General features: G+C 40.1%; 113 protein-coding genes, 1 pseudogene and 1 riboswitch (2 of these 115 only partly in view). Of the genes and pseudogenes, 28 read left to right on the forward strand and 86 right to left on the reverse strand.

Annotation, left to right across the window (positions count from 1 at the left end; translation table 11 throughout):
• From V1L66_RS13960 to V1L66_RS13980, 5 genes are all read right to left on the reverse strand, one after another.
• Nucleotides 1–750, reverse strand: the 5' portion of a protein-coding gene (locus tag V1L66_RS13960; protein WP_333004472.1) for a sigma-E factor regulatory protein RseB domain-containing protein. The gene continues 321 nt to the left of window position 1, outside the view; the window shows 750 of its 1,071 coding nt (coding positions 1–750); its start codon is at nt 748–750; the stop codon falls past the left edge of the window.
• Entirely contained in the window at nt 750–2,198 is a 1,449-nt protein-coding gene (locus tag V1L66_RS13965) for a HAMP domain-containing sensor histidine kinase (protein WP_333004470.1), read from the reverse strand. The genes V1L66_RS13960 and V1L66_RS13965 overlap by 1 nt, the downstream gene beginning before the upstream one ends.
• Nucleotides 2,195–2,893 (reverse strand): response regulator transcription factor, encoded by a 699-nt coding sequence (locus V1L66_RS13970; RefSeq protein ID WP_333004468.1) that lies wholly within the window; start codon nt 2,891–2,893, stop codon nt 2,195–2,197. Before V1L66_RS13970 ends, V1L66_RS13965 begins: the two co-directional genes overlap by 4 nt.
• Before the next feature lie 345 nt (nt 2,894–3,238).
• On the reverse strand, nt 3,239–4,255 hold the full coding sequence (locus V1L66_RS13975; protein WP_333004467.1) for an inorganic phosphate transporter: 1,017 nt from the start codon (nt 4,253–4,255) through the stop codon (nt 3,239–3,241).
• A gap of 15 nt (nt 4,256–4,270) precedes the next feature.
• On the reverse strand, nt 4,271–4,891 hold the full coding sequence (locus V1L66_RS13980) for a DUF47 domain-containing protein (RefSeq protein ID WP_004229078.1): 621 nt from the start codon (nt 4,889–4,891) through the stop codon (nt 4,271–4,273).
• A gap of 334 nt (nt 4,892–5,225) precedes the next feature.
• Between V1L66_RS13980 and V1L66_RS13985 the strand changes: the two genes are divergently transcribed.
• The 3 genes from V1L66_RS13985 to V1L66_RS13995 all read left to right on the forward strand — a co-directional run bounded on the left by V1L66_RS13985 (nt 5,226) and on the right by V1L66_RS13995 (nt 8,328).
• Nucleotides 5,226–5,423 (forward strand): hypothetical protein, encoded by a 198-nt coding sequence (locus V1L66_RS13985; RefSeq protein WP_238542977.1) that lies wholly within the window; start codon nt 5,226–5,228, stop codon nt 5,421–5,423.
• A 555-nt stretch (nt 5,424–5,978) separates the two neighbouring features.
• Nucleotides 5,979–7,355 (forward strand): Na+/H+ antiporter NhaC, encoded by a 1,377-nt coding sequence (gene nhaC, locus V1L66_RS13990; protein ID WP_312124861.1) that lies wholly within the window; start codon nt 5,979–5,981, stop codon nt 7,353–7,355.
• Between the two features lie 208 nt (nt 7,356–7,563).
• On the forward strand, nt 7,564–8,328 hold the full coding sequence (locus tag V1L66_RS13995; protein ID WP_016994634.1) for a trans-aconitate 2-methyltransferase: 765 nt from the start codon (nt 7,564–7,566) through the stop codon (nt 8,326–8,328).
• A 44-nt stretch (nt 8,329–8,372) separates the two neighbouring features.
• Here V1L66_RS13995 and V1L66_RS14000 read toward each other — a convergent pair whose 3' ends face one another.
• From V1L66_RS14000 to V1L66_RS14010, 3 genes are all read right to left on the reverse strand, one after another.
• Complete coding sequence (locus tag V1L66_RS14000; RefSeq protein WP_258859306.1) at nt 8,373–8,693, reverse strand: YnfA family protein; 321 nt, start codon at nt 8,691–8,693, stop codon at nt 8,373–8,375.
• A 41-nt stretch (nt 8,694–8,734) separates the two neighbouring features.
• A complete protein-coding gene (locus V1L66_RS14005; RefSeq protein WP_016994637.1) occupies nt 8,735–9,469 on the reverse strand; it encodes a sulfite exporter TauE/SafE family protein in 735 nt (244 codons plus the stop codon).
• Between the two features lie 76 nt (nt 9,470–9,545).
• Nucleotides 9,546–10,400, reverse strand: a complete 855-nt coding sequence (locus tag V1L66_RS14010; protein WP_333004460.1) for a LysR family transcriptional regulator — start codon at nt 10,398–10,400, stop codon at nt 9,546–9,548.
• Nucleotides 10,401–10,511: 111 nt separating this feature from the next.
• Here V1L66_RS14010 and V1L66_RS14015 point away from each other — a divergent pair, with 111 nt between their 5' ends.
• Together V1L66_RS14015 and V1L66_RS14020 are read left to right on the forward strand one after the other, a co-directional pair.
• A complete protein-coding gene (locus tag V1L66_RS14015; protein WP_312124851.1) occupies nt 10,512–11,279 on the forward strand; it encodes a sporulation protein in 768 nt (255 codons plus the stop codon).
• 71 nt (nt 11,280–11,350) lie between these two features.
• A complete protein-coding gene (locus V1L66_RS14020; protein WP_036081370.1) occupies nt 11,351–12,016 on the forward strand; it encodes an HAD family hydrolase in 666 nt (221 codons plus the stop codon).
• Nucleotides 12,017–12,060: 44 nt separating this feature from the next.
• Here V1L66_RS14020 and ptsP read toward each other — a convergent pair whose 3' ends face one another.
• From ptsP to V1L66_RS14075, 11 genes are all read right to left on the reverse strand, one after another.
• Nucleotides 12,061–13,773 (reverse strand): phosphoenolpyruvate--protein phosphotransferase, encoded by a 1,713-nt coding sequence (gene ptsP / locus V1L66_RS14025; RefSeq protein WP_036081373.1) that lies wholly within the window; start codon nt 13,771–13,773, stop codon nt 12,061–12,063.
• Complete coding sequence (locus tag V1L66_RS14030) at nt 13,770–14,036, reverse strand: HPr family phosphocarrier protein (RefSeq protein WP_333004455.1); 267 nt, start codon at nt 14,034–14,036, stop codon at nt 13,770–13,772. Before V1L66_RS14030 ends, ptsP begins: the two co-directional genes overlap by 4 nt.
• Nucleotides 14,033–14,737, reverse strand: a complete 705-nt coding sequence (locus V1L66_RS14035; protein ID WP_081977536.1) for a glucosamine-6-phosphate deaminase — start codon at nt 14,735–14,737, stop codon at nt 14,033–14,035. Before V1L66_RS14035 ends, V1L66_RS14030 begins: the two co-directional genes overlap by 4 nt.
• Nucleotides 14,738–14,757: 20 nt before the next feature.
• Entirely contained in the window at nt 14,758–15,468 is a 711-nt protein-coding gene (locus tag V1L66_RS14040) for a sugar isomerase domain-containing protein (RefSeq protein ID WP_036081376.1), read from the reverse strand.
• Nucleotides 15,469–15,527: 59 nt separating this feature from the next.
• On the reverse strand, nt 15,528–16,694 hold the full coding sequence (gene nagA, locus V1L66_RS14045) for an N-acetylglucosamine-6-phosphate deacetylase (protein WP_333004453.1): 1,167 nt from the start codon (nt 16,692–16,694) through the stop codon (nt 15,528–15,530).
• 97 nt (nt 16,695–16,791) lie between these two features.
• The gene (gene nagE / locus V1L66_RS14050) at nt 16,792–18,735 is read right to left on the reverse strand and encodes an N-acetylglucosamine-specific PTS transporter subunit IIBC (RefSeq protein ID WP_333004450.1); all 1,944 of its coding nucleotides are present in this window, start codon (nt 18,733–18,735) and stop codon (nt 16,792–16,794) included.
• A gap of 178 nt (nt 18,736–18,913) precedes the next feature.
• On the reverse strand, nt 18,914–19,855 hold the full coding sequence (locus tag V1L66_RS14055; protein WP_333004448.1) for an ABC transporter permease: 942 nt from the start codon (nt 19,853–19,855) through the stop codon (nt 18,914–18,916).
• Nucleotides 19,833–20,753 carry an ABC transporter ATP-binding protein gene (locus tag V1L66_RS14060; RefSeq protein WP_009370928.1) on the reverse strand — a complete coding sequence of 307 codons (921 nt, stop codon included), beginning with the start codon at nt 20,751–20,753 and terminating at the stop codon, nt 19,833–19,835. The genes V1L66_RS14055 and V1L66_RS14060 overlap by 23 nt, the downstream gene beginning before the upstream one ends.
• A gap of 87 nt (nt 20,754–20,840) precedes the next feature.
• Nucleotides 20,841–21,554 carry an ABC transporter ATP-binding protein gene (locus V1L66_RS14065; protein WP_333004444.1) on the reverse strand — a complete coding sequence of 238 codons (714 nt, stop codon included), beginning with the start codon at nt 21,552–21,554 and terminating at the stop codon, nt 20,841–20,843.
• A gap of 9 nt (nt 21,555–21,563) precedes the next feature.
• Nucleotides 21,564–21,920 carry a GntR family transcriptional regulator gene (locus V1L66_RS14070; protein ID WP_048390347.1) on the reverse strand — a complete coding sequence of 119 codons (357 nt, stop codon included), beginning with the start codon at nt 21,918–21,920 and terminating at the stop codon, nt 21,564–21,566.
• Nucleotides 21,917–22,693: a hypothetical protein gene (locus V1L66_RS14075; protein ID WP_115673969.1), complete on the reverse strand. Its 777-nt coding sequence runs from the start codon at nt 22,691–22,693 to the stop codon at nt 21,917–21,919. Before V1L66_RS14075 ends, V1L66_RS14070 begins: the two co-directional genes overlap by 4 nt.
• Before the next feature lie 190 nt (nt 22,694–22,883).
• On the opposite strand from V1L66_RS14075, the gene V1L66_RS14080 reads away from it, so the two are divergent.
• Nucleotides 22,884–23,117 carry a hypothetical protein gene (locus V1L66_RS14080; RefSeq protein ID WP_016994653.1) on the forward strand — a complete coding sequence of 78 codons (234 nt, stop codon included), beginning with the start codon at nt 22,884–22,886 and terminating at the stop codon, nt 23,115–23,117.
• Nucleotides 23,118–23,123: 6 nt separating this feature from the next.
• On the forward strand, nt 23,124–23,798 hold the full coding sequence (locus V1L66_RS14085) for an HAD family hydrolase (protein ID WP_036081390.1): 675 nt from the start codon (nt 23,124–23,126) through the stop codon (nt 23,796–23,798).
• Between the two features lie 16 nt (nt 23,799–23,814).
• Here the strand turns inward: V1L66_RS14085 and V1L66_RS14090 are convergent, their stop codons facing one another.
• From V1L66_RS14090 to V1L66_RS14105, 4 genes are all read right to left on the reverse strand, one after another.
• Nucleotides 23,815–25,365 (reverse strand): hydantoinase/oxoprolinase family protein, encoded by a 1,551-nt coding sequence (locus V1L66_RS14090; protein WP_333004436.1) that lies wholly within the window; start codon nt 25,363–25,365, stop codon nt 23,815–23,817.
• Entirely contained in the window at nt 25,358–26,461 is a 1,104-nt protein-coding gene (locus V1L66_RS14095; RefSeq protein WP_333004434.1) for a DUF917 domain-containing protein, read from the reverse strand. The genes V1L66_RS14090 and V1L66_RS14095 overlap by 8 nt, the downstream gene beginning before the upstream one ends.
• Complete coding sequence (locus tag V1L66_RS14100) at nt 26,458–27,726, reverse strand: cytosine permease (RefSeq protein ID WP_333004432.1); 1,269 nt, start codon at nt 27,724–27,726, stop codon at nt 26,458–26,460. The genes V1L66_RS14095 and V1L66_RS14100 overlap by 4 nt, the downstream gene beginning before the upstream one ends.
• A 128-nt stretch (nt 27,727–27,854) precedes the next feature.
• Complete coding sequence (locus V1L66_RS14105) at nt 27,855–29,459, reverse strand: PucR family transcriptional regulator ligand-binding domain-containing protein (RefSeq protein WP_333004431.1); 1,605 nt, start codon at nt 29,457–29,459, stop codon at nt 27,855–27,857.
• Between the two features lie 137 nt (nt 29,460–29,596).
• On the opposite strand from V1L66_RS14105, the gene V1L66_RS14110 reads away from it, so the two are divergent.
• Entirely contained in the window at nt 29,597–30,451 is an 855-nt protein-coding gene (locus V1L66_RS14110; RefSeq protein WP_036081406.1) for a pentapeptide repeat-containing protein, read from the forward strand.
• Nucleotides 30,452–30,488: 37 nt separating this feature from the next.
• On the opposite strand, the gene V1L66_RS14115 is transcribed toward V1L66_RS14110, so the two are convergent.
• From V1L66_RS14115 to V1L66_RS14160, 10 genes are all read right to left on the reverse strand, one after another.
• Nucleotides 30,489–32,204 carry an FTR1 family protein gene (locus V1L66_RS14115; RefSeq protein WP_333004429.1) on the reverse strand — a complete coding sequence of 572 codons (1,716 nt, stop codon included), beginning with the start codon at nt 32,202–32,204 and terminating at the stop codon, nt 30,489–30,491.
• Nucleotides 32,179–33,438: an iron uptake transporter deferrochelatase/peroxidase subunit gene (efeB, locus tag V1L66_RS14120; protein ID WP_036081411.1), complete on the reverse strand. Its 1,260-nt coding sequence runs from the start codon at nt 33,436–33,438 to the stop codon at nt 32,179–32,181. The genes V1L66_RS14115 and efeB overlap by 26 nt, the downstream gene beginning before the upstream one ends.
• A gap of 9 nt (nt 33,439–33,447) precedes the next feature.
• On the reverse strand, nt 33,448–34,317 hold the full coding sequence (gene efeO / locus V1L66_RS14125; protein ID WP_333004427.1) for an iron uptake system protein EfeO: 870 nt from the start codon (nt 34,315–34,317) through the stop codon (nt 33,448–33,450).
• A 163-nt stretch (nt 34,318–34,480) separates the two neighbouring features.
• Entirely contained in the window at nt 34,481–35,680 is a 1,200-nt protein-coding gene (locus V1L66_RS14130) for an MFS transporter (RefSeq protein ID WP_333004425.1), read from the reverse strand.
• Between the two features lie 11 nt (nt 35,681–35,691).
• A complete protein-coding gene (locus tag V1L66_RS14135; RefSeq protein ID WP_016992064.1) occupies nt 35,692–36,111 on the reverse strand; it encodes a MarR family winged helix-turn-helix transcriptional regulator in 420 nt (139 codons plus the stop codon).
• Between the two features lie 755 nt (nt 36,112–36,866).
• Nucleotides 36,867–37,808, reverse strand: a complete 942-nt coding sequence (locus V1L66_RS14140) for an NERD domain-containing protein (RefSeq protein WP_333004423.1) — start codon at nt 37,806–37,808, stop codon at nt 36,867–36,869.
• Between the two features lie 147 nt (nt 37,809–37,955).
• Nucleotides 37,956–38,963, reverse strand: a complete 1,008-nt coding sequence (locus V1L66_RS14145) for an iron ABC transporter permease (protein ID WP_016992070.1) — start codon at nt 38,961–38,963, stop codon at nt 37,956–37,958.
• Complete coding sequence (locus tag V1L66_RS14150) at nt 38,956–39,957, reverse strand: iron ABC transporter permease (RefSeq protein WP_333004420.1); 1,002 nt, start codon at nt 39,955–39,957, stop codon at nt 38,956–38,958. Before V1L66_RS14150 ends, V1L66_RS14145 begins: the two co-directional genes overlap by 8 nt.
• Nucleotides 39,958–39,980: 23 nt before the next feature.
• Nucleotides 39,981–40,907: an iron-hydroxamate ABC transporter substrate-binding protein gene (locus tag V1L66_RS14155; protein ID WP_048390303.1), complete on the reverse strand. Its 927-nt coding sequence runs from the start codon at nt 40,905–40,907 to the stop codon at nt 39,981–39,983.
• Nucleotides 40,908–40,920: 13 nt separating this feature from the next.
• A complete protein-coding gene (locus V1L66_RS14160) occupies nt 40,921–41,709 on the reverse strand; it encodes an ABC transporter ATP-binding protein (RefSeq protein WP_048390300.1) in 789 nt (262 codons plus the stop codon).
• Between the two features lie 147 nt (nt 41,710–41,856).
• On the opposite strand from V1L66_RS14160, the gene V1L66_RS14165 reads away from it, so the two are divergent.
• Complete coding sequence (locus V1L66_RS14165) at nt 41,857–42,864, forward strand: NAD(P)/FAD-dependent oxidoreductase (RefSeq protein ID WP_333004417.1); 1,008 nt, start codon at nt 41,857–41,859, stop codon at nt 42,862–42,864.
• A gap of 50 nt (nt 42,865–42,914) precedes the next feature.
• Here the strand turns inward: V1L66_RS14165 and V1L66_RS14170 are convergent, their stop codons facing one another.
• Nucleotides 42,915–43,157 (reverse strand): hypothetical protein, encoded by a 243-nt coding sequence (locus tag V1L66_RS14170; RefSeq protein WP_016995552.1) that lies wholly within the window; start codon nt 43,155–43,157, stop codon nt 42,915–42,917.
• Nucleotides 43,158–43,388: 231 nt separating this feature from the next.
• Between V1L66_RS14170 and V1L66_RS14175 the strand changes: the two genes are divergently transcribed.
• The 4 genes from V1L66_RS14175 (at nt 43,389) to V1L66_RS14190 (ending at nt 47,009) form a co-directional block, all read left to right on the forward strand.
• A complete protein-coding gene (locus tag V1L66_RS14175) occupies nt 43,389–44,000 on the forward strand; it encodes a class I SAM-dependent methyltransferase (protein ID WP_333004414.1) in 612 nt (203 codons plus the stop codon).
• A 153-nt stretch (nt 44,001–44,153) separates the two neighbouring features.
• The gene (locus V1L66_RS14180; protein WP_258859332.1) at nt 44,154–45,281 is read left to right on the forward strand and encodes a DUF418 domain-containing protein; all 1,128 of its coding nucleotides are present in this window, start codon (nt 44,154–44,156) and stop codon (nt 45,279–45,281) included.
• A gap of 13 nt (nt 45,282–45,294) precedes the next feature.
• A complete protein-coding gene (locus tag V1L66_RS14185) occupies nt 45,295–46,407 on the forward strand; it encodes a sensor histidine kinase (RefSeq protein WP_333004411.1) in 1,113 nt (370 codons plus the stop codon).
• Nucleotides 46,404–47,009 (forward strand): response regulator transcription factor, encoded by a 606-nt coding sequence (locus V1L66_RS14190; protein WP_004229368.1) that lies wholly within the window; start codon nt 46,404–46,406, stop codon nt 47,007–47,009. Before V1L66_RS14185 ends, V1L66_RS14190 begins: the two co-directional genes overlap by 4 nt.
• A gap of 110 nt (nt 47,010–47,119) precedes the next feature.
• Here the strand turns inward: V1L66_RS14190 and V1L66_RS14195 are convergent, their stop codons facing one another.
• From V1L66_RS14195 to V1L66_RS14230, 8 genes are all read right to left on the reverse strand, one after another.
• The gene (locus V1L66_RS14195) at nt 47,120–48,199 is read right to left on the reverse strand and encodes a hypothetical protein (protein ID WP_333004407.1); all 1,080 of its coding nucleotides are present in this window, start codon (nt 48,197–48,199) and stop codon (nt 47,120–47,122) included.
• 727 nt (nt 48,200–48,926) lie between these two features.
• Complete coding sequence (locus V1L66_RS14200; RefSeq protein ID WP_082148102.1) at nt 48,927–49,637, reverse strand: ankyrin repeat domain-containing protein; 711 nt, start codon at nt 49,635–49,637, stop codon at nt 48,927–48,929.
• 115 nt (nt 49,638–49,752) lie between these two features.
• Complete coding sequence (locus tag V1L66_RS14205) at nt 49,753–50,439, reverse strand: response regulator transcription factor (protein WP_048390285.1); 687 nt, start codon at nt 50,437–50,439, stop codon at nt 49,753–49,755.
• Nucleotides 50,417–51,895: a HAMP domain-containing sensor histidine kinase gene (locus V1L66_RS14210; RefSeq protein WP_333004405.1), complete on the reverse strand. Its 1,479-nt coding sequence runs from the start codon at nt 51,893–51,895 to the stop codon at nt 50,417–50,419. The genes V1L66_RS14205 and V1L66_RS14210 overlap by 23 nt, the downstream gene beginning before the upstream one ends.
• Before the next feature lie 177 nt (nt 51,896–52,072).
• On the reverse strand, nt 52,073–53,434 hold the full coding sequence (locus tag V1L66_RS14215; protein ID WP_333004404.1) for a PepSY domain-containing protein: 1,362 nt from the start codon (nt 53,432–53,434) through the stop codon (nt 52,073–52,075).
• Nucleotides 53,435–53,611: 177 nt separating this feature from the next.
• The gene (locus tag V1L66_RS14220) at nt 53,612–54,631 is read right to left on the reverse strand and encodes a 2,3-butanediol dehydrogenase (protein ID WP_333004402.1); all 1,020 of its coding nucleotides are present in this window, start codon (nt 54,629–54,631) and stop codon (nt 53,612–53,614) included.
• Nucleotides 54,632–54,646: 15 nt separating this feature from the next.
• Nucleotides 54,647–55,276 carry a TetR/AcrR family transcriptional regulator gene (locus tag V1L66_RS14225; protein ID WP_333004401.1) on the reverse strand — a complete coding sequence of 210 codons (630 nt, stop codon included), beginning with the start codon at nt 55,274–55,276 and terminating at the stop codon, nt 54,647–54,649.
• Between the two features lie 88 nt (nt 55,277–55,364).
• Nucleotides 55,365–55,532, reverse strand: a complete 168-nt coding sequence (locus V1L66_RS14230) for a hypothetical protein (RefSeq protein WP_333004399.1) — start codon at nt 55,530–55,532, stop codon at nt 55,365–55,367.
• Nucleotides 55,533–55,746: 214 nt separating this feature from the next.
• A riboswitch (cobalamin riboswitch) is annotated at nt 55,747–55,931 on the reverse strand.
• 616 nt (nt 55,932–56,547) lie between these two features.
• On the opposite strand from V1L66_RS14230, the pseudogene V1L66_RS14235 reads away from it, so the two are divergent.
• Together V1L66_RS14235 and V1L66_RS14240 are read left to right on the forward strand one after the other, a co-directional pair.
• A pseudogene (locus V1L66_RS14235) lies at nt 56,548–56,897 on the forward strand (VOC family protein).
• Nucleotides 56,898–57,138: 241 nt separating this feature from the next.
• Entirely contained in the window at nt 57,139–58,080 is a 942-nt protein-coding gene (locus V1L66_RS14240) for an NlpC/P60 family protein (protein WP_333004398.1), read from the forward strand.
• 330 nt (nt 58,081–58,410) lie between these two features.
• Here the strand turns inward: V1L66_RS14240 and murF are convergent, their stop codons facing one another.
• Nucleotides 58,411–59,796 carry a UDP-N-acetylmuramoyl-tripeptide--D-alanyl-D-alanine ligase gene (gene murF, locus V1L66_RS14245; protein WP_333004397.1) on the reverse strand — a complete coding sequence of 462 codons (1,386 nt, stop codon included), beginning with the start codon at nt 59,794–59,796 and terminating at the stop codon, nt 58,411–58,413.
• A 142-nt stretch (nt 59,797–59,938) separates the two neighbouring features.
• Nucleotides 59,939–61,333, reverse strand: a complete 1,395-nt coding sequence (locus V1L66_RS14250; RefSeq protein ID WP_333004396.1) for a UDP-N-acetylmuramoyl-tripeptide--D-alanyl-D-alanine ligase — start codon at nt 61,331–61,333, stop codon at nt 59,939–59,941.
• Nucleotides 61,334–61,473: 140 nt separating this feature from the next.
• On the opposite strand from V1L66_RS14250, the gene V1L66_RS14255 reads away from it, so the two are divergent.
• Nucleotides 61,474–62,685, forward strand: a complete 1,212-nt coding sequence (locus V1L66_RS14255; protein ID WP_048390271.1) for an ATP-grasp domain-containing protein — start codon at nt 61,474–61,476, stop codon at nt 62,683–62,685.
• A gap of 76 nt (nt 62,686–62,761) precedes the next feature.
• Here V1L66_RS14255 and V1L66_RS14260 read toward each other — a convergent pair whose 3' ends face one another.
• The 11 genes from V1L66_RS14260 to V1L66_RS14310 form a co-directional block, all read right to left on the reverse strand.
• Nucleotides 62,762–64,954: a YheC/YheD family protein gene (locus tag V1L66_RS14260; RefSeq protein ID WP_333004395.1), complete on the reverse strand. Its 2,193-nt coding sequence runs from the start codon at nt 64,952–64,954 to the stop codon at nt 62,762–62,764.
• Between the two features lie 79 nt (nt 64,955–65,033).
• Nucleotides 65,034–65,465: a hypothetical protein gene (locus tag V1L66_RS14265; RefSeq protein WP_036081468.1), complete on the reverse strand. Its 432-nt coding sequence runs from the start codon at nt 65,463–65,465 to the stop codon at nt 65,034–65,036.
• Nucleotides 65,466–65,527: 62 nt separating this feature from the next.
• On the reverse strand, nt 65,528–66,259 hold the full coding sequence (locus V1L66_RS14270; RefSeq protein ID WP_333004393.1) for an HAD family hydrolase: 732 nt from the start codon (nt 66,257–66,259) through the stop codon (nt 65,528–65,530).
• Nucleotides 66,260–66,797: 538 nt separating this feature from the next.
• Nucleotides 66,798–67,166, reverse strand: a complete 369-nt coding sequence (locus V1L66_RS14275) for a multidrug efflux SMR transporter (protein ID WP_312125916.1) — start codon at nt 67,164–67,166, stop codon at nt 66,798–66,800.
• A gap of 13 nt (nt 67,167–67,179) precedes the next feature.
• Nucleotides 67,180–67,503, reverse strand: a complete 324-nt coding sequence (locus tag V1L66_RS14280; protein WP_016992055.1) for a multidrug efflux SMR transporter — start codon at nt 67,501–67,503, stop codon at nt 67,180–67,182.
• A gap of 25 nt (nt 67,504–67,528) precedes the next feature.
• Nucleotides 67,529–67,747 carry a helix-turn-helix transcriptional regulator gene (locus tag V1L66_RS14285; RefSeq protein WP_016992054.1) on the reverse strand — a complete coding sequence of 73 codons (219 nt, stop codon included), beginning with the start codon at nt 67,745–67,747 and terminating at the stop codon, nt 67,529–67,531.
• A gap of 11 nt (nt 67,748–67,758) precedes the next feature.
• On the reverse strand, nt 67,759–68,397 hold the full coding sequence (locus tag V1L66_RS14290) for a DUF2975 domain-containing protein (RefSeq protein ID WP_333005721.1): 639 nt from the start codon (nt 68,395–68,397) through the stop codon (nt 67,759–67,761).
• Between the two features lie 118 nt (nt 68,398–68,515).
• Entirely contained in the window at nt 68,516–70,036 is a 1,521-nt protein-coding gene (opuFB, locus tag V1L66_RS14295; protein ID WP_333005722.1) for an osmoprotectant update ABC transporter permease/substrate-binding subunit OpuFB, read from the reverse strand.
• The gene (locus tag V1L66_RS14300; protein WP_333005723.1) at nt 70,026–70,982 is read right to left on the reverse strand and encodes an ABC transporter ATP-binding protein; all 957 of its coding nucleotides are present in this window, start codon (nt 70,980–70,982) and stop codon (nt 70,026–70,028) included. The genes opuFB and V1L66_RS14300 overlap by 11 nt, the downstream gene beginning before the upstream one ends.
• Nucleotides 70,983–71,074: 92 nt before the next feature.
• The gene (locus tag V1L66_RS14305) at nt 71,075–72,871 is read right to left on the reverse strand and encodes a DUF2201 family putative metallopeptidase (protein ID WP_333005724.1); all 1,797 of its coding nucleotides are present in this window, start codon (nt 72,869–72,871) and stop codon (nt 71,075–71,077) included.
• A gap of 4 nt (nt 72,872–72,875) precedes the next feature.
• On the reverse strand, nt 72,876–73,934 hold the full coding sequence (locus V1L66_RS14310; RefSeq protein ID WP_333005725.1) for a MoxR family ATPase: 1,059 nt from the start codon (nt 73,932–73,934) through the stop codon (nt 72,876–72,878).
• A 390-nt stretch (nt 73,935–74,324) separates the two neighbouring features.
• Between V1L66_RS14310 and V1L66_RS14315 the strand changes: the two genes are divergently transcribed.
• Nucleotides 74,325–75,083 (forward strand): glucosaminidase domain-containing protein, encoded by a 759-nt coding sequence (locus tag V1L66_RS14315; protein WP_036081496.1) that lies wholly within the window; start codon nt 74,325–74,327, stop codon nt 75,081–75,083.
• 107 nt (nt 75,084–75,190) lie between these two features.
• Entirely contained in the window at nt 75,191–75,607 is a 417-nt protein-coding gene (locus tag V1L66_RS14320; RefSeq protein ID WP_036081500.1) for a hypothetical protein, read from the forward strand.
• Nucleotides 75,608–75,623: 16 nt separating this feature from the next.
• On the opposite strand, the gene V1L66_RS14325 is transcribed toward V1L66_RS14320, so the two are convergent.
• The 12 genes from V1L66_RS14325 to V1L66_RS14380 form a co-directional block, all read right to left on the reverse strand.
• Nucleotides 75,624–76,451, reverse strand: a complete 828-nt coding sequence (locus V1L66_RS14325) for an SH3 domain-containing C40 family peptidase (protein ID WP_333005728.1) — start codon at nt 76,449–76,451, stop codon at nt 75,624–75,626.
• The gene (locus V1L66_RS14330) at nt 76,420–77,232 is read right to left on the reverse strand and encodes a serine hydrolase (protein WP_333005730.1); all 813 of its coding nucleotides are present in this window, start codon (nt 77,230–77,232) and stop codon (nt 76,420–76,422) included. The genes V1L66_RS14325 and V1L66_RS14330 overlap by 32 nt, the downstream gene beginning before the upstream one ends.
• Nucleotides 77,233–77,239: 7 nt before the next feature.
• Nucleotides 77,240–78,163 (reverse strand): LD-carboxypeptidase, encoded by a 924-nt coding sequence (locus tag V1L66_RS14335; RefSeq protein ID WP_333005732.1) that lies wholly within the window; start codon nt 78,161–78,163, stop codon nt 77,240–77,242.
• On the reverse strand, nt 78,160–79,107 hold the full coding sequence (locus V1L66_RS14340; protein ID WP_333005733.1) for an ATP-binding cassette domain-containing protein: 948 nt from the start codon (nt 79,105–79,107) through the stop codon (nt 78,160–78,162). Before V1L66_RS14340 ends, V1L66_RS14335 begins: the two co-directional genes overlap by 4 nt.
• On the reverse strand, nt 79,100–80,173 hold the full coding sequence (locus V1L66_RS14345) for an ABC transporter ATP-binding protein (RefSeq protein ID WP_333005734.1): 1,074 nt from the start codon (nt 80,171–80,173) through the stop codon (nt 79,100–79,102). The genes V1L66_RS14340 and V1L66_RS14345 overlap by 8 nt, the downstream gene beginning before the upstream one ends.
• Entirely contained in the window at nt 80,166–81,140 is a 975-nt protein-coding gene (locus V1L66_RS14350) for an ABC transporter permease (RefSeq protein WP_016992041.1), read from the reverse strand. The genes V1L66_RS14345 and V1L66_RS14350 overlap by 8 nt, the downstream gene beginning before the upstream one ends.
• Entirely contained in the window at nt 81,140–82,084 is a 945-nt protein-coding gene (locus V1L66_RS14355; RefSeq protein WP_036081513.1) for an ABC transporter permease, read from the reverse strand. Before V1L66_RS14355 ends, V1L66_RS14350 begins: the two co-directional genes overlap by 1 nt.
• An 82-nt stretch (nt 82,085–82,166) precedes the next feature.
• Nucleotides 82,167–83,990 carry a peptide ABC transporter substrate-binding protein gene (locus V1L66_RS14360; RefSeq protein WP_333005735.1) on the reverse strand — a complete coding sequence of 608 codons (1,824 nt, stop codon included), beginning with the start codon at nt 83,988–83,990 and terminating at the stop codon, nt 82,167–82,169.
• A 406-nt stretch (nt 83,991–84,396) separates the two neighbouring features.
• The gene (locus V1L66_RS14365; protein ID WP_333005736.1) at nt 84,397–85,191 is read right to left on the reverse strand and encodes a M55 family metallopeptidase; all 795 of its coding nucleotides are present in this window, start codon (nt 85,189–85,191) and stop codon (nt 84,397–84,399) included.
• Nucleotides 85,188–85,925: a M15 family metallopeptidase gene (locus V1L66_RS14370; protein ID WP_333005737.1), complete on the reverse strand. Its 738-nt coding sequence runs from the start codon at nt 85,923–85,925 to the stop codon at nt 85,188–85,190. Before V1L66_RS14370 ends, V1L66_RS14365 begins: the two co-directional genes overlap by 4 nt.
• 282 nt (nt 85,926–86,207) lie before the next feature.
• On the reverse strand, nt 86,208–87,266 hold the full coding sequence (locus V1L66_RS14375) for a P1 family peptidase (protein WP_036081523.1): 1,059 nt from the start codon (nt 87,264–87,266) through the stop codon (nt 86,208–86,210).
• A 1-nt stretch (nt 87,267) separates the two neighbouring features.
• On the reverse strand, nt 87,268–87,966 hold the full coding sequence (locus tag V1L66_RS14380; protein ID WP_333005740.1) for an aspartate/glutamate racemase family protein: 699 nt from the start codon (nt 87,964–87,966) through the stop codon (nt 87,268–87,270).
• Between the two features lie 225 nt (nt 87,967–88,191).
• Here V1L66_RS14380 and V1L66_RS14385 point away from each other — a divergent pair, with 225 nt between their 5' ends.
• A complete protein-coding gene (locus tag V1L66_RS14385; protein WP_333005741.1) occupies nt 88,192–89,589 on the forward strand; it encodes an alanine/glycine:cation symporter family protein in 1,398 nt (465 codons plus the stop codon).
• 41 nt (nt 89,590–89,630) lie between these two features.
• On the opposite strand, the gene V1L66_RS14390 is transcribed toward V1L66_RS14385, so the two are convergent.
• The 3 genes from V1L66_RS14390 to V1L66_RS14400 all read right to left on the reverse strand — a co-directional run bounded on the left by V1L66_RS14390 (nt 89,631) and on the right by V1L66_RS14400 (nt 94,412).
• A complete protein-coding gene (locus V1L66_RS14390) occupies nt 89,631–91,592 on the reverse strand; it encodes a methyl-accepting chemotaxis protein (RefSeq protein WP_333005743.1) in 1,962 nt (653 codons plus the stop codon).
• Between the two features lie 166 nt (nt 91,593–91,758).
• Nucleotides 91,759–93,438, reverse strand: coding sequence for a methyl-accepting chemotaxis protein (locus tag V1L66_RS14395; protein WP_333005744.1), 1,680 nt, complete (start codon nt 93,436–93,438; stop codon nt 91,759–91,761).
• A gap of 155 nt (nt 93,439–93,593) precedes the next feature.
• On the reverse strand, nt 93,594–94,412 hold the full coding sequence (locus V1L66_RS14400) for a hypothetical protein (RefSeq protein WP_333005746.1): 819 nt from the start codon (nt 94,410–94,412) through the stop codon (nt 93,594–93,596).
• 101 nt (nt 94,413–94,513) lie between these two features.
• Here V1L66_RS14400 and V1L66_RS14405 point away from each other — a divergent pair, with 101 nt between their 5' ends.
• Entirely contained in the window at nt 94,514–95,080 is a 567-nt protein-coding gene (locus V1L66_RS14405) for a hypothetical protein (RefSeq protein ID WP_036081540.1), read from the forward strand.
• A 29-nt stretch (nt 95,081–95,109) separates the two neighbouring features.
• Here the strand turns inward: V1L66_RS14405 and V1L66_RS14410 are convergent, their stop codons facing one another.
• The 7 genes from V1L66_RS14410 to V1L66_RS14440 form a co-directional block, all read right to left on the reverse strand.
• The gene (locus V1L66_RS14410; protein ID WP_036081543.1) at nt 95,110–95,646 is read right to left on the reverse strand and encodes a DUF1572 family protein; all 537 of its coding nucleotides are present in this window, start codon (nt 95,644–95,646) and stop codon (nt 95,110–95,112) included.
• A 63-nt stretch (nt 95,647–95,709) separates the two neighbouring features.
• Nucleotides 95,710–96,591, reverse strand: a complete 882-nt coding sequence (locus V1L66_RS14415; protein ID WP_036081545.1) for a hypothetical protein — start codon at nt 96,589–96,591, stop codon at nt 95,710–95,712.
• A complete protein-coding gene (locus tag V1L66_RS14420) occupies nt 96,584–97,099 on the reverse strand; it encodes a sigma-70 family RNA polymerase sigma factor (RefSeq protein ID WP_312125959.1) in 516 nt (171 codons plus the stop codon). Before V1L66_RS14420 ends, V1L66_RS14415 begins: the two co-directional genes overlap by 8 nt.
• Nucleotides 97,100–97,204: 105 nt before the next feature.
• On the reverse strand, nt 97,205–97,813 hold the full coding sequence (locus V1L66_RS14425) for an SCO family protein (RefSeq protein WP_036081548.1): 609 nt from the start codon (nt 97,811–97,813) through the stop codon (nt 97,205–97,207).
• A gap of 104 nt (nt 97,814–97,917) precedes the next feature.
• Nucleotides 97,918–98,040 (reverse strand): YvrJ family protein, encoded by a 123-nt coding sequence (locus V1L66_RS14430; RefSeq protein ID WP_004229459.1) that lies wholly within the window; start codon nt 98,038–98,040, stop codon nt 97,918–97,920.
• Nucleotides 98,041–98,105: 65 nt separating this feature from the next.
• Entirely contained in the window at nt 98,106–98,330 is a 225-nt protein-coding gene (locus V1L66_RS14435; RefSeq protein ID WP_036081551.1) for a DUF2922 domain-containing protein, read from the reverse strand.
• A 14-nt stretch (nt 98,331–98,344) separates the two neighbouring features.
• A complete protein-coding gene (locus tag V1L66_RS14440; RefSeq protein ID WP_258860086.1) occupies nt 98,345–98,560 on the reverse strand; it encodes a DUF1659 domain-containing protein in 216 nt (71 codons plus the stop codon).
• Nucleotides 98,561–98,681: 121 nt separating this feature from the next.
• Between V1L66_RS14440 and V1L66_RS14445 the strand changes: the two genes are divergently transcribed.
• Nucleotides 98,682–99,110 carry a DUF2621 domain-containing protein gene (locus V1L66_RS14445; RefSeq protein WP_004229468.1) on the forward strand — a complete coding sequence of 143 codons (429 nt, stop codon included), beginning with the start codon at nt 98,682–98,684 and terminating at the stop codon, nt 99,108–99,110.
• A 1,359-nt stretch (nt 99,111–100,469) separates the two neighbouring features.
• On the opposite strand, the gene V1L66_RS14450 is transcribed toward V1L66_RS14445, so the two are convergent.
• The 3 genes from V1L66_RS14450 to V1L66_RS14460 are packed head-to-tail and all read right to left on the reverse strand — an operon-like array spanning nt 100,470 to nt 102,120.
• Nucleotides 100,470–100,964: a CcdC family protein gene (locus V1L66_RS14450; protein ID WP_016995207.1), complete on the reverse strand. Its 495-nt coding sequence runs from the start codon at nt 100,962–100,964 to the stop codon at nt 100,470–100,472.
• Between the two features lie 24 nt (nt 100,965–100,988).
• The gene (locus V1L66_RS14455) at nt 100,989–101,375 is read right to left on the reverse strand and encodes a response regulator (RefSeq protein ID WP_004229473.1); all 387 of its coding nucleotides are present in this window, start codon (nt 101,373–101,375) and stop codon (nt 100,989–100,991) included.
• 34 nt (nt 101,376–101,409) lie between these two features.
• Nucleotides 101,410–102,120 (reverse strand): cytochrome c biogenesis CcdA family protein, encoded by a 711-nt coding sequence (locus tag V1L66_RS14460; protein WP_016995208.1) that lies wholly within the window; start codon nt 102,118–102,120, stop codon nt 101,410–101,412.
• 510 nt (nt 102,121–102,630) lie between these two features.
• Here V1L66_RS14460 and V1L66_RS14465 point away from each other — a divergent pair.
• From V1L66_RS14465 to V1L66_RS14480, 4 genes are all read left to right on the forward strand, one after another.
• Nucleotides 102,631–103,362 (forward strand): FadR/GntR family transcriptional regulator, encoded by a 732-nt coding sequence (locus V1L66_RS14465; protein WP_333005753.1) that lies wholly within the window; start codon nt 102,631–102,633, stop codon nt 103,360–103,362.
• A 140-nt stretch (nt 103,363–103,502) separates the two neighbouring features.
• Nucleotides 103,503–104,219 (forward strand): (Fe-S)-binding protein, encoded by a 717-nt coding sequence (locus tag V1L66_RS14470; protein ID WP_016995210.1) that lies wholly within the window; start codon nt 103,503–103,505, stop codon nt 104,217–104,219.
• Nucleotides 104,220–104,234: 15 nt separating this feature from the next.
• Nucleotides 104,235–105,662, forward strand: coding sequence for a LutB/LldF family L-lactate oxidation iron-sulfur protein (locus V1L66_RS14475; RefSeq protein ID WP_016995211.1), 1,428 nt, complete (start codon nt 104,235–104,237; stop codon nt 105,660–105,662).
• Entirely contained in the window at nt 105,662–106,378 is a 717-nt protein-coding gene (locus tag V1L66_RS14480) for a lactate utilization protein C (protein WP_016995212.1), read from the forward strand. Before V1L66_RS14475 ends, V1L66_RS14480 begins: the two co-directional genes overlap by 1 nt.
• Nucleotides 106,379–106,414: 36 nt before the next feature.
• Here V1L66_RS14480 and V1L66_RS14485 read toward each other — a convergent pair whose 3' ends face one another.
• Entirely contained in the window at nt 106,415–107,710 is a 1,296-nt protein-coding gene (locus V1L66_RS14485; RefSeq protein WP_333005754.1) for an MFS transporter, read from the reverse strand.
• A 121-nt stretch (nt 107,711–107,831) separates the two neighbouring features.
• Between V1L66_RS14485 and V1L66_RS14490 the strand changes: the two genes are divergently transcribed.
• A complete protein-coding gene (locus V1L66_RS14490) occupies nt 107,832–109,085 on the forward strand; it encodes a helix-turn-helix domain-containing protein (RefSeq protein ID WP_016995213.1) in 1,254 nt (417 codons plus the stop codon).
• 40 nt (nt 109,086–109,125) lie between these two features.
• Here the strand turns inward: V1L66_RS14490 and V1L66_RS14495 are convergent, their stop codons facing one another.
• A complete protein-coding gene (locus tag V1L66_RS14495; protein ID WP_026023545.1) occupies nt 109,126–111,030 on the reverse strand; it encodes an endonuclease MutS2 in 1,905 nt (634 codons plus the stop codon).
• A 484-nt stretch (nt 111,031–111,514) separates the two neighbouring features.
• On the opposite strand from V1L66_RS14495, the gene V1L66_RS14500 reads away from it, so the two are divergent.
• Nucleotides 111,515–111,694: a hypothetical protein gene (locus V1L66_RS14500; RefSeq protein WP_409072228.1), complete on the forward strand. Its 180-nt coding sequence runs from the start codon at nt 111,515–111,517 to the stop codon at nt 111,692–111,694.
• A gap of 8 nt (nt 111,695–111,702) precedes the next feature.
• Nucleotides 111,703–111,939 carry a hypothetical protein gene (locus V1L66_RS14505; RefSeq protein WP_333005756.1) on the forward strand — a complete coding sequence of 79 codons (237 nt, stop codon included), beginning with the start codon at nt 111,703–111,705 and terminating at the stop codon, nt 111,937–111,939.
• Nucleotides 111,940–112,074: 135 nt separating this feature from the next.
• Here V1L66_RS14505 and rarD read toward each other — a convergent pair whose 3' ends face one another.
• The 4 genes from rarD to V1L66_RS14525 all read right to left on the reverse strand — a co-directional run.
• Entirely contained in the window at nt 112,075–112,983 is a 909-nt protein-coding gene (gene rarD, locus V1L66_RS14510) for an EamA family transporter RarD (RefSeq protein ID WP_036076361.1), read from the reverse strand.
• A gap of 134 nt (nt 112,984–113,117) precedes the next feature.
• On the reverse strand, nt 113,118–113,654 hold the full coding sequence (locus V1L66_RS14515; RefSeq protein ID WP_333005757.1) for a hypothetical protein: 537 nt from the start codon (nt 113,652–113,654) through the stop codon (nt 113,118–113,120).
• Nucleotides 113,655–113,874: 220 nt separating this feature from the next.
• A complete protein-coding gene (locus V1L66_RS14520) occupies nt 113,875–115,044 on the reverse strand; it encodes a toxic anion resistance protein (RefSeq protein WP_016995219.1) in 1,170 nt (389 codons plus the stop codon).
• A gap of 67 nt (nt 115,045–115,111) precedes the next feature.
• Nucleotides 115,112–115,343, reverse strand: the 3' portion of a protein-coding gene (locus V1L66_RS14525) for a hypothetical protein (protein ID WP_333005759.1). It continues 26 nt past the right edge of the window; only the last 232 of its 258 coding nucleotides appear in the window; the start codon falls outside the window, past its right edge; its stop codon occupies nt 115,112–115,114.

A 115,343-nucleotide genomic window follows, 5' to 3' on the forward strand; every position in this document is an offset into this window, starting at 1 on the left:
ATTTACTTCTGGCACTAATAAAAACTTTTCAAGCTGCTGCTTGACGTCCTCCAATGAAATAGATTCTGAAGTGTCCTGTCCGCTAATTTCCTGAATCGTTACATCCTTTGGTAGATCTAGTGTAAATTGTTGATCATCTATTTTTTCACCAAAATTAATCTTAGAATATTCAGTGATCATATGATTCCCTGCACTATCTGTCTTCATTTTTAATGTCAGCCAAGTTTTTTTGTCAATCCATGCTTCGATATCTCCAAATAACGATTCCGTTTTCTTCGTCTTTGCCACGATTTTATACGTATCTCTACCTGCAACCTTCTCTTCTCCCGCTATTTTAATATCATGGGTATCCTTAACCATATTAAAAATAAGCTGTACCTGATCTTTCGGTGATTGCAAGCCGTCTAATTCATGTTGTGAATAATCTATTGTGTAGGCTGTCTTTTCAGTGACATCATAGCTAATCACTTTAGCATCATTTTTGACTGTGATAACATGTTCACCATTATCACCTGTCATTTCTATCCGTCTATTGCTATCCTTTACCCATTCCTTCACTTGAGCTTTGCCACCTAGCTCTCCCATATCTAACGTATATTCGCCATAATAAGTGAGTGGCTCCTTGGATTCTTGAAGGGCTTGGTCGATAATTTCCTGAGGTGTATAAGATGCCTCTGAATTACAGCCCACTAAGCTAAATGTCATTACAGCAATTAAGCCTGCTGCTCGGCAAGATCTTTTCCAATTCATCATTCATTTACTCCTTTAGAAGGTGGTAGCCAGCAAATTACCGCTGTTCCAATGCTCTCTCTAGAAAGCAGTTCGACAGTGCCACCATGTTTTTCAATAATTTGTTTTGTAATATTTAAGCCTAGTCCTGTTCCTCGTTCACCAGCCTTTGATCTCGCATAATCTGCTTGATACATTGGCTCGAATAATTTTACAATGTCCTGCTGTGGTATGCCTCTTCCGTGATTTTGCACAATTATATACATACCCTCTTGCTTGGTTAAAGCAGACTTCAAGAAATCAAAGCCCCATTCGGGATTATTTCCAGCATTGACTGCGGCTAAGCCGATTGTTGTCCCCTTTTCCCCATAACGCCATGCGTTGCTCAATAAATTATCAATGACACGCTGAAGTTGTTTAGGATGCACAGCATAAAGCCCATCCACGGCACAGCATACTTTTAATGTAAATCCTTGTTCTTCACATAAGGGTTCATAGTCAGACAAGGCCATGTCAAAAAATTCTTCTCCATCCACAGCAATGAGCTTTAATGTATAGTTTGTTGATTGAAGTAATGTAAACATCATTAAATCCTCTAGCATATGCTTCATCCGATCTGCCTTCATAACGATGACCTGCTGATATTCTGCCTCCTGCTGTTCTGTTAAGCCTTTAGTTTGTAAAGATTCCGCATAGGCTTGGATGGCTGTAAGGGGCGTTTTCAAATCATGGGAAATACTTGCAATCATCATTTCTTTTTGCTGTTGTTCCGTTTTTAAAGAAGCCCGAGTCTTTTCAATTTCATCCTGCATCGCCTCAAATGTTTTGGCGAGTGCCCCAATCTCATCTTTTCTTACGCTTAGTTTTGATGTAACATGCTGACCTTTCGCAAAATGACGCATGTGCTGCATCAGTTCACGTAATGGCCGATTCAGTTTCCGATGAAGCAACAAGATGACAGTTAAATAAATGATAAGAAACAACAGGATCGTGCTGGCGATGACAAGCCATGAACGCTTTTCTACACCCTTTACCCAATCTGTTCGTATTAATTGAATTTCATAGATGCCAAGCAAATCACCTTTTAGATATACAGGCTCCTTGTATGTAAAGGCGTTGTATGCTTGCTGTAAATCATATAAACCATTTAACATGCGCTCTTTCCCTACATAGCCCGTTAGCAAAGGGTTGGAGGAATATAAAACATAGCCAGATTTCGTATAGAGGGTAATCGCCAGCTGCTCATTGGTAAGATCCTCAACCTCTTTAAGATTGGCATTTTTTTGATAAAGCATTGGATTGTCAACGACATCTTTTACATGATTTAGCTCTGTCCACTTGTCAAAGAACTCCGCCACATTTTTATCTTGGTAATAAGCATTAATCCACACATAAAGGCTATAAGCTCCTACTATGGGTAATACCATTACAATAAAAAACATAATTAGTAACCACGCTTTTATTTTCATAATGGTTCACCAATAAAACGGTAGCCCTTACCCCACACGGTTTGAATAAAATTTGGGTTTTTCACAGAATCCTTGAGCTTTTCTCGTAGTGCCTTAATATGAACTGTGACAGTATGAGTGTCCTCTAACGTTGCTTGCTGCCAAATATGCTGATACAGTTCCTCTTTTGTAAAGGTTTGACTCGGATTTTTAGCTAGCAGCCTAAGAAGAGCAAACTCCTTTTGAGTTAATGCAATTTCTTGCTGATAAACACATACTATTTGTCGTTGCCAATCTATTGTTAATCCATTCGCATAGGCAGTATGCTCTTCTATCACGTCTTGCTTATGGTAGCGTCTCCAGCGTCTAAGATGAGAGGCAACTCGTGCCTTTAATTCTTCTAAGCTAAATGGTTTAGCGATATAATCGTCTGCCCCCTGCAAGCCCTCCACCTTATCCGCATCTTCCTTGCGAGCACTCATCATTAGGATCGGCACATCACTCTCCCAACGGATATTTTGACAAACCGTTAATCCATCCATTTCTGGCAGCATCCAATCCACCAGCACTAAATCGAAAGGTTGCGTTTGAAAATCTGCCAATCCCTCAAGGCCCGTAGTAGCCCATGTTACACAATAGCCTTCCTGCTCCAGCGTATCCTTCACAATACGCCCAATCGCTGTATCATCCTCAATCAGTAGTAACTTTTCCTTCATCATTTTCCTCCTGCATTCACCTTACTACGGAAAAAACGATTTTCTCCGAACTTTACACTTTCTTTATAATTACCTTAGAGCGAATCCGCACTTTACACAAGGGGGCGGAGGCTACCGATTTCATCGAAGCAGTTTTTCTTCCTGCCTGAGCTATCCGCCACTTTTGTGGGGCTTTCCGACACTTTGCCGGTTCTATCCGCTACTTTAACTGAGCTATCCGCCACTTTGCCGGTTTTATCCGCTACTGTCCGCGCTTTCCGACACTTTGCCGGTTCTATCCGCTACCCGCATCCGTTTTCCAGCACAAAAAAAGGAATGCACTGTGATTGTGCATTCCTTAGCGAACTAGAAAAATAAACTTAGAATATAGTAAATCAATGCTGCCATGACAGCAGAGATTGGCATCGTGATGACCCATGTTGTAACGATTTTACGTGCCATCCCCCATTTAACTCCTTTAACACGGTGAGCTGTTCCGACACCCATGATGGATGAAGAAATAACATGTGTTGTAGAAACTGGTAAATGGATTAATGTGGCACCAAAGATAATCGATGCAGAAGCTAAGTCTGCCGCTACCCCATTTACGGGGCGGATTTTCATAATTTTTCCGCCAACGGTTTTGATGATTTTATACCCACCGACAGATGTACCAAGACCCATCGCAGTTGCTGCAGCAAAACGTACCCAGAAAGGAATATCATCTCCTTGGTGTAGGCCACCCGCGATTAGCGCAAGGGTAATAATCCCCATCGCTTTCTGCGCATCATTTGTCCCGTGTGTAAAGGATTGTAAGGCTGCTGTCCCAATTTGCATTGTACGGAAGCCTTTATTCGTGCGATATAAATTCATATCTTTGAAGATGATCTTTAATAATGTCATCATCAGGAAACCAGCTGCGAACGCTAGTAATGGTGAAAAAATAAGTGCTTGAAGAATTTTAATAAACCCAGCATAGTTCAAAATATCAAATCCTGCTGCGGCAATAGCTGCCCCTGCAACAGAACCTATTAATGTATGAGAAGAACTTGATGGAATCCCAAAATACCATGTTAATAAATTCCATGTAATGGCAGATAATAAGGCTGCTAAAATAACAACAGAACCTGTAATATCGCCATCATAGGCATTTAAAGAAAATGGGTCCACAATATCTTTTGTTAGGGCTTTGGCTACCCCAACGAATGTAATCGCTCCGACGAAGTTCATTACTGCTGCCATATAAACCGCAGTACGTGGCTTTAAGGCACGGGTCGATACAGAGGTAGCAATCGCATTGGCTGTATCATGGAAGCCGTTAATAAAGTCGAACACAAGTGCGAAAATAACGACTAATATGGTGATTAATAAGATCGTATCCATTTCGTACACTCCATCTTATGCATTACGCATAATTATTGTTTCAATTGTGTTTGCTACTGTTTGACAGCTGTCCGCAATGTCTTCAAATTGCTCATAAATATCCTTGAAAACAATCAAACGCATTGGGTCTTTTTCTTGGATGAATAATTGCTTCATTGAAGAACGGAAAATTTCATCACATTCACGTTCATTGTCCTTAATTTGAATAGCATGTTTACGCATTTCCACAAGCTTTTTACTATTTAACAGTTCCATGGCTTGTACCATTTCGTCCGTACTTTTCGCAATATATGTGAGGAATTGGCGCATTGGTTCTGTTACTTCTGTTAGGTTGTACATATTGAAGTGCGCAATACAGCCTTCCATTCCATCAATTACATCATCTAGTTTGTTTGCTAATGCTAAAATATCTTCACGTTCAATTGGCGTCATAAAGGATTTATTCAGCATAACGATTAGTTCATGGATTAATTTATCGCCACTTGTTTCGTATTGCTTCATTGTATCTGCAATTTCTTTGAGCGCATCTATATCTTGAATACGGGCATTATGAGCATAATAAATACCCTCATTCACGTTTTTTGCGATTTTTAATAATGACTGAAAAAATGGATCTTGCTTATTTGAGTTGAACATCCTGTTCCTCCTGTTGAAAAAATATTGTCGATTTCTGAATCATCATAACAAAACATTTACACAATTCTACAAAATTTTAAACACTCAGATGTTGATTTTACAAAACTGTAATATAAAATTTGCCACATTTATTTTTAAGCTATTTCCCAAGTTGTAAACGTTGGAAATCAAATATTAAAAATCACTATTTTTTCTTTAAAAATGACCATTTTTTCTTTTATTTTTATAAAAATACTTGAAATAAACTTTTTTTTGCTGATTTGTTTACCTTGTGAAATGTTAAGGAATTGTAAACGAAATTTACATGAAAATGCTGGAATTTCATTGTTATTTTTTGACTTTCACAGTACGCGATGATGAAAGATGGGAGCATATTAATGGATATGGATTTACTTTCACTCACAATAGTATTACTACTGGCGGTGGACTTATCTCCTTACCTACATTAATGGCTGTTGGTTTACCTCAAGTACAGCCATTTGCCACAAATAAACTGGCCAATACCATTAGTAATGGCGTGCAGGTAAAGTAGATAGCAAGAAAATCGGAAAAATCGTCCCCTTTATCTTTGTGGGGTCTTTTCTCGGTGCCTTTACCATCCATCTTGTATCCCCTGCTATTTAAAACCACTTAAGCTTGTTATGCTCGTCCTTGTAGCTGCTTATACAATGTTTAAAAAAGATTGGGGACAGCAATATCAAGAGCGTGTACCTAGTACAGCCAAAATTTAGCCTATATAGGTGCATTTGTGGCTATAGGCTTTTTTTGGACCAGGTACGGGTTCATTTTTTATTCTATTAATGATAGGCGATGATTTTCTTCAAGCTACTGGTAATGCGAAAGCTATTAATTTCACCTCAAATTTAGCGGCATTAATCATGTTTTAGTTTTAAGAGAAGTTCATTTTCTATATGGTTTTTCGATGGGCTTTGTCATGACCTGTTTATTGATTTTGAAAAAATGCCTGGGATGATTTCTTTCATTGAGACCGCCAATTTTCAGTCAATTGACAAAAAATATTAGCGTGCTATAATACTTTTGGGCTTCACCGCATTGAAGCGCAGAAGTATTTATTAGGAGGATTCACATGTTTCGAATAGAAGCAAAGAGTAACCCTCGATTTCTTGAGGCAGGCTTTATCACTATTTTAATTATTGCCACAATGGCTTATAGTATTGGCTATTTAAAGGCTACACCGCATATCCCGATTTTTCTTGTAATTGCCATTTTACTCGCGTATGGATTACTGAAAAAAGTACCCTTTCGCGATCTTGAAGGTGGTATGATTGCTGGTGCTAGCGCTGGACTTGGCGCCGTTTTTATTTTCTTCTTTATTGGTATTTTAATTTCGAGCTGGATTATGGGTGGAACGATCCCAACCCTTATCTATTATGGCTTTTTAACTGTTTCGCCAAACTTTTTCTTTGCCATCGTGTTTTTAATTTGTAGTATCGTTGGTATTTCAATTGGAAGCTCGTTAACAACTGTCGCGACGGTTGGTGTGGCATTTATGGGGATTGCCGGTGCCATGGATATTTCGCTAACGATTACAGCTGGAGCGATTGTTTCTGGCGCCTTCTTTGGTGATAAAATGTCACCATTATCCGATACAACCAATCTTGCCTCTGGTACAGTTGGTGTAGACCTTTTTGAGCATATTAAAAATATGGGCTGGACAACCATCCCTGCTTTTCTTATCTCCTTTGTGCTCTATGCTATTATCTCGCCAACAGGAGCTGCTACATCCTTTGAGACAGTCGAGCAATTTAAAGAGGGTTTACTGTCTACAGGACTTATTCATTGGTATACATTATTGCCAATTGTTGTTCTCGTTATCATGACTTTTTACAAGGCACCTGCAGTCATTACCTTAGCTGTTGTGTCCATTATTGGCGTAGGGCTTGGCGCTCTACTAGACCCACTTCCCCCTGCAGATGTCTTCAAGATTCTATTTGATGGCTATGTCTCTCAAACTGGTAATAAAGAAGTAGACGCCTTGCTCACTCGTGGTGGGATGAATAGTATGCTATTTACAATCGCGCTTGTCTTACTTGCCTTAACAATGGGTGGTCTTTTATTCACACTAGGCATTATTCAAAGCATTTTAGCGAAGGTTGAAAGCTTATTTAAAAGTGCTGGCTCTGTTATTACAGGTGCTGCCATTACGGGCATTGGTGTCAATACATTGATCGGTGAGCAATATTTATCCATTCTGTTAACAGGTGAGGCCTTTAAGGCACAATTTGCAAAGGTTGGTCTTGCACCAAAAAACCTTTCACGCGTCATGGAGGATGCAGGTACGGTCGTCAATCCTCTTGTGCCTTGGAGTGTTTGTGGTATTTTTATCACAAGTGTCCTCGGTATTTCCACACTGGATTACCTACCATTCACCTTCTTCTGTTTACTTGGTCCGATTCTAACGATCTTGTTTGGCTGGAGTGGCAAAACATTAACGAAGCTTTAACCATAGCAAAAGGTAGCTGAAAAAACATCAGCTACTTTTTTTATTTTACTCAAAATTTTTAGGGTTGCGAAATTTTTGCAAATCATTTGCCTGTAAAGCTCTGTTGTGAAGAAATCTATCATTCCAATTTGGAATCAAAATTCATGATTTTTCGCATTTCTGATGGATGGCCTCCTTTGCTATGCTCTACTAAAGGAGATGAAATACGATGACAACAAAAACAAAATGGAATGCTCATTTATATGATGAAAAGCATGATTTCGTTTCAAAATTGGGTACAAGCTTGGTCGATCTACTAGCGCCGCAAAAAAATGAACATATTTTAGATGTGGGTTGTGGTACAGGAGATTTGGCTAATGACATATCAGCACTTGGAGCTTCTGTGCTCGGAGTAGATGCGTCGGCTACGATGATTTTAGCTGCTCAGCAAAAATATCCTGCCATTACCTTTCAAACGATGGAAGCTACAGCGATGCACTTTTCTCAGCACTTTGATGCCGTTTTCTCCAATGCCGCACTTCATTGGATGAAGGAGCCTGATGTAGTTATTGAAAATGTCTATGGTGCACTGAAGAACGGTGGACGCTTTGTTGCTGAAATGGGTGGACAAGGCAATATTGCATCTATCGTTTGGGCCCTGCAAAAAAGTATGGAATCTTTACAATTTCCCTATATCGACCACTATTTCCCTTGGTATTTTCCAAGCATCGAGGAATATCAATCAAAATTAGAGAATGCAGGCTTTCAGGTCGAGAATATCACACTCTATAAACGCCCTACACCACTTCAAGGGAAGGATGGGCTTCGCAACTGGTTGGTCATGTTTAGTGAAAATCTTCTTCAGCACTTAAAGGCTGATGAGAAAGAGCAGGTTTATGCGACATGTGAGGAATTATTAAAGCCAACTTGTTTCCAACAGAATGAATGGGTCATTGATTATTATCGTCTGCGCTTTATTGCTCGTAAAAAATAGATTACAAAAGGTTACTATTCTGTTGTAGTAACCTTTTTTCATTGCTAAGAGCGAGGCAGCAATATCACAATGACGCCTATTAAGCATATCCCTGCGCCAATAAAGTCTAAATGATCGGGCTTTTTGCCATCAATGCCCCACCCCCATAAAATAGACAACACGATGAATACCCCACCATAGGCTGCATAAACTCTGCCAAAGGTAGGGAAGGACTGGAATGTTGCAACAACGCCGTACAAAGCAAGTGCAATACCGCCAATAATGCCCCAATAAAAAGGTTTGCCCTCTCGTAACCAAAGCCAAATTAAATAGCCCCCGCCTATTTCGCCAATTCCTGCAAGGATAAATAATAATATAGCTGTCATACTGTATCTCTCTTTCTCGTTTTAACACTATTATACATGTCTTACATGCCCCAATAGGTAATAGTGTCCGTTATACCGATTAAAATTAATAGGATACCTGCCGTCATTTGAATAGCCCTTCCCATCTTCATACTTTTTCGTAGGATAAGGCGCTTGGCATCAAAGACATAGATCAACAGAAGCATCATAATGAGCGGTACAGCGGTCGCTATGCCAAAAATACTCGGTAGAAGCAACCCATAGGAGGTGCTTGCCACAAGGGGCATTAGCCACACAAAGAACAAGACAAACATAGTGGGACAAAAGGCAATCGAAAAACTAGCGCCCATTAAGAACGAGCCTAATTTCCCCTCTTTTACTACAGGTGGTAGCAACGATGTTAAGCGTTGTAAAAAGGTTAATTTGAATAAACCGATTAGCACCAGCCCTGTTACCAGCATCATCGGTCCAATAGCCTGACGAAAGATTGGAAAATAAACGGTCATCTTTGTTTCAAATGATTGTCCAAAAAGCCAAGCACAAAACCCCAGCACACTAAAAACAACCACTTTCCCCCCAATAAAAAACATAATTTCTTGCCAATTACTGCTCTTTTGTAGTGTTCGATTGCCGTAAAATGTAATGGCACTCATATTACCTGTTAACTGACATGGAGCAAAGGCGCCTATCAAGCCAAGAAGAATGGCCATCATCAAAGCAGAATGCTCATAGCCCTGTACAAATTGCGTAATCGGCTCACTAATAAACTGACTAATGGTGGACAACATACTATACATATCAACACCCTCTATCTATCCTTTATACTAAAATAGTATAAAGGTACATTATGAATAAACCGTGCAGAAAGCTGCTTCACCCATACACGCTATTACACGCTTCTAAAAAATCATCATATTCTGCCGAGACATACTTTGTAAGCAAATAAGTATCCGATACAATATGGGAAAATTCTTTTAACGAATAGCTATGTAGAAGTTGTTGCTGACAATCAGCTTCTATCACACTCTTAGGCAACAAGGCAATACCAAGACCATGTTTGACGAAATGCTTAATCACCTCTGTTTGATTAATATGCATTGTTTGATGGCTTGCAAACTGCTGTAGCACCTGTTGTACGTCCTCCCAATAGGGCGCATACTCATGTGTAAGAAGCGTTTCCTGCTGTAAAAGGGTGAAAGCATCCAATTCCTTTTTAGCAATAGGAGCAATTAAATGCAATGGTTCCTGTGCGAGCATCACCGTGTGAAGCTCACGTGTTGAGGTTAATTTGGATAAGCCAATATCAATTACTCCAGTAAACACTGCTTCCCCGATTTCATTGGATTTTAAAAGTTCTATCACTACTTGAGTAGTTGGCTTTTGGCACTGGAATGCTGTGAGGATGGCAGGTAATGTTGAGTTCGCAATTTGTGGAGCAACGCCAAGCGTAAGCTTAGCGGTGTAGCCTTTTACGAAGGAATCCATTTGATGTAGCCCTTCATCTAAAGCGGACAGGATTTTTTGTGCCTGCTGACTAAAATAAGCCCCCTGCCGATTTAACGTCACATGTTTGCTCTGTCGATCAAATAAGGGGGTTTGCAATGCCTTTTCTAAATGCTGGATATGCTTTGTAACGGTTGATTGTGTAATAAATCGTTTTTCAGCTGTTTCTCGAAAGTTTTCGGTTTGTGCTGCCACTATAAATGTGCGTAGCCACTCTGTTTCCATCGCCATCCCTCTTTCGTTTTCAACTAGTATAGCGAAAAATTTGTAAGTCTTGAAACCTTTTTTTAACATAAGCGTATGTATAGCTAACGATGTCAGTAGGAGGAATGAAAGATGTCTTTTTTTCATAAAGCATTAGCAAGTATTGGTATAGGTTCAGCGACAGTGGATACAAGATTAGAGAAGGATAGTTATCGTGCTGGAGAGGTCATGCAGGGGGAAATCGTTGTGCGAGGCGGTCAAGTGGAGCAACAGGTCGACACGATTTACCTATCCGTCAATACGACGTATATCCGTGAGTCGAATGATCACAAACATACGGAGGTTGCCGCACTGCAGAAGGTGAAAGTAACAGAGCCTTTCACACTGGGTGCGGGCGAGGAAAAAATCTTCCCTATTTCATTAACATTACCATTTGAAACACCGATTAGTGCAGGTAAAACACAGGTATGGATTCAAACGGGCCTTGATATTAAAAATGCGGTCGATCCGAGTGATAAGGATTATATTCGTGTGGAGCCAACAGCACTAGCAGGACATATATTAGATGCGATTCGTGGATTAGGTTTCCGTTTACGTGAAGCAGAATGTGAACAAGCTCCTTCACGCTTCCGTGGCTACTATCCATTTGTTCAGGAATTTGAATTTGTACCAACTGGACAATATAGAGGCCATTTAGATGAGCTTGAATTAGTTTTCCTTTCTCAATCCAACCATTCTGCAGAGATTTTAATGCAAATTGATCGCAAAGTAAAAGGCATTGGTAGCTTTTTTGCTGAAGCATTAGATATGGATGAAAGCTATGTTCGCACAACGGTTACGATGCATGATCTACCGACACTGCAAGCAAAGCTTCAGCAAATCATTTCAAAACATGCCTAATGAACTAAAAAAGTAGTTGAAGCCTAACTTCAGCTACTTTTTTTATGATCAAATCGGAAGGTGAAAAAGATGTGATGAAAGCAGCATTATTTGATTTAGACGGAACATTATTAAATAGAGATGCATCTATCGAACTCTTCATTGAGCAGCAATATGAGCGATTAAAGTCGGTATTCGGTAGTATTTCAAAAGAACAGTATAGAACTCGCTTTATCCAACTAGATAAGCGAGGCTACGTTTGGAAGGATTGCGTCTACCAGCAATTAGTAGAAGAATTTCATTTTGTTCATATTACGTGGGAAGAACTTCTTCAAGATTATCTCAACGAATTTAAACATAGCTGTGTCCCTTTTCCTAACCTTATCCCTATGCTAGAACAATTGAAAAGGGATCAGTTGGCTTTAGGCATCATTACGAATGGCTATGGGCAATTTCAGATGGACACAATAAAGGCATTAGCAATTGAACATTATTTTGATGTCATTTTAGTTTCTGAATGGGCAGGAATGAAAAAACCCCATCCTCAACTGTTTTTAAATGCAATCGAAAAGCTGAATGTACTTCCTCATGAATGTGTTTTTATCGGCGACCATCCGGTGAATGATGTCAAAGGTGCTCAACATGTTGGCATGAAAGGCATTTGGAAAAAGGATAAACAATGGCAACGTGTTGAAGCGGATGCCATCGTGGAGGATTTATTAGAAATACCGCTATTCATTGACTCTTTCAGCCAATAATAAAAAACCCATCTACTTGTTGGTAGATGGGTTTTTGTTCTATCCTATTTCACAGCTTGCTTCACTTTTTCCAGCACTTCTTCAGCTGTCGCTAACTGTAATGCCTCTGTTGCTAAAGCCTGCATCTCTGGGACAGATAATTGCTTTAGCAAGGCCCTCGTTTTTAAAATAGACGTAGCACTCATGGAGAACTCATCTAAGCCTAAGCCTAGCAATAGTGGAACAGCAAGCTCATCGCCAGCCATTTCTCCACACATTCCTACCCATTTCTGTTCCTGATGGGCAGCTTTAATGACCATTTGAATTAAGCGTAAAATGGCTGGGTTATATGGTTGATACAAATAGGAAACTTTTTCATTCATCCGATCTGCCGCCATTGTATATTGAATTAAATCATTTGTGCCAATGGAGAAGAAATCCACTTCTTTTGCAAAAATATCTGCCATTACGGCTGTCGAGGGAATTTCAACCATCATCCCAACCTCTATGGATGAGCCTACTGCAATACCGCCAGCTATCAGCTTTTCCTTTTCCTGAAGCAAAATGGCTTTCGCCTCACAGAATTCTTGAATGGTCGCTATCATGGGGAACATAATTTTTAAGTTCCCATAGACAGATGCTCGCAGTAGTGCACGCAGTTGTGTGCGGAATAGCTCCTGCTGGTCTAGACATAGACGAATGGCACGGTGACCAAGGAATGGATTCATTTCTTCTTGCAAAGGTAAATATGGCAGGTGCTTGTCGCCACCGATATCGAGTGTTCGAATAACAACTGGCTTGCCCTGCATTCCTTCCAAGACTGTTTTATACGCTGTAAACTGTTCTTCCTCAGATGGCAAATTTTCTCGGCCCATATATAAAAACTCTGTTCGATACAAGCCAATTCCCTCTGCCCCATGACGCACTACACCATCCAAATCATTTGGCGATCCAATATTAGCCGCTAGCTCAACATGCACGCCATCTTTAGATACGGTTTGCTCATTGACTAAAGTAGACCATTCCGCCTGCTGTGCACGATACTTTTGAGCCTTTTCCTGGTAGTCTGCAATCACATCGGCACTTGGATTTACTAGGACTAGACCCGTCAAACCGTCAACAATTATAGTATCGCCATCCTGAATTGTTGTCGTAGCAGCCCCTACCCCTACTACAGCTGGAATTTCTAAGCTACGAGCCATAATGGCCGAATGGGATGTCCGCCCACCAATATCGGTAATAAAACCGAGAACATAGTTGCGATCTAATTGGGCTGTCTCTGAAGGTGTCAAATCATTCGCTACGATAATTACCTGTTCGTTGATATTGCTTGGATTTGGAATATGTACACCGAGTAAATGTGCTAATATGCGATTTGTCACATCTTTAATATCTGATGCACGGGCACTCATGTATTCGTCATCCATACCTTCAAATAATGCCACAAACATAGAGGATACTTCATGCAAGGCATACTCCGCATTTACCGCTTCGTCTGCAATTTTTTGATTGATGGGCCCAATTAATTCGGGATCATGAACCACTAATAAATGTGCCTCAAAAATCGCGGCTTCTTCTGCACTAAATTTTTCTAATGTTTGCTGTCGAATGACAACCAGCTCTTGCTCTGCTTTGGCAAGAGCGGCTGCTAAACGCTGCTGCTCTGCCTCGATATCATGAACAGTAGTTTTAGCGAATGTTAAATCTGGTTGGACGAAACGATATGCTTTCGCAATGGCAATGCCGTCTGAAGCGGCAATACCAGTGAGTTGTATCATTGTGCAAGCCCCATTTCTGTGATGAGTGTCGTTAATGCTACTAATGCTTGCTCTTCGTCTTCCCCCTCTACTACAAGTGTAAATTGGGAACCTTGCTTTAAGGCTAAGCCCATCACACCTAAGATGGATTTCAAATTAGCTGCTTTTTCTTCTGTACGTATTTCAATAGATGAAGCAAACGGTGTTGCTTTTGCCACAAGCTGGCTCGCAGGTCTTGCATGAATACCTAAAGGATCGACTACTGTAAATTGTTGTGTTTTCATAATTTATTCTCCTCTTCTTGTAAGTCTGTTAAAACAATCACATTTGGATGTTTGGATAAAGCAGTTGCTGGTACATCTTCTGTATAATCAGAAGACAGCAAGCGCTCTAACACCTCACGCTTAGCTTCTCCCACTGCAAGTAACAAAATGCATTTTGCACGCATAATCGATTGAATACCCATCGTGTATGCCTGTGTTGGCACTTCGTCGATGGAAGAAAAGAAACGCGCGTTAGCTTGACGAGTAGATTCTTCAAGTGTCACGAGATGTGTTAAAGAAGCAAATGGCGTACCAGGCTCATTGAAGCCGATATGACCATTTTGACCGATACCTAGCAGCTGGAAATCTAAGGGATATTGTTGCAATAATCCTTCATAGCGAGCTGTTTCCACTAGAGGATCTACTGCTAATCCATCTGGTAAATACGATGCTAGAAATGGCTTTTGGTTAAATAAATGTTTATTCATATAATAGGCATAGCTTTGTTTATGAGTTGCCTCAAGACCAACATACTCATCCAAATTAAAGCTAATACAATGTGAAAAATCAACATCTGTTTGACAGATTTTAGCATATAGCGGTTCCATTGTTCCACCAGTAGCTAATCCAAACGTTGTGGCGCCATTATTTTTGGCTTCCAAGATGGTCGCTACTGCATGTGTATATAAATCATCCATTGCGGAAAATCTTTTTACTTTCACCACGCATCCTCCTTTGTACCCTAGAAATGAATACGCTGACCATATTGATTAATGAGCGCATCGTTATTATTTTCCCCTAAATTACTGCTACCAAACACTGGTACACTAGCACCCTGTGCATGCATCAGCTCAATGATTTGAGCGAACAAAGCATTTAATAAAGTCGCACCTAGCACCGTTGATACAGGGGCATATTGCAATTGGTCAACGGTTAGCACACCATCGCCTAATGGCACATGCGTATTCATTACTTCATCTACTACTTGCTCTAAACGCTTGCCTGACGGATGGCGCGATGGCTGGTGCTGATATTCCAGCGACTGCAGTGATATGGTCAAAGCGCCCGCTTCCTTTGCATAGATAGCCATATCAATGGGGGCTGGATTATTGGCAGAGGTTGAAATGATGATACAAACATCTTGGTCATCAAATTGCAGCTGATCCTTATAGGAGGCTAAAAAAGCCTGTTTTTTTTCATTTTGTGAGGATTGCCGTGCACCCTGATGTAGCATTAACGATTCTATGTGTATCGGTTTAACAGGCACTAAGCCACCTGCCCGGTAGTAACATTCCTGTGCTAATAGCATGGAATGACCAGAGCCAAAGAGCTGGATAATGCCTCCCTTTGTGAGACGTTTAACAATTTGCTTGGCAATATGCATAAGTTGATTGCTTTCCTGCTGTGCCACCATTGTTAAATATCGATTTACTTGTTGAAAATAGGTATTCATGTTCTATCACCTTTTCATTTCCATCGTTTCATGCTAGATGTTTGTATACCTTCTGCATATTAGTGACAATTGTCAGCTTGCATTGCATCATATAGGACCTTGCCCGCCTTAATCGTTTGATGGAGCTTTAAATGTTCATCTAAAATTACCGCGTCCGCATCATAGCCTTGTACAAGCTGACCCTTATTACCTAGCTTCAATTGTTCGGCAGCATTAAAGCTGGACATTTTGACAAGCTCCTCTAGCGGACAATTCGTTATGTGATGCATATTCCGTACAGCTTGATCCATTTTTAAAATACTGCCTGCTAACGAACCATTTGACAAATGAGCGCCTGCTTCTGTCACATGAACTGTTTGACCGCCTAAATCATACGCTCCATAGGGCATTCCCTTTGCGCGCATCGCATCGGTAATTAAAATAAGCCCGTCTGCTCCCTTTAAGCGATAAGCCATTTCCACCGCACCTTCATGCATATGGATAAAATCAACAATCAGTTCTGCCTTAATCGCATCAAGCAGCAGGACACCACCAACTACACCTGGATCTCGATGGTGGAATGGACGCATTTGATTGTATAAGTGTGTTCCCTGTGTGGCACCTAATTGAGCCGCTTGTTGCATTTGCTCAAAGGTAGCATCCGAGTGACCAATTGAAACAATGACACCGCTAGCAGAAATACTTTGCACAGCTGCCATGCCATTTGGTTCTTCAGGTGCTAGCGTAATTTGCTTAATTTTATGGCCACTTAGTTGCTGCCATTTTGACCATATATCTAAATCTAGCTCGACAATATATTCAAGAGGCTGTGCCCCTGCGCGCTGCTTCGAGACAAAAGGTCCTTCGATATGAATACCGAGTACCTCTGCTTCGTCTGGCTGTGGCTGGAACTGTGCCACATTTTCAATAGCTCGTTCAATGTTGTCATAGCTTTGTGTCATCGTTGTGGCTAAAAAACTTGTCGTTCCTTCTTTTAAAAGGGATTGAGCCATCGTATGAAGCCCTTCATCAGAAGCATCCATCGTATCCATTTGAGCGGATCCATGAATGTGCATATCAATAAATCCTGGCAATAAAAATTTCCCTGAACCATCAAGCTGTTCTACATCGTGGATATTAAGCTGAGGAGCAATTTGCGCAATTTTACCATCCTTCATCCATACATCTACCTGTTCATCTCGTCCATTGCCATTCACTACTGTGATATTTCGAATGAGTAAACTCAAGAAAAACATCTCCTTCTTGAACAAGGGCTGTCGAAAAGGCATCCGTGTGCAATAGCTCATTGCCTCTGTATACCTTCGCTAACAGCCCCATTAGTCGTTACTTCTTCATTGTAATAATATTCGTTGAGCCTGCTCGTTGATAGCCAGTCTTTTCAAGTGTAATCTCTTGCCCCATTAAGCTTGTGAAGACAACTGGTGTAATGACAGAAGGTACTTGATCTTCAATCTGTACAAGGTTTGCTTTTAATAACGCATCCCCACGCTTAATTTTTTGACCATCTGTAACGAGCAGATCAAAGCCTTCACCATTTAATTTGACCGTATCTAAGCCAACATGAATTAATACCTCAATGCCCGTATCCGATTTTAAGCCGATTGCATGCTTTGTTGGGAACACCATCACTACTTGACCATCAAATGGTGCATAGACTGATCCATCTGTCGGACGAATCCCGAAACCTGGACCCATCAAGCCTGCTGAAAATGCCTCATCAGGCACTTCTGTTAAAGGTAATAAATCGCCAGTCATTGGCATTTCGAAATCACGGAATGTCATCGTGTCATTCTTCACTGTTTCTTCCATGACAGGCTGTGCAGCTGGAAGTCCTGCATTGGCTGGTGCTGGATTGCCTTTTTTCAAACGTTCTTTTATGGCTTCAGCTAAAAACTCAACAGATGTCCCAATAATTACTTGGACATTGGTTTTACTGATACGCATAACCCCTCTTGCACCTGTTTGCTTCAATGTTTTTTCATCGACGCTCCCAGAATCCTGTACAGACAAGCGTAAGCGGGTTGTACAATAATCCACCTGCTTAATATTGTCTTTTCCACCTAATGCTTCAATTGTATAATATGCACGTAAATCGACATCATCCGCAATAGCATTTACTTCGCCATCCTCATCCTCATCGTCTTCACGTCCAGGTGTTTTTAAGTCTAATTTTTTGATTAAGAAATAGAATACTACAAAGTAAATCGCCCCAAAGCCTAAACCTAAAGGTAATAAGAGCCATGGTTTATCTGCCAGACCAAGGTTGAGTAAGTAGTCACTTAAGCCTGCAGAGAAGCCAAAGCCATCACGGAATCCAACAAGATAGGCCACAGCCAATGAAATACCTGTTAATACAGCATGGATACCATAAAGAACTGGTGATAAGAACATAAAGGAAAATTCAATAGGCTCTGTAACACCCGTTAAAAAGGCTGTTAAAGCGATGGAAACGAACATCCCTCCAACGATTGGACGCTTTTCTTTTTTCGCTGCAAAATACATTGCTAAACAAGCTGCTGGTAAGCCAAACATCATGATTGGGAAGAAACCAGCTTGGAAATGTCCAGCTGATGTGTCTCCTGCTAGGAAGCGGTTGATATCTCCCTTCACGATTTCGCCTGCAGCATTTGTAAATTCACCGAAATCAAACCAAATAATTGTATTGATTACATGGTGTAGACCCACTGGAATTAATAGACGGTTGAAGAAGCCATACATCCCTACGCCAAGTGCTCCTGCACCGATCATCCAATTGCCGAAAGCATCAATGCCACCTTGAATTGGTCCCCAAACAATCGCTAAAATACTACCTAAAATTGCCATGGTGATGGACGTAATAATCGGTACAAAGCGCCGTCCACCGAAGAATGATAACCATTCTGGAAATTTCACATTATAATATTTGTTATATAATAAGCCTGCCGTAATACCGGCAATAATACCACCAAACACACCCATATTTAATTCTTCGTTAACAGTCTTTAAAACGGCGACTAAAACAAGATGCGCAATCGCACCTGCTAGAGCTGCGCCACCACTGCTATCATGTGCAAACCCCATCGCAATACCGATAGCAAAAATAATTGGTAAATTCCCTAGTATAGCATTACCAGAAGCGGCCATAATACTAGCAATGTACTGGATGGCTTCATTCGGTACGGCCCCAAGCATATCCGCTGAACCTAAACGCAATAGTAATGCTGCTGCTGGTAATGTTGCGATTGGAAACATGAGCGACTTACCGATTTTTTGTAAGAAAGCAAACATTCATTATCCCCCTTTGGTATAGTTGTCTAGACCACTTCAGTAAAAAAAAAGCGTTTTCACTAAGTTGCTATTATTATAGGCGCAATTCAAAAAAAAATAAATACTTTTTTAATATTTCGTGATGTTAAACAAAAAAACCGCACCCTAATCCAAAATTAGGGCACAGTTCTTCTTTAGCTTATGCCGTGACATCACGTTTCATAAAGGTTGAATAACTAATGACAAGGAAAACTACTGCGTATATAGCAAGTACTGTTAATGAGAAGGGCAACGTCACATCAGCAATCATGGAGCCACCACCATGCTCATACTGTGTTAAATCAGAATGTGTGAGCCAAATATATTTGACGATGTCGTATCGGCTTAAAAACATAACTATCATGCCGCCTGTAAAAGAAAGGAACATCGTTAAACCGATTGCTAATGAACTTGAACGGAATACTGAGCCAATCAAAAAGGCAAATAATGTAGACATCACAAAATCGCCACCAGATAATAGGTAATGATAGGCTAAATCGCTCCATACAGCCTTTTCAACGACCTGTCCATTGACCATTTCTAATTCCACACCTGTTCCTATGCCGAACAAGATTAAGCCGATAAGGGCACTTACCACAACATTGACCACATACAATAACAAACCAAAAAGGAATGTTGTTAGTAATTTAGATGTTAACACTTTGGCACGGGACATTGGACGCGTTAAGAGCATTTTAATCGTCCCTGTTGAAAATTCGCTCGATACAATACTAGCTGCGGTAATGACTGTAAATAAAGTAACAAGCGTAAGCATACCGCTTGTAAAGGACATAAAGCTTGCAAGACTACTATCCTTTTGACTTGGTGCATCATTCGCTAAACGATATTCAGAAATAGCCATCTGCTCTTGAAAGTATGCCTTATCTTCCTCCGTTAAATCTTCACCTGCTAGCGTCTCTTTATAGGATTGAATGGCCTCCTGCTCTATGTCCTGCCAGGAGCCCTCCGTCGGGGATTTTACTTCATAATATTTGGTGATTCCAGCAGGAACAAGAATGACAAGAATCAGCATGGCCACCATTGCCCATGTTCCTTTTTTATGCCATAATTTCATCCACTCATTTTGAATTAGCTTCAGCAATTTGTCCGCCTCCAGTCATTTCTAAGAATTGATCCTCTAATGTTTTCTGATGTGGCTGTACAGCAAATAATTGAATACCCGCTTGGACTAGTTGTGTAGTCATAGCTGGGACATCCTCTTTCTTCATTTCCACCACATAGCCTTGATTCTCTGCTACAAAGTTAAAGTCACACTGTTCCAGATAAGCAGACACCTGCTCTTTTGGCTGTGCCTCCACATAATAAAACGATGAGCTTTCATTATGAATATCGCGCAGATCAATCAGCTGCCCATTTTGAATCACAGCCACTCGATCACACATCAATTCAATTTCTGATAACAAGTGACTTGAGACAAAGACGGATACGCCCTCTTCTGAAGCAATCTTACGCAGGTACATACGAAACTCACGAATACCAGCAGGGTCTAAGCCATTCGTCGGCTCATCTAAAATCAAAAATTTCGGTCTGTGCAATAACGCCTGGGCTAATCCTAGTCGTTGTCTCATACCAAGTGAATACGTAGAGACCTTTTCATGTATACGATTTTCGAGCCCAACCTGTTGAATGACCTCCTGAATTCGTTCCTTTGTTACATTTTTATGCATACGTGCAAAATGTAGTAAATTTTTATAGCCTGACATAAATTTATACATTTCTGGATTTTCAACAATCACACCAACCTTACTAATGGCTTCCTCGTAATGCTCCTTCAGTGAAAGCCCGTCGATGATGACATTGCCCTCTGTTGGATGCATAAGCCCTGTCATCATTCGGATTGTTGTTGTTTTCCCCGCTCCATTCGGTCCTAAGAATCCTGTAATTTGGCCTGGATATAAATCAATGTTTAACTGTTGAATTAATTGCTTGCCTCGAATAGTTTTCGATAAATTTTGCAATTGTACAATCGGTTCTGTCATATTTTTCACCCTTTCTAATCTTTTTCGCCTGAGCATTATGCAGTCTGGCACGACAACATTGCTTTATTGACGATTCTTTCTTCACCTTTAGCTGTCAATATTTTTTACTGAAGGACGATAAAACCCTTTCATCCACTCAACTGCATCCTTATTAGCCACATCGCGTAATGTTTCCACATTCTCGTAGGCCATGATTGATCCTGCCTGCAATAAAATAATTTGATCTAAAATAGGCTCTACCTCATATAATTCATGTGTGGATAGCAAAATCGTTTGATTTTCGATGTCCGTAAATTGAATTAAGCCTTTAATCAACTGCTCTCTCACAATTGGGTCTAGCCCAGCAAATGGTTCGTCCATGACATAATAAGGAACCTCTCGTCCAAGGGTGGCAGCCATTTTCATACGACCACGATTACCCTTTGATAATTGGCGTAGCTTTGTGCGCGTATCTACCTGTAAAAATTGTGCGACGATACAGGCTTTGTCATAGGAAAAATCTTCAAATTGCGAAGCATAATGCTGGAAAAGCTGTTCACCCGTGTAGTACTCAAAAAACAAATCTGTATCTGGTAAATAAGCAATTTTGTCAGCACTTCTACGTGTGACTGGCTTACCCTCTAGTGTAATCTCACCAGCAGTGGGTCGCAGTAAACCAGCTAAAACTTTCATAAGCGTAGATTTACCACTACCATTTTCTCCAACTAGTCCAATGATTTGTCCAATCGGAAAGGAGAAGGATAGATCCTGTAAAACTGGCTTTTTCTTATATTGAAAAGATACATTTGATAGATGTAACATCCCTTCACCTCACGCTTTATTTTTCAAAACCACAAGCATCTCTTCCTTCGAAAAGCCTAATGCCTCAATCGATGTTAAAAAATTTTCAGCCAGCTGATTTTTCATCTCTTCACGCAATAACTCAATGCGCTCCTCATTGCTCGTAATAAATGTACCCTGTCCTCGTTTGGTTTCCGTTATATTCATTGCCTCTAACTCCTTGTATACACGTTGCACCGTATTGACATTGACACCTGTTTCTACTGCATATTCTCGAACAGAGGGAAGTCGATCACCTAGCTCCAACTTCCCCTTCAAAATGTCTCCACAAATTCGATCGACAAGCTGGCTATAAATGGGTTTGTCACGCGAAAAATCCATCGTCATCGTAAAACCACCCTTTCAAGCCACTTCGATGCTGCTAAAAACAGCAGTAGTAATAATAACGTAATGGCTATTTCCTCAACGACATATATCGAGCCAAGCATCCATTCCATCGTCATTTCTTTCGCTTTTGGTAGATAGTGTTCGATGTTTTGAAGCGAAACTTCTCCATGGAGGAAGATCGTTCGATACAGCTGACTCTCCGTTACCCGCGCCCAACCAGCTGTGGTTACATAAAACACAATCATTGTCAGCACAATTGAAAAACGACCTATTATGCGCTTCAATTGCAAATAAAAAGCTAAAAAGAATAAAAGAACGATAAATAGCATTAATTGTAAAATCGCCAATATAATAACAATTATTACCAAAACTAATAAAATTTGTCCAGCGCTCGCGATCAGCTCATCCTTAATATTGAAAATGGCTATACTCGTGAAAAGGATAGTGAAGAGGACATAACCTACTAATGAGCAAACCAATTTTGCTCCGATAAGCTTTGTGATAGAGCTTGTTGAATGGAGCCAGCTCTCCTTTGCTTTAATATCCAAACGCATCGATGCTAAAAATTGTAAGATAGAATAGAATCCACCTAGAAAAAGGACGAGCATCGTAAATGCAAATGCTAGTTGATGCTCATGTGCAAAGAGATCGACATACTGATGTAAGATATATGGAACGATCCAAGATAGCATAAGTCCCATAAATATCCCTACTAGAAACCATGAGCGATAAAGTACCCATTCTTTTTTTAAAAGTCCTGTAAAGCTTTTCAATCACAACACCTCGTGTCATAGTGTACTAGTCACATATTACACTATGACTTTTTTGTTGGCAAGTGGTAAATACAAGAAAAAGGAAATTTTGTTTACTCAACAATTACGCTTATGCTCAAAGAAGGTATTCACCTATTAAACACAGAATATATGGATAGCACTCTAACACTAAGCGTAAGGTGGTACTTGAATGGATAAAAGAGTTGTCTTTGATTTTGAAATTGAATTTACCAATGGTGGTGGCATACAAGGGCAGGATTTTCGCCTTGATATTGATGGAGATGACATATCGGACGAAGAGCTAGCTAAGTATATTGTGGAAGATATGAGGTTGCTCATGGTTGGCAAGGTAACGATCCTAAACAAAAAAATTATTAATGAAAAACATAAACGAAAACCTCTTGATGAGCAAGAAAGGACATGAAGCTCGTTGAAAGCGATACTATTTGATTTAGATGATACCTTACTTAATCGAGATCATGCTGTCGATCACCTGTTTCATATTATTTTGGAAAAATACTATGGAGCTATTCAGGGTACGCTCAAAAAGGACATGCTGGAAAAATTTAAGGAATACGATAAAAGAGACTATGGGATTGCCGATAAAACCAATGTTTTATCATCGTTTTTTGATGCGTTTCCATCAGCCTGTCAATTGCCTCGCCATGACATGCAAGATTTTTGGGATCAGCAGTTTCCATATTGCTTTTCTATCGATCAACATACGTTGAAGGTTCTCCAAACGATTAAGAAGCATGTACAGGTTGGCATTATCACAAACGGCACTACTCAGCGACAAAAGGCTAAAATTACGCATACAGGCTTAGCTAGCTATTTTGATGTTATCCTTATTTCTGAGGAAGTAGGATTAACTAAGCCTGACAAACGCATATTTGAATTAGCACTACATCAGCTCCAAGTTCAGCCAAATGAAGCTTTATTCGTTGGGGATGACTTAGCAAAAGATATTGCTGGTTGTCAGCAAGCAAGGATGAAGGGCATATGGTTCAATCCTCATCGGCTCACGAATAATACTGACATTAAGCCTGATGCCGTGATCCATTCATTTGATCAATTAATAAAAGGAAGAGACCTGTTTGACTAGGACTCTTCCTTTAACTTTAGACCATTTTCCCTACTACTTTTACCTTTAATCTTGTCGCATTTTCTGGATGATACGCGAGAGGTGTTTCTTCTACTTCCACTAGCTCAATCGTATCCTCCAGAGCACCTGCTAATACAGCCTGTTTCACAGCCTTGTTTTGTGCATCCTTTAAGGATTCCTCACGCGGTTCTTTGGAATAAATATAAATTTGCTCATATTGACCACTAATTTGTGCAATCGAGGCACCAATGGCATTCGCTACACCACCATATTCAGATTTTACAATTGTGGAAACGCCTCGAATCTTTTCTGGCACAATGATTCCCCCGCCACCTACTAAGACTAGAGACACATCCTCTGAGGAAGTTTTCATCTTATCAATCGCCTGTTCTAGTAACGAAGAAATTTCTTCTTGAACGGCTTTGGCAAAGGCTTCATCAATATGTGCGACTAATGTGGAATCTCCTACATCTGCTAAGCCTAAACGGACAGCGATATCTGTTGTCGTTAAGGTCGAGCCACCGAAAACAAGGGCCTCCTCACTGATTTTATAGCCTACACTATCCGGCCCAACTGTAATTTTGTTGCCGTTCACACGAACAATACTTCCCCCGCCAAGTCCGACTGAAATAATATCTGGCATCCTAAAGTTTGTCCGAATGTCTCCCACTTCAACTGCGACCGAGGATTCTCGCGGGAAACCATCCTGTAATACACCGATATCTGAAGTGGTACCCCCAACATCCAATACCATTGTGTTTTGAATTTGGGATAAATACGATGCTCCACGGATACTATTTGTTGGTCCACAGGCAATTGTTAAAATTGGGAATTGCTTGGCGTAGTCGATAGACATTAATGTACCGTCATTCTGGCATAGATACACCTCTACATCAAAAATGCCTTCCGCTTGTAACGCCTGTACAAAGCCCTGTGTTGTTGTCTCAATGACCTTACATAATGCAGCATTTAGAATCGTTGCATTTTCACGTTCAATTAGCCCGACTGAACCTATTAATGAGGAGCAGGAAATCGGAAATTCCTCTCCATAAACTTCTTGAATCCATTCACGAACCTGCAATTCTTGATCATTTTTAATAGAGGAAAAGACACCCACAATCGCAATGGATTCTACTTGATCACGCCATTCCTCTAGTAGTTTTGTAATTTCCTGTTGATCAAGCGCACTCAATAACTGGCCATCGTATTCATAGCCCCCATGTGCGATGGCATAATTTCCTGATAATTTATCAATCATATCGGATGGCCAAGCTGTATAAGGGAGTACGGAAGCCGTCGCTGGATAGCCTAGTCGTATGACACCCACCTTTGCTAGCTTTTTACGTTCCACAATGGCATTGGTGCATTGCGTTGTCCCTAACATGGCATGAGTAATTTTTGTTTTGTCAATATTTGCACCCTCTAGTAATTGTTGTAGAGACTTTTCAATTCCTGTTTTAATATCTAAGCTTGTTGGTGATTTCACACTGTAAATAAGCTGACTATTATGGTCTAAAAGGATGGCATCTGTGTTTGTTCCACCTACATCGATTCCAATTTTATACATGCTCTGCTACCTCCTTTTTCACCAATTCCTCAATTGGCGTATATTCATATTCATAGCCAAAGTATTTGGGTCCAGCTGTTTCAATCCCTTTTGCTGTACGCCATTTTTCATGTGCTGGTAAGCCAATCACACGCACACGTTTACCATATTTTAAGCTCTCTGTTGTAACAGGCAATAAGGTTTCATAATCCACCAAACAAATTAAGTCTGGTGTCATCGCTATAACCTGCTCGTTTTTCTCAGCTAATAAGTTTTCATTTTGGAAATGAACCTTCATTTGATCATTTTTATAAGATTCAATACCTTCCAGATTCATTTTACCTAGGTTAAAGCCACCCTTCGTTTCACGAATAACATCCACTATTTTTCCTTGGAAAAGCTCATATCCTTTCACAAGCTTTAAAAGGCTTTGTAGCTTATCGTTCACCTCTTGATCTTTCGAGGCAATAATTTCACCGATTTTTTCAGAAAGCGTCACAATATGATGAACACCGCTTTGTTTAATTTGTGCACCCGTTGTTGGGTAGAGGCTCACTAATGAACTAGCGCCCATTTCTACTGTTGCTGTTCGGGCGATACGCTCTGTCCATTTATTATCAATCGTTTCAAAAATACCAATATTCCCTTTTTCATCGGTGATGGCCATTGGCGTTGCCGAAATCCCATCTAAGTGGAATGTCACCATTTGTAATTCCGGAAATGCACGCCCCATGCCATCACAATCAATCAAAGGTAAGCCAAGCTGTGCAGCTACTACAATAGGAATCATTGAATTGACTCCACCTGCTTCCATCGGATAGGTACCTGCAATTTTGTCCTTGCCCAAATATTGTGCGAGCTTTTGGAAAACCTTAACGAACTCATCGCCACGTGGGAATTTCTCTACTAAAACCGATGGCGCACCCATCATTGCGGCTGGAATGAAAAAATCATCATCCGCAATTTCATCCACTGAATACAACTTTACAGGGCCATTTTTTTCAATGGCAGAAAGTGCCATTAATTTTCCAATATAGGGATCTCCTCCCCCACCAGTTCCTAGAAATGCTGCCCCAATGGCAATATGTTCAATAGCTGCTTGATCTAAATATCTCATCTATGTTCCTCCAATATGACCGTTTTTTGTACAGATACACGATAGCCAACATAATAAATCACGAATGAAATAATGATGCCAATCATCGGTTGGTTTGGTAGTGCTGGCAATGCAGGGAATAAGGAGAATACCACTGGCATACAGGCTATTACAGCTCCTACTAGCCAAGAAAAAACACCTAATCGATTGACCCCTTCAACCTCCTGCCAGCTATCTGTTTTGCCTTTATGAATGACCCAGTAGGAAGCAATCATCACCCCTGCAACAGGCGGAATCATCGCCGATAAAATTGACATGATCGGTGTAAAATAATTTAAAATCCCTACAACGGCTAAGATTGTGCCAATTGTACCCGCCACACCAATTGCTAATCGTTCTTTGTTTTTAGCCACATCGAATACATTTATTAAGGCAATGCCACCTGAAATTGCATTGACCAAATTGGTTTTCCATGTTGCTAAAATTAGACCCACTCCACCAATAAAGGGTGTTGCGATATGCAGAAAGACTGCTGTAATATCACTTGTTTGATAGGCAATCGTTAAGACAGCTCCTACAGCAATCATTAGCACCCCTGCAGGAATAATCCCTAATGTAGCGGCTTTGAAAACGTCTGAACGCTTTTTTGAAAATTGCGAATAATCACCCGCTATAACAGCCCCTAATGCAAAGGACCCAATCGTTACAGCTAAACCATCCATAAAGCTCATATTGCCCTGTGGCTGATAATCCCGAACAAGCTGTAGTTGCTCACCAGTTAATATTTGACCTAAACCGTACAGGCAAATGATAACGAGCAAGGGTACGGCGATATAGCTTAAAATACGCAACACCTTCATCCCATAAAGTGCGGATACAACCATGACCATACCACTAATGAATGAAGCGATTGGAATGGGTATATTCAAATGATAGATTGCTAATAAATTTGCTAGGGCTACACCACATACATTGGCCTGAATGCCAAACCATCCTAAGCAAGCAATAGCTAAGATAATGGATAATATTGTACGAGAGCCCTTTTTACCAAACACCTGTCCTGCTATATGGACAGTGGGCTTTCCTAGGTCACTGCTTTGCATGCCTTGCAAGATCATGATGATCACGACAATCGCATAGCCTACAAAAGCAACAGCCAGTGCCTTTGATAAACTCATGTTGGTAATCAGTGCGTTACCTACTAATAAACTGGGAATACAAATCATGGCACCAGCCCAAATAATGCCTAAGCTATACCAAGATTGACCTTTATTTTCATCTTGCATGTGACTCCCTCCTTATTGGTGATGGATTAATGTTTTTAATTATAGAAGAAAGGTAGGAGTCGAGTCTTTTGCGCAAATGAAAAAAATAATCTGAAATTTTGTTCAAAATGACAAAATTTCAGATTATTCTAATCATTAATCAATCGATATAGCATGCAAGCCATGTAGGCATCATAAAATTCCGAATATACGGTAATATCTGTGCCAATCAGCTCACTAATTTTTTTGATGCGGTATTTCACCGTGTTTTTATGGATATAGAGGAGCTCTGCACAGCGCTCCACACTAGCATTTGCATCTAATAAAAAGGTTATCAATGTTTGCAAGGCATCATGGTCACGTAAAATGGGTTCAATTACAGACAAATATTCTTCAATCATTTCCTCGCCCTGCTTACTGACATCAATTGCCCTTTTCATGGAGCGCACTTCCGCAGCAGTAAACAATTTTCGCATCGGATAAATCGTATGGGCTTTGTCCCCCACCTGATTGACCAATTGATACATTTGACGAACAGACTTTGTATTTCTCATTTTAGGTGCATAAACAATTTCAGCGATTTGGGCATCGTATTGAGTAGTTTCACTATATTCAATGGCAATTTCAAATTCATGATGCTTATAAAAGCAATTGCCTACCAGTACAATTATACAATGGTCAATGCATTGGATGACTCTTGTTTGATAATATTTGGACAGTTGCTCTTCTAATTCATCGCGAATTCTTTTTTCGTCTGCTAAATCATGCATGTAGACAAGCCACATCATTTGAATGGCGGAAACATCAATATGAAGAAGATTGGCTAATCTTCTCATTTTCTCCCCCTCATCATTGATAATAGCTTTAACTAAGGCATATTCACTAACCTCATCATGCTTGTCTCCCCATAAATTTATAGCTACTTGCACAACCTCACTTACTTTTTCAATTGTCTTAGCAGGTAATTTTGTATTTTCTTTAATCAGAAATAAAAATAGCGGCTCGCCATTTTTTTGATGTACTCTTTTATAGTCTACGACACAGGAGACATCACTTCTTAGTAGCTCGAGCTTGCCTGCTTCCCTCTGAAAATTGGATTGGGAGCATTCTTCAATGACATTCGCTACATCTAATGATGAATTTCGAGGCCACATCACTTGGTTCACAATGTCAAAATGACTATTGGTGAGCACAATATTAGCCTTCAAACGATCTGAAAGCATTTTCAGTGTAATTTCAACACTTCTTAAATGCTCAGGTAGTAATGATACCTTTTCTAATGTCTCTTTGACAAAATGATCATTAACACCTTGATGACTAATAATCGCTTCCATAACCTCATAAATAACCTCGTTATAGCGCAGTGAATAATCATTTTTTGGCATACAAATGATAATAAAGCCTTGTGCCTCCGCTAACGCAAGCACTTCCTCTGGAATATCAGGCAATACAATGCCGACATAATATAAAATTAGCCCCAGCTCTCCTAAATCATGTAAATGCTGAATTGTTTCACATTGTTGCTCCACACTATCTCGAATGGAGTAAAAGGAGCTAATGACAAGCTCCTCTGCATACCATTCCTCCTGTACACGGTTAATAATTTTCGAATAAAAATCAACATTCGATACCTCTAATACAGATAAAGATGATACGGTACGGTGCAGATTATCTCGCCCTGTTAACACCTCTGCCCCTCGAAAAGATGGCAATTGTAATAATTCATTGACCGTTACCCCATGTTCCACCACCACTTTTCTTTACAACTCTTTTGAAGAAGAATACCATATCCCCTATGATCTTTCAAAAAACCATTTTCTCTCTATTTCAACTACAACCTTTTTAGTGATAATATAAAACTAAGTTTAGAAGGTAAGAGAGGAAAATAATGATGTCAAATGTGACAAATAGAGATTCATCAGTTAGCATCAACATCCGTGAAAGCTTACAGGCCGATTGTCAAAACTGTTTTGGCTTATGCTGTACGGCTTTAAATATTGTGGCATCAAGTGACTTTGCCATCAACAAACCCGCAGGCTCTCCCTGCCCTAATTTGCGAGAAAACTATAGCTGTCACATTCATAGCCAGCTAAGAGAAACAGGCTTCAAAGGCTGTACTGTTTTTGATTGCTTAGGTGCAGGACAGCAGGTTTCCCAAGTTACGTTTCAGGGGCAAGATTGGCGACAATCCCGTGAGCATGCTGACAAGATGTTTCGCGTTTTCCCCATTATGGAACAGCTTTACGAAATGATTGCGTATGTAGCGGAGGCATTGTCGTATCAAGTGGATCACGACCTTTCTGGGCAGCTTCAAGCTGAATTGGAATTGCTCCAACAAACAACCGAATTAGATGCAAATGCCTTATTAGCACTAGATATCGTGGCTATTCGTGTACCTGTCAATGCATTATTGCTACAAACAAGTGAACAAGTTCGTCAACATCGCATAAAAGGGAAAAACTCTAGACAATTGAATCAGCGTGGAGCTGATTGGATGGGCAAAAATTTAAAGGGCAAGGATTTACGTGGAACGGACCTTCGTGGTGGCTATTTAATTGCGGCCAATTTACAAGATGCTAATTTACGAGAGGTAGACTTTATTGGGGCGGATTTGCGGGATGCCAATTTGTGCGGCGCAGACCTTTCAACAAGTATGTTTTTAACCCAAATGCAAATCAATGCTGCACAGGGTGATCGCTATACGAAATTACCAACCTATATAAAGCGACCTGCCCATTGGCAATAAAAAAGGTAGATGACATTTTCGGTCATCTACCTTTTTGCTAAGCTTGTTTCTTTTTATAGATGATAGTCGCTACCACTAACACTAGTAAAATAGCTTGACCTATCATTGTTTCTACAGTTGGATAGAAGCCAATCAAGCTTATGACTGGCAAGCCATCGACAATCGTTGTTGGTAGGTGATTATTTAGCTGCAATGTATGCAGACTGACACCAATAATTTTAAAGGCTAATACGTAAATTAAAATCGTCGCTACGGCAAAGAATTTGTGAATAGGGATTTTGCCACTTGCTTTAAATAACACAATAGCCAGCACTGCTAGTATGACCAATGCCACAACAATCCCAAGGATAAATTGCGCAGTCTCCATTTTTGGTGCAATGCCCGCGTAAAAGACAAGTGTTTCTGCCCCTTCACGGAAGACCGATAAGAAGCTAATAGCGGCCATCGCTACAAGAGAGCCACTAGAAATCGCATGGCCCATTTGCTTGGAGATGTAGCGATTCCAGCTGACTACGTTCGATTTACTATGCAGCCAAATGCCAACACCAATCATCATAGCTGCTGCTAGTAAGCCCACATAGCCTTCCATTAATTCTCGATTCGTATCAATCGTAGCTGAATTCAAAATGGTCGACATAAGGATGGCTGCAATGGCTGATATTAGCACACCCGCAAATGCGCCAATATAAATCCATTTCCGCATCTTCTTCTGTCCTGATTTTTCAAGGAATGATACTAAGGCTAAAATAATGAGTAATGCCTCTAGCCCTTCACGTAATAAAATTAACGCAGCATCCCAAATTGTGTAATCGGAATCCCCTTGAATCAGCTCAATTTCCGTACGGAATGTATTTAATTGTTTGGTAATGGCTTGCTGATCGACGTTTGATTTTAATAAATCACTCGCAATAATCGGCATATCACTTTCAATTTTCGTATAAAGACTGCCATTACGTGTGGAGATTTCAATTTCTACCCTTGGCCATATCGTAATAAATTCGCGTACTTTATTAGAAGCTGCCTGATAATCACCAGCATCAATTAGATCTTGTGCCTCGTCAATATAGGCGAGCAATGTTGCTAAGGAATAGTTACCTTCTACTACTTCCGCTGTTTCCTTACCAGCTACAAAATCCTCAATTGTTTTTTGCAACTCAGCAAATTGCGTTTTCATTAAAGCGATATCTGGTTCCTCAGCTGAAATCGCAATACGTAAAAACGCCATTTGTGTTTCGATTTGCCCATACATTGCAATACTTTGCTCACGCACAGGTCGCTCTACTTTTTTCCATTTACTATTAAAGTCTTTATAAGCTTCATCAATAGCTTCACTATCACCACTTGCTAAAGCCTTTTCAAAGTCTGCCATAATTGGCTTAAATTTTTGGCCAAAGTCCGCTCGTTGTGCCGCTTCATCTACAGGATTTTCAAGCTTTTCTAGATCACGTAACGCATTCGATAGAGCCGACAACGCCTTTAAGCGTTCTTCCTTGGAAGTTGCCTCTGTGGCCTGCTGAAGAATTTCATCGATCTTGGTTTTTGCCTCAGTTTGAGCAGAAGATACTTTAGCCCAATCCACAGCAAATTGTTCAAGTGCCTGCTTGGCCTCCGTCTCTTTATCCTGCTTTGTATTCATCAGTGCATCACTAATCGCAATATATAGATGACTATAGGATTGCGCAGCGTGCACAGGTAAAGCTAAAGTCAGCATAAGGGCGATTACAATACTACAGCGCGTTAAAAAGTGCTTCACCTAAATAACTCCCCTTTTGTACACCAGGGAAGCAAGCAAACACGGCACTGCCTCGATGGGTAATGTACTCATTCATTTTATCCATACGCCCTAAGCTATTTTGGATTGTTGTAAATTGGGCTGGGTCTTTTTGAAAAGAGATAAAGATTAGCCCCGCATCATGGGTCCCTGTATTCGACATCACGCCAGAAGCATAGGAATAGGAGCGTCGCAAAATACGCGCACCGGATTTCCGTGCTAAATGGACATGTGATGTATCAGGCATAATATAATTGCCCTTCTCATCCTTTGCCTCAACATCAAAATCATCGAATTCCTTTGTTTTGCCAAATGGTGCGCCACTGTCACGGTAACGGCCAAATGTTGCCTCTTGATCTTTCAATGATGTACGATCCCACGTTTCAAGATGCATTTGAACTTTACGCGCGATTAAATAAGAGCCGCCCTTTAGCCAGCCTTTATCCACCCACACGACTTCATTTAAGTCTTTTTCATCGGTAATCGCTGGATTGACCGTACCATCCTTGAAGGCGAAGAGGTTCCGTGGTGTTCCTCCACCAGCTGGAAACGAGTTAAAGCCCGCCTGCGACCATTTAATTTCTACTTTACCTGAAGCAGCTCGTACTAGATTACGAACAGCATGGAAGGCCACCTGCGGATCATCTGCACAGGCCTGAATACACAAATCACCACCTGTATATTCTTTCTGTAGCTGGTCTTTAGGGAAATGTGGTAAATCCTTTAGCTCCGCTGGTTTTAAATGCTGCATGCCCAGTTTATCGAATAATGATGGCCCAACACCAATGGTAATGGATAGATTTGATGCATCTAAGCCCTCTGCCTCTCCTGTATCTCCAGTTGGCACTCTTGAATTTGTCGATACATCGACCATGGCTTCACCATTCATTAAACGCACAATAAGGGGTGTCCATTGCTGGAACAACGCTTGTAGTTCCTTCTTTGATGTCACTAATACATCTAAAGAAGCAAAATAAATATTCGTCTGTACAGGTGTCACAATACCTGACTGATGCTTGCCATAGAAATTGACCTTATTGCTAGCCGTCGTGCTATCTGCTACTGGCTCAAAGACATCATAGCCCATTGCTTTCATGACACCACCCAAGCCAGAGGCCCCGATGGCAACACCTGCCACCCCGATACCTGTTAGCTTTAACATATCACGTCTAGAAATTTTTTTATGAATAAATTTTTCCTCGTTTGACGTTGTCATTGTTTATGTTCACTCCAAAATGATTCCCATTTGACTTAATGGTTCTCCAAGCTGATTCACTGCTGCTGCAAGTGCTTTCGTATTTTCCTCCGTTAATTCCTCATAGGATACATAGCCACCATTAGCCGTTGCATGCTGTGCTAATAAATCGTCCACTGCTTTGAATTTTTCATCAAGTGTTGCCACTAATGAGGAATCTTTCGCTTCTAATTTTGAGCGTAAAATCTCAAAGATTTTTTCTGCGCCTTCAATATTTGCTTTAAAATCATACAGGTCTGTGTGAGAGTAAATTTCTTCCTCACCTGTAATTTTAGATGTTGATACTTCATTTAATAAATCTACTGCACCTGTAATCATTAAGTCAGGTGTCACTTCCACTGTTTGTACAAGTGCATGCAATTCCTTCGTATCTGCAAGAAGCTGATCTGCTACAGCCTCATAACCTTTTGTTGTATTTTCTTCCCAAAGTGCATACTCAAGCTTATGGTAGCCTGACCATTCTTCCTCACCTTTACCTTCTTCTTGGATATCTGCTAAACGCCCATCAATGCGAGGGTCAAGATCACCAAAGCTTTCCGCGATTGGCTCAGAACGTTCAAAATACATACGTGCTGGCGCATACGCTGCCTTTGCCCCTTCAATATCACCCGCTTTGAATAGGTTCACAAATTTCTCTGTATCTAGTAAAAATTGATCCATTTGCTCTAACGCAAATTGTTGATAGGCTGATAATTCAGAAGATAAATCCACCTCTTTTGTAGCTTGCTCTGCCTGTTCTGTTGCTGGCTTATCTTCTTTTTTTACTTCTTCTGTATTGCCACAGCCAGCCATTAAAATGCCTCCTGCTACTAATACCGACAAAAATGATTTGTTTTTCATACTTCGTACCTACTTCCGAATTTGTTTTATATTGTGATGATAATGATTATCATCATCTATTGCAACAACTATTTTTGTAAATAGAAAAAAACGTCATTTTTTCAGTTATTCTTTACGAAAAACTAGAAAAAAGACGTTTTTTCTACAATATAATGATTCTAATCTATGAAATTTTTGCTTGTTTCAAATTTTCATGTTTTCCATGTAAAAGGTAATAAAGCACAATCGACACTAAAATAACAAAGACCATCGAGAAGAAAATCGAGCTGTAGCCCATAGATGGTACAAATAAGCCTAAGAAATAAGGCCCGACACCTAATCCTAAATCATAAAAAATAAAATACGTAGATGTCGCAAGTCCTAAACGCTCATTTGGTGTTACTTTGATGGCAATTGCCTGTGCCACCGAGTTGAAGTTCCCATAGCCAATCCCGATACAAGCGGCAGCGATTAAAAAGGCAATCGTAGTTGTTGCTGAGCTAAAGGCATACATGCCTATTGCAAACAACACTAAGCATGGATAGATAATGATATTTGCCCCTCTTGTATCAAGCAATTTCCCTGTAAATGGACGTGTAGCCAAAATGACAATAGCATAGATAATAAAGAAGTAGCTACCTGCTGATACTAAATCTAACTCCTTTGCATAAAACGTCATAAACGACATCACACCTGAATAAGCAAAGCCAATCACAAGTGCCACAAAGGCAATCGGTACTGCACGCATTTCAATAAAGTTCGTCACTTTAAACCCAGCCTTTACAGCTGTATCCTTTGCTTTTTTCGGTGCATCTGGCACGGTCACAATGTAATACATAAAGAAACAAATAATCGCTAACACAGAATCTACTGCAAAAATCATACGATAATCTGCAAATAGCTGTGTTAATAATATTCCAATAAATGGGCCAATGGCTGTGGCTAGAATAGCGCTTAAGCTATAATAACCAATCCCTTCTCCACGACGCTCAGCTGATAAAATTTGTGCAATAATGGTACCTGTTGCTGTACTTGCAATCCCTAGTGCAATCCCCTGTACTAAACGATTGATCATCAGCAGCAGTAAATTGCCTGCTATAAAATAAGACATTGTTGATAACATAAATAATAATAGTCCACAAAATAATGTTTTTTTGCTACCCCAGTCTCCAATAATACGCCCTGTCCCAAGACGACCTAATAGTGTTCCGATAATAAAAATACTCGATACAAGCCCCGCTGTACTTGTAGAGGCATTAAAATGCTCCACCGCATATGCTGCTATCGTAACCATTAATAAATAAAAGATTAACGTAATGGTAAAATTAATAAGTGAGACAATTAAAAAATCTTTTGTCCATAGTTTCTTTCTGGTTGCTTCCACGGTACTCTCTCCTATTGATTGATATTCATACAAATTCTTGCTAAAACCTGTGTCGCAATGTCAATATCCTGCTTTGGCACGCCAGCCAAAGCCTGCTCAAAAAACGGATTTAGATGCGACTTTATTTCCTGCACAAGCTCTTCCCCATGCATTGTTAAGTGTACGAGCTTTTCCCGCTTATCCTTGCCCGCCATCGTTTCCACATAGCCTAGCTCCACAAGTTTATGTACAAGCTTCGTGACACTTGGCTTCTCTATAGACATGAAATTCGCGATATCTACAAATGAATGTGGACCCTTATCATTCAAGAAACGAAGCACTGCCCACTGCGAGCTATATAACTGATAGGGTTCAAGCTGCACATTCAGCTGATTAATAAACGGCCGATACATTAAGCGGTACTGATTAAAAAAATCCTGTTCAATTGTCACACTATCACTTCCTTTTAAATTAGTTAGCCTAGCTAACTATATACCTAAAAACTCTATTTGTCTAGTAGGAAATAAGCGAAACACCGCTAAAGCAGGATGATTGCTTTTAAGAGTGGTATCCGTCACTTTACGCATTCTATCCGCTACTTTCAGCATTCTATCCGCCAATTCGAAGCGTATCCTCCGCTTTCTCTGCTCTATCCACCACTTTGCGCGTTCTATCCGCTACTTTCCTTGCTCTATCCGTCACTTTCAGCATTCTATCCACCAATTCGAAGCATATCCTCCACTTTCTCTGCTCTATCCACCACTTTGCGCGTTCTATCCGCTACTTTCCTTGTTTTATCCGTCACTTTCAGCTTTCTATCCACCAATTCGAAGCGTATCCTCCGCTTTCTCTGCTCTATCCACCACTTTGCGCGTTCTATCCACTACTTCCCTTGCTCTATCCGTCACTTTCAGCATTCTATCCACCTACACGAAGCGTATCCTCCGCTTTCTCTGCTCTATCCTCCACTTTGCGCGTTCTATCCGCTACTTTTCTTGTTTTATCCGTCACTTTCAGCTTTCTATCCACCAATTCGAAGCGTATCCTCCACTTTCTCTGCTCTATCCACCACTTTGCGCGTTCTATCCGCTACTTTCCTTGCTCTATCCGTCACTTTCAGCATTCTATCCACCTACTTCAAGCGCCCTTTCCCTCTACAACACTAAAAGCTACAATTCAGACCGCTTGAATTGTAGCTCTTAGCTCTTTATTCCTTAATCCAATATTTCCGATGCTTTTTGACACCCTCCGCTTTTAATGGGAGTTGTTGCAACAACTTATACGCTAAATCGGGAGAGTCAATGCCAAAGAATTCGCGGAAGCTTCGATTGGTTACCTGCTGCCCGACTAGTAACCTGTAGTCCTCTAATGTTCGAACCAATGCATCATCGTCCACCAATCCACAGCGAGGGCAAATCCATTTCTTATAGTGATACATTAAACGCTGCCCTGAGCCGCACTGTGGACATAGCACACCTTTCGCTATTTCCTTGAGCGGCACCTCTACCTCTTTTTTCAACTTTGTGTGCAGGGATAATAGAAGGTTGGCTAATTGTAAAAGATCAACTCTTTCTCTAGGTTGATAATGCTCTATCCATTTTTGTAGATGAAATCGTAACCCTTTTACATGAAATATAGGTTGCCCCTCAAAACCCTTTGTTAAAATGCCATTTTTCGTTGCCAGCACTACTGCATGTACAATAGGTAATTCGATATGTTCTCGCAGTAGAAGCTTTTTCATCCATATGACATGCCGATCCAGCTGAACAAATGGATCAGTCATTCCTTCCACCGTGCCATCCAATGTTGTCCGTGTAAACTGCGCAAAAGGGACATCATATGAGAGATTTCCTGTTATATTTTTGATTTCAAGAATAAGTAAAAAATGTGGGCAGAGAAAGATGGTATCCATTTGATAGGTAGATCCGTAGCTATTTGTGGTTTGAAAATCATGTAGAAAATAATGTGGGGTTGGTAAATCGATTTCGAGCCATTCTGCATCAACACGCTGTTCCCCCGCAAGACCTGCTTGGACACGGCTCAAACGTTCACCATAATAGGCGTAGTTATTATGCGTCTGTGGCAATCTACGGAGCACCACCTCTAGTATTTTTTGCAAATCCGATGGTTGTCGTGCTAATAGAATCATGTATTCACCTCCTGTTCTGATTATACAAAAAAAGAACCTCAATAAATGAGGTTCTCAAAAACTTGAAAGGTAGATGATGTAAAATCTTCTTTTCACAATTTTTATTAGATCGAAAGACTGTTTTTGTGAGCAATAACTAATACGTGCCTACACATTTTTACGCAATAAATACAAAAAGTAGGGTGCGCCAATAAATGCAACAACAATCCCAGCAGGAACCGTTGCACTTGCAATAGCAACACGTCCGATGGTATCAGCCAGCATTAGCAAGCTTGCGCCAATGAAAAGCGTCAGTGGTAAAAAGAATTGGTAGCGCGGACCAACGAGCTGTTTTGCAATATGAGGAGCCATCAAACCGATGAAGGCTACACCACCTGTTACGGATACAGCGGCAGCCGCTAGTGCAACCGCAACAATTAATAATCGGAAACGTTCTCGCCCAATGTTCATACCAAGACCGACTGCTGTTTGCTCCGTCATGGCCAAGACATTTAAAACATTGGCTTTATAGAAAATGTAAGGGATACCTAGTACAAGCCAAGGCATTAGCGCCCAGAAAAATGGCCAATCTGTGCCCCACACATTTCCGGCTAGCCATTGTGCAATAAATTGTACATCACTCCGCTCAGCAGAGGATATTAATACCATCATGACCCCTGATAAGGCTGATGCTACGCCTACCCCTACTAAAATAAACTGCACAGGATGGACACCCTTATTACGCTGATAAGAGAAAAAGTAAATGCCCAGTGCTGTCACTAAGGCACTACAAAAGCCGACAATCGGTAAAATATAGGCAAAGTGAGGAAGGTCGCCATCTACTAGTAAATAAAAGACAGTAATCCCAACACCTGCGCCAGCACTAATACCAATAATTCCTGGGTCTGCTAAATCATTGCGGGTTACGCCCTGCAATACGGCCCCTGCCAGTGCTAATGCCATACCCGCAGCCGCTAGCACAAACATTCTTGGTAAACGGACTGAAAAAAGCACGAAGGACTCCTTAAAACTACCATCTCCCAGTAAGGTTGGAAGAATGCGGTCAATAGATACCGAAGCAGCACCTAATGAAATCCCTAAAATAAAAATGAACAAGGTTACCACAAGCCATATGAGTAACCATTTACGTTGTTTTCTGCGACCTTCTTTAAACAAATTGACGCCCTCCCTTCCGCACTAATAGTAGGAAGAATGGAAGACCTAAAATTGAAATAATGGCGACAACTGGTGTTTCATAAGGTGCGTTAATCATGCGCCCTGCAAAATCAGCCAACACCATAAACCAGCCACCAACAATGGCGCTCATCGGTAAGACATAACGATAGTCTGTCCCTACAAACGCACGGACAATATGCGGTACCATTAAGCCAACAAAAGCTAGATTCCCTACGAGAGCCACAGCAGAGCCAGCCAGAATAACCACAACGAACATCATGACACCCTTTACGAGTGTAGTGTTTTGTCCAACGCCCACTGCTACTTCCTCATTTAAGCTTAAAATCGTTAATTGACGACTAAACGCAAATGAAAGCAGTAAGCCAATAATAATAACGGGTACGATCAATAAAGCCTGCCATGTCGTGCCAATGAAACCGCCACTTGTCCACATCGAAACATCTTTGGAGATTTGAAATAAAATACCTGTCCCCTCAGCAATTGCCTGTAATAATGCTGTGACAGCTGCACCAGCTAAAACAAGCTTTAAAGGGGAAAAGCCTTTTTTAGTAGAGGCACCAATCCCATAAACTAACATCATTCCAATTCCAGCGCCAATAAAGCAGGCTAAAATTAACGTATAATACGAGAATTTAGGGATAAATGCCATTGTTAAAGCAAGGGCAGCATTTGCCCCTGCCGTTAAACCAAGCAGCCCTGGATCAGCTAATGGGTTCCGTGTAACCCCTTGCATAATCGCCCCAGCGACTGCGAGGGCACTCCCAACAAAAATAGCTGCAATGATACGAGGAAATCGAATTTCACGTAAAATCGTGTAATGTTTACCTCCACTTTGTCCGACAATTGCTTGAAAGACATCTTGAATGCTTGTATTCGCTGCCCCTAAGCACAGCGAGATACTGGCAGTACCAATTAATACAAGCAATGCAAGCAATACTTGAAGCCAAAATGGAAGCTTTCGAAACTTTGTCATTCGCCTTCGCTACTCTCTACTAATTATTGTAAAAATTTCTCTTCAAAGAACTTCAGTTGATGTTCTAATGTGATAGGGTCATTGAAATAGAAGGCATTTGCATTCACTTCAAATAAATGACCATTTTTCACTGCTTCTAAATCTTTAAACCATGCTGCATCTGTAAAGGAATTATCTTGATCTTGGAACATACTGAAGATCACATAGTCACCTGCATATTCCCCTAAAACTTCTTGAGAAATAGCATAGTAGCCAGGCTCTAACGCTGTTTCTTTTACTTTCTCAGGCATTTTCAAGCCCATTTCTTGATATAAAATCTCTGTTCCACGACCCCAGTTATCGCCATAAATATAGAACTGTTTATTAAAGTTCTCTGCTACTGTTACAGTCGCATCTTCACCGATTTTTTCTTTAATCTTTTTACCAGCTTCTGCTGCACGTGTTTTAAAATCTTCTACCCAAGCAGTTGCTTCTTTTTCTTTATTCACCACTTTACCGATTTCGATGAACTGCTGTAAATAGTCTACTTTACCATACGTAAATAATACAGTTGGCGCGATTTCTGCTAATTTATCAGCATTTTCAATACCATTTAAGCCAATAATTAAATCTGGTTCTAGCTCAAGAATTTTTTCAATATCTGTATTTTCAACTACAACAGCATCTTTAATCGCATCTTCGAAGTTGGGATTTTTTGCTGCCCATGCATCCACACCAACAACATTTACATCAAGCTGTAATAAGCTTCCTACAAAAGAAGATAGTACAACAACACGTTTCGGATTTGCTGGTACTTCTACAGGACCTGACTCTGATTGATATGTGATTGTTTCTGTTGAAGCTTCCTCTTTTGAGCCTTCATCAGCCTTCTCTGTTTTTTCTTCCTTACTGCCACATGCTGCAAGTACTAGCACAAGCATCATAAACATTGGTAATAGCCACTTTTTCATTGTTATTCTCCTTTTAAATGGTTTGTAATAAGTCATATGTAATGCACATTGGTTTGTTCGTTCGTGGATCTTTGCCAATAACTGCATCTATATTAAATACTTTTTTCAATACTTCTGGAACCATCACTTCTTCAGCCGTTCCGAATTTTACAAGCTCACCTTGTGAAAGCGCTACAATATAATCTGAAAAACGTGCCGCTTGATTTAAATCATGGAGGACCATGACAATCGTGCGCCCCTGTTCTTCATTCAGCCTGTAAAGTAGCTCTAAAACTTCTAGCTGATGAGCCATATCTAAATAAGTTGTCGGTTCATCTAAAAAGATAATGTCGGTTTCTTGGGCCAAGGCCATCGCAATCCATACGCGCTGACGTTGTCCACCAGATAAAGCATCTACAGATTGTAAACGGAATTCTTCTGTTTTGGTTACCTGTAAAGCCCAGCCAATAACATCTTTATCTTTTTGTGATAAATTCCCGAAGCCCTTTTGATAAGGAAATCGACCGTAGGATACAAGCTCTTCCACTGTTAAACCATGTGCACTTTCTGGACTCTGTGGTAAGATTGCCAGTTCTTTTGCTAATTCTTTTGTTTTCATCTTGGAAATATTTTGACCGTCTAATATGACCTGTCCACTCTCATGCTTTAAAATCCGTGTGATAGCTTTTAACAAGGTTGATTTTCCACAACCATTTGAACCAATGATTGTCGTGATTTTGCCATCAGGAATTTGCAGCGATAAGTCATGCACAATCGTTTTATTCTCATAACCAACACGAATCGATTCAACTTCTAAACGCAAATCGGACCCTCACTTTCTTTTTACTTCTTTCCATGCTATGATATTCAAAGCTAAAAATGATAATCATTATCACTAGAATTAGTCTAGTTACCTGATAAGATTTTGTCAATTACTTTTTTACTATTTGTTAAGGATGTGGCAATAAAAATGCAGCATGTGTATGATGTGACAATTATTGGCGGTGGCCCAGCTGGCTTATATAGTGCCTTTTATAGTGGTTTACGGGGTTTAAAAACAAAATTATTAGAAAGTCAACCACAGCTTGGCGGTAAAGTATTACTTTATCCTGAAAAGCTGATATGGGATATTGGGGGACATCCTCCCGTTTTGGGTGAACAATTTGTTAAACAATTAATCGAGCAAGCCAAAACATTTGATCCTACAATTTTGACAGGTACAAAAGTAGATTTAATTGAACGTCACAATGATATTTTTGTCATTCATACAGCAGCAGGTGAAAAGCATTATTCTAAAACGGTACTGTTAGCTGTAGGTGGCGGCATTATTAGCCCTCAAAAGCTAACACTTGAAGGCGCTGAAAAATATGAAATGTCCAATCTACATTACACTGTGCAATCGTATAAACGTTTTGTCGATAAGGATATCATCATCTCAGGCGGTGGTAATGCAGCCATTGATTGGGCTGTTGAATTAAGTCCGATTGCCAAAAAAGCCACTGTACAGGAAGCACTGAAAGCAGGTGTGCGCATTGAGTGTAATACAACCATTACAAAGCTTTCCGCAAATGCTGATAAAACGGCTATTCAATTAGTGACATGCGAGAATACGCTAACAAAGCAAAGTTATACGCGTCAAATCGATGAGGTGATTGTCAGTCATGGCTATAATCGTGAGGCGTCTCTTGCATTTGACGAGGCCATTGCCATTCCGAAAAAGGATGATTATTATTTTGAAGGAAAAGCAACAGGTGAAACAGCCCATCCTGGTATTTTTGCTGCGGGTGATATTTTATCATTTGATGGAAAAATCAATTTGCTACTTGGGACATTCCAAGATGCAGCCAATGCGGTCAATTCTATTAAAACGTATTTAGAACCAACTGCCTATCGTCATGGCATGGTGTCCTCACATAATGAGCTATTTAAAGAGAAAAATCGCTCAATTATCGAAAAGCAATTTGCACCAGCCCGTTAAACCTAAATATAACCCTCTTAAGATCATGATCTTAAGAGGGTTTCTAGTTTTTATCTAAATAAACTTAATAGCGCTCCCATCTGTCTCAACATATTTACTCCATTTGTTATCGTCCCAGCATGCCCCATAATTGTATTTAAATGATCTGGTAAATTTCCTAATCTAGAGCCTTGCTGTTGTTGATTGGGAGAATAGTATGGTTGCACCATTCTACCTCGAAAAGGTGGGCCAAAATATTGCCTGTTGTTTGGCGGGTATGGACCTCTTCTAGCATTCGGCTGAAAATATGGCATTTATACACCCCCTATCGGAAAGCCTTCTAACTAGTATATGTGGAAATTTTTATAGCGAATTAGACTTTTGAAGAAGAGGTTAAAAATAATAAGGGAACCATACTAGTTTCCCTGTCATACTATAAGAAAAAAGAAGGTGGTACTATTCAAGACTCTCATTATCTTACCTTTTTAGCTAAGTTCGGGATTGGAGGCGCCCATCCTGGGGGCATTAATCTATCAAAGGCTGTCTTGCAAGCAGAGAATATTGAGCAAAACGCATATATTTTAGATGTGGGATGTGGTACAGGACAAACGGCTGCTTATTTAGCATCTTCCTATCAAGCAAACGTCACAGGTCTCGATATTCAGCCCATCATGATAGAAAAGGCGCGTCAGCGTATGCATAAAGCCCGTCTACCTGTCAAACTTATACAAGGCTCTATTGAACAAACCTCCTTAGGGAGCGAGTCATTTGACTTGATTCTAGCTGAGTCGGTTCTGGCCTTTGTTAATTTGCAGCAGGCTTTGCAGGAAATTTATCGTTTATTAAAGAAAGGTGGCCGCTTCATTGCTATAGAATTCACCATTCCCAAAACACTTCGCACCGAACTTGCAGACGACATCCAACAATTTTACGGCTTTCAGTCTCTCCTCATGAAAAAGGATTGGGTAAGACTCCTACATCAGGCTGGCTTTTATGAAATACGTATACAAAAGAATAAATCCATCTCATCCAAGCCTGAATTTCAAGTTTCCTCACATATGGAATCCGAGTTCTATGAAATCATGGATCAGCATATTGCCATGAATGAAAAATACGAAAATATTTTAGACTATCGCATCTATACCTGTACAAAGTAATGAGCCAGCAGCAAAAGCGTTGCTGGTTTTTTGTGCTGTCACAGCAAACTTTATGACACCTGTCATCAAGATTTTTTGACTGGTGTGAATAGGTTTTCTTAAGAGATTTTCTTATCCTTAAGGTAAGAAAAAAAAGAAAGAGTGATCGAACTTATGCAAACACAACAAAGACTTCCCTTTATCGATATGTTAAGAGGCTTTGCCGTCTTAGGAACGCTCGGCACAAATATTTGGATTTTTGCTTATCTTGGCGATTTATCGTATATCACAACAAGTGACCATTCTGGTTGGTGGTCCTTCAATGATTTTTTACGTATGGTCGTATTATTTTTCGTTAATGGTAAGCTACTTGGATTATTAACAATTATGTTTGGGGTAGGCTTACAATTAAAATATCAGCAAGCCTTACGAAGAGGTACAGCTTGGCCTGGCGTGTATCTGTGGACTATCGTCTTTTTAGGATTGGAGGGATTGCTGCACTACACCCTGGTGATGGAATATGATATTTTAATGAGCTATGCTGTCACAGCATTCATCGTCGCTTTTATTGTACGTTTAGGTGACAAGTTCATGACAGGAGCCTTTTATTTTTTTGGTGGCTTTCACATCCTATTGATTCTGCTTATTTTTATCAGTACCTTACAAGGAGCTGGTGTTTCCTTAAATGGTATGGCATCCGTTACTGAGCTCTATGAGCATGGCACATGGTTTGCGCAGGTGCAGCATCGTCTCACAAACTTTTTATTTTATCGCTCAGAAGCAATATTTATTATCCCAATGAATGTCTTTTTATTTTTACTTGGCGTGAAGTTTATGCGTAATGAGGTATTTTCACCAACAGACAAAGGACGCCAAACTAGACAAAAGCTATTTAAAATCGGTGTATTCATTGGTTTTCCTATCAATCTGCTTATTTTTATTCCTGGTGGGCTTTTTGATTTACCTGTTCGCTACCTTTGTGCCCCTATTTTATCCATTGGCTATATTGGAATTTTAGGTAAACTGGTAGAATATAAGAAGCTAGACTGGCTTTGGCAGCGCTTTGCTCATGTCGGTAAAATGTCTTTAAGCTGCTATGTCCTCCAAAACGTGCTTGCGTCGATGATTTTTTATGGTTGGGGGCTTGGCTTAGGTGGGCAAGTCAATAGCATCACTGTCATTGGTATTTGGCTATCTCTATCAATCTTACAACTTGTTATAGCGTTCGCTTGGCTACAGCAATTTCAAATGGGCCCTATGGAATGGATTCGTAAAAAAGCCCTTCAAGCGATGACACAGTAATTAGCAACAAAGGATGGTGCTAGTAATAAAATTATATCCAAGAGAACAAATTAAGCATTATTTAATCATTGATGCCGCTTCTGTCATTTTCTTATTCGCGCTAGTACTCGGGTCTCATTCCCTTCCCTTAGCTATGAAAATAACAGTGCTCCTTTTATATCTAATAGCCTTCTACATCGCTTTATGGCATCGAGATTGGAGGCTACTTGTCGCCTCTCTAGTAGCCTTTGTTCTTATTGCCTTACTTAGCATTTTTGTCGATCCTTTTATGCTTATTTTTGGCTTTACCTTTGCCGATTTGCTAGGACGGGCGAAATCAAAATGGCATATTGCCTGTGGGATTGTTGCCATCGCTGCCATGTTTTTGACGGTTTTGTCCATGACAACAGATTCCCTTTTACCAAAGGAATCACAGGTGCTAGTACCGATTATGATGTTTCAGCTAGTGCTCCCGGTACTCATTTATTTTGTGGAAAAGTCGAAAAATCTGCAAGCTGAGCTAGCAGACGTTAATACACAGCTTGTTCAGCAAGAGGAACGACAACGGATCGCTAGAGACCTTCATGATACAATTGGCCATACGCTCACAATGATTAAAGTAAAAACCGAACTAACGACCAAACTGATTGATAGAGATCCTTCAAGCGTGAAGCCTGAGCTACATGACATATTAGCCACTACCCGTACCGCCTTAAAACAGGTACGTGAGTTAGTGTCTGATATGAATTTTATTTCGTTGCAAACAGAGCTTGTCCATTGCCAACAGCTTTTACAAAGCGCGAATATTACCACAACCCTTGACAATCAATGTCCTCAAATCGTACTTTCTAGTGTGGAGGAAACGATGCTTGCTCTATGTGTACGAGAGACGACTACGAATATTCTCAAGCATAGTCAGGCAAAAAAATGTCATTTCACCATTCAATGCTGTGCTGGACACTATACACTTGTGATGAAAGACGATGGCATCGGTTTACAGTCACAGGGACGTGGGAATGGCATCCACTCCATTAAAGAAAGAATGCATATGCTGCAAGGCTATGCCCTGATTGAAAGTGACACACCTATCGGCACCAGCGTCACACTTACTCTACCAATTCAAGATGGAAAGGAGCCTCTAACATGATACGTGTATTACTAGCAGAAGACCAACAAATGTTACGTGGTGCCCTAACTTCGCTACTAGCCTTTGAGCCTGATATTGAGGTCATAGCTGAGGTGGCGGATGGTCAACAAGCATGGGAATTGATCCAGCAGGAGCCACCAGATATTTGCCTAGTCGATATTGAAATGCCCCATCTATCAGGGCTTGAGCTTGCTGAAAAAATTAAACAAGCCAACCTCCCTTGCAAGGTAATGATTGTAACAACCTTCGCACGTCCTGGCTATTTGCAGAAGGCAATGGATTGCGAGGTACACGGCTATCTATTGAAAGATGAACCCATCGATTATTTAATTGCTACTATTCGAAAAATCATGCAGGGAGAAAAGGTGGTCAGTAAGGATTTAGCCGCCTCCTTATTTATGAAGGAGCAAAACCCTTTAAATGAGCGAGAAATTGCGGTACTTCAGCTAGTCAAGAAGGGCTTGACCACAAACGAGATTAGTAAGCAATTATTTTTAACGAAGGGCACGATTCGCAATTATTTATCAACCTCTATTCAGAAGCTACAAGTTGAATCCAGACAGCAAGCCGCTCAGGTAGCAGGTGAAAAAGGCTGGCTATAAAAAAAATCTCGCCACAGCTGTGACGAGATTTTTACAATGTTAGCATAAAATATGTTCCATTTATTAGGTTTCAAATGACAGATTCATTATTTTATTAAGCAAAAGAACGTTTATTTTCCTTGTAGAACTACATTTGTTGCTGTAGCCCAGTTGTTTAATGGGATTACGGTATAGCTGACATTTGCTTTCAACGTACCACCATTCGTTAGATCAAAAATGCCCACAGCACCTTTACGTGATGAATAACGATATTGTGCTTGCAATGTACTCCCATCATTGCCTTTTAACGCTACACTTCGACCAGCAAGTAAATCAGATTGCGGATCGTTTCTTAATTGTAATTCAAAGGATTTTTCATCCATGGCTTTCGCTGATTGCAGAGTGAATGGCGCGATTTCTTTCGCCACAAAGCTCTTTACATCTATTTCCGCCCATTGTGCGTACACACGGTAAGTCACACCTGGTTTTAAAAGTTTGCCAGCAGGGAGTCTAAATTGAGGAGCTTGTCTGCCATCAGCTGCTTGTGTAAATGGTACATAATTAGCAACAAACTCTTCTCCCTCACTTGTTCTCACCGTCACAAAGCGATCACGTAATGAAGAAATAACATCAAAGCGTTTTCCGCTAGCATCTCGATTATGACCATCTAAGCTAAATGCTAAATCTCCACGACCTGCGCGATAGGCTTCAATAATATTAGCATAATCTACTACGCCATCCTCCTGAAAGGATTCCAATGTGAATGTATCATTTGTGACTTGCTCCACATTGCGTACATATACCTTTTCATCTGTGCCCTCAAAAACTTTATTGCGTTGCTCTTTATAGCTCAATGTATAGATAAAATCATCTTCTTGGAATGTTGTTGGTACAATATATGTACTCTTAGCGCCTGTCATTAAGCGTGGCACATTGACAATCTCTAAATCTCCATTAAACGTAAAATGTTTTTTTATAGCATCTAAATGATTTAGGTCTACATCAGCTGCTGCTAAGGGCTGATTAAATGTAATTTGAAGTGTCATTGTATTTAATGGCTTGATGTTTGTAATTTTTGCTACCTGCTCATTTTCTGCTACTGCTTTATTGCTTGCCGCATCTGCATTTAATGGCTCGCCTATGGTTACTAGACCTGCTGATAATACGGATAAAGCCAATGCTGCTGGGACAATACGTTTTCTTAATTTCATTTGTTGAACTCTCCTTTATGGTGTTATTTGGTTTACAAAATTTATCATAAAGTCCATATCTAAACTGCTAATAAATAAACTATTAAAAAAGAATTAAAAAATAGGAAAAATAATTTAAGAACAAAAAAACTGTAGAGAGCCGTCTCTACAGTTTGCATGTTGTTGAAAAAAGATGATGTCAACGCCAGAAAAAGCAACTTTGCAAGTCGAGGGGCTGATTTCCATTACGCCAGCGTCCTTTCCAGGGGGCGTCCGATGAGCCGCTTCACTCACTTACGTTCGCTCCAGGGTCTCCTCTGTGACGCTAAATCCCCTAGGAATGACGCTGGCTCCACTCCAATCAACCATTCTGCAAAGTGTCTTTACTTTTTTATAGTAACATAGCGATCAAATCGTCCATTAACTGTATTCTTAGAGGGGATAAGTTCTTATTTTCAATGTGGAGAAGTGATGCATGACAACACCTCTTCATAAAGAGTAGTGAACACCTTCACTTTATTTGAAAACCTTTGCTAATAAGTTAGTGGGTTGAAGTGGAAGGCTACTTGACTCACGTGGGATAGCAAGACAGGCGAAACTCTAAACGGAGCGGTGGCGGAGGAAGCGATTCGGCGCTCGCCCACAGGAAAGCAAGTAGCCTGCAACGGAAATCCATTTCTACCTTTCAATTGACTGTTTTGTTTTTCAACACTAAGAAAACTGTAGAGAGCCGTCTCTACAGTTTGGGTTACTTTGCGCCTGCTGCAAGTAGAATTTGTTCGATTGCTTTAAATCCTCGTTGTTTTGCATGTTGCAGAGGTGTCACGTTATTTTGATCGGGAATATTTACATCAGCACCATGTTCAATTAGTCGTTGTATTACGGTTTGCTGTGTTGGATTGCCGTTATTTAAGACAATCGCCTCCATCAGGGCTGTCCAGCCTAAATGATTCACATGATTGACGTCAATATCGGTATTGCTCAATAGCTCCTCGATGACCTCCACATGACCATGCTCTGCTGCTGGTATGAGTGCTGTTCCTCCATATCGATTTAAAATAGTCGGATCAGCACCAGCTTGAATGGTCATCTTTAAAATAGCCAGATAGCCCTCCGCACCTGCATAGAGAAATGGCGTATTTTGCTGATTATCCTGAATATTAACATCTGCTCCTGCATCTATTAATAATTTAACTGCCTCTATATCCTGATTATAGGTAGCTATCATCAAAGCTGTTCGATTATTTGAATCTTGTACATTGATGTCCCCTTTTTGTTTCAAAGCATGTTGAAGCCCATCGATATCTCCCCTTTCAGCTGCCTTGAGCAACTCACTCGCCCATTCTGTTCCCACCACTTCACTCCCACCTTTATCATGCTGTATTGTTTCTGTATCAATTGAGGCACACCCTTGAAGTAAAAATGTTAATGCAATGATTACTGCCTGCCTTTTTTTCAATTTTAATACACCGCCTTTCCTTCCTCAGTGTAAGCGGTAATGCTAAATTGCCCATTAACGAATTCTTAAAAAAGTCTAAAAAAACTACCCCGCCACAAGGACGAGGTAGTTTTACTTAAACATTGAAGCGATAGCCTGCACCCCATACTGTTTCCAAAAACTTGGGATGCGCTGGCTCTCGTTCAATTTTTTCACGTAGCTTTCGTATATGAACAGTGACAGTCGAAACGTCTGCAGCTGATTCATAGCCCCAGTTTCGCTCATATAGCTGTTCCTTACTTAATACTTGATTGGGGTGTCTAACAAAAAAGACAAGTAAATCAAATTCCTTCGTTGTAAAGGCAATCTCCTCACCATTAACAAACACCTTTCTAGCCGAAGTATCGATTGTAATACCATGAATGGACATCATATGATTTGTTTGTTGATGGGTCGCCAGACGCTCATATCTCGATAAATGGGCCTTGACCCTTGCCACTAATTCACTCGGACTAAATGGTTTTGTAATATAATCATCCGCTCCTAGTCCAAGACCACGAATTTTATCAATATCCTCCTTTTTAGCTGAAACAAATAAAATGGGAATATTGTGTACTGCTCGAATCTGTTTACAAATGTCAAAGCCACTTATCCCTGGTAGCATGATATCCAAAATGATTAAATCATAATTACCTTTAAGTGCCTGCTGTAGCCCATCCTCTCCATGATGTTGGATATCTACTGTAAAGCCATTAATCTCTAAATAATCTCGTTGAAGCTCAGCTATGCTCACTTCATCTTCAATTAGCAGAATTTTTTTCATGATGATTCACCTTCTCCTCAGCCTTTTTCAATGAAATGAATATGCTCGTCCCCTTTGCTAATTCACTCTTTGCCCAAATATCGCCACCCATTTCAACAACGATTTGTTTTGCAATGGCTAACCCTAAGCCACTGCCTCCTGTTTGCGAATTACGTGAAGGCTCCGCACGGTAAAATCGATCAAAAATATAGGGCAATGCGACAGGATCAATGCCTGCACCATTATCTGTTACCTGAATAATCGCATCCTCTGCTCGCTCATGCAAGGAAATAATGATTTGCTTATATGGCTTATCCATATATTTTTCGCTATTACTTAAAAGGTTCGTCAGGACACGTCTTAATTTATCTCGGTCCACCATAGCCAAAAGCGGCGAGCCTTCTGCTATATAGTGTAAATGAATGTCTCGTGCAATAAAATCAAAGCTTGCATCCTCTACATAATCATGCATATATTGCTGAAGATTGACGCTTTCCATCTGGAAGGGAATCTTTTTTAAATCCAATTTAGAAAATAAGAATAGCTCATCAATTAATACATCCATATCCTTTGCCTTTGTATAGATAGTAGTTAAATATTTATCCATTTTTTCCTCTGTATTCGCCACACCATCTTTAATGCCCTCCACATAGCCGATAATGGAAGTCATCGGCGTTTTTAAATCATGGGAGATATTGGAGATGAGCTCCTTTCGATTTTCCTCATATTGAAGCTGAAGTTGGATGGATTCTTTTAATTTGACTCTCATTTCCTCGAAGGATCGATTCAGCTGACCAATTTCATCCTTCGAGTGGGTCGCAATCTCAAAATCCAAGTCGCCCGATTTAATACGTTCTGCTCCTTCCTTTAATGCCGAAATCGGTTTAATAATACTTCTTGAGACTAAATAATTTAAAAAGCCAATAATCATCATAAACAGAACGAATAAAATACCTAAAAGAATCGGTAACAGCTCCCTCGTTACCTCTGCATGGGAACTAACCTCTCGCAATACAAAAATACTACCCTCTGTTTGATCTGGAAAATAAAAATCAAATTTGACATACGTATAAAAGGCTTGATTGATCATGATTGTGTCACGAGAATTAATATTGGTCGCTTCAAAACCAGGTAAGCTTTGAAGCAATAATTGTTTATGCTCTTTCTGTGTTGAATAAACAATTTGATGGTCTTTTCGTACCACAATCTCTATCGAAGGCGCATTGATTTGTTCAAGCTGTTCGAGATCTAAAAGCTGCTGGGGATTATTTTTAGCTAGTAATTTTAAATCTAGAAATGCATTTTCCTCTACTGTCGTCAAAGGCTTTTGGACATAAGATTTTTTATAAAAATGCTCAATCGCTTTGATATCACCAGTGATGGCAAAGGAAAAAAGAAAAACCGCTGCTAGTAATAGCGTGATGGCAATGATTATGACACCCACATATGATAGCAAAAACCTTGTTTTAATTGACATCTACATTCCCCCAATAAGCTGAAACTACTAGCAATGTACCATACAAATCTTAAAACTTTATAAAATCATGCTGAAAAATCTATAAACATTTTTACCGCTTCAGTATAGTATTGCGTTCTAATAAATGAAATAAACAAAAAGATACGGCACAATCCTGCTGTGCCGTATCCCTTTGCTTTATTTCGTTTCTTGTGCTCTTAGCTTCTTCTTTGTTTGCCAACCTAAAATGATATATTCAATTAATGCCACAGCGATTAATGACGCACCAAATAGCGGCATCATAATCCCTAATATGACAAGGAAAATGATGAATGGCATGGATATTTTATGAGAAATTTGCGGTGGTGCAGACAGCTCCCCTTTTTTTCTACGTAAAATCCAAGTGCGAATGCCCCACACGATTACGGCTAAAAAGGCTAAACAAACCACTAAGTTTAAAAGCTTATTCGGCCAGCCAAATAAATGCCCCTCATGTAATGGTATCCCCCACGTAAAGAATTTAGCTAATAGGCCATAATCGTCATAATTCACTTGATCGATAAACTTGCCACTATACTGATCAAAATACATTGTAGCTTCCGCTGTAGGTTTTACATCTAGCCCTGTTACACCAGAATTACTAGCCTTCGCCACTGTATAGACGCCCTCACCGTTTGACGGATAAATTATAGAGTAAGGCTTAGCAATGTTCATCGAATTGATTTCTTTTTCAAGCTGAGCAATCGTCATTTGGCTGTCGTTCGTATAACGGACAGCACCACCGCCATGATGCTGTGCATGTTCCCCTTCTGAGGTCGGTGCCTCTAATTGACGAGTGGCCCATGGAATTTCAGAGACATCAGATGTTGGGGGCTTTTGTTGGAGTAATGGATACCCAAAAGTAGGATTTTCTGACGCTATATCTGCTAGCATGGAACCCTGAAAAGCAGACCATAATAGCCCAGTCGAAATGAACATCACCATTGGAATCGTAATGATTGTCCCAACAAGCGCATGCAATCTCTTACTTTTTTGTCTCTTATTCTCCGACTTGCCCTTCTTTAGGAGATTTCCTTTGAATGTCATATAAAGACCTGAAAGTAATAAAAAGATCGTCCAGCAAGCTGCCAGCTCTACTAAATAGTTGACAAAGGTCCCACCAATAAAGAGAGAGCTATGCGTATTTCTCATAATATTTGAAAATGTATAATCGGCATCCTGACTACCAACCATTTGATTGTGATCATCTAAAAATACGTACTTTTGTTTAGCGCCATTTGATAAAGTTAAACGCGTATTATAAGGCTCCTCCAACATAATCACTTTCGTAGTAGAGTATCCTGCAAATGCCGCCTCCGCTTTTTCCACGGCCTCATCAATTGTTAAGACCTCTTCCTTATGGCTTTCACCAAAGAAATAATCGTCATATAATCGATTTTCTACATCTGTAAAAAACAAATAACCAATCCCACTTAATGTGAGAGACAGCAATAAAGGCGTAATAAAAAGTGCTGCGAAAAAATGTAGCCGCCAAAATCTAGAATAAAGCAAATTTTTCATATTTAATCTCCAATCTCTCTATTTATAGCAGATTAATTATATAAATAAAAAGTGAAATATGAATGAAGTCCTAAAGGCAGTTTTATGACAAACAAATGTATTCCAATTGGTATTATATTATTAAGGTAGCCAAAAAAATCATAGCCAAACCTCAAGTTCGGCTATGATTTTATTAAATTACATATTCATATTTACAAGAATTTTGCATTGGCTACGGTCTTTTGTTAAAGCCTCAAAGCCTTTTTCCACGATATCCTCTAAAGCAATTTGGCTTGTGATAACAGCTTGTCCATCAATCACACCACGAGCAAGTAATCGAATCACTTCAGGGAAAATATTCACATAGGCGAACGAGCCACTGATTTTTACCTCTGGAGAAACCACCGCATTAGGGTTAAATTCTACAGGTCTTTCCCATACGCTGACGATTTTAAATTCGCCGCCTGGATGAACAGCACTCACACCGCTAGTAAATGTTGCTTGCACACCTGCTGCATCATACGCAACATCGACCCCACCAGCTGTTTTTTCACGAATAAACGCTACTGCATCCGTATCAATTGGATTAATGACATAGGTCGCGCCTAATTCAAGTGCTTTTTGGCGTCGTTCATCCGAAACCTCTACGACAAAAATTTCACTTGCTCCCGCTGCCTTCACAGCCTGCAAGACCAATAATCCAATAGGACCCGCACCAAAAATAGCAGCTGTATCGCCTAGCTTTAATTGACTTTGACGCACTGCATGTACCGCTACTGCTGTAGGTTCAACAAGTGCGCCTAGCTCTAGGCTCATATTGTCAGGAAGAAGGTGAATATTTTCTTCTTGTACAACTGCATATTCTGCAAATCCGCCAGAAATTGTATAGCCATAAGATTGACCACGTTTACATAAGTTGGAATAGCCACGTCGACAATTATCACATTTACCACATGGAATTGGTGGCTCCACTGCCACACGATCTCCTACTTTTGTCTGTGTAACGCCTTTTGCAACCTCTACAACGACACCTGCAAATTCATGCCCTAATACGGGTTGTGTACGGAATGCATAAGCCCCACCAACATATTCATGTAAATCACTACCACAAATTCCTGCAAAGGCAACTTTTACTTTCACCATGCCTGGCTCTAGTGCTGGCAGTTGTGCCTCCTCTACTCGAATATCTTTTACACCGTAAAATTTTGCTGCTTTCATCCTATTACCTTCTTTTTATAATTTAGTTTGAAGACCATGGAACACGAAGTTGACTGCAAGCTCCGCTATCTGATCGGGTGTTGCTTGTAATGAAGAACGGTTTAAAAAGGGATTGTTCAACGAATACATTAACGTTCCCATAATAAAGTTCAGTGCAACATCAAGTGACTCGAAGTAAATGGTCTGTTGCTCCTGACAAGCCAATAAAATTGTCCGAAGTTGCTCCCAGGAAGGTAAAAACACATCCTTTAGCATCTCAAGCCTAGGACTATTCATGACTATTTCTTGCTGTAATATATCAATTAACTCATGCTCCTGGATTCGGTAAAGAACAAAGTTACGACAAAAGCTACGAAGCGCACCGATTGAATCTTGAACGTCATAATGAGCATTCATAAAGGTGTGGCGTAGCGGTTCAAATAATGCATTAAAGACATTTTCCTTGCCACCAAAATGATAGGAAACAAGTGCAAGTGACACATCTGCTTCTTCACAAATTTGTCTCACCGTGGTACCATCAAAGCCCCTTGATGAAAACAAGGTTTTTGCCGCTTGTAAAATTTGATCCTTTACCTCTTTATTTTTTTCTTTTTGATCGATAGTTCTCACCTCTTTTTTGAACAAACGTTCAAAACAATTGTTCAACGAAATTGTACGCCTACTATTATTAATTGTCAAAGCATGCGCTTATTAAAAAATGGCTACTTCGTTTTTCGAAGTAGCCAAACATATTCTATCCTCTTAATTCTTTCAAAACATTTGCGTATGCTGCTAAAATAGATTGCTCATGTGTAGCATCATGCCCAACATATTGTTCGACAAGCTCCTTTAAGGGTTTAGGCTCTTGCATAATTTCAAATTTGAATAAGCTTTCATAGTACTCAACAACTTGTGGATTCATGTGGACCGCTCCTTTAATTTTTTACATAAAAAAACATCTTTCCCTCATTAGAAAGATGTCTACTATGACAAATACACGACATAATACGGTGATCGCCAAATGGAAAGAAGCCTTCTATTAAACATAGAAGCACCCTTTTTAGCAATCATCGTACTATGAGCATGCAGGAGAAATTCTCTAGTCACACTCAACACCCCCTATCCGCGTAGGTTTTTTGGCTGTACTAGATAAAGGCAGGTCTCCTGGCTTATGTTCATCACACCTTTCACCTTCCCATTACGACTCGTAACAGTGGCCTGTTGAAATGTGCTCCCATTTACAGTTGCGGGACAGCGTCGGATTCACACCGATCTTCCCTTTTAAACAAATCTAATTTGTACCTCTATCCTATTATTCCGTTTTTATTATTATACCATAGTATTAAATCTTAACAGCTTTCTTCACATTTAGAGCGCTATCCCTCTCTTTTAAGGATTTATCCTCTTAATTTGAAGCGCTATTCGCTACTTTCGAAGTTCTATCCACCAGTTTAAGCTCTATCCTTCAATTTGATGATTCTATCCGCCAGTTTTAGAATGCTATCCTTCACTTTTGAAGTTCTATCCGCTAGTTTAAACCCTATCCTTCAATTTGATGATTCTATCCGCCAGTTTTAGAATGCTATCCTTCACTTTTGAAGTTCTATCCACCTGTTTAAACTCTATCCTTCAATTTGATGATTCTATCCGCTAGTTTTAGAACGCTATCCTTCACTTTTGAAGTTCTATCCGCTAGTTTAAACCCTATCCTTCAATTTGATGATTCTATCCGCTAGTTTTAGAATGCTATCCTTCACTTTTGAAGTTCTATCCACCTGTTTAAACTCTATCCTTCAATTTGATGATTCTATCCGCTAGTTTTAGAATGCTATCCTTCACTTTTGAAGTTCTATCCGCTAGTTTAAGCTCTATCCTCCCATCCATTTCAAATATTTAGAAATTACTCTATAATTAAGAAAAAAAGGGGGTGGTCTGAGATGATAATGGGTTTACATCATGTGCAAATTACAATTCCGAAAGGTTGTGAGGAGCAAGGGAAGGATTTTTATTGTCATGTCTTAGGACTTCAAGAATTAGAGAAGCCTGACTCTCTCAAAGGACGTGGGGGATTTTGGTTACAGTCCATGTAGGGACAGAGGATGGCTTCGATCGTTTGACCACAAAGGCGCATATTGCATATCAAGTAGCGGATATTCAGTATTGGCGGAAGAAACTCGCAGCTCATCAAATCAAGATACTCGATTCGGTGCCTCTTCCCCATTACGAGCGCTTTGAATTCCGTGATCCCTTTGGTAATCGTGTAGAAATGATACAGAAAATCGTGTAGGCTGCCTCGTTTTGGGGCAGCTTTTTTCATGGAATTGTTCCATATTACATCTTACTGAAACATTTGTAATAAAACTGTAAATTCCCTTGATAAAGCCTTTTATAGCAAGTGTTGAAGCCCTCCCTTCAGTTACCCTGGTAACATTTACCGCCCAGAAGCCCTACTTTTTCATGCTACGATTATTTCCATGGCAAAGGTATACAGGAGAAATCCTACTAGATGCTTTAGGAGGTTACACAACATGAATAAACGATTTTTATCTACAACACTTGCATTAACAATTGGATTTAGTTCATTTGGAATGGTGCAAACAGCGATCCAGCCAATACAAGTAGAGGCTGCGACTACAAATGCTCAGAACAACGCACAGGCGGTAGCTGTAAAAGCAGACCAATTAATTCAGACTGGTAAAAGCTTAATGGGGCAAGCAACATACAGCAATTCGGTTTACAAGCGTACATACCCATACAAATTTTCTTGTGCTTCATTTTTAATGTACATCTTCGAGAAAAATGGGGTAGACCTTGGTACGTATAACGAAAATTATATGATTCAGCAAGGGACTTATGTAGCGAGAAACCAATTACAAAAAGGCGATTTAGTGTTCTTTAAAAGTAAAAAAACGGGAACTGATCCCGATCATGTCGGTATGTATATTGGCGACAATAAAATCATCCATATGGCTGATACCAAACAAAATATAGTTATCTCTGATTTAAATAGTAAGCCGTATTATAAAGAAAACTATGTATCGGCACGTAGAGTATTACCTACTCTGCTATCAGCCAACCCTGCAACAAAAGGCGATAAAATTGTTGAGAATGCGCTGACTTATAAAAATAAAGTAACGATTAGCTCGACAACAAATGAGTCAAGTCTACGCTTTACCGCTCCAGCATTTGTCGATTTCATCTATCGTAAAAGTGGCGTTAAACTCGGATCAACTTCTTTAAGCGGTTTAATGAGCAAAGGATCAACTGTAGCGCGTGCTAATTTGAAAAAGGGTGATTTAGTCTTCTTTAATAGTGTGAAAGGTTCAAAAAAACCTTCTCTTGTAGGGATTTATGCAGGCGATCACCGTATCATCATCCCTAATTCCGATGGTGTCATGACAAGAGTATTATTTGTTGATTATTATGCTCAACACTATATTACTGCGAAGCGCGTTATCTCTACTAAATAACTCTACGCCCTGTTAAGTGCACTGACTTTTACAAGTGGTTTTACTTACTATGTCTTTAAGAAACATGGTATTGAGTTGAAGAATAAATTAGCAAACACAAGCTTTAGTTGGTAAACGTATTCAAAAATCTCAGTTTCAAAAAGTAGATTTATTATTCATCTCTACCAATAGAAATCACACAAACGAGGATCTATTATAGGGAGTAATCAATATATTAATATGACTACGAACTGTTGTGAAACAAAGTTTAAGCATAACATGGGTAACAGCTCGGCGTGTTTTAAAATAAGTAAGAATTGGGTGTCTCATTCATTTTGAGACACCCTTTTTCTATGCGTTTTTTAGTTTATTGGCAAATTCGATCATGGATCTACTAGACATCGGTCCCTTAATTAAAACTATCGTGTCCACATCTAGCTTTGGTTTCAATAATTCTAAAACGCCTGCTACCTCTTTAAACGTATGAACCTCTGCGCTGGTTCCATCCTTTTGCGCTTGATCGGCAATCTTCTCTGCCCTTTTGCCGATGGTAATCAATGTATCGATCTTTCTTAGTGCTACCATGGAGCCGATTTCGCGATGATATTTTTCTTCAAAATTGCCTAATCGCTTTATATCCCCTAAAACAAGAATGACCTTTTTGTCTTTTCCCACCGTATCTAGCACTTTTAAGGCTGCCTCTACAGATGTTGGGTTATTTGTCCATGTATCATCAATAATCGTACTGTCACCAAGTCCTGTCGTAAATTCTAAATGTCTTGCCATCTGTTTAAATGTTCTTAGTCCTGCGATTGCCTGACGAATAGTCAGCCCCATTTCATGGCTAGCTGCAATCGCGGCTAAGGCATTATAGACCTGATGCTCTCCATAGCCTGGGACAAACACATTGTATGTTTCATCCGCTACCTCTAAAACAAACTTCATGCCCGTATTGGCAAACTCCACTTTCGAAGCCTTGTAATCTGCCGTATCCTGTAAGCCAAACTTGATAATCTTCCCTTTAAATCTTTTCAATGAGATTTTTTTGGTATTGGCATCATCTGCATTGATGATTAACGTGCCATCTTCTTTAATACCTTCCACAATTTCTGACTTGGCCTTAATATAGCCTTCTAAATTAAGACAGCCATCTAGATGATGGACACCAATATTTGTAATGATGCCGATAGTTGGTTGATAGATCATACATTGATGTTTAATATTCCCTGTATTCCCTAAGCCTAATTCAAAGATAGCGGCTTGCGTTTTATCATCAATGCCCGTTAAATAAGGTAGTGATTGCCTTGGCTCGTTTTTACTGCTGATGGATGCTTGCACTTGCCAATGCTTACTAGCAATATGTTTTAACATCTCTTTTGTCGTTGTTTTACCACAAGTGCCTGTTAAAGCCACAACGGGAATTTCAAAGAGCCCACGATAATACTCGATAAATGTCCAGTATGCCTGTGCAACACTTTTCACTTGTAAAACGGTTGTATTTGATTGCGCATTTTTTAACTCTGTAGACGGTTTATCGGATATGATAAGAGATGGACCTTTCCGATCAATCTCTTGCCAGTTGATTTGATCGTTTCGACTAACAAACAGGAGCGAATGGCTTTTTGTTAAATCATGTCGATTATAGTAGATCGCCTGCTTAACAGACCATTGTTCTGATCCGTGAAGGAGCTTTCCCTGTAGGACATTCCTAAGTTTCTGCACACTAATGGATTGCAAGTGTACTACGCCTCCTCTCTTTATCAATCTTGTAGATGACTTATTTCTTCTCTTGATCTAGCGTGCTGCTTTTTGATCAATTACTATACCTTATTAGAAAGCTCTTCTATGTGGCACAGTCAATATCCTATATTGAAAGAAGCTAATCAGCAGGTGGTGGAGGCTTTAGCTTTAGCTCCGTTGCAAGTTTAGAGACCTGTTTGCTATACATATCTCCCTTTATGAGAATGATGGTATTTTCATCCACAATCCTCTGCAGTAACGGATAGACGAGCGTACTATTTTTAAATGTATAAACAGGTGCGCTAAATCCTAGCTTTACTGCATGATCGGCCATAATCCTTGCGTGTTCTCCAATGGTAATCAGAACATCCACGCCAATACGTCGAATTAATTCTCCCGCTTGTTCATGAATAATGTAGCCCCACGAACCTAAATCGGTAATTGTACCAATAACAGCGATCTTTTTCTTGCCATCACCTAGCTCATTCAACACTTTTAAGGCAGCCTCTAAGGAAGTGGTTGTAATACTCCATGTATCATCCAATAACATGGAATGATTAATGCCCTCAAAGAGTTGCAATTGTTTTTTCAATTGACGGAATGATTGGAGCTGATTTGCTGCGACTGGAATAGGCACGCCCATATCGTGGACCGCTGCGATGGCAGCAAGAGCATTATAAACCTGATGCTCCCCAAACCCTGGTACAAGAATGTCATAGCTTTTTCTATCATGATGCAGGACAAATTTCATGCCTTTTTGATAGTAGTGGATATGGCTCGCTTGAAAATCACAGGAGTCATGCTTTCCCACCTTGATCAAACGCCCACGAAATCTCGTAACATCTATTTTTTTCGTATTCATATCTTCAGCATTGATAATTAATGTACCTTTTGGATGAATGATATCTAGCATTTCTCCCTTTGCTTGAATATAGCCTTCTAATGTTTTGCAATAATTTAAATGATGGGCTCCGATATTCGTAATAATACCGATTGTCGGTTTGAAATATCTCCCTGCATTCGTAACGTCTCCAGGTGAGCCCACTGCTGTTTCAAAAACGGCAGCCTCGGTTTCATCCTCAATGCCCAGTAAATATTGCAAAGAAGCCGTTCTAGAATTGCTGCTCAATGTCGTCGCAGTCACTTTCCGATCAGCCGAAAGAATATGTTTAATCATCTCTTTTGTCGTTGTTTTGCCTGATGTACCTGTGATCGCGACAATCGGAATATGAAACTGGCTGCGATAAAAATGGACAAATTTCCAATAGGCCTCTTCTGCATTCGCTACCTGTATCATAATGACATGATTGGGAATGTCAGTTGGCCGATAAGCTCTATCGGTCACTAGCACTAGAGGAGAAAGTGGCTCAAGATTTTTCCAATTAACAATACGTTTACTTGTAAAAAGTGCCGTATTGGACTTTTTCACTTGCTTTAATCGATAAGCCCCATGCTGAATCAGTGTATCCTCTGATCCGTGCACTAGATAGCCTGCCGTAATCATTGCTAAATTTTTCACCGAAAGAGGCTTCATATCTTTTCTCCCTCCTTTCTTTTCTAGTATATGTAACCTTTTAAAAGTTGCTTGGATGTAGACAAGATACATAACTAGAGGAAATCTATTTCATTGCATATATATAAAGGTGATTAAGTATCTAAGTACCAATAGAAGGAGTGATATACCTGAAAGCCATTGTATTTATCGGTACAAACAAATCTGGGTCTAGTCGTGAAGCAACAAGGGCAGCAGAAAAATTAGGCTACTTCACAGTACTTTTCACAAATAATGAAAAACAACTTCAGCAGCGCAGAGCCTACCCCGACATCCATAAAATGATACTCATTGATACTTTTGATATCGAGAGCATGAAAGATGAAATTGAGAAACTAGGAAAAGCTGGATTAAATATTAAAAGTATCGTTAGTTTTGTTGATCCATTTGTCCATATTGCTTCAATACTATGTGATGAATTTTGTCAGAACTATACATCCTCCAGTGCCATTGAAACTATGGAGGATAAAGAAAAAACAAGAAAGTTTTTACAAGACCAGCCCTATTCGCCAAAATTTTCGCTCATGAAACCGAACGAACCTATAGCTAAAAATTTAACCTTTCCATTAATCGTAAAATCTCCTAAATCAACTGGCTCAAAAGATGTCTTACTAGCAACGGATGCCGACCAGCTCAATAACCACCTCAAAGCACTACGCAGTAAAAATCCCTATGAAACCATCATGATTGAAGAATATCTAGATGGCCCTCAATATTTAGTAGAGGCGGTTGTTTATCAACGACAACCACATGTCATTGGTATAATTGAGCAAGAAATTACCCAAGGAAAACGATTTATCATTACTGGCTATGGTGTTCTAGTGAAAGCCCCTAAAGACATCCAATCAGGCATCGAGGAGGTACTCCATTCCATCGTGAAAGCCTTTGGTATTGAGAATGGGGCTCTTCACTTAGAGCTTCGATTAACCCAAAATGGTTGGAAACTTATCGAGATCAATCCTCGAATTTCAGGTGGCGCTATGAATAATATGCTACAAGCAGCTCTAGGTTTTAGTTTAGTAGAAGAAACACTGAAGATTTTGCTAGGAGAACAGCCTAATCTGCAACCAAGACATAAAAAATTTGTGTATACAAAATATGTCATTGTGGAAAGTAGAGGAATTTTAGAAAAGGTTATTGGCAAGGCAAGAGCGACAAGATCAACTGGCGTCGTTGAAGTATATGTCAAACCGAGAAGAGGCACCCTCCTCACCCCACCTTTATCGATGGGTCATCGTTACGCCTATGTCATAGCAGAGGGAGCAACCTTGAAGGAAGCAAGAAATCACGCAATCACTGCAGCGAAGGAAATAAAATTCATTTTGAGAGTTTGAAAAAAATAACCCGAATAATTGCCGCTTGCCAGTGGACAGTTACTCGGGCTTTTTTATCTTCATAAGTCATAATGGATCATTCTTCTTTAAACGTTTGATCTAAAAATTTCACGGTTTCGAACATATTGGTTTTACTTGCACCCTTCACAAGAATGGTATCATGAGGCTTAATGAGCTTTTCAAGGAGGACATGCATTTGATCTTTATTAATAAAATGATGTACTCTGGATGGGTCCATGCCCTTCGCGATGGCAGCATTACTCATTTCATCTGTCCTAAAGCCATAGGTAATAAATTCATCGATGCCTATCTCATATACATACTCCCCAACCTTACGATATTCCTCTTCTCTCAAGACACCAAGTTCTCGCATTTGTCCAATAATGGCTACCTTGCGATTTGTCGCGATATTCTTCAGTACATCGAGCGCAGCACGAACCCCCTGCGGATGAGAGTGTACTGTATCATCAATAACCGTTATATCATCACGGCAATTATAAATCGTTAAACGTCTTGGTGGTTTTTTAAAGTTGAGCCCTGCCTGAATATCAAGTGGACTAAATCCTAAAAGATCAGCCACTGCCACTGCATTCAATGCGTTGTATACATGATGTTCTCCTAAAATAGGAATATATAATTCTATTTCTTGCCCATGCAGCTTCATTTTAAAGGACATGCCGACATCTTTATATTGCAAATCATATGCACGGTAATCCGCTTCCTTTTTAATCCCTACTGTGATGATTTTCCCTTTAAATTGCTGTGTCTCTAAGTATCTTGAATTGTCATCATCTTGATTGACAATGAGCAAGCCCTGTTGGTCCATGCCATGAATCAATTCCGATTTTGCCTTGGCAACGCCCCTTACATCTCCATCAAAGTTCCCAACATGGGCTAAGCCTATATTCGTTACAATACTAATATTCGGCTGGATGATGCTGCAGTGATTGGTAATAATGCCTGGGTAAGCCATACCATACTCTAATACAACAGCCTGATGTGTATCATTGATTTCTTCCTTATGTTTTTTCGTATGCTCTGTCGTATTCCAATAATCCTTTGATTCAAATACATTCCACTTTTTCGATAAGATCGAACCAACAAATGCCTTTGTAGTAGTTTTCCCCGCACTTCCTGTAATCGCAATAATCGGCAGGGTTTTCTTTGCCTCCACCTGCTTACTTTTTTGTTGGTCAATTTTCTTTTTCAGCGGTTTTTGATTTTTGGCTAGATACATCGCATAACGGATGGAATGGATGACCACATCTAATTCCAAGTAAAAGGCAGGAGGACAGCCTGGGCGCCAATTGACCTCATACATCCAAATTTTTTGATTTTGATCTAACCCTACATCAATGCCAATTTCATCAATAACTTCCCCAAATTTCGCCATTTGAATTTCATCCAGATGATGTGCCAGCGCTAGTGAAAAATGCTCAAGCATTCGCCGAATATTATAGGCCTCTTCCTTAAACTCCTGCTCCAAAAAAGGATCTAAATAATTGGTATAGCCACCATTATTAATATTCGGTATGATGGAGCCATTCGGTGCAATGCGTGGATACACCGTTGTCACTACCCATTTACCTTCTCCATTTTTTTGAACATGCAGGCGGAAATCATAGACCTGACCTGATTTTGTAACAGATTGAATATACGGCTGCATAATAAAGGTGCCAGACGCAAGTTGCTCCTTTATCAAGGAATCCAATTGTGGCTTTGTATAGGTTGTCGTGGTGCTATCCTTTTTCACCTCAAAATACTTGGCTCCCGCCTTCGTTATAAAATAAATACCCTTCCCTTTTCGTCCATCAATTGGCTTAAACACAACTCGTTTATAATAATTAACGAACTTATGAAATAAATCGGCATCCTTTACAATTTCAGAGGGAATCAAATACTGTTCAAATTCCTTCGCTTCCTTTAATCGTTTCATCACATTCCATTTGTTCCCGATTGAATGAGTTGTAAATGGTATCTCCTCTTTTAAACGATCAATAATCTCCTTCGAAACAGATAATTTCTCAGGGCTTCCTGCATTATAGATAACATCAGGAAAGGGCATCGTTTTTTCCTGCCATTGCCCATTCTCATAGACCTTTGCTCGAATAGACCGTTTGGCAAAGTCCACACTTTTAGGTGTGAAGTAAAAAAATGTTGCGCCTTCAGCTTTCGCAACTGCTGCAAAGGCATAGGACTTGAGCACTGTTGTTGGATCAAGTCGATGATGCAGCATACCAATAATCGTCATAGCTAAACTTCCTTTCATTAGATTCTCTCTCTATTACATTCACTTTGTATCCCTTGCATATAGACAGATGCTCTAGCTTTAGTAGTTTAATATGGTACTACCATTTCGGCTCTATGATAAATTTCCCTTTCAACATGTCTGGCTTTAAGAGCTGAATGGCCGATATACCACTGAGTTCAATAGATTTCTTTGTACTTGTTTTTTCTAGCCTCACCACATCTGCAATCGAATTCGTATCGTTTCCTTCATAATCAAAAGCACGCAACAACGATACTGTGCCACGACAACGCTCTCTATCAACAGCCTCAATGCGGAAAAACTCTGTCTCAAACTGTTTCACTGTATCCAATAAGCTTAAATGCGCACCACTATGGGTAATTAAAAAAAATGGAATCGTATCACTCCCGACAATTTTAATAAGTAGCTGACCAAAATATTTAGAATGAAAATTCATCATAATATCCTGAAGATCCTTTAAATCACTTAAAGCTTCACATAAAAAGTGATTTCTTTTCTTATCACTATTCAATTCGTAGCCCCCTCTCTTAGTTTGACTATACGATTTGATCCGTGTAAGTTGCCCTCTCGTTATCATATGTTGCGACAAAAAATATGGCGACTTCTTCCTAAAGAAACTAAAAAAACCTCCACCAATGAGGGGGAGGTTTTTGCCAAACATGCGAGGAGATCATGTATTGTATAATGTTCTAATGCAGTTACGGTATGGTGTTTTGTATGGAATGGTAATTGCTTGGTAATCTCGTTCGGAATGACCACTGTATAAAGCCCCGCTGCTACAGCGGCTTGTGCGCCATTCGGTGAATCCTCAATTGCCACGACCTCATCAGCCTCTACTCCTAATTGTTCAAGCGCCTGCAAGTAAAGCTCTGGATCAGGCTTAACATTTGTCACCGTATCAGCGCTACAAAAGCAATCAAAGTAATGTCGGATACCCAGCCGATCCACATACATATCAATCCATTGACGACTGGAGCTACTAGCAAGTCCAATTTTCAAACCCGCTTCCTTTGCCTGCTGCAGCAATGCTAAAATACCAGGTCTTAGCGTTTCCGTTTCCATCCATTGTGCATGGCGTTGCTGAATGGATGTTTGAAAAGCCTCCACATCCAGTTGTATGTGATGATGTGTAACAAGATATGTATAGGGATTAAAAGTTTGAAGATTGGTCCCAAGGCACTTAGCATAGGTTGCTAGCGATAATTGAACACCATATTGTGCATAGGCATCTTTAAAAACGTTATACCATGCTGTTTCCGTATCAATGATTGTACCGTCAAAATCAAAAATTAGCGCTTTTATCATCAAATTCTCTCCATTCTATTGGTTTGCCTTCTCAACGGTCTTTTGCGATGAACTAAGCCTAGGTTTTGGCAGGGCTATCCGTTGAATTCAGCCTGCTATCCGCTACTTTCGCCTTTCTATCCGCCTATCCTCACAGATCTGACCCTTTTGCCAGGCTATCCACCACTTTACTAATCCTATCCATCCATTTAGACCTGCTATCCGCTACTTTCGCCTTTCTATCCGCCTATCCTCACAGATCTGACCCTTTTGCCAGGCTATCCACCACTTTACTAATCCTATCCATCCATTTAGACCTGCTATCCGCTACTTTCGCATTTCTATCCGCCTATCCTCACAGATCTGACCCTTTTGCCAGGCTATCCGCCACTTTACTAATCCTATCCATCAATTTAGACCTGCTATCCGCTACTTTCGCATTTTTATCCGCCTATCCTCACAGATCTGACCCTTTTGCCAGGCTATCCACCACTTTACTAATTCTATCCATCAATTTAGACCTGCTATCCGCTACTTTCGCCTTTCTATCCGCTTCTCCTCACAGATCTGACCCTTTTGCTATGCTATCGCTATCCACCACTTCTTCACCTTTATCCCCCTGATTCAACAAGATAACGCCTCCTATAATGAGGGCAATACCGATCGCAGAATAAACAGTAAAAATATCGTGCCAAATGACAATGCCTACTAGAACGGTTAAAGCTGTGCCGACACCTGACCAGATAGCGTAGGCCAAGCTTAATGGCATGGTTTTTAAGCAGAGCGATAGGCTATAAAACGAAATACCATAGCCAATTGCGACCGCCAAGGAGGGAGCAAGGACAGTAAAGCCGTCTGAGAACTTCAGCATGGTTGTTGCAAAAACCTCGCTTATAATCGATAGTGTTAAAAATAAATAGCCTTTCATCCTGTTCAGCCTCCTAATGACCACCCGCAAGATTGAGTACTACGACACCCAGAATAATGCACAGAATCCCTAATACTTTCTTGCGATTAAATCGTTCCTTATAGAGGACAACACCCACAATAGCGGTTAACGCTGTCCCTAAGCCTGCCCATATTGCATAGGCTGTGCCGATAGGAATCACTTTCAATGTTAAGGCTAAACAATAAAAAGCCGTTCCATAGCCTACTACCACACCAATTGAAGGTCCTATTCGTGTGAAGCCTTGTGTACGCTTGAGCATGGAACTGGCAAAAACCTCTGCTATAATAGCGAGCATTAAAAAACTAAAAGCCGTCATTTAAAAAATCCTTTCTGCTTTGCTTCTAGATGTCATCTTCTTCCTCTACATACTCCAATATGTCTCCTGGCTGGCAGCCCAAAGCTTTACAAATGGCATTTAATGTAGAAAAACGTACGGCTCTTACCTTGCCCGTTTTTAAATTAGAGAGATTGACAATCGAGACATCCACCTTCTCTGCAAGTTCACTCAGCTGCATTTTACGATCAGCTAGCATACGATCTAATCGAATAATTATGGTCATGTTTTCACTTCCTAAGCTGTTGCATCATATTCATCCTGAAGGAATGCACCGTATCGGAAAATACGTGCAAAGGTCCAAATCACCACACCACATAGTAAAAGAGTCCAATGAATGCCTGTAAAATGATAGCTAATCCCCTTAATCAAACCGGTCTCCACAAATCGGGACTCCATTTGGAATTGTTGCATGATTAGATAGACGGTATATGTACGAAATGCATTCACTGTCAAACTCAATACAATCACACAGTAGGCAATTCTCTCCATTTTTTTACTATTAGCGAGTGAAAATACAATACCTTTTGATAAGTTACTTAATATATTCCTCACTTGTACAATAATCATTAATAAAATAGCTATGTATATTGTAGCAGTAAATAGAAAGATCATGACATCTTTTTTTGAATAGTGAATGTCCCTTGTCACATGGTCTGCCAGCTTCATTTCCAATCCTTCTAACTGAACGGCAGCGGTCACACTGCCCTTTGCTAATAAATGATTCACTTGTTGCTCTGATACCACCATTGCTCCCACCATAAATATCGCGAGCATCGTCAAGACAAAAATCATCATCACCATGATGATGGTAAAAGCGGTACGAAGCCCCTTTGTCATCCATCGAAATTCTTTACTTTGAATTGTTTGCCCCATTATCAACCTCTCCCTCCCTTCTCTCTATTATACATCCCCTTTTATCTCTATCAATAATTTTTTAATGTTTATCATTAATAAATTATTGATAAAAATAAACCCTCTAAAGCTAGAGGGTTTATTTTAATAATCCTATCTTTATTAAATATTCTTTTGCTACTTCTGCTGCAAGCTTTCCTTCTACATTCACCTGATAATTCATTTCTCGCATTTCATCATCTGTAATGTGATCAGCTAGTTGATTTAACGCTTCTCCAATCTCTGGATAGTCAATCAGCGTTTCTTTCCTTAGTAAAGGCGCTCCCTGGTATGGTGGGAATAATGCTTGATCGTCCTCCAATACACGTAGCTTGTATTGACGAATTTCACTATCCGTTGAATAAGCATCGAGCAAATTAATATCACCTGATTGTATTGCCTGATAGCGAAGCTTTGGCTCCATCGTTGCAAGTGTCGTAAAGGCTATCCCATACCGTTTTTGTATGCCAACATAGCCATCCTCACGGTCATTAAATTCTAATGTAAAGCCTGCTTTCACCTTCTGCTCTATCGGTTTAAGATCAGAGATTTTTTGCAGTTGATAGCTCTCAGCCAGCTCCTCTGATACAGCGAGTGCATACGTATTGTTATAGTTCATGGGGCTTAGCATGACCATATCAAATTGCTCCTGCATCCCCTCTTTCGCCTGAAGATAGACGTCCTCTTGGTTATTATTAATGGCTTCTTCCTTTAAAAACTCCGAAATAGCGGTGCCTGTAAATTCAGGATAAATATCAATACTGCCCGATTTCAATGCATTAAATACAAATGAAGTTTTACCAAGCCCTGGCTTTAATGTCACCGTTAAATCGGTCTCCTGCTCAATTAATAATTTATACATATTGATGAGAATCTCAGGCTCCGCACCAAGCTTTCCTGCAATGACAATTTCATCTTGCTGTTTATTGCTTAGGAGCGGGAAGAAAATCATTACCAGTGCCGCTAAACTAATGAGACTCAACGTCGTTATTGTTTTTTTAAAGGACAGAGATTCTAACTTTTTAAGCGCCACATCAAAAATCAGGGCTAAAATAGCAGCGGGAATGGCTCCTATAAGAATGAGTGCCGTGTTATTTCGGTCAATCCCAAGTAATATAATATCTCCTAAGCCTCCTGCACCAATTAAAGCAGCTAATGTTGCTGTTCCCACAATCAGCACCATTGCTGTCCGAATACCAGCCATCATAACAGGCATAGCAAGTGGTAGCTCAACCTTTACTAAACGCTTTGATCGATTCATTCCCATAGCTAATGCCGCTTCTTTCAGTGATGGGTCAACCTCATTGATGCCCGTGTAGGTGTTTCGTAGAATAGGCAACAGCGCATAGACGACTAACGCAATAATTGCGGGAACTTTCCCAATACCGAATAAAGGGATTAATAAGCCGAGCAACGCTAAGGAAGGAATCGTTTGCAGCACAGCACTGATTCCAATAATACTCTCGGCTATTTTCTTTTTATTGGTTAAATAGATACCTAGGGGAATAGCGATGAGGACAGCAAAAAATAGCGCAATAAAAGAGATTTGGATATGCTCTAGTAATGCAGCCAGCAGCTGTGCCTTCCGTTCCTGAAATACATCTACCACATTAGCCACCATGCACATGCCCTCTTTTCTTAGAATCCGCTGCTAAATAACGAAGCGTGGAAGCTCTTGTCACCATGCCAATGAGCTTGCCATTCTCTTCGACACCTAACAAGTCATGCTCGGCTAATTTTTCAAGAATCGTCGGAAATGGGGCATCAACAGGAATGGTATGCCCAAAGTCGTTTGTCACAGTGATTGGCTGTAACACATCATGGATCGTAAACAATTGATCCGACTGCTTACCTCCAATAAACTGTTGGACAAAATCATTTACAGGATTTTGTAGCAATTGCTGTGGAGTACCTATCTGAACAATTTCGCCATCTTTCATAATACAGAGACGATCTCCTAATTTCAGTGCTTCCTGCATATCATGTGATACAAATACAATGGTTTTCTGGATGGTACGCTGCATCTCTAGTAGATCATCCTGTAGTTTGGTGCGACTAATAGGGTCTAGCGCACTAAAGGGCTCATCCATTAAAATAATTTCTGGGTCAGCTGCCAAGGCACGAACAACGCCAACCCTTTGCTGTTCGCCTCCTGACAGCTCCTTTGGCTTACGCTGACGATATTTCGCTGGCTCCAGCCCCACCAACGCTAATAGTTCGTCTACACGCTGATGGATTTTCGTTTTACTCCATTTCTTCAGTTCTGGAACAACCGCAATATTTTCCTCTATTGTCATATGCGGAAATAGGGCGATTTGCTGTAGTACATAGCCAATACTCCAACGCAGCTCATGGATATTATAATCGCTAATTCTTTTATCATTGATCCAGATGGTGCCTGCTGTTAAGGGTATTAATCGATTAATCATCTTCAACAAAGTAGTTTTGCCGCATCCACTAGGGCCAATAATAACAAAGAATTCACCCTTTTTAATTTCTACATTTAGTGCTTTGACAGCTATTTGGTCGTTATCATATTGTTTTGAGACATTATCAAATGTAATCATCTGTCATCTCCTTTAGAATTCGCTCATGAAATGCGTTCACTTTTTATATTTCACCAACAAAAATCATTTCAAACATTTGTAGGTAGGTGAAACTATTTCATTCTAAATACCTCGCCTTTGGGCACAAATGGTAGCTTGGCCCCCTGTGGTAGTACGAAGGCATGCTGTCTTTTAATGGCTAAACGATCACATTGTCCATCTGTAATAATCAGGATAGGACCATCCTTTGGAAAATCCTGTGCGGCTTCAAGTAGCTGTATACCAGGCTGTAACACTGTGCCTCCTCTACCTCTTACCTTCACTTTCGTTAATAGTTCTTCAGGTGCTAGATAGCCCGCGTCATAGGCAACAGCATCACAAAATATAACGCGAACAAAGGGAACATCTCTAGCGATGCTATAGCTCGCTATTGTGCCGAGTGCTTTTCCTAGTAAGAGACGGTCCATGGAGCCTGATGTATCAATAAGGACTGCGAAAGTTCGTCCATCTTCCTCACCGCTTTGATGAATCCATCTTGGTCTAGCTATATCAGGTGTCGATGCTTGCCTTCTACTGGGGCGGGTATACGTTCTAACTTTCTCTATCGGTTGAAACATCCGATCAAACCATTTGGCTAATGCCACATCCCAGGCAATAGGAGGCTGTGCTAGGCTACGAATTTCCTCAATGAGCCCTTGTGGCAAATAGCCTCTCTCTTGGGTCATATGATAGCTTAACCCTTGACTCAATGCCCTTCTATAAAAAGCATCTAAATCCACGCCAACCTTGCCTTCCCAAAAATCTGGTGGATTCGTTTCGATCATATCTCCGATGCCCTGCCCTCGAAAGGTTCTTAATTTGCGATACATCCTCATATCTGTAACTATACGATCATAAATAGATTCAGCTGAAAGTCCCTTTAATGCTGGATCATATAGCCCGCCAAATGCTGGCATCTCGCCGATTTGCATATCGATGAGCCAGCCATTGATAACATAATCACAAGCAACATTCCACAAGTAGGGATCACGTCCTTGTCTGCGGGTCGCATGGCTTAAACCCGCATGCAGCAATTCGTGTGCCATGAGGAACCGCATTTCCTCATCGGTCATTCCCATAGCGGTATTCAAATAAATCTCCTTCGTTTCCACTGCAATGGCTGCGACCGAAATATCCATTCTTGTGCAAATAAGTGGGTCTTCAATGATCGTAAAATCTGCTGCCAAAGCACCGAATAAGGGATAGGAGCTCATAAACCATGCCTTTGCGCGTTGTGCTTGTGTTACCCTCGTTGTGCCTCCAAATGTATTTTCTACCCCTCCCGCTACGCGAATGGCACTTTGCACGGCTTTCGCTAAACCTTCTGCAAATAATGCAGCGAAATTACTATTCCCTCGATATAGATAGCCTGTTTGATTTTGTGAAATAACAAAGTCCACTTGACCTGGCATTGTACTATAGCCTTTCAAATCATCTGGTACACCTTCGCGTAAAAATCGTTCATATAATTTTTCCTCAGAGCTAATGGCCACAAAAAGAGGATTATTCATTTCCTTTGGTGCTTGACCAAATTTTAGCTCTGCTAAAAATTTTGTTATATAGCAGTCACAGGCAATATTCCACAGCTCCTGCTGCTCTTTTGGTTGATGATGATGTAGGCCAAGGTGTAGCAAGCAATGCGCAATCACATAAGCCCATTCATTTGGCTGACCTTTTTTATCCTGATTCACATAAATAACACCTGTGCTTGTAACGTAAGCCCAATCCTTTTGTGGCATACTTTCGTATTGCATGTAAACAGCATGACACAACGCCTCAAACAGGGGATGTGTACAGACAATGTCATGCCCACGTGCGATGGCTTTCTCATTTTTATGCTCCTGCTGTAATGCTTTCTTTTTTTTGGCCATAAGCTTACCCTTCCTTTTTGGCTACTAAACGTGGTAAATCACGGATAACCTCCAGCATAAACCAGGCAGGCAATGCTTCACCCTTTTGCTCTGACACAACCATCTGTGCAATTTCTAAGCTGATGGATGATAGGTCCTTGATCAAGTCTTTGGCTCGAAAGGCTAATTGCCGTTGATTTCCCTTCAATGTCGTATGCTCGTTCGGAAGCTCCTTCAGTAACTGAGCACGGAAGGATTGTGCCAGGAAATAAAGCAAATCTCTTTCATCAGGTTGATCGGGCCAACGTAATTCTCCTTGAATAATTTTAGCGAGATCGTATTTACTTTGCACTTGCTTGATAAAGGCTTTAAATTGACTGGCAGTATGCGCGGATAGGCAGCTACTTGCTAATAGATCGATTGTTTGTTCTTGTAAGCTGCTGCCATATGCATACAAACAATCACTTAACATATGCCATGAACGAGGCGTGGAGAAGGGTTCTTCTGTTTTCGGTGGTTCGCTCCATAAATGATCGGGACGCATTTGAATATACTCAATCACATATGGATGTATTTCATGTGCATAGGCCCATTCAAGCCAATCTTTATGTGATGCCCTCAGCTGAACATGAACCATCCGATTGATTAATGCGGAGGACATCGGCTTAACAATCGCATTATCCTGAGCCCGATTGCCTGCACCAATAACAATCGTGCCCTCTGGCAATGTAAACTCTCCAATTCTGCGTTCATGAATAAGACTATAAAACGCTTTTTGTACTTCCTGTGAGCAAGCATTTAATTCATCTAAAAAAAGGCAATAAGGTTCATCGCGTGCAATTATTTTGGGTGGACAAAAAACACTGTAGCCATCCTTTATCTGCGGAACACCAATAATATCCTCAGGTGCTAGCTGACTGCCCAATAACGACACACAGGGTAGCCCTAATTCACTGGCGAAATTTTCAACAATCGCTGATTTCCCAATGCCAGGTGCTCCCCAAATAAAGACTGGTCTTATTGTCGCTACATTCAGTAGAAAATCATATAGCTGTTTTTGTGTCACATTATAAATCGTATTCAATCAAAACGCCCTTTCAACTAATTGTTTTAAAGGTTTATAATACCATTTTCTATGAAATTATTCTTGTCTCTACCATTCTATGAAATTGACTGCCAATTACTAGCTGTGAGAAGATAAGAAAAACTGTAATAGACAATTTCACAACATTTCCAGCAGACTCTTGGTGGGCAAAGTTTTACAAGGATTTTAGTGAATAAGGGGATTTTGAGAGATTCAATTTATGTCTCAGAATTTTAAGATAGATTTAGGAACTAACTTAAGGCAGGAGACGTTCTATTAATGATGAAGTCTATTCAACTATACATCTCTTTCACTCTCTGTAATAATGAGAGATAGCTAAACTTTTAATAGAAGGGAGGGAGATGTGGTCACGACCAACATCCAGCTACAATGAAATACGTGCTAAACTTTTTTAAAGGACTTATGATTGCCGTTGTTGTTATTTGTATTTCGTTTTATATGGTTACACAGTTATTTAATACGACTGAAAGAGAAGAGTCTGTGGTTATTGATGATCGTCCAAGTGTGGAAGAGTTTATCGGTGAGATTGCAGAGACCGCACGAGATCTTGGTGCTGACAACGACTTATATGCATCCGTGATGATCGCTCAGGCGATTCTAGAAAGTGAGCATGGGCAAAGTGGACTTGGCTCTGCCCCTAATTATAATCTTTTTGGAATGAAAGGCAGCTATCAAAATAATTCCGTCACACTCGAAACCACAGAGGATGATGGGTCAGGTAACCTTTCTACCATCATGGCTGACTTCCGCAAATACCCTTCCTATGAAGCGTCCATGCAGGATTATGTAAAATTAATGCGTAATGGCGTTTCATGGAATAAAGATTTTTACGCAGGCGTTTTCAAAAGCAACACCACTACCTATACAGATGCGACGAAGTTTTTAACAGGCTCCTATGCAACTGATTCGGCTTACAATGAAAAATTAAATACATTAATCGCAAAATATGACCTTCAACAGTATGATAGTCCTGTAAAAGATAAGAAAACCATCACGGTGGCTGATGGAGATTCACTTTTGAAGATTGCCGAAGCCTATAATGTGAAAGTGACATCACTTAAGCAATGGAATCAGCTTCGAACAGAACGACTTGAAGCAGGTCAGCAACTTAATATTTATCATTATTAACACAAAAACGTCCATGACTCATCAAGGAGTATGGACGTTTTTTCTCATGAAACTAATTCGTTTGTCAAAACGTCTTAGTGAAAAAATACGGAAAGGATAGGAACACAGTGAAGCGTACACAATTGCTCAGTCTTTTCGCCGTTAACCTTGTGCTATTGCCATTGATTCAGCTTAGCTATCACCTATATTTCATACCAAACATAGCAGAGGGTTCCTTTTATCTTATTATTTTCCCCACTCTTATTATTTTATCGAACCTTTTACTATGTTGTAGTCGGCAAAGAGTAGCCGCTTCTATCCATTGGACCTTTGTCTATGTCGGACAAGGCACCTCTATCGCCTGTTATTTTGTGTGGCATTATGGGCAATTAAAGCCCTATCCAGATATGCCGCCAGGTGAAGCAGTGTTTGATTTATGCATGAGTACATTTTTAATTGGGCTATGGCAGTTCATCGTGTTAGTACTGATCCACCTCAGTACGTTTATCATCCTCAAAATGGGACTGACCTTCAAAAAAGCTTAATAGCATCAAGGCTTAACTAGTCCTTCTGCGAGTTATATAAAGTACCTACTGCTAGTATGGTTGTGGCTAAATCCTGTCGATAGAGGGGATGTTTGGCATCTAGACTATTAATGGTTACTTCATTACCACCTAACGATGAATGGACATACAAATCATCACCCATGTATAGAGCAATATGACCTGGAAAATAGATTAAATCACCCTTCTGCATTTGGTCTTGGTCTATGTTAACGATCGGGAAGCCCTCTACTATTCGGGCATCACGATAAATATAGACACCGTTTAACATATAAGCCATTGAACATAAACCAGAGCAATCAATACCTAGTGGCGATTTGCCACCCCAGCGATAAGGGGCCGTTAAATAGCTGAGCGCTGTGTCCACCACATTTTCACGGAACTGCTGCTCCGGTAATGAATGTGCTGTTATTTTAGGCTGTAGCCATTTTGTTCGGACATACCCTATTTGTCCTGACACTAGCTGTACAGCTGACCATTCTTCAGGTACTGCTTCGTCTGACATGACACGAATGGAAGAGCCTCTTACAAGCGTTAGCAGCTTTGTACTTTGAATACGTGGTTGCTGCAAAACATCTGCAAAGCTTTGACAGACTACATACTGTGCATCTTGTTGCCATGTAGCTGCAAGTGCTTCCTCTTGCAGTAAGTCTGCCTTCTGACAATAGCCCTCGTAACGATAGACCGTTCGAATAGAAACCCAAGCGTCATTGACATCACTGATAATCTCTACGGTCATCCCATAAAGCACTTCATCAACTAGTTCAGAAGCTTTATCTGGCATGGCATGCAAGCTAGCAATCATGGCTGTAACGATAGCCTTCATCCTTCTCCCCCCTCCGCTTCACCAGCTGGTCATAGACAACTTTTGATAGATGACCAATGAGTTGGCGTGCGTGATCATTGTCCGTAACATTTGTTATAAAAACACCCATACTATAATCGACTGCATGCGTGTAAAATATCCCCACATCATGATCGACGGTATCCAGTCCGCCTGTTTTATGTGCCAGCCTCACATCATCTACTAGATAGCGCTTTAGGGAGTCATGTACACGCTGACGGCTTAAAATATCAATGACTAGTTTATTGTAGGGAGGCGATAAAAGCTCTTGCTGATAGATTTGCGTATATAGATGCGCCATATCCCTTGTTGATGTGCGATTATCTATGCCCTTTGCTAGCCGCTCCACATCCATCATTTTTCGCTGTAGCAATGTGTCCTGTAAACCGATATGCTGAAAATAGTCATTCAAATATTCCATGCCAACTACATCGATTAGGACGTTCGTAGCTGTATTATCGCTTGTAATAATCATCCACACTAGCAGCTCATAGAAAGTGCTTTGTATAAGTCTTTGTTCACTAATTACACTAAAATCCACCCAATCAGCTGATGAAATCGTAAGCGTTGAATCAAGTGATAATTTGTTTTTCTCTATATGTGAGAGCAGGGCTAGCAGTATCGGCACTTTGATTAAACTTGCACTTGAAAATGAAGCCTCTAGCTGATGACCGATGAGCAACTGATTCGTTGTTAAATTTTTAATAAACAAATGTACGTTGTAGGGCGATTCTTGAATAAGTGTAGTAATCCTCTGCTCCATAGACCACCTACCCATTTACATGGATACGCTGATTGTCCGCATCCATCTTGATGGTTCTTCCTAAAGGAAGCGACATTGTTGGTAAACAATGACCACATGCCAAATCTGCAATTATAGGCTTCCCTAAAGGCACTAGAATTTCTTGAAAAATAGTTTGTAATGATAAGCTGTGTGCGGGATTTTCAGGTTCGCAATTTGTCCAAGCGCCCAATAAAATGCCTGCCACGTCATCTAGCTTTCCTGCCAGTTTTAATTGTGTCAGCATACGATCCACCCGTTGCTCCGTTTCATCGATATCTTCTAAAAACAGAATTTTACCTCGTGTATCAATTTCATAGGGTGTGCCAAGTGAAGCTGTCACTAATGTTAAATTGCCACCGATAAGTTGACCTGAAGCACTCCCAGCCACCAGTGAGGACATGGGCTGGTGAGAAGGATTTTTTAAGTAGTACGCCTTTCTTTCATTCTCCATAATCAGCTGAATGAACGACTGCCATGTATAGTCATCCATCTCCTGTCTAATAAATTCTGTGGATGGCATTGGTGTATGATAGGTTACAAAGCCACATAGCTGATTAAACGCTATATGTAAAGCGGTCACATCACTATAGCCAGCAAATACTTTTGGATTGGCACTTATCAAGTCAAAGTCTAATTGGGCTAAAATTTTCGTCGCACCATAGCCCCCACGTATACAAAAAATGCCATCAATCATTGGATCGCCAAACATACGATGAACATCTGCTACCCGTAAATCATCTGTGCCTGCTAAATAGCCATGTCTTACGTGACAGGTCTCCCCAACGACCACATTGAGCCCGAGCTTTTCGATACTAGCAATAGCAGGCTGCAGCTTTTCGGGTGGCGTTGCGCCAGAAGCACTAATAAGACCAATTGTGTCACCCTTTTTCAATGCCTTTGGACAAATCATATCTTTTCCTCCCTTTTCAGTGAAGTACGATAATGGGCAAGTTCCTCTTCATTGGCTAAAATAAAATGACCTTCCTCTATCTCAACAAATGAGGGGGGATTTTCATCATAACGGTGCTGGGACGGATCATACACTTCTACAACTTTGTCCCGCTCCTTATAGGGATTCGGCTCTGGTACTGCTGATAACAAAGCCCTTGTATAAGGATGCAGCGGATGAGCAAAAAGCTTTTCTGTTTCCGCTAGCTCCACAATCTTCCCCTTATAAATAACCGCCGTTCGATCCGTAATAAAACGGACAATCGATAAGTCATGGGCAATAAATAAATACGTTAAATGATTTCGCTGTTGAAGGCTTGCTAATAAATTCAAAACCTGTGCTCGAATGGATACGTCCAAGGCAGATATAGGCTCATCTGCAATGATAAATTCAGGCTCCATCACTAACGCACGAGCAATACCGATACGTTGGCGTTGACCTCCTGAAAACTCATGCGGAAAGCGGCTTGAGAACTCTGGAAGTAGCCCAACGTTCAATAAAGCATCCCGCACCTTTTGTTGCCGCTCTGCCTCATCTTTAAATTTTTCCGAAGGGTATAAGCCCTCTGAGACAATATTATCGACTTTTGCTCGTTCATTTAGAGATGCCATAGGGTCCTGGAATATCATTTGGATTTTTTGCGTAATTTCTCTATCCCAATCTTTCGAGATTTTCCCCTGAATACTTTTACCATGGTACAAAATTTGTCCCTCTGTGACCTCATTGATGCGCATAATCGCCCGACCTATCGTTGTCTTACCTGAGCCTGATTCACCTACAATGCCAAATGTTTCGCCTTTATAAATTTGAAAGCTGACATCATCAATGGCCGTAAACTTATTTTTCCCTTTACCAAACACAACTTTCAAATTTTTCACCTCTACTAGAACCTCTTTATCAGTCATTCGCATACTGCCTCCCCTCGGCAAAGAATGCTTGTAAGGCTGCTGGAGGCTCTACCTTTGGTGCAAGTGGGTCTAATAACCATGTACGAGCATAGTGGGTATCACTGACCTGAAAAAAAGGTGGCCGCTCGATAAAGTCGATTTTCAATGCATATGGATTGCGTGGGGCAAAGGCATCTCCCTTTATTTCCTGAAAAAGATTCGGAGGTGTGCCCTTGATGGAATACAATTGTTCCCCTTTTGAGCCAAGCTGTGGTAAAGAGGAAATAAGCGCCCACGTATAAGGATGCTTACTATGAAAGAAAATTTCATGTGTTTCCCCAACCTCGATGACATCACCCGCGTACATCACGGCAATACGGTCAGCCACTTTTGCGACTACGCCTAAATCGTGCGTAATATAGACGATTGTTAAGCCGTATCTTTGCTGAAGACTTTTTAAGAGCTGTAAAATTTGTGCCTGAATGGTTACATCCAAGGCTGTCGTGGGTTCATCACATATTAAAATATTCGGCTTACAGGCAATCGCAATCGCAATCACGATGCGTTGGCGCATCCCTCCTGAAAATTCATGCGGGTATTGCTTATAGCGCTTTTGTACATCGGTAATGCCGACATCTGTTAACAGCTTTAGTGTTTCCGCATAGGCTTCCTTGCCTCTTAAGCCCTGATGCATAACCACACATTCTTCAATTTGCTTTCCAATGGTTTTGAGCGGGTTTAACGATGTCATCGGATCCTGTGTCACCATCGCTATTTCCTTGCCACGAATCCCTAGCCATTCTTGCTCTGTTGTGAACTTGCCTAAATCCTGCGCATTGTAAATAATTTGTCCCTGCTTAATACGACCATTTTTATCAAGCAAGCCCATAATGGATTTCATCAGCACGGATTTACCCGAACCTGATTCGCCCACAATGGCTAAACTTTCTCCCTTGTAAAGGTCGAGTGAAATACCGCGAATCGCTGTTAAAACTCGCCCACGTAGCGTAAACTGAATCACTAAATTTTGAATGCCTAATATGCGTGATTTTTTCAATGTCACTCGCTTCCTCTCCTTATACATGGTTTTTCGGATCTGCTGCATCTGCAAAGGAATTACCAATAATATAAAATGCGATCGTAATAACGCTTAGCACAATACTTGGGAAAATAAGCTGATAACGTAGATCTGGTGACATCATAAGGACACGTCCTTCATTGATTAAATTTCCTAAGGATGGCTCACTGATCGGAAGCCCTAAGCCGATATACGTTAAAAAGACTTCTGCCCCAATTGCAAAGGGGATCGCTAAGCTCATGCGTAGCATAATGACAGAAATTAAATAGGGTAATAGATTTTTTAGAATAATACGATAATCAGGTGTGCCTAAGCATTTTGAGGCTAGATTGTATTCGCGGTCACGCAAAATAACAATTTGATTGCGGATAAACCTCGCCATTTCCACCCACCCCGTAATACACATGGCAATAATAATGGTTGAAATACTTGGCCGTAAGATATAGGACATTAAAATGAGCACAATGGTTGTGGGGATATTATCGACGACGTTATAAAGCTGTGTAATAGGCGCTTCTAATTTCCGCGAAAAGCCCCATAGCGTGCCAATGGTTATGCCCACCACTGCCTCCACTAAGGCGACAACACAGCCAATAAAGAGAGAAGTTCTCGTCCCTGCCCAAATACGAGACCATAAATCCTGACCAATCGAATTCGTGCCAAACCAAAATTCTGCATTAGGTGCAATATTACGTGCCTGCATCCCTGTTTGTTCATCCAAGTAAATTTCAGTTGGTGATTTTTGCGCTGGTAAATAGGGTTGTAAAATAGTAAAGCCTACAATGATGATCACTCCAACTAATAAAAAAACAGCCAGTCGATTTTTCAAAAAGGATTGCCATGTAGACCGCCAATAAGAATAATTTGAATAGCCCGTTTCCTCTGCCTGCCTTGCGTCCACTTCAGCAAATTCAAACAAGGTTTCACGTGATTTATTTGAAATATTATTGATTTCATCTGTATACATCCCCATTAACGCACACCCCCTCCCTTGCCTAATTTAATACGAGGGTCGACAAGTGCCATGGCAATATCCCCTAAAATAAGGCCAATGATACCAAGGGAAGAAAACACTAACACTAGGCCCTGCACAATCGTATTATCCTGTCGCTGAATAGCATCCACAAGCAAGCCCCCCATCCCCGGAATGGAATACAACGATTCTATATAGATTGAGCCTGTAATCGTAAACAGAATCGTAGCAGGTAAATATTGTGCCATAGGAATAAAGGCATTACGTAATACATGCTTGAACATCAATGTCCGCTCCCTTACGCCCTTCGCCCTAGCCAGCTTAATATAGTCCTTGTTCAGTTCATCGACCATATAGCGTCGCATCCACATCGCGTAGGAGGCAGTTGGAGCCAATGCCATTGACGTAAGTGGAAGAATCCAAGTAATCGGCCTGTATTCATCAAACAGCATCGGTAATTGAAAGAGTTCTGTAATATACATTTGAATGACTAAGTAATAAACGGCTGCAGGGACTGCAACAACAAATACGATATAGCCTGTCCCAAGTCGATCCAGCCAACGTCCCTTACGATAGGCCATCATTATTCCTAGCGGCACACCAATCAGTAGTGATAACGCGACTGCTCCTAAACCAAAAAGCAAAGAATACGTGATTTTATCTGCAATAATCGTCACTACTGGGACATCGGTACGATAGGTCACAGATTTCCCCAAATCCCCCTGCAGTAAATTCTTGTAAAAATTCCCTAGCTGGACAAGGATTGGGTCGCGCAAGCCGAGACTTGTTAAGTAAATTTCCTGCTGAGCAGGTGACATTTTATCGGCTGCCGCTCCTAAATAGCCTTCCTCTGGCATTAGCCGTAATAATGAAAAGACAATGGTGATGATAATAAAAAGGGTTAAAACGGATTGTAAGAGTCGTTTTCCTATATACTGCAACATCACGCCATCCTCCTTTGTCAAAAAGACGAAAGGAGATGCCGACTACTCTTTTCGGTATCTCCTTTTCATCTACGAAATTCTACTACTTTTCAGCATTGGCTAGTGCTTCTGCACGCTCTTGCTCCCACTCGGCAAGCGCTTTTTTAAATTCTTCATTACTCATTGGCTTTTCTAGCACTTGCTGGCCTTTAAATTTCTCTGCTGTTACACCAAATGGCGAATATTGCGCTTCGAATGGATTTAATTTAGATGCCATATAGCCACTACCACCAACTGAATAGGGAATAACAAAGGCTTCATCAATTAAAAATGCTTCTGCCTTCGCAAATAGCTCATAGCGTTTGGCTGTGTCAATTGTTTCTTTGGCTTGATCCACAAGATTTTGATAAGTTGTTTTACCATTCGCCTCTTTATAGCCCTCTGCTAATTCTGGTTTATTGTAAGTACCATCTACTGTGAAAGGATCTGTATACGTAGATGGATCTGCAAAATCAGGACCCCAGTTCGCCTCTAAGAGTGCAAATTTACCTGGACGACGTACCTCTGATAAGAAGCCTGTCGATGGACCAGCCTCTACGATAATGTCGACATAATCTGTCCCTAACAATTTCTCAATTTGCTGCTCGACTACTTGAGAGCGATTAGCCCAATCTGGCATACCAGCGTTATAAGGCATTAATACCTTTACAGGGAATGTGGCCTTACCTGCTAATGCTGTTTTTGCCTTTTCTTTGTACTCTAGGGCCAACTCTTTATTGAAGGAATCCTCATTGGAAATGGATGTAAGTGGTGCTAGTTGTGTATAATCCACTCCTTCCACATCAACAAAGTTTTTCGGTGTAATGGTATTGCTCAGCAGATCTGCTGGATTATAAGGCTCAACCGTTAGCATCGCGGAGACACGATCAAGCGCATGGAATAAGGATTTGCGGAAATCTTTATTATTGACGGCGATCTTCCAATTTTCAGGCTCGTATTGTGCGTCAAATTGTGGGTTGAAGTTGAGTGCATAAAAGTAGGTATAGAAGTTATTTTGTGTTTGACGAACCTGAGATTTTTTCTTTTCATCTTTAAACCATTCATCAATGATGGAGGTCGGGATACTAGCCGAATCGATTTCGCCACGTAAAAACAGCTCAGGCGCCACAGTTGCCGCTTCTTTATTGTATTTATAGCGAATACGGTCAATCAGCACCTTGTCTTTATCCCAGTACGTTTCATTTTTTACAAGAACGCGTTCATTTTGTGGCTCAAATTTATCTAAAATATAGGCACCGTTATAGAGGAAGTTTTCACGTGTTGTGCCAAACTCCTCCCCTTTTTCCGCAATGAACTTGCCATTTACAGGGAAGAAACAAACATAATTCAACATAGAAAGAAAATAGGGTGTCGGCGCCTCTAAAGTATATTCTACTGTATGTTTATCTAACGCCTTTATGCCTACCTCCTTGAAATCGTTCATCTCGCCATTATAGAAGGCTTCCCCATTTTTCACCACCGTCGCAATCCAAGCTGTCGACGATTCATTTTTAGCATCAAGCACATAGTGTAAGCCATCCACAAAGTCTTGTGCCACAACATCTGCATATTCCTTGCCCTCATGTGTCACCCATTTTGCGTCATCACGCAATTTGAATGTCCACACCGTAGCATCCTCATTCGCAGACCACTCTTTCGCTAATCCTGGCTGGACCACCCCATAGTTGTCATATTCAATGAGCCCATCCACCATATTCGCAGCCACCGCAAATTCATTTGTTTCGGACGTCTTTAAATAATTTAACGTTTTAATTTCCCCTGAATACACCACTCGATATTCCGATGCTTTTTCACTCGCTGATTTGTCATTGCAGGCTACACAAAATAATACGACCAGACATACGAACAGCAACCAATATTTTCTCACAAGCATCCCCCTAGTCATCTTTTTATAATGAAAATCCTATTGGTAGGATGGATTGCATCTTCAATAGGATCATTCAAACATAGGCTAGGTCTGTCTAACTCGACCATCTATCGATGAAATAAACAACGGTACATATCCAATGTCACGGTTATGAGATTCAAACCACTCAGACAGCGTGTCCCACCGCTTTTTGAGCGGGTCTATCTATCTTTTGATCACTTCTCATGCCTTTGTGAGCGGGTCTATCTATCTTTTGATCACTTCTCATGCCTTTGTGAGCGGGTCCATCACTTTTTTGATCACTTCTCATGCCTTTGTGAGCGGGTCCATCACTTTTTTGATCACTTCTCACCTTTCATGAAATAGAACCCTCACTTGATGTAAAAGCTCTCACAAAACCTTCCCATCATGTTAAAAATTGAAGGACACGCAGCACCTCATAAAAATCATTGGTCATGAACTCTACAGTATTATGTGGTTTGAATTGGGCATTTGGATAAAATGAATTGCGATAGGCTCGTGTATGGTCACGATAAATTAGCTCCACCCTAAAGTGTTCTGGCAACGTTACCTGTAATGCGGTACGAGGAACCTTCATAGAAGACTCTACCAGTCGCTTGGTTTCCATTATGGTTAGTTGTGGACTAACACTAATCGTCGCATTACCGATGCCTTCCTTAGTAGCAAATGTGACAATGTGTTCGTTTACGATCTGAATCTCTTCTGTCAACCCCACATCCCCACTCACAAAGGACACAGGAACACCGTGTAAGGCTGCTGCATACGTATTGATCAGAAATTCACTCGCATATTCGCCATTGATTTTGACATCCGCATATGTGCAAAGCGTGTGGGCTAGTGGGTTACGCTCGCTGCCACCCTTGCTGTGATAGCCGATAAAAACGGCGCGATCGAAGCTTTCATCAAGACCTGCTACCATACACATCGGATCGTATGTCCAGCCACGGATGACTTTACAATTGATTGGTAAATTAGAAATGTCTAGATTGCGGGCTGAATCATGTGCGTCCTTTAATAAAATTTCGGTTGCGCCTCCCGCTATCGCTCCTTCAATGGCAGCTTCTACTTCACGTGTCATTTGTTTTTGGAAAAACTGATAGTCAGGCGCGTTTAACTCGGTCTCACTCCACGAAGTTGTACCTGTAATCCCTTCAATATCCGCACTAATATAAACTTTCATAGAAATCGAAACTCCTTTACATTGTGATTTTGAATTGTTGCGTGTACTGCTCCATATTGGGCTACCTGTGTTTGAACACGTCTAGCCCATGCCACATTGCCATAATCGTAATGCCACCATTCCTCCCCATAGTTCGTAAATCCAGCAAGTGTTATACAGTTATACAATAAACGTCGGTGCTGACAGGCAAACGGATTTTCTTGCGTATGCTGTTCAAAATAACGGGTCGCTGATTTTTCATTCATTTCATCAAACGCTGTTCCCAGATCGAGGGCTTTACCATGAACATCAGCCAGCGTTACATCGATGGCACCCCCTGTTAAATGCGGGGCTAAATAGGCTACATCTTTACTTGGAAATGCTACATATTTTTTGGTTGCCTGCACAATCTCTTGTGGTGTTGATTGTGGCATCCTTTTTGCTAATTGCTGTGAAAAATGGCTAAACAAATACTGCTGTACTTGAAATGGGCGATAGCCATCATAAAGTAATAAGCAATACTCTTGAGGTAATAATGTTAACGCCTGTTGCAAACGTTCATAGACACCTTCTCTTACATAAATAACTCGTAAACTATCAGGAATCTGTTGCTGATAATAGATTGGCTCCATAAATATCCTAGGATGAGCAGCTGTAAGCTGGATAAGCGGCTCATTGTTTTCACATACAACGGGTGATGGAAAGGTACTTCGATTTAGAGAGGGTGCTATCGGTTGAAAAAGGTTAATAATCAATGACCCCCCTTTTAAATAGTTAGATAATTCAGTTTTTTTAAATTGAATGTTATCACATCTCTCTAGCATTGACTAGATAAAAAAAGAATAATTACAAAATACTGGATATACTCTTATAATGATACATATTCCAGCAATTGACGGGTCGAAAAACCACTTTTATCCTCTAATTAAGGATTTTATTCATCTTATGGCTCGTTCATGCTAAAAAAAAGCAGAATCCTGTTTCAAGGCATAATAAAAGCCATTGAAACCCAAATGTTGTTTCAATAGCTTTTTCTTTTATGCCTGTTGAAAGGAATAAGCTTGCACAGTATGACCATTGCGACCAGTTGTTGTCTGTGCTTGGGATAACGAATTTAGTATCGCTTCCTCTGTCGCTTCAGCAGCGGCTGTAAACAATTGATTCATAATGGGATGATCCTCACGTAGCTGAGTTCTTGTCTCAACAAGCTGATCAGCGGTATGAGGAATACAGTGTGCCGTCGTGAAGCCAATCACAATATCGCCACTACCATGTGAAAAATGACTGCCTGTCCGTCCTAAACCGATTCCACAACGTTTAATGACACGTGTTAATTGTCGACTACTCAGTGGGGCATCTGTCGCAAGGACAATAATAATGGAGCCATCTGTTGGTGATAGGGTAGATTGGTTTTGCGTAGTGGAGACTTTGTAATGCTCGGCTAAAAACTCCCTACCTTGTCCAAAATTACTAAGAACTAGGCAGCCTACTGTATAGTTCACTTCATTTGATTCTACCTTGACGATGCGAGAGGAAGAACCAATTCCTCCTTTATAGCCGAAACACATCATCCCCTTCCCTGCACCAACAGCGCCTTCCTGTGCCGTCTGTGCAGAGGCTTGACGAATGGCTTCTATGGCATGCGCAGGTGTTACTGGGCAAGCTCGAATCGAATTAAGATAGCTATCATTACATTCGCCCACAACGAGATTAATGGTTCCTGTTGTCAGTCCAATGTCTTCATTCCTATCAAGCATATAGCTTAATGTACCCTGTGTAACAGCTGGTACGCCAAAAGTATTAGTTAACATAATGGGCGATTCCAGTACACCTAGTTCATTCACTTGCACAAGTCCCGTTGTTTTCCCAAAGCCATTTAGTACATAGCTTGCCGCTGTTACCTTGTGCTGAAATACATTGCCTCCATGCGGTAAAATGGCTGTAACGCCTGTACACGCATAGGCCCCATTCTGATCTAATGGCTCATCCAATGTAACATGTCCCACTTGGACTCCTTCTACATCGGTGATGCAGTTTTTCTGACCAACTGGTAACACGCCAATTTCAATGCCCAATTGTCTTACCTTTCCCTGCATACTATGCATCCTCCTGAATCGCCATTAACACAGCAGCCTGTGCATGGATAGCCGTTGTATCAAACACAGGAATGCTGACATCCTCCTGCTGAATCAGTAAGCCGATTTCCGTGCAGCCCAAAATTACCCCTTGTGCGCCCGCTTGCACAAGCTCCTCGATCACTTGGCTATAGTACGTTTTAGATGCTGGTACAATGGTGCCAAGACACAATTCATCGTAAATAATTCGGTTTACTTCCATTCTTTCGTTGCTATCAGGTACGATCACCTCTATGCCAAAGCCTTCTACTCTTGCTTTATAAAACGCTTGCTCCATTGTGTACTTTGTGCCAAGCAGTGCAATTTTCTGTAATCCCGCTTCTTTGATTTGCTTAGCTGTGGCATCCGCAATATGTAAAATAGGGATGGTAATAGCAGGCTCGATAACATCAATGACCTTATGCATGGTATTGGTACAAATGATGACTAGATCTGCACCTACCCGCTCAAGTGCTTGTGCAGCTTGAGCTAGAACCTCACCTGCTTTATTCCACTCCCCGTTAGCTTGAAAATGCTCAATTTGCTGGAAATCAACACTAAACAAAATACATTTCGCAGAGTGTAAGCCCCCTAGCCTCTGTTTAACCTGTTCATTGATAAGTCTGTAATATTCAGCAGATGACTCCCAGCTCATCCCACCAATTAAGCCAATTGTTTTCATGTCTACATCACTCCTTTTTCTATTATTATACGCCTCCCTCTCACAAAAATAAGAGAATTTTCCAAAAGCAATATACAAGGTTTGGAAAATAGTATATAAAGTGAATTTTCTCAATTAGCAAATTATAAAATATCAAAATTTTAGCATAATTTATTATTTTAGAAAAGTTAATTTTTAATAAAAAAACAGTGTAGACTAGAGCGTATTGTGAAAGGAGGACAACTTATGGAATGGATTTCAACAATAGTTGATAGCGGAAATAATATGTTATGGACATATATCCTCATTATCTTACTTTTAGCAGCAGGACTATATTTTTCATTCGGTACGAAGTTTGTACAAATTCGTCTTTTTCCTGAAATGTTTCGTTTAATTGTAGAAAAAAGAGAGGGCGATTCGGGGGTTTCTCCGTTCCAAGCCTTTACCATTAGCGCTGCTTCACGTGTCGGTACAGGGAATATTACAGGGGTAGCCTTAGCCATTGGTGTAGGTGGACCTGGTGCAGTATTTTGGATGTGGATAATCGCGATTTTAGGGATGGCCACTGCCTTCATTGAAAGTACCTTAGCACAGGTGTATAAAGTAAAGGATGGCGATACATTCCGTGGTGGTCCCGCCTACTATATGGAGAAAGCGTTAGGTCAACGAAAGCTTGGCATTATTTTTAGTATTTTATTAACATTAAGCTTTGGCTTTATTTTTAATGCTGTGCAATCTAACACAATTGCCACTTCAGTCGGCGAAGCCTTCGATGTAAGTCCTAAGATTATTGGGGCTATACTTGTCGTTTTAACTGCCTTAATTATTTTTGGTGGTGTCCATCGAATTGTAAAGGTGACACAAGTTCTTGTCCCTGTTATGGCCATCTTTTATTTGCTTGTTGCTCTTTTTGTCGTGGTGACCAATTTATCGGAAATCCCCCATGTTTTTTCATTAATTTTCACTCATGCATTTGGCCTACAGGAAGCTGCTGGTGGTGCAATTGGGGCTGCAATCATGCAGGGTGTACGTCGCGGTTTATTTTCCAATGAAGCAGGGATGGGGAGTGTGCCGAATGCTGCGGCAACTGCCAATACTTCACATCCTGCTAAGCAAGGACTTGTACAAAGCTTAGGTGTCTTTTTTGATACGATTATGATTTGTACAGCGACTGCCTTTATCATTATTTTAGCGGGCTTATATGATAAAGGTGAGAGTGATGGTATTATTTTGACGCAAAATTCTTTAGCTGTTCATGTTGGTGATTGGGCTCCTTATTTTATTGCCATCTCCATCATTTTCTTTGCATTTAGTTCGATTATTGGTAATTATTATTATGGTGAATCCAATATTGAGTTTATGGATGCTCATAAAGCTTGGATGTTTTGCTATCGAATTTTAGTGTTAGGTATGGTTATGTTCGGCTCCATTGCACAGGTACAGCTTGTATGGAATCTCGCTGACCTCTTTATGGGGCTGATGGCGCTCATCAATATTGCCATCATTATGATGCTCGGTAAAATTGCCTTCCTTGTGCTAGACGACTTTACTGAGCAACGTAGAGCAGGCAAAAATCCTGTCTTCTACGCAAAATCAATTCCAACCTTAAAAAACACAGACTGTTGGGAAGAAGAAGATCGATAAAATACTTAACGCCACCCCAAAATTTGGGGTGGCGTTGGGCTTTAATATTTAAACTGACTAATCAGTAGCTTTAATTCATCCGCCATATGTGCGAGTGCTTGCGCAGAGGCATTGATTTCCTCCATCGAGGCTAATTGCTCCTCTGTTGATGCTGCTACATCCTCAGACGCCGCTGCATTGCCTTTCGCGGAGAATGCCAAATCTTCGGTTACTGCCGCTACCTCTTGAACACCTGCAGACATTTGCTCAGAGGCTGAAGAGACCTCCTCCATTTTAGGGGTAATTTCATTCATACTTGTCATTATGACTTGGAATTTTGCAATGGCTTCATCGGAAATATGCAATCCATTTTGCACATCCTCTGTAACCTTCGCCATAATGCTGACAGATTGCTCCGTTTCTTGCTGAATGCCTCGGATAAGCTCAAATATTTGTTTAGCTGATTCTTGAGATTGCTCTGCAAGCTTACGCACTTCGTCTGCCACGACTGCAAAGCCTTTCCCATGCTCTCCTGCTCTTGCTGCTTCGATAGCTGCATTTAAAGCCAGTAAATTTGTTTGATCTGCAATGCTTGTAATTACATCTAAAATGGATGTAATTTGCTGAGAGCGTTCATGCAATGTCTGGATTTTCGCATTGGAGTCTGCTACGGATAAATGAATGGATTGCATTTGATCCTTTGTATTTTGGACAGCTTGTCCGCCTTCATCCGCCTGTAATGTCGCATGCTGTGAAAGGTCCGTCACTGCCGAAGAGATTTCTGCAATATGCAGAATGGCAGTAGAAAGCTCATGTAAAGAAGCTGCATTTTTAGTGGCACTCATCGTTTGAGAATCAGCGCTTGTTGCAACATCCTGAATGGAAATCGCCACTTTTTCTGTTGCAATGCTTGTCTGATTGGCATTGGCGGTTAGCTCTTCTGCTGAAGAAGCAACCTCCTCTGCATTTTGTTCAATTTTTTGAATAAGTGTCCGTAAGCTTTCCTGCATATCATTAAAGGCTTGTCCTAATTGGCCAATCTCATCTTTTGACGTAATCGTTACCACTTCCGTAAGATCGCCTTTGCTGATCGTAACCGCACTATCCTTTAAGGCTTTAATCGGTTTAATGACAGCCTTCATTACAAAATAAAAAATAATGGAACTGATGATAATTGCTGCGATGAGGACTAGAATCGTATGGTATAAAATCGAGGAAGCAGACTCATCAATTTCTTTAGCAAAAATCGTTCCTGTTATTTTCCAATTTGTCAGTTCATTTGTCGTATAGAATAATAAACGATCATCACCATTAAAGACATATTCATACGTACCTGATGGACTTTCGTACATTTTATCAAGGAAGCTTTCTTTCAGCTCCCCTCCCGCTTCAAGTGTAGGATGTGAAATGACCATCTTGTCTTCTCCAAAAATAGAAGGATACCCATTTTTTCCGATTCGAATTGAATCAGCAATTTTTTGAAGATCGGTTAATTTAATATCAATTGCCACAACTCCAGCATGATCCTTCGTCTGCTTAGCAACTGTTACCACCATATCACCCGTCCCCGCATCCTTGTAAGGGTTGGTGATTAAGGTTTCTCCTTTTAAAGCTGTCGCCTCTTTATACCAATCTCGATCTAATGGATTATAATCTGCACTATTCAATTTTGGCTCCTGTGTAAATCGACCGTCATTCATGCCAATATAAACACTTAATACATCTGCATTAAGCTTTGTATATTGCTGAAATTTAGCCACAATAGAAGCTTGTGCTTCTTCATATTGGCGCGCATCTATTTCACTACTAAACACATTGATGTCACTCATTTTCTCACTAATCGTTTTGTCAATGAGTTTATTTAAAATGCCTACACTTTCATTGGCACTAAATAAGATTTCTTCTTCAATCGAGTCTTTTGCAGATAAATAAGACAAACTCCCAACAGATATGACAGGGATAAGTAATACTAGCGCGAATAGCGTATAAAGCTTGCCCTTAAAACTGCTAAATAGTTTCTTCATATATCAATCTCCTTTTGATTCCTCTCCCTCTCTTTATCTGCTTAACATTTCTCCCAAAGCTTTTATCGGACGAAAAAAATTTTTTCTAACATTTTTACGATTTTCATATTATTCAGGCTTTACCGACAAATAAAAACCCCTGTAACTAGACAGGGGTAAATTGGATTTAGTATTTAAACGACTGAATGGATTCTTGCAGGTCTATCGCCATCTTTGCTAGATGGGTAGAGGCTGCTGCTACCTCCTCCATCGCTGCATTTTGTTCCTCTGAAGAGGCTGCAACACTTTGCACATGATGGCTTGATTTCATCGACACTTCACTAATATAGTCGATTTCTTGCACTAACTTTTCAATATCTTGCTGGATTGTTCGAATGGCTGCGGTAACTAGCTCGGTCTGTGCTTGTACATCATTAATGGCATCATCAATTTGTATAAAATTATCCCTTGCCACATTGACCTTTTCACGACCTACATGAACAGAATCATTACTATTGACCATATCTTCCTCGATAATCCTCGTGCTATCTGTAATTTGGACCACTACTTTTTCAATATCGACTGCAGCAAGATTTGACTCATCTGCTAGCTTGCGGACTTCCTCTGCCACAACAGCAAAGCCTTTTCCATGCTCCCCGCTCCTTGCCGCTTCAATGGAAGCATTGATCGCTAGTAAATTGGTCTGTGTCGCTATACTCTTAATGACATTTACTGCTGATACAATTGCTGCTGTATTGTCATCTAAATCTTGCACCCGTGTATTCAGCTCACTTGTGTTGGCAGAGATTTCATTCATTTGCGCTGTAACATCATGCACAGAAGTACGACCTGTATGTGCCATATTTTTCGTGTCGACTGTTGCCTGATTCACGCTTTGTATGCTTGCAGAAATATCATTCATTTTCTTCAAAATATGAGCAGATAAATTTCGTACATCACCAGTTAAAATATCCTGCTGATCAATACCTTGTGCAATATCATGAATAGATTCTGTTACCACCTCTGTCGCCTGTGTAACCTCCATGCTACTTGCTGTTAGCTGTTCGGATGTTGCGGCAACTTGCTCAGAGGAGTTTCCGACTTGTTTCATCATCAGTCGAAGCTTTTCTGACATACTATTGAAGGAATCGGCTAAGTGCGCAAACTCATCCTTGGTTTTAAATTGTAAATGCGTTTGCAAATTCCCTTCCGAAAACTTATCCATTTCAACCACGGTTTGTTGAATATTTTTTGCGATCCGTCTACCGAATAGTGTCGCAATGATAATGCTTATAAGTAGAGAAATAGCCACTAGAATCATAATTTCGAGGCCACTTCTCTCTCCTTTTTGCTTGGTAGCCTCAATATGAGCCTGCATATCTTCTTGCTGAGCTGTAGCCATCGTTTTTCCAAAGACAACCAATTTCTGAGAGCCCTCACCTAAAATTGGTAAAGCCATTTGTTGTGCTTGCTGGTGATCCCCTCGTTGATAAAGAGGCACAATCTGCCCATCTATAGCCTTTTCCCAGTCGTCAAGCTGCGCTAAAAATTGGTCAAAATCTTGATTGCGATCGCCTATTTCTTGAAGTCGATTAATCGACGTATGTAAGGTATTTCGGATTTCATGATGATTGTTGAGCATTTCTTCCTTGCCATATAACATATACCCACGAATAGCCGCATTCGCTCGTACGGTTTGGAACGAGATATCTTGATATAAATGGATTAATTCCGTATTGTCTTCGATTTCTGCTAATGTCTGATTATTATTATTCAAGTAGTACATAGCAATCCCTGAAATAAGCAGTAAAAAGATGAGGACAATACCAAAAGCAAATTGCAATTTCCGTTCCACAGTTAGTCTCATATGATTCCCTCTATTCTTCTATAATCCACTTGAGTATAGCCTACCTAAACCTATTAGCCTATAAAATCTATGCTTCTCCTCCTAAACTATCGCTAAAATTTAACAATAATGAGAATTTCGCATCTAATCTATTGACAATAATATCCACTATTTTACTAGTTGAAATAGGAAGTAATCATTTGGAAACCATAGAGATAACACCAAAAGAGCGGGAGAAGCAGAAGCATTTTCAGAAAATGACCTCTTTTTTCTAAAAACTCTCGAATGCCTGAAGTCAGCATCATCGCACTCAGTAATAGTAAGCTATGTTGAGCCCCATAAATCTGCATAGAGAATGTGATGACCAAGGGCAGGATGGCTGGATAAATAGAATCTGCTAGTGATCTTTTTTCCCTCGTATTGGAGGGAATGCTTTCTTTCTCTGTGGATTTAGCGGCTGTTAGTATCTTTGCAAGCATATAGACAAGACCAAAAAATAAAATTGTATAAACAATAAATAATAGCCACGACATTTTGCTTTTCTCATTTAACAAATGAAAATAATCCTCAGCTTCTTGTGCTTGCAGTACATAATACAATCCTGTTTTTTGATCCATTAGGAAGAATCGTTCATCCTCGACTATTACTTTCAAGGCTGTTTCCTTGCCATTATGGAACCGTATGTATAAATCACTTACTGCTTCATGGTCAACTGGTCGACTGCTAAAATTCTTTTTAGTTTGTAAAATTTGCTGAAGGCGATCTGTATCTTTCACCTCATAGCGGTCGACGTAGAATACTTGCTTTAATGGATATAAATATTGCTCTTTGCCATTACTTCCAGACAAATACCAAGCCTCTTTAATCGATTGAATGGGGGTATGCAGCGGCACTAGCTCCTCCCGCTGCCTTTCATTGTAAAGGAAGAGTAGTAGTGTGCTTATACTCAAAACAATGCCCAGAATAAGTGTATAAATATAACCACCCTTGTGCACTTTATCACCTCCTTTACCACTTTACATTTATAGTAATTATTGTCATATACGATTTACTACTCTAATAAGTTTCAGCTATACTTAAATAGAGGTGATGATATATGAGTAGACCAGAATTATACGTACATTTAGTAGTCGGTCCTGATTGTGATTTTGAATCCATGGCCATTCGAGCGGCACTGGAATCCTTTGGTGCAAGCGTGACACTTGATTTAATTGGCAGACCAAATGATTTAATTGATATTTTATCTGGAAATGATCTTCCTCACAAAATGGATTATTTGCTATTGAACTTTCACGGCGATGAGGGGCGCTTTTGTCTGCCTGAGCTAGGAGAAGAGGTATATGAAGAAAATGAACCAAGGAGTATCTATTTTGAACCGCAGGATGTCTTAACCTATTGTCAGCTACAGGGTGTCAAGGTCATTGCAGCAGGCTGTACATTAGGCTGGCAGCAGCTAGCGACAGCCTTTTTAGAGAGTGGCTGTCATTCCTACCTAGCACCTGATGATTATATTGAGGGTAATGCTAATCTCATGTTTCTAATTCACTTTTTCTATGAGATAATCACAAATCATAGAAGTCAGCAGGAGGCCTTTGAACTGGCTCAAGCGACCGATCTAGAAACAGCCCTATACAAGCTTTATTTAGCAGAAAAAAGATCGTAGCACCTACTACTGGCTACGATCTTTTTTCGTTAGCGTTGATGTATGTCTAGCATGGCTTCTGTAAAGGCTTGTGACTGTCCTTTAGGAATACTGAGTGTTTGCCAATCAGAGCCCTTTACCTGTTTGGCTATATAAATGATTTGACCGACGTGCTGTGCATAGTGCGCCATTTGTCTTTCAATGGCATCAATGACCCCTAGCTGCTCCCCTCTAATCGTAACATGCCCCTGTAAATCGGATTCTGTTAAACTCGCCAAGGTTTCTAAAAACACTTGCCAACCCTTGTCCCAAGCTGAGATGATTGCTTCTTTGGTGTGAAGACTATCCTCAAACTCATCATCCCGATTTCTCGTAGGCTTTTCTCCATCTGTCGTTAAAAAATCTGTCCAGCGAGAAATCATATTACCACTTACATGCTTTACAATCACTGCAATACTATTGGATTCTTCATTGTATGCCCAGTGTAATTGTGCCTCTTCCATTTGGGCAAGCGTTTTATCCCCTAGCTCTTTCACACTTTGAAATCTTTTCTGAACAACTTGTAAATAGGTTTGTGCAATTGTCATAGTCGAACCTCCATCCCCTCTTTTCTATCATTCTATTATAGCTCAAGTGAAATGTCTCATGACTTATTCGCCAAGAATAAAATCTCTTGCAAGGATCGCCATTTTTTCTTGAACCTCCTGTGGGTCTCCATCAAGTTGATACCCGATATGATAGACATAGCCGTTATAGTAAGAATAAAACTCATTGGCTCTAGTAGCCATCTGATAGATTCGCTTATCCGCTTCATCGTAATTATAGTAAATATACAAATAACCTCTCTCTGGTAACATCTCCCGATAATACAGAGGATTCATAAAGTTTAAGCCTATATTTGAAACGTTCATCCCTAAAGTTTCTTCCATATTTTTCGACTTCACATAGCTCGCCAAGGGATTATACTTTACATTTGTCACGGTAAAATTAATAAATTGTAAATCCACCCCAGTGGAGGATTTTTCTTTAAAGCTAAATTGAAATTGCGTTTGTTTGCTACCATCCTCCATTTGTGCTGAAACTGCATAGACCTCCTGTATATTTGGTTGAAATGGTAAATTTTCAGGATCCGTGAGATGAACGACATCCTCCAGTGATGTTGCTACTGATTGCATAGCCTCTAAACCTTGAAGTGGTGCATAATATTGGATATGCTTTGCCTGACTTAAATAATTAGCAAGCGGAAGAAAATTACTGTATGCTGTGTCTTTTCCCTCCACTTCTGTTTGAAAAAACTTCGTGAATGTAGGTGGTTCCCCTTCATCCTGTGTCACCAGCTCATCCATCGGTTTTGCAGCTTGCCAGGCAATGAATAATAAAATGGAGCAGGTAATCATCATCGTCACGACACGATATATCCACTTTGACTTGGCCATAACAGGCTCATGCTGAATTTGTTGTCGAACCTTATGAATAATGGCTTCCTTATGTGCTGAAACATCTTGTAGTACCTGCATTGTATGCTTATCCATGGAAAAGTACCTCCCACTCAATATGTTGTAACTCTACTTTTAATAGCTCCTTTCCTTTCTTTAAACGAGATTTCACAGTACCTTCAGGAATCGCAAGTAGTTCCGCAATCTCCTTAATCGTCATCTCCTCCAAGTAAAAATAGACAATCGCTTCTCGTGGCTTGAGAGGTAAGCGTAAAATAGCATCATCTAACAGTGCTTGTTCATCTTGACGAATCAGTGTGTCCTGCAATATTAATTTTTGTTTGGTAAAAAATTTATGCTGAAATGTTATTTTTCTGTATGCCCAGCTTTTTAAATAATCCTTGCATTTATTGATTGTCATGCGAGCAAGGTATGCCTTCATCTCTCCTCGTTCCTCATAGTGTTTTTGATGATAGAACTTAATAAAAACATCCTGTACAATATCCTCAGCTATTTGTAAATCCTTTGTATAGTAATATGCAATTCGAAACAATTGCTCCGTATGTATAGCCATTAGCTGCTCGAATTTTTCATGATCAGCCACGCCATCACCCTCCTTCTACACTATAAACGACTCCCAACCAGAAAAAGATTATTTTCCCACCATAAAAAAAACCGCCTCAACCCTTTGAGACGGTTTACTGTTACTTTATAAATTTTCATCAATATATGTTTCGATATCAGAAGCTATCGTATCAATCGGTACATCTTCTATGTTTTCAGCATAGCCATTATACATTTTGACGAGGACACCATCTTTATCGACTAAGAAAAATTGATTACCATGAATGACTTGGTCACTGTTAGGGTGGTTTTTCACTAAAATCTTTGTATTTTTCACCGCAAATTGTTCGATATATTTCTGTGAATACCCTGTAAGAAGGTTCCATTTAGATTCATCTGGAACATTGTATTTACTAAGATAATTCGCTAGCACATCTGGCTGATCTACATCTGGGTCAACTGAAAAGGCAACGATGTTATAGTCCTCTACTCCTTTTTTCTGGAGCTTTTCTTGGACTTGTGCCATGTTTAATGACATGGGCGGACAGATCGACACACAGTTTGTGAAAATATACATGCCAATCCAAGGCTTACCTTTTAAGCTTTCAAGCGAAACCGTTTCACCACGTTGATTAACATGTTCAAAATCGGGTATTTCTAGACTATAATCTGCTTTAAATTTTGAATTTCCACATGCGCCTAGCACAGATGCACAGGCTAACAGCAGCACTAGCCCTATTAACTTATGTTTCATGTCAACACTCTCCCTAACCTACACTCTCCCCATCCTAACGTAGGTTGTAAGCGTTGACAAGAACTTCTAAGTGACAGCTTTCGTACATCTTTGTGAAATCCATTTCATTTTAATGAAACAAGCGCAGCATGAATCGCATCAAGCTTTACTTCGACGCGGTGCAATAAATAAAATGACACTAAAATCGGAAAACCGATATCGGATATCATGTTCAACCACTGTTCCATTTGCCTCCTCCTCTCTCACGTTAAAAATGGTCTTTGCACTTCTCGTAGCAAAGACCATTACTGAGTTATTCTGTTGCTACTTCAAATTCCGTTACTTGACGATCTACAATACGAGCTCCCTTGATGGCTGACAGAGCACCACCTTGCCCAGTAAAAACATTTTTAGCCATAATCGTTGCCATTGCCTGCTGAATTTCAGTCACTGTAATATTCGGCTTGGGTGCATCAATCGAAAGGGTTGTCGTTTTTCCATCAGTTGTTGCAAATTGCAATTCTAGAACTTGTGTCATTCTGTGATCCCTCCTTAAGATAAATCGTGTGTTTCCTGTTTCGCAATGCCAGCCAGTGACTGTGATGAAAGACTAGCAATGGCATGAGCAACAGCTAACAAATCGTCCGCGCTATGGGTGTTGTTAATATTTCGATACGATTTCGTTGTGAACGTAGGCTCATTGTTCTCATCATAGCCATCCACATACTTGAGACGAAGTGTAGCATTTACAAAGTTAACATTAGCCATATAGCATCACCTCCCTTCTGCACACTATATAAAGGCGAATTGCTAAAAAAGGGACATTAAGGATGAATTTTTTTTCGGAAGCTTTTATAATAGAGTGAGAGAAGGCAAAGAGGTGAACGATTTGTTACAAGGTTGGTTTTTATGGTTTATTTTATTTTGGGTTGTCGTCCTCATTTCATTGATGGCTATTGGCGGATTCTTCATGTTCCGCAAATTTTTAAAAGCACTCCCAAAGCAGGATGGAAAATCAGATTTAGATTGGCAAGAATATTATTTAGATAAAACCGTTCACTTGTGGGGACAAGCTGAAAAAGAATTACTCTATGAACTCGTAAGCCCTGTCCCTGAGCTTTTTAGACAAGTGGCGAAGGAAAAGATTGCAGGAAAAATTGGCGAGCTCGCATTAGAAGAAAAAGCAGCTGCCATTAACAATGACCTCATTATTCGCGGCTATATCCAAGCAACACCAAAACGCGATCACAAATTTTTACGCAAAAAATTAGAGCAAATGCAAATTGACATCTCCCCCTATGAACATCTATTCGAATAAGTAAACGCTGCACAAAGATTTGTGCAGCGTTTTTACTTAGCTATAGGGATATTATCCTAACCTGTGTTTTTATGAGGCTTTCCTGCACTTGGCTAGTTTTATCCTCTTCATTTGGACTCCTATCCATGCTTTGCTGTTCTATCCGCTACTTTTGAGGTTGTATCCGTCACTTTTTAGATGCTATCCTGCACTTTTCTAATTTTATCCTCTTCATTTGGACTCCTATCCACGCTTTGCTGCTTTATCCGCTACTTTTGAATTTTTATCCGCTACTTTTTAGATGCTATCCTGCTCTTTGGCTACTTTTTAGATGCTATCCTGCTCTTTGCTAATTTTATCCTCTACATTTGGACTCCTATCCGCGCTTTACTGCTCTATCCGCTACTTTTGAGGTTCTATCCGTCACTTTTTAGATGCTATCCTGCTCTTTGCTAATTTTATCCCCTACATTTGGACTCCTATCCGCGCTTTGCTGCTCTATCCTCTACTTATGAAATTTTATCCGCTACTTTTAAGCTGCTATCCTGCTCTTTGCTAGCTTTATCCTCTTCATTTGGACTTCTATCCACGCTTTGCTGTTCTATCCGCTACTTTTGAGGTTTTATCCGCTACTTTTTAGATGCTATCCTATACTTGGCTAGCTTTATCCTCTTCATTTGGACTCCTATCCACGCTTTGCTGTTCTATCCGCTACTTTTGAGGTTTTATCCGTCACTTTTTAGATGCTATCCTGCACTTTGCTAATTTTATCCTCTTCATTTGGACTCCTATCCACGCTTTGCTGTTCTATCCGCTACTCTTGAGGTTCTATCCGTCACTTTTAAGATGCTTTCCTGCTCTTTGCTAGCTTTATCCTCTTCATTTGGACTCCTATCCGCGCTTTGCTGTTTTATCCGCTACTTTTAAGCTGCTATCCTGCTCTTTGCTAGCTTTATCCTCTTCATTTGGACTCCTATCCACGCTTTGCTGCTTTATCCGCTACTTTTAAGCTGCTATCCTGCTCTTTGCTAGCTTTATCCTCTACATTTGGACTCCTATCCGCGCTTTGCTGCTCTATCCGCTACTTTTGAGGTTCTATCCGTCACTTTGCTATCCTATACTTGGCTAGCTTTATCCTCTACATTTGGACTCCTATCCATGCTTTGCTGTTTTATCCGCTACTTTTAAGATGCTATCCTGCTCTTTGCTACTTTATCCCCTACATTTGGACTCCTATCCACACTTTGCTGTTCTATCCGCTACTTTTGAGGCTTTATCCGTCACTTTTTAGATGCTATCCTGCTCTTTGCTAGTTCTATCCTCTACATTTGGACTCCTATCCGCGCTTACAAGCATAAAAAAACTACACTAGCTTCAGCACTAGTGTAGTTTTGGAATTGTTTTTTTGACGCGTTTAAACTGGATGAGCATTGCGATACGCCAGGGTACTAACATGGCAAAGGCTAAAATCCAGAACATACCTGCTAATTCACCGACATCGATGGAGCTACTTAAAATCATTTTCGCCACCACTCGGAATATTAACAATCCGATTAATATAAAAACAAATGCTTTTGAACGCTTTAAATAAATATCTCGACCTTTTACTTCAAATTTAGAAGTAGCAATTAATATTGTCGAGAACACCATTCCTACCGCTGCCGCCTCTAAGATTTGCATCGGTGGTACACGGAATTGCTCGAATAAAAACATCAATGCACCTGAGGACATCGCTATTGGTGGAATAATAATTTTCTTCTCATTTGTCGGCATTTTGGAAGCTCTCATTCGTATGACCATCACAAAGCTTCCCATAAGAATGGCCATAATGGTCGACCCTATAACATAATAGTGAGAAGGGATACTGCTTAACATAAAAAATCCTCCTCTAATGTCTAATTAACAATTTTGCCCCAGTAATTGATCAGCTACAGCCTTTAATCTTTCCGGCTCGAACGGCTTTGTGATAAAATCCTTTGCCCCACTCTCAATCGCTTCTACGATTAATTTTTGCTGACCTAGTGCAGTTACCATAATGATTTTCGCATCTGGAAATTCTGGGATGATTTTTTTTACGGCTGCAATACCTGTCATAACGGGCATCGTTACATCCATTGTGACTAAATCTGGTTGTAACTCACGATACATCGCCACAGCTTCCTTACCATTTACTGCCTTACCGACTACCTCATAGCCCCATTCTGTAAACATATTACTGATTGCAACACGCATAAATAGCGTATCGTCTACTACTAAAACTGTAGGCACATGTTCATCTCCCTCCACGTTAAAGTTCGGTATGCCTCTTTAGTTTAACAAATTAAAAGCCTGTAAATCCACCGAAAATAGGCTGTAAAACGCGTGTAATATACGTTAAGCCATCAAAGAATAATAAAATCCCAACGGCAATCATGATGTACCCGCCGATTTTTACAATTTTCTGGCTGTGTGTACGAATCCACGTCATTCGTGAAATGAAGAAAGATAGCACGAAGAATGGAATGGCGAACCCTAAATAATACGCAAACATATAGCTAAAGCCCGCACCTGGGTTTGTACTTGCTAACATGATAATCGATGCAAGGATGGGTCCTGTACATGGTGTCCAGCCTGCCGCAAAGGCAATACCAATTAAGACAGACCCAAAATAGCCAGATGGTCTATTTTTAAATTGGAACTTTCGATCCTTCATTAAGAAGTCTATTTGCAATAATCCTACTATCATTAAACCGAATACGACGATTAAAATAGCCCCAACCTGTCGTAATAATGTTTGATAATTCAGGAAGAATTCTGCTGCATATGAAGCACTTAGTCCAATAATGATAAAGATAATGGAAAAGCCTAGTAAAAAGAATAGTGTGTGGAAAATGGCACGTTTTTGTAGCATACCTTTTTCTGATTTTAGCTCATCTAATGTCATACCCGTTATGTACGATAAAAATGCTGGATACAGTGGGAGAGTACACGGTGAAATGAAACTTAAGAACCCTGCACCAAAAGCTAAAAATACGTTAATATCAGATCCCATATTTTTTATTCGCTCCTTACATTTACTGCATCCATCGTACCAAAAATCAAAATAAAAAGCGCCCTTCTAATTTGTGAACGTTTCATGGCAAAATAATGAGATTTTTAAGAAGTCCCATCAAGCTACTTCTGCATTATGCGCTCCTGTTGATTTTCTGTCAACAAAATCCGCTAATCTTCCCCCTTTTCAAAGAGAGTTTAGCTGCTTTTCTACCTTTTTCTTGACAGTGTCGATTACTTGTCGTTAATGTTGAAAGAAGCTGCTGTATTTCAAATTCACTATCACGACCGTATTATAGTAAGAAACCATTTATTTTTTCATTCATCATCCAATCTATCTGAAAACCAAGTCATCTGATGACCGTATTATAGGTTTATATGATCCCTGATTTTTTCCTCAAATTTCGACAATCCTCTACCCTACACAAAGTGTTCATGTTAAACCATGAGTAAATGACTTATTTTCATGTATAATGATGATAGCAAATGAGCGAAAAAAGAGGTGTAGCCCTTGGAATTAAGAAAGATTAGACCAAAAAAGATCTATGAAGAAGTATCCGAAATATTACATGAAAAAATACGAGCTGGTGTCCTAAAGCCAGGCGATCGGCTTGACTCAGTGGAGCAGCTTGCCGAGCAATTGCAAGTGAGTCGTTCCGCTGTACGGGAGGCATTATCTGCATTAAAAGCTATGGGATTGATTGAAATTAAACAAGGCTCTGGAACGTTTGTCAAAAGTGTACCAGCCCATCAGCTTGACTTTCCATTATCCACAGCTATGTTAACGAATAGACAGGATATTGCTCATTTACTAGAAGTGCGCAAAATTATTGAGGTGGGAGCAGCAGGACGTGCAGCCCTCCAACGTACAGATCAGGATATTCAGGCAATGCTACAAATTTTAGAGGATATGAAGCAGGCACATGGTGATGGCGAGCTTGGTGAAAAAGTAGATTATCAATTTCATGCAGCTATTTCCAATGCCTCTCAAAATCCCCTACTCACTACAATTTTAAATCAAATTTCTGGTTTAATGATCGAAACGATGAAAGAGACACGGCGAATTTGGTTATACTCACAAAAAACAACGAGCGAACAATTATATGATGAACATATGCAGATTTTCCTCGCGATTAAACAGCAAAATGAAGAGCTAGCCAAGCATGCGATGGCATCTCATTTAAGCAATGTTGAAAAAGTGCTATTACAATATTTCGAAACAACCGAATCCAATTCACACTAAAAACTACCTAGTACACGCTAGGTAGTTTTTCTTTTCTGAAAATTCATTAAAAAACGTTTTCAGTCTTTCAAATTTGTTGTATGATTAAAATATCGATAAGTCATCTGATGACCAGTTGTTTTAAAAAAGGAGCGATGAATATGAAAGTCACACTGTTCGCCACTTGCTTAGTGGATATGTTTCAAGGGAATGTGGGAAAAGCAGTTGTCGAAGTATTAGAAAGACTTGGCTGTGACATTGATTTTCCAGAGGATCAAATATGTTGTGGACAGCCTGCTTACAATAGCGGCTATGTCAAGGAATCGAAAAATGCGATGAAAAAAATGATTACAGCCTTTGAACATGCTGAATATGTTGTCTCTCCTTCTGGTTCCTGCGCTTATATGTTGAAGGAATATCCAGCAGTGTTTAAAGGAGACCCAATATGGGAGCCAAAAGCGCAAACATTAGCAGCTAAAACCTATGAGTTCACAGAATTTATTGTCAACGTGTTAAAGACAGAAGATGTGGGAGCGCGTCTAGAAGGCAAAGCTACTTACCATACGTCATGCCATATGACAAGATTGCTTGGTGTGACGGAGGCACCCTTGCAATTATTAAAGAACGTCAAGGGCTTACATTATGTGGACCTCCCTGGCAAGGATCGATGCTGCGGATTTGGCGGTACCTTTTCAGTTAAAATGGGCAATATTTCTGGAGAAATGGTCAATGAAAAAGTGCTGAATGTGGAAGAAACAGGCGCTGACATTTTAATAGGCGCAGACGCCGGCTGCTTATTGAATATCGGTGGTCGCATTCAACGTCAGGATAAGCCGATTAAAGTGATGCATATTGCAGAAGTATTAAATTGCCGATAAGAGGGGGAAATAAACATGGCCATGAAAACAAGTGATGATCGGTTTCAACAACGTGTCACGAAAGAGCTAGATAATCAATTTATGCGTCGTGCAGTTTCGAGTGCCCAAGAACGTTTTCAAACACGTCGCCTTCAACAAGCAGAGGAATTAGGACATTGGGAAGAATGGCGTTCTCATGGAGAGGAAATTCGCAAGCATGTTTTAGCAAATCTTGATTATTACCTTTATCAATTAAGTGAAAATGTTGCTAAACGAGGTGGGCATGTGTTCTTTGCGCAAACTGCACAGGAAGCAACCGACTATATTCAAAGCATTGCCAAAAAGAAAAATGCGGCAAAAATTGTGAAATCCAAATCAATGGTGACAGAAGAAATTAACTTAAATACAGCTTTAGAAGCGCTTGGTTGTGAAGTGATTGAGACGGACCTAGGTGAATATATTTTGCAGGTGGCAGATCACGAGCCCCCTTCGCATATCGTGGCGCCAGCCTTGCATAAAAATAAGGAGCAAATTCGAGATGTTTTTAAGGAAAAACAAGGCTACAGTCAAACAGAAAAGCCAGAGGAACTTGCCCTTTATGTACGTGAAAAATTACGACAGGAATATTTAACAGCCGATATTGGTATTACAGGCTGTAATTTTGCTATTGCTGAAAGTGGCTCGATTACACTCGTTACGAATGAGGGCAATGCTGATTTAGTAACAGCGCTACCCAAAACACAAATCACAGTTATGGGAATGGAAAGAATAGTTCCTACATTTGAAGAAATGGAGGTCCTTGTTAGTTTATTAACAAGAAGTGCTGTCGGTCAAAAGCTAACGAGCTATATTACAACGTTAACAGGCGTAAAGGACGAAGAGGATACGGATGGACCAGAGGAATTTCATTTAGTTATTGTTGATAATGGACGCTCGGCTATTTTAGGTAGTGAATTCCAGCCTATTTTACAATGCATTCGCTGTGCTGCCTGTGTTAATGCTTGCCCTGTCTATCGTCATGTGGGTGGGCATACGTATGGCTCTATCTACTCTGGACCTGTAGGTGTTGTGCTCTCTCCACTTTTAGGAGGCTACGATGATTTTAAAGAACTGCCCTATGCTTCTACATTGTGCGGTGCTTGTACAGATGCATGCCCTGTTAAAATTCCATTACATCAGCTCATTCATCGCCATCGTCAGGTCATTGTTGAAAATGAGGGCAAGGCACCTATCTCTGAAAAGCTTTTAATGAAGGCATTTGGACTAGGGGCTTCCTCCCCTACCCTTTATAAAATGGCGACAAAAATGGCTGCACCTGCCATGTCTCCATTTACCAAAGACAAGACCATTTCTAAAGGGCCAGGCCCATTAAAAGCCTGGACCGAGGCAAGGGATTTTCCTGCCCCGAGTAAAGACAGCTTTAGAGACTGGATGAAGCATCGTACAAAAGGAGGCGAGCAATAATGACTGGTATGATTCAGCAGCGAGAAACCTTTTTAGCAAATATCGCGAAGCAACTCGGACGTTCGCCTAAGACAGAACTTCCACGACCAACTTGGCAGTATCAGCCTCAAGATCGTGTGCTCAAAGATGCGACAAAGGATGAATTGGTAGAAATATTAATCCAGCAGTGCGCCAACATTCATACCGATATTGTCATTTCTAGTACTGCCACACTTCCACAGGATTTACAGAAAGTTGTTGATAATTATGGAGGTCAGTCCGTTATTACATGGAAGGATAAACGTTTCCAAGATTATGGATTATCCGCGCTTATGAACGAACAATGGTCCCAAGCCAATATTCAGCTTTATGAATGGGATCCACAGCATCCTGAGGAAAATATACGACAAGCTGAAAAGGCAAATATCGGAATGACAATTAGTGAAATGACGTTAGCAGAATCGGGAACTGCCGTGCTCTTTAGTAGCAAAGATAAAGGGAGAAGCATTAGCTTTTTACCCGAAAAGTCGATCATTTTCATTCCTAAAAGTACAATTGTACCTCGTATGACACAGGCAGCACGCTGGATTAGTGAAAAAATCCGTCAGGGTGAAAAAATTGCTTCCTGTATTAACTTTATTACGGGACCAAGCAACTCAGCCGATATCGAAATGATTCTTATCGTTGGAGTTCATGGTCCTATTCAAGCAACCTATATTGTCATTGAGGATCAGTAAAAGAACAGGCATGCAGTGAAATGCATGCCTGTTCTTTTACGTTGTTGTGTTCGCGACCCCTTCTGGTAGAGCTGCTTTTTCATAATACTCTGGATGTGCCTCTTTTAAAATAGAGGAGCGCAGCATCACAAGTGAAATGATAATAATAATGATACTCGTTACTGGTAAAATAATCGTTGCTGGTAATGTATCATATAACATGCCATAGACTACCATACCAATCGGCATCATGGACATCGCCATCGTCTCCATTAGCCCAAAAACACGCCCACGGTACTCTTCCGCAATGATTTTTTGCATATACACCCCGATGGGCATATTAATCCCTATTTCGAAAATTGCGAAAATAAAGTAAATGATGAGATAGAAGATCACGATAGCAATATAGGAAAAATCAGTGACTAATGGGATGACTGCTAAGCCAACACTTCCCGCCAATAGTAATAAGCTGATTTTGGAAAAGCGTAAAGGGACCTTTACTTCAGGTCTTGTTGCGAAATAAAGGGATGCCAAGAGCATACCTAATGCACCAGACGCTTCAATAAAGCCAAAGTGTGTAGATTTTACTTTTAGCAATTCAATAATGATGTACGTTCCTCCAACAGCGATGGCAGAAAAGAATAGGTTGATCCACAATGCAACCCACATAATGGTCTTAATGACGTTACGTTGCTTGATATAATGAAAACCACTTTTCAGCCCTTCCCACATCTTTTCTTTTTTCGTATCTTCCCCTCTTGTACTATAAAGGTTAAAATCCATTGTTGCCTCTAAACAAAAGGCAATCGCATAGGCCACCATATTCACCATTAAAAATACATCCATATTAAAAAATCCATACATCATACCACCAATGACTGGTCCTCCAATTGCAGCTACAGACATTGACATTTGGTTAAATGACATCGCACGCTGTAATCGCTCTGGATTGACAAGTGTGGCAATAGCCGATGAAAACGTTACACCAGAAAAGGCTGAGCAAATCGTATTAAAAACAGTAGCTATGTAAATAGCATAAACGGACATTCCTACTGTTTCTGTATAAAGCAGTAATCCCCCTACTGTCAAAATGGTGCCTGCCTGTGCTAGTAAAATCGTACGCTTTTTTGAAAAATTATCTGCGACATAGCCAGCTAATGGTGCCACAAGAGCGCGTGGTAATACGGAACAAATCATATTGGTAGCAAAGCTCATTGCTGACCCAGTCATCGCTAAAATATACAAGCTGAAACCAAATGCCATGACATTTGCACCCAACATGGCAATCATTTTACTCGCAGTGAACGTCCATAAGTGGTAGGTCGCCTTTTTTAATTTTTCTACCTCATTCATTTAAACCCCTCCTTTATTTAACTAAATTAAAAAGTTTAATTAAGTTAAACAAAATATACCATAGCTCCCTCTTTTCACGCAAGCAAAAGTTTAATATAATTAAACAAAAGGAGGCGAGGCAGTGGACTCTTTAGGCACACGAATTCGCAAATTAAGGAAAGAACAAAAATTAACATTAGAGGCACTCGCCGGTGATCGTCTAACTAAAGGAATGTTAAGCCAAATAGAAAATGATAAGGCCAAGCCTTCCATGGAAAGCCTTGACTATATTGCTGAACGTTTAGGTGTAAAAGCTAGTGAATTACTGGAAGAAGTAACGCCATCCTCCATTCGCCAGCTATTAGAACAGGTGGAAAGTTTATTTGCAGAAGTAAAACGTGGAGATGCCGATCATCATCAAGAAATTGTCGATTTAATAAAGCCGTCTGTGGAGGGCCTACCTCAAAGTTATGAAGCTGGCCGTTTATTGTATATTTACGCAGATGCCCAGTATGAAGCAGGATTAACAACATGGGAAGTCCCGCTTCAGCAAGCCCGCACTATTTTTAAGGAAATTAATTTACTCAGCCATTGGTTCAAAACCTTTATCCTAGAGATGGCTATTTTAGCAGCAAAACGTCAATATACATTGGCTTACGATCGTATCTTACAGGCAAAAGACATTATCGAACAAGAGGACTATCAGCTTGATTCTCGTGATGCCTTATTAATGACTTATTATACAAGTATTTTCCAACTTGCAATTGGTGAACATGAGGAAGGGAAAAAATTAATTCAAGAGACGATTGCCAATGCTCATAAAAACCAACTGTTCTATCAGATTGATAATATGTACAGAATTGGAGCCTATTGTGCGATGATTGATCATGATTTTGAACAAACCAATCATATGTTTATGAAACTGGAGCAATATCAGGCATTTGCTGAACGTGTTGAGGTTGATGCTTTTATTTTTGTATTGAAGGCACATTATTATAATAATTACAGCAATAATTTTGAGCAGGCTCTGATCGAAATAGAACGTTTTAATCAGCTTCGACACGATGATTATTTAGACAAGCTTGATCCAAACTTTTATTATGCTGAAAAAGGAAAATCCTTATATTTACTTGGTCGTTATGAGGAAGCGAAAGCTGCATTTGAACAGTATAAACACATCCCGATCTATATTAGTCATCCATATGATATTTTAAGCTTAAATGAATGCTTTTCCTATAAAGCCCTTTGCTATGCACATTTTGGTGAGCTAACAACAGCCTATGAAATTGCAAAAATGGCCTATACTGATTCATTGGATTTAGTGGATTTACCCTATAAACGAAAAATCGAGGAAGTCTATCGAACGATTAAGGCACAGATTGATTCCATAACCTAATGAGTAAAGGGATTGCACGAGGCTGTGCAATCCCTTGTTTTTATTGCTGACGATCGTTCTTAATTTGTTTATGGATCTTGCGTAACGCTTTTTTCGAACCACGCTCGATATCGTGCTGAAGCTTCCGATCCTGATAGTCTACAAATAATGTCTCTAAATCATATCCCTCAGGGTATAACTCTGTTGCAGGTAATTCAAGAGCAAGTCGCTTTACGTTCACTTCTAGTATTTGCCCCTGATAGAATACCCTGACATTATTGTACGGATTCATTTCTTCATATACCAATCCCACATCATCATAGTCCAATAATTTCACACGATCCCCTTTGGCAAATGTATAAACTGCTGCCAAGCTTTTTTTCTCTTCTTTAGGCTTACGAATTTTACTGTCCTGAACGAGCGTCAGCTGATATTCTTTATTATTTATATAATCCTTCGCTCTTTGTAAAACAGCTTCGCGGACATTCATTTTTTTGGAAATCCATAAAGCATTGCTTTCTCCAGACGTGCCGATGAGTAATTGATACAAAGGCTCTAATGTTTCAGCATGAAAGCGCATTGCTGCATTCATAAAATCAGGATGCATTTCAGAAAATCGTTTAATTTCACCATAATGTGTAGTTGCCACAGTTATACAGCCCATTTGATAAAATTCCTCTAGTATCGCAATGGCTAGTGCTGCTCCTTCATTTGGCTCTGTTCCACTGCCAATTTCATCAAACAGTAAGAGTGTATGATTATTAGCAGCTCTCATAATATCGGAAAGATTTTTCATATGAGAAGAAAACGTACTAAGTGCATTCTCTATACTTTGATTATCGCCAATATCAACAAAGATATGATCAAATACAGCCATTTCCGTTCCTTCGTCCGCTACAATATGGAAGCCTGACATTGTAGCTAATGTTAAAAGGCCAATGGTTTTCAACACAACCGTTTTCCCGCCAGCGTTTGGCCCTGTAATAATTAAGCTACGGTAGTCTTTCGCGATGGAAAATTGAAGGGGTACCGCATTTCCTGGTAGTAATGGGTGCTTACCATTGATCAGTTGAATATAACCATAATCATTTATAAGCGGCTCCCTACCACCTATTTGTCTACTGAACTTCGCTTTGGCAAAAACCATATCGTATTGACTGATCAACTCCATGTTAATGGTGATGGCATGCAGATGTTCCATCAATAGCCCTGATAAAGACGCTAAAATCTGATATTCCTCCACCGCTTCCTCAGCCTTTAAGGTAGCTAATTCAACATTTAATTTAGCGACAACACTTGGCTCCATAAAAACGGTTGCCCCTTTTGAGGAAATTTCAACGACTGTTCCCTGTACATGATTTTTATAGGTCGCCTTAATCGGAATCGTATAGCGATCATCCTTTTGACTAATAAAAAATTCCTGGATATACGGTTTATTGGCACTGTTATTTAAAAATTTCGTTAAACGTTCTTTTATTTTTTCCTCTGTCGTTTCCATATGATGACGGATGCGTTTTAATTCACGACTAGCAGCCGAATCTACACGATTGGCTTTGATCGCAAAATTTATCTCCTCCTCCACGCTTTTAAATTCAGCCATAGAATGAGCGTAAGAGGAAAGAACAGGCGCAAAAAATGCCTTATCTAACATAAATTTTTTGATGTTGCGGCAGCCTCTTAAAAAATCAGAGATACTCACTAGCTCACTGGGATCTAGAAGCATTCCCTTTTCAAGCTTAGTCATAATATGCTCAATATTCGATACCCCTAAAAACGGAACATGCCCCTCTGCATCCAATATTGCACGAGCTTCTGTTGTTTCATTCAACCGATTTTTTACCACTGTTAAGCTTGAGCTTGGCATTAATTTATCTAAAAGCTGTTTTCCTAACCCGCTGACACAGTAGGATTTAACGATGTCCTTTAATTCATGATATTGTAATTTTTCAAGTGTAGTATTATTCATTTCTTTTTGCTCCCCATTGTCATGTTTTATCATACATGAAGATACCTACCCAATATTAGATAGCAATGATGGTTTAAACAACATAAAAAAGCTGTGAGGAATCCCCACAGCTCTATCTTTAAAAGGCGCGTTTTCTCGGCATCACAAATAAAACTTCATCTAATTGAAGTTTCTATCCTTTATGCCACGCTTAATAAAGTATTGTAGGTATCTACATAGGTTGTTGAAATAGGTCCATGACAAAATAAGGGGTGTTCATAACATATATCCCCTGCTGTCGTCATCGCCACTATTTCATTCAATTTTTACCTAGTTAGAACCTACCGCACTCACAAAAAGCACCTCTCATTAATTGATCATTGTTATCTAATTATTGACATTTTACTATATGCTGGCATGAAAGTAAAGGTGCCTACGCTTCAAAAGGTTTTCTCCTAATTTTGTCGAATCTATCAAAAAGACTCTATTTGGAGGGAGTACCTAAATGCAACAAAAGACTCCCCTTTGCCTGTTTACCATTATTTTTTTATTAATTTTTATAATCCCTACAGCCTCTGCCACATCAACTGTGATTGATGAAAGAAACGCAATGGGCTTTCATTATGCAGTCTTGCATGAGAATGACCACTTTAAGTGGAATGAGAGTCAAGACAATGCAATATAGAGTAAGCCGTGAATAAGTTACACGCTACATTCATTGTTAGCCTCATCCTACTCAGTGCACTCCTAATGGCTGCCATTATTTGTTGGCTATTCTATAGAAAGCAAAAGCATGAACTGAAAAATCCAGCAGCCATCGTAACCGTTTTACCATTCGTTCTAGCGATTTTAATAGTTTTCAAACAGGCACTTCATCTCAACCAGACAATTCAAGAAGCTACCTTTATTTTTTACCATATTAGTGGATGAATTTTATTGATCTTTAAAATACGATTAAACAAAATAGCGGGCAATCCGATAAAGAAATAAAAAAGTTTTGTGCATTACAAAGCGAAGTGGTAAAAGTTACCTAAAAAAAGACCTGTAGAAAAATCTACAAGTCTTTTACGAAACTGATTTATGATGGGCTTTTCTTGTTTCGATAATTTTAGAACCAGAAAATAAGAGTAATGCTGCCCAAATAATGCTGAATGCAAGGAGCTCAACCTGACTAAATGGCTCTTTGTATAGCACGATGCCTAAAATCAGGACAATGGTTGGCGATACATATTGGATAAACCCTAGTAAGTATAAAGGTATATTTTGTGCACCCTTCGCAAATAAAATAAGCGGGACGGCTGTTACTAAGCCACTGAAGATCATCAAAATATCTGTTTTAACATCGACATGTAAAAACGAAGCTTGATGTGTAGCAAAAAGATAAACATAATAGCCTAATGCAAAGGGTAAAATCAATAACGTTTCAATGGCTAGCCCTCTTGTTGCATCCAATGTAATTTTCTTTTTCAGCACACCATAAATTGCGAAGGATAGCGCAATCAATAAAGCTACCCACGGGACAGAGCCATAATTCATTGTTAAAATAATCACCGCAATAAAAGCAATTCCTGTCGCTACCCATTGTGCACGACTGAGCGATTCTTTAAAGAAAATCACCCCAAAGATTACAGACAAGAGCGGATTAATATAATAACCTAAGCTCGTTTCAATGAGATGATTATGCGTCACTGCCCAAATATATAAATACCAGTTCATTGAAATGACAAAGGACGCACCCGCAAGCTGCCAGAAGTGCTTTTGATGTGACCATAAATATTTTAAATCTGCTACGAGGTCATGACGCATGCGAAATACGATCACTGCCAGCACTGTAAAGACAAAGGACCAAATGACACGGGATAATAAAATCTCCATACTTGGTACATGCTCAAGTAATTTCCAATATAGTGGGAATGCTCCCCAAAAGGCATAGGCAAAAAAGGCAGCCAAAACTCCTTTTTTCTCATTTGACATGATACTAACGCTCCTACTCTTATTGAAATCGGTCAACGATTTCCTATAATCTTAAACTAGTTAAAGAATAGACTCATTATAGGACTTTGAGTAGCTGCTGTAAATGCCAAATTTCTAGTTCATTTTAAAAGCTGTTAACCTTTCTGTTCCGATTCTAGCTCAGAAATATACTTGCGTACGGTACTATAGCTAATCTCTGGATTGATTTGGCGCTTAATGCGAATATGGATTTCTTTAATTCCAACTCCTTGCTCACGCATAGCTCGAATCATCGACTTCACAGGCCCCGTCAATGACTCTCTTGACATCGCTGTATATTTACTTAGCTCCATAAGAAGATCTGTGTTTTCTTGGCGAAGCACCTTCATCTCCTCCACTACACAATTGTATTCAGTTACCTTTTTCTGCAAGACTGTGTTTTGCTGCTTTAACTTTTGTAGATCTTCTGTTAGCTGTGTATTTTGTTTTTTTAACATTTTTCGTTCTCGTTCTAAACCATTTTGCTTGTTATCTAAATCTTTATGCATAGCATTATGTAACTCTTCCATATGCAAAAGCTCTTGATAGCGACTTTGCGGTACAATCATTAAGCTATCTGTCGTGTATAGAGCAAGCGTTCCATCTTTAAAAGGCTCATACGACAATGTAGAGGCATTTATCTTATTTGCCATTTATTTTCACTCCTCCACGAATAAATACATGTAATCGAATACCCTTGTGCAGCATCTTTCCGCTTCCTCTTCATTTGATAATCATTCTCATTTGATTTTATCATAATCACTATTTTGCTTTTTGTCAAAGATCATTTCTCACACGTAGAAGGAGTCCTTGCTCACCTACACTTTCCATAAAAAAAGCCTCTTGCAACAATAGCTGCAAGAAGCTTTAGCCTTACATTTTTTTCAGTTTCTCATATTCCAATTGCAAACGCTCAATACGTTTACGACCTTCTTCACGGTTTCTTGCTGTTTCTGCTTGAATTTGCTTCGTTTCTTGAATACCAGCCATAATTGTTTGCCATGTTGTTTCAATGGTTTCGATTTTAATGCTTGGGCTACCAGCTTGACGAGCGATATTCACACTGTTCTTACTAATATTTTCAGCATTTCGGACAAGCATTTCATTCGTACGGCGATCTAGCTCTACCATAGAATCAGAAATCAGCTTTTGACGCTTTAATGTCACTGCGTGAATTAGCCCCTGCTTAAAGATCGGAATCGTTGTGACAAAGGCAGAATTAATCTTGGCAATCAGATGATTGTTCCCTTGCTGCATTAAGCGAATTTGAGGTGCTGATTGGAATGATACTTGTTGTGCCATTTCTAAATCATAGCGACGTTGCTCTAATAATTCCACAGCGCGAAGCATTGTTTCATATTCCATAGCTGCCAATTGGTCACCACTTTGAGCCTTTTGTTCAAGTGCTGGTAAAGAGGCACGGACCTCTTCTGTTTTCACTTCAATAGCTGCAACAAATTTACTTAATGATTGGAAGTAGTTTAAATTTTGTTCATACAGATTTTCAAGGTCAATGGTATTACGCTTCATTTCCCCTTCATATTTTTGAATTTCACGGTAAATGACATCCACTTCTTTATTCATGCTGTCATACTTAGATAAGAACCTTTCCAATTGCTCTTTTCCTTTGTTAAAGAGCTTGGAGATGAAACCGCCCTTTTTCTCTTCCGCAAAATCCTGTGGATCGAATTTATCCATAATTTTATTCAGGTTATTTAATAGCACACTCGATTCTTCCAGCTTACTAGCTTTCATCGTTGCGAGCATTTTATCTGAAAAGGTCGAAATGCCACTTGCTGTTTCTTTACCGAGCTCTAGCATGGCAATTTGATCTTTGACATCAATTTTTTGTGCAAGTGTATGAACCTCTGGATCTTGCTTTAACATTAGCTGATTTTGTGCGATTTGTGATAGCTCCTGCTCAGATACAAGCACCGGCTTTTGCTCAGTTGCCTGCTGTAAAAGTGGATTTGGCTGTAATAAAGGATTTTCTGAAGCGAATGGGTCCTTGGATTTTAAAAGATCATTGTTGAATTCAGACATACGTTTTACCCCCTGCAATTTATCTCTACTAATTACTTACGATTACCATGTAAAAAAGTTTCATTTTCTATAGGATGAAAAAATACGAATCTGCTATACAATAGCCATTCTGGTGTACTTTATATTGCAAACTATATTGGTTAGGGTGAGCATCATTAACAAAAATTTCCATATCTGTCCAATAGTGAAGAATTGCTTCTATTTCTTTACTAGTAGGGCATAGCTGTTGAAGCTTTTGAAAGAGCTGCGCTTTTTCTTCGATTGTTGCTAAACGCTGATTTGATGATCGGTCAAGAATT

This window comes from Lysinibacillus sp. IITD104 (genome assembly GCF_036698265.2).
GTDB classification, from domain to species: Bacteria; Bacillota; Bacilli; order Bacillales_A; family Planococcaceae; genus Lysinibacillus; species Lysinibacillus boronitolerans.

What these genes read in the sequence shown, in the direction of transcription:
- V1L66_RS13965 (WP_333004470.1), bottom strand. Translation starts at nt 2,198, where the DNA reads ATGAAAATAAAAGCGTGGTTACTAATTATGTTTTTTATTGTAATGGTA.
- V1L66_RS13970 (WP_333004468.1), bottom strand. Translation starts at nt 2,893, where the DNA reads ATGAAGGAAAAGTTACTACTGATTGAGGATGATACAGCGATTGGGCGT.
- V1L66_RS13975 (WP_333004467.1), bottom strand. Translation starts at nt 4,255, where the DNA reads ATGGATACGATCTTATTAATCACCATATTAGTCGTTATTTTCGCACTT.
- V1L66_RS13980 (WP_004229078.1), bottom strand. Translation starts at nt 4,891, where the DNA reads ATGTTCAACTCAAATAAGCAAGATCCATTTTTTCAGTCATTATTAAAA.
- nhaC (WP_312124861.1), top strand. Translation starts at nt 5,979, where the DNA reads ATGTTTCGAATAGAAGCAAAGAGTAACCCTCGATTTCTTGAGGCAGGC.
- V1L66_RS13995 (WP_016994634.1), top strand. Translation starts at nt 7,564, where the DNA reads ATGACAACAAAAACAAAATGGAATGCTCATTTATATGATGAAAAGCAT.
- V1L66_RS14000 (WP_258859306.1), bottom strand. Translation starts at nt 8,693, where the DNA reads ATGACAGCTATATTATTATTTATCCTTGCAGGAATTGGCGAAATAGGC.
- V1L66_RS14005 (WP_016994637.1), bottom strand. Translation starts at nt 9,469, where the DNA reads ATGTATAGTATGTTGTCCACCATTAGTCAGTTTATTAGTGAGCCGATT.
- V1L66_RS14010 (WP_333004460.1), bottom strand. Translation starts at nt 10,400, where the DNA reads ATGGAAACAGAGTGGCTACGCACATTTATAGTGGCAGCACAAACCGAA.
- V1L66_RS14015 (WP_312124851.1), top strand. Translation starts at nt 10,512, where the DNA reads ATGTCTTTTTTTCATAAAGCATTAGCAAGTATTGGTATAGGTTCAGCG.
- ptsP (WP_036081373.1), bottom strand. Translation starts at nt 13,773, where the DNA reads ATGATACAACTCACTGGTATTGCCGCTTCAGACGGCATTGCCATTGCG.
- V1L66_RS14030 (WP_333004455.1), bottom strand. Translation starts at nt 14,036, where the DNA reads ATGAAAACACAACAATTTACAGTAGTCGATCCTTTAGGTATTCATGCA.
- V1L66_RS14040 (WP_036081376.1), bottom strand. Translation starts at nt 15,468, where the DNA reads ATGAATACCTATTTTCAACAAGTAAATCGATATTTAACAATGGTGGCA.
- nagE (WP_333004450.1), bottom strand. Translation starts at nt 18,735, where the DNA reads ATGTTTGCTTTCTTACAAAAAATCGGTAAGTCGCTCATGTTTCCAATC.
- V1L66_RS14060 (WP_009370928.1), bottom strand. Translation starts at nt 20,753, where the DNA reads ATGACAGAACCGATTGTACAATTGCAAAATTTATCGAAAACTATTCGA.
- V1L66_RS14065 (WP_333004444.1), bottom strand. Translation starts at nt 21,554, where the DNA reads ATGTTACATCTATCAAATGTATCTTTTCAATATAAGAAAAAGCCAGTT.
- V1L66_RS14070 (WP_048390347.1), bottom strand. Translation starts at nt 21,920, where the DNA reads ATGACGATGGATTTTTCGCGTGACAAACCCATTTATAGCCAGCTTGTC.
- V1L66_RS14080 (WP_016994653.1), top strand. Translation starts at nt 22,884, where the DNA reads ATGGATAAAAGAGTTGTCTTTGATTTTGAAATTGAATTTACCAATGGT.
- V1L66_RS14090 (WP_333004436.1), bottom strand. Translation starts at nt 25,365, where the DNA reads ATGTATAAAATTGGAATCGATGTAGGTGGAACAAACACAGATGCCATC.
- V1L66_RS14095 (WP_333004434.1), bottom strand. Translation starts at nt 26,461, where the DNA reads ATGAGATATTTAGATCAAGCAGCTATTGAACATATTGCCATTGGGGCA.
- V1L66_RS14100 (WP_333004432.1), bottom strand. Translation starts at nt 27,726, where the DNA reads ATGCAAGATGAAAATAAAGGTCAATCTTGGTATAGCTTAGGCATTATT.
- V1L66_RS14110 (WP_036081406.1), top strand. Translation starts at nt 29,597, where the DNA reads ATGTCAAATGTGACAAATAGAGATTCATCAGTTAGCATCAACATCCGT.
- efeB (WP_036081411.1), bottom strand. Translation starts at nt 33,438, where the DNA reads ATGACAACGTCAAACGAGGAAAAATTTATTCATAAAAAAATTTCTAGA.
- efeO (WP_333004427.1), bottom strand. Translation starts at nt 34,317, where the DNA reads ATGAAAAACAAATCATTTTTGTCGGTATTAGTAGCAGGAGGCATTTTA.
- V1L66_RS14140 (WP_333004423.1), bottom strand. Translation starts at nt 37,808, where the DNA reads ATGATTCTATTAGCACGACAACCATCGGATTTGCAAAAAATACTAGAG.
- V1L66_RS14150 (WP_333004420.1), bottom strand. Translation starts at nt 39,957, where the DNA reads ATGACAAAGTTTCGAAAGCTTCCATTTTGGCTTCAAGTATTGCTTGCA.
- V1L66_RS14155 (WP_048390303.1), bottom strand. Translation starts at nt 40,907, where the DNA reads ATGAAAAAGTGGCTATTACCAATGTTTATGATGCTTGTGCTAGTACTT.
- V1L66_RS14165 (WP_333004417.1), top strand. Translation starts at nt 41,857, where the DNA reads ATGCAGCATGTGTATGATGTGACAATTATTGGCGGTGGCCCAGCTGGC.
- V1L66_RS14170 (WP_016995552.1), bottom strand. Translation starts at nt 43,157, where the DNA reads ATGCCATATTTTCAGCCGAATGCTAGAAGAGGTCCATACCCGCCAAAC.
- V1L66_RS14180 (WP_258859332.1), top strand. Translation starts at nt 44,154, where the DNA reads ATGCAAACACAACAAAGACTTCCCTTTATCGATATGTTAAGAGGCTTT.
- V1L66_RS14185 (WP_333004411.1), top strand. Translation starts at nt 45,295, where the DNA reads ATGGTGCTAGTAATAAAATTATATCCAAGAGAACAAATTAAGCATTAT.
- V1L66_RS14190 (WP_004229368.1), top strand. Translation starts at nt 46,404, where the DNA reads ATGATACGTGTATTACTAGCAGAAGACCAACAAATGTTACGTGGTGCC.
- V1L66_RS14195 (WP_333004407.1), bottom strand. Translation starts at nt 48,199, where the DNA reads ATGAAATTAAGAAAACGTATTGTCCCAGCAGCATTGGCTTTATCCGTA.
- V1L66_RS14205 (WP_048390285.1), bottom strand. Translation starts at nt 50,439, where the DNA reads ATGAAAAAAATTCTGCTAATTGAAGATGAAGTGAGCATAGCTGAGCTT.
- V1L66_RS14210 (WP_333004405.1), bottom strand. Translation starts at nt 51,895, where the DNA reads ATGTCAATTAAAACAAGGTTTTTGCTATCATATGTGGGTGTCATAATC.
- V1L66_RS14215 (WP_333004404.1), bottom strand. Translation starts at nt 53,434, where the DNA reads ATGAAAAATTTGCTTTATTCTAGATTTTGGCGGCTACATTTTTTCGCA.
- V1L66_RS14220 (WP_333004402.1), bottom strand. Translation starts at nt 54,631, where the DNA reads ATGAAAGCAGCAAAATTTTACGGTGTAAAAGATATTCGAGTAGAGGAG.
- V1L66_RS14230 (WP_333004399.1), bottom strand. Translation starts at nt 55,532, where the DNA reads ATGAATCCACAAGTTGTTGAGTACTATGAAAGCTTATTCAAATTTGAA.
- V1L66_RS14240 (WP_333004398.1), top strand. Translation starts at nt 57,139, where the DNA reads ATGAATAAACGATTTTTATCTACAACACTTGCATTAACAATTGGATTT.
- V1L66_RS14250 (WP_333004396.1), bottom strand. Translation starts at nt 61,333, where the DNA reads ATGAAGCCTCTTTCGGTGAAAAATTTAGCAATGATTACGGCAGGCTAT.
- V1L66_RS14260 (WP_333004395.1), bottom strand. Translation starts at nt 64,954, where the DNA reads ATGAAAGGAAGTTTAGCTATGACGATTATTGGTATGCTGCATCATCGA.
- V1L66_RS14270 (WP_333004393.1), bottom strand. Translation starts at nt 66,259, where the DNA reads ATGATAAAAGCGCTAATTTTTGATTTTGACGGTACAATCATTGATACG.
- V1L66_RS14275 (WP_312125916.1), bottom strand. Translation starts at nt 67,166, where the DNA reads ATGAAAGGCTATTTATTTTTAACACTATCGATTATAAGCGAGGTTTTT.
- V1L66_RS14280 (WP_016992055.1), bottom strand. Translation starts at nt 67,503, where the DNA reads ATGACGGCTTTTAGTTTTTTAATGCTCGCTATTATAGCAGAGGTTTTT.
- V1L66_RS14285 (WP_016992054.1), bottom strand. Translation starts at nt 67,747, where the DNA reads ATGACCATAATTATTCGATTAGATCGTATGCTAGCTGATCGTAAAATG.
- V1L66_RS14290 (WP_333005721.1), bottom strand. Translation starts at nt 68,397, where the DNA reads ATGGGGCAAACAATTCAAAGTAAAGAATTTCGATGGATGACAAAGGGG.
- opuFB (WP_333005722.1), bottom strand. Translation starts at nt 70,036, where the DNA reads ATGGTGGCTAATGTGGTAGATGTATTTCAGGAACGGAAGGCACAGCTG.
- V1L66_RS14300 (WP_333005723.1), bottom strand. Translation starts at nt 70,982, where the DNA reads ATGATTACATTTGATAATGTCTCAAAACAATATGATAACGACCAAATA.
- V1L66_RS14305 (WP_333005724.1), bottom strand. Translation starts at nt 72,871, where the DNA reads ATGGCCAAAAAAAAGAAAGCATTACAGCAGGAGCATAAAAATGAGAAA.
- V1L66_RS14315 (WP_036081496.1), top strand. Translation starts at nt 74,325, where the DNA reads ATGAAATACGTGCTAAACTTTTTTAAAGGACTTATGATTGCCGTTGTT.
- V1L66_RS14325 (WP_333005728.1), bottom strand. Translation starts at nt 76,451, where the DNA reads ATGAAGGCTATCGTTACAGCCATGATTGCTAGCTTGCATGCCATGCCA.
- V1L66_RS14330 (WP_333005730.1), bottom strand. Translation starts at nt 77,232, where the DNA reads ATGGAGCAGAGGATTACTACACTTATTCAAGAATCGCCCTACAACGTA.
- V1L66_RS14335 (WP_333005732.1), bottom strand. Translation starts at nt 78,163, where the DNA reads ATGATTTGTCCAAAGGCATTGAAAAAGGGTGACACAATTGGTCTTATT.
- V1L66_RS14340 (WP_333005733.1), bottom strand. Translation starts at nt 79,107, where the DNA reads ATGACTGATAAAGAGGTTCTAGTAGAGGTGAAAAATTTGAAAGTTGTG.
- V1L66_RS14345 (WP_333005734.1), bottom strand. Translation starts at nt 80,173, where the DNA reads ATGTATAAGGAGAGGAAGCGAGTGACATTGAAAAAATCACGCATATTA.
- V1L66_RS14350 (WP_016992041.1), bottom strand. Translation starts at nt 81,140, where the DNA reads ATGGGGATGTATACAGATGAAATCAATAATATTTCAAATAAATCACGT.
- V1L66_RS14355 (WP_036081513.1), bottom strand. Translation starts at nt 82,084, where the DNA reads ATGTTGCAGTATATAGGAAAACGACTCTTACAATCCGTTTTAACCCTT.
- V1L66_RS14365 (WP_333005736.1), bottom strand. Translation starts at nt 85,191, where the DNA reads ATGAAAGTTTATATTAGTGCGGATATTGAAGGGATTACAGGTACAACT.
- V1L66_RS14375 (WP_036081523.1), bottom strand. Translation starts at nt 87,266, where the DNA reads ATGCAGGGAAAGGTAAGACAATTGGGCATTGAAATTGGCGTGTTACCA.
- V1L66_RS14380 (WP_333005740.1), bottom strand. Translation starts at nt 87,966, where the DNA reads ATGAAAACAATTGGCTTAATTGGTGGGATGAGCTGGGAGTCATCTGCT.
- V1L66_RS14385 (WP_333005741.1), top strand. Translation starts at nt 88,192, where the DNA reads ATGGAATGGATTTCAACAATAGTTGATAGCGGAAATAATATGTTATGG.
- V1L66_RS14390 (WP_333005743.1), bottom strand. Translation starts at nt 91,592, where the DNA reads ATGAAGAAACTATTTAGCAGTTTTAAGGGCAAGCTTTATACGCTATTC.
- V1L66_RS14395 (WP_333005744.1), bottom strand. Translation starts at nt 93,438, where the DNA reads ATGAGACTAACTGTGGAACGGAAATTGCAATTTGCTTTTGGTATTGTC.
- V1L66_RS14405 (WP_036081540.1), top strand. Translation starts at nt 94,514, where the DNA reads ATGAGTAGACCAGAATTATACGTACATTTAGTAGTCGGTCCTGATTGT.
- V1L66_RS14410 (WP_036081543.1), bottom strand. Translation starts at nt 95,646, where the DNA reads ATGACAATTGCACAAACCTATTTACAAGTTGTTCAGAAAAGATTTCAA.
- V1L66_RS14415 (WP_036081545.1), bottom strand. Translation starts at nt 96,591, where the DNA reads ATGGATAAGCATACAATGCAGGTACTACAAGATGTTTCAGCACATAAG.
- V1L66_RS14425 (WP_036081548.1), bottom strand. Translation starts at nt 97,813, where the DNA reads ATGAAACATAAGTTAATAGGGCTAGTGCTGCTGTTAGCCTGTGCATCT.
- V1L66_RS14430 (WP_004229459.1), bottom strand. Translation starts at nt 98,040, where the DNA reads ATGGAACAGTGGTTGAACATGATATCCGATATCGGTTTTCCGATTTTA.
- V1L66_RS14435 (WP_036081551.1), bottom strand. Translation starts at nt 98,330, where the DNA reads ATGACACAAGTTCTAGAATTGCAATTTGCAACAACTGATGGAAAAACG.
- V1L66_RS14440 (WP_258860086.1), bottom strand. Translation starts at nt 98,560, where the DNA reads ATGGCTAATGTTAACTTTGTAAATGCTACACTTCGTCTCAAGTATGTG.
- V1L66_RS14450 (WP_016995207.1), bottom strand. Translation starts at nt 100,964, where the DNA reads ATGTTAAGCAGTATCCCTTCTCACTATTATGTTATAGGGTCGACCATT.
- V1L66_RS14460 (WP_016995208.1), bottom strand. Translation starts at nt 102,120, where the DNA reads ATGGGATCTGATATTAACGTATTTTTAGCTTTTGGTGCAGGGTTCTTA.
- V1L66_RS14470 (WP_016995210.1), top strand. Translation starts at nt 103,503, where the DNA reads ATGAAAGTCACACTGTTCGCCACTTGCTTAGTGGATATGTTTCAAGGG.
- V1L66_RS14475 (WP_016995211.1), top strand. Translation starts at nt 104,235, where the DNA reads ATGGCCATGAAAACAAGTGATGATCGGTTTCAACAACGTGTCACGAAA.
- V1L66_RS14480 (WP_016995212.1), top strand. Translation starts at nt 105,662, where the DNA reads ATGACTGGTATGATTCAGCAGCGAGAAACCTTTTTAGCAAATATCGCG.
- V1L66_RS14485 (WP_333005754.1), bottom strand. Translation starts at nt 107,710, where the DNA reads ATGAATGAGGTAGAAAAATTAAAAAAGGCGACCTACCACTTATGGACG.
- V1L66_RS14495 (WP_026023545.1), bottom strand. Translation starts at nt 111,030, where the DNA reads ATGAATAATACTACACTTGAAAAATTACAATATCATGAATTAAAGGAC.
- V1L66_RS14500 (WP_409072228.1), top strand. Translation starts at nt 111,515, where the DNA reads ATGCAACAAAAGACTCCCCTTTGCCTGTTTACCATTATTTTTTTATTA.
- rarD (WP_036076361.1), bottom strand. Translation starts at nt 112,983, where the DNA reads ATGTCAAATGAGAAAAAAGGAGTTTTGGCTGCCTTTTTTGCCTATGCC.
- V1L66_RS14515 (WP_333005757.1), bottom strand. Translation starts at nt 113,654, where the DNA reads ATGGCAAATAAGATAAATGCCTCTACATTGTCGTATGAGCCTTTTAAA.
- V1L66_RS14520 (WP_016995219.1), bottom strand. Translation starts at nt 115,044, where the DNA reads ATGTCTGAATTCAACAATGATCTTTTAAAATCCAAGGACCCATTCGCT.